The sequence below is a fragment of the Cupriavidus sp. YR651 genome (genome assembly GCF_900101625.1).
Lineage (GTDB): Bacteria > Pseudomonadota > Gammaproteobacteria > Burkholderiales > Burkholderiaceae > Cupriavidus.
On sequence record NZ_FMYZ01000002.1, the window covers coordinates 1 to 112,671 of the forward strand.

At 66.9% G+C, this 112,671-nt stretch carries 111 protein-coding genes and 2 riboswitches (1 of these 113 only partly in view); of the genes, 76 read left to right on the top strand and 35 right to left on the bottom strand.

Features of this window, described 5'->3' with window-relative positions; translation table 11 throughout:
• The 5 genes from BLR29_RS06070 to BLR29_RS06090 all read right to left on the bottom strand — a co-directional run.
• Positions 1-806 (bottom strand): ferritin family protein (locus BLR29_RS06070; protein ID WP_092133568.1); only part of this gene is annotated, 806 nt, incomplete at its 3' end.
• 257 nt (positions 807-1,063) lie between these two features.
• Complete coding sequence (locus tag BLR29_RS06075; RefSeq protein WP_176860909.1) at positions 1,064-2,251, bottom strand: patatin-like phospholipase family protein; 1,188 nt, start codon at positions 2,249-2,251, stop codon at positions 1,064-1,066.
• Between the two features lie 59 nt (positions 2,252-2,310).
• Complete coding sequence (locus BLR29_RS06080) at positions 2,311-3,273, bottom strand: PhaM family polyhydroxyalkanoate granule multifunctional regulatory protein (protein WP_255371120.1); 963 nt, start codon at positions 3,271-3,273, stop codon at positions 2,311-2,313.
• 55 nt (positions 3,274-3,328) lie between these two features.
• Positions 3,329-4,189, bottom strand: a complete 861-nt coding sequence (locus tag BLR29_RS06085) for an enoyl-CoA hydratase/isomerase family protein (protein ID WP_092135504.1) — start codon at positions 4,187-4,189, stop codon at positions 3,329-3,331.
• Between the two features lie 193 nt (positions 4,190-4,382).
• Entirely contained in the window at positions 4,383-5,363 is a 981-nt protein-coding gene (locus BLR29_RS06090) for a fumarylacetoacetate hydrolase family protein (RefSeq protein WP_092135505.1), read from the bottom strand.
• A 126-nt stretch (positions 5,364-5,489) separates the two neighbouring features.
• On the opposite strand from BLR29_RS06090, the gene BLR29_RS06095 reads away from it, so the two are divergent.
• The 4 genes from BLR29_RS06095 to BLR29_RS06110 all read left to right on the top strand — a co-directional run bounded on the left by BLR29_RS06095 (position 5,490) and on the right by BLR29_RS06110 (position 8,742).
• Complete coding sequence (locus BLR29_RS06095) at positions 5,490-6,335, top strand: IclR family transcriptional regulator (RefSeq protein WP_092135507.1); 846 nt, start codon at positions 5,490-5,492, stop codon at positions 6,333-6,335.
• An 88-nt stretch (positions 6,336-6,423) separates the two neighbouring features.
• Positions 6,424-7,368 (top strand): DUF3108 domain-containing protein, encoded by a 945-nt coding sequence (locus BLR29_RS06100; protein ID WP_092136588.1) that lies wholly within the window; start codon positions 6,424-6,426, stop codon positions 7,366-7,368.
• A 29-nt stretch (positions 7,369-7,397) separates the two neighbouring features.
• Positions 7,398-8,249, top strand: a complete 852-nt coding sequence (gene pcaD / locus BLR29_RS06105) for a 3-oxoadipate enol-lactonase (RefSeq protein ID WP_092135508.1) — start codon at positions 7,398-7,400, stop codon at positions 8,247-8,249.
• A gap of 235 nt (positions 8,250-8,484) precedes the next feature.
• The gene (locus BLR29_RS06110; protein WP_092135510.1) at positions 8,485-8,742 is read left to right on the top strand and encodes a BTH_I0359 family protein; all 258 of its coding nucleotides are present in this window, start codon (positions 8,485-8,487) and stop codon (positions 8,740-8,742) included.
• A gap of 219 nt (positions 8,743-8,961) precedes the next feature.
• On the opposite strand, the gene BLR29_RS06115 is transcribed toward BLR29_RS06110, so the two are convergent.
• Positions 8,962-9,354 carry a rhodanese-like domain-containing protein gene (locus BLR29_RS06115; protein ID WP_092135511.1) on the bottom strand — a complete coding sequence of 131 codons (393 nt, stop codon included), beginning with the start codon at positions 9,352-9,354 and terminating at the stop codon, positions 8,962-8,964.
• A gap of 194 nt (positions 9,355-9,548) precedes the next feature.
• Here BLR29_RS06115 and BLR29_RS06120 point away from each other — a divergent pair, with 194 nt between their 5' ends.
• The 5 genes from BLR29_RS06120 (at position 9,549) to BLR29_RS06140 (ending at position 15,443) form a co-directional block, all read left to right on the top strand.
• Entirely contained in the window at positions 9,549-10,622 is a 1,074-nt protein-coding gene (locus BLR29_RS06120) for a homocysteine S-methyltransferase family protein (protein ID WP_092135513.1), read from the top strand.
• Positions 10,623-10,660: 38 nt separating this feature from the next.
• Positions 10,661-13,408 carry a methionine synthase gene (metH, locus tag BLR29_RS06125; RefSeq protein ID WP_092135514.1) on the top strand — a complete coding sequence of 916 codons (2,748 nt, stop codon included), beginning with the start codon at positions 10,661-10,663 and terminating at the stop codon, positions 13,406-13,408.
• A 288-nt stretch (positions 13,409-13,696) separates the two neighbouring features.
• Complete coding sequence (locus BLR29_RS06130; protein ID WP_092135516.1) at positions 13,697-14,062, top strand: hypothetical protein; 366 nt, start codon at positions 13,697-13,699, stop codon at positions 14,060-14,062.
• A gap of 288 nt (positions 14,063-14,350) precedes the next feature.
• Positions 14,351-14,983, top strand: coding sequence for a response regulator (locus BLR29_RS06135; protein ID WP_092135517.1), 633 nt, complete (start codon positions 14,351-14,353; stop codon positions 14,981-14,983).
• 52 nt (positions 14,984-15,035) lie between these two features.
• Complete coding sequence (locus BLR29_RS06140) at positions 15,036-15,443, top strand: response regulator (RefSeq protein ID WP_092135519.1); 408 nt, start codon at positions 15,036-15,038, stop codon at positions 15,441-15,443.
• Positions 15,444-15,466: 23 nt separating this feature from the next.
• Here BLR29_RS06140 and BLR29_RS06145 read toward each other — a convergent pair whose 3' ends face one another.
• On the bottom strand, positions 15,467-16,855 hold the full coding sequence (locus BLR29_RS06145) for a CHASE3 domain-containing protein (protein WP_092136590.1): 1,389 nt from the start codon (positions 16,853-16,855) through the stop codon (positions 15,467-15,469).
• 253 nt (positions 16,856-17,108) lie between these two features.
• On the opposite strand from BLR29_RS06145, the gene BLR29_RS06150 reads away from it, so the two are divergent.
• Both BLR29_RS06150 and BLR29_RS06155 read left to right on the top strand, forming a co-directional pair.
• Entirely contained in the window at positions 17,109-17,276 is a 168-nt protein-coding gene (locus tag BLR29_RS06150; protein WP_092135520.1) for a DUF1328 domain-containing protein, read from the top strand.
• A 108-nt stretch (positions 17,277-17,384) separates the two neighbouring features.
• Positions 17,385-17,813, top strand: a complete 429-nt coding sequence (locus tag BLR29_RS06155; RefSeq protein ID WP_092135522.1) for a DUF883 family protein — start codon at positions 17,385-17,387, stop codon at positions 17,811-17,813.
• A gap of 380 nt (positions 17,814-18,193) precedes the next feature.
• Here BLR29_RS06155 and BLR29_RS06160 read toward each other — a convergent pair whose 3' ends face one another.
• Positions 18,194-18,514: a DUF1840 domain-containing protein gene (locus BLR29_RS06160; protein ID WP_092135523.1), complete on the bottom strand. Its 321-nt coding sequence runs from the start codon at positions 18,512-18,514 to the stop codon at positions 18,194-18,196.
• 209 nt (positions 18,515-18,723) lie between these two features.
• On the opposite strand from BLR29_RS06160, the gene argS reads away from it, so the two are divergent.
• The 5 genes from argS (at position 18,724) to BLR29_RS06185 (ending at position 23,974) form a co-directional block, all read left to right on the top strand.
• Positions 18,724-20,532: an arginine--tRNA ligase gene (argS, locus tag BLR29_RS06165; RefSeq protein WP_092135525.1), complete on the top strand. Its 1,809-nt coding sequence runs from the start codon at positions 18,724-18,726 to the stop codon at positions 20,530-20,532.
• Positions 20,533-20,689: 157 nt separating this feature from the next.
• Positions 20,690-21,433 (top strand): SPOR domain-containing protein, encoded by a 744-nt coding sequence (locus tag BLR29_RS06170; protein WP_092135526.1) that lies wholly within the window; start codon positions 20,690-20,692, stop codon positions 21,431-21,433.
• Between the two features lie 110 nt (positions 21,434-21,543).
• Positions 21,544-22,182 carry a thiol:disulfide interchange protein DsbA/DsbL gene (locus BLR29_RS06175; RefSeq protein ID WP_092135528.1) on the top strand — a complete coding sequence of 213 codons (639 nt, stop codon included), beginning with the start codon at positions 21,544-21,546 and terminating at the stop codon, positions 22,180-22,182.
• A gap of 161 nt (positions 22,183-22,343) precedes the next feature.
• Positions 22,344-23,141 (top strand): SDR family oxidoreductase, encoded by a 798-nt coding sequence (locus BLR29_RS06180; RefSeq protein WP_092135529.1) that lies wholly within the window; start codon positions 22,344-22,346, stop codon positions 23,139-23,141.
• Positions 23,141-23,974, top strand: coding sequence for a helical backbone metal receptor (locus tag BLR29_RS06185; protein ID WP_092135531.1), 834 nt, complete (start codon positions 23,141-23,143; stop codon positions 23,972-23,974). The genes BLR29_RS06180 and BLR29_RS06185 overlap by 1 nt, the downstream gene beginning before the upstream one ends.
• A 122-nt stretch (positions 23,975-24,096) precedes the next feature.
• Here the strand turns inward: BLR29_RS06185 and BLR29_RS06190 are convergent, their stop codons facing one another.
• The gene (locus BLR29_RS06190; RefSeq protein ID WP_092135532.1) at positions 24,097-25,173 is read right to left on the bottom strand and encodes an MBL fold metallo-hydrolase; all 1,077 of its coding nucleotides are present in this window, start codon (positions 25,171-25,173) and stop codon (positions 24,097-24,099) included.
• 166 nt (positions 25,174-25,339) lie between these two features.
• Between BLR29_RS06190 and BLR29_RS06195 the strand changes: the two genes are divergently transcribed.
• The 25 genes from BLR29_RS06195 to BLR29_RS06315 all read left to right on the top strand — a co-directional run bounded on the left by BLR29_RS06195 (position 25,340) and on the right by BLR29_RS06315 (position 49,954).
• A complete protein-coding gene (locus tag BLR29_RS06195) occupies positions 25,340-25,768 on the top strand; it encodes a MerR family transcriptional regulator (RefSeq protein WP_092135534.1) in 429 nt (142 codons plus the stop codon).
• 101 nt (positions 25,769-25,869) lie between these two features.
• Positions 25,870-27,051 carry an isovaleryl-CoA dehydrogenase gene (locus BLR29_RS06200; RefSeq protein WP_092135535.1) on the top strand — a complete coding sequence of 394 codons (1,182 nt, stop codon included), beginning with the start codon at positions 25,870-25,872 and terminating at the stop codon, positions 27,049-27,051.
• Between the two features lie 84 nt (positions 27,052-27,135).
• Positions 27,136-28,959 carry a bifunctional isocitrate dehydrogenase kinase/phosphatase gene (gene aceK, locus BLR29_RS06205; RefSeq protein WP_092135537.1) on the top strand — a complete coding sequence of 608 codons (1,824 nt, stop codon included), beginning with the start codon at positions 27,136-27,138 and terminating at the stop codon, positions 28,957-28,959.
• Positions 28,956-29,627: a carbonate dehydratase gene (gene can, locus BLR29_RS06210; protein WP_092135539.1), complete on the top strand. Its 672-nt coding sequence runs from the start codon at positions 28,956-28,958 to the stop codon at positions 29,625-29,627. Before aceK ends, can begins: the two co-directional genes overlap by 4 nt.
• Before the next feature lie 42 nt (positions 29,628-29,669).
• The gene (locus tag BLR29_RS06215) at positions 29,670-30,851 is read left to right on the top strand and encodes an acetyl-CoA C-acetyltransferase (protein WP_092135540.1); all 1,182 of its coding nucleotides are present in this window, start codon (positions 29,670-29,672) and stop codon (positions 30,849-30,851) included.
• Between the two features lie 35 nt (positions 30,852-30,886).
• A complete protein-coding gene (locus tag BLR29_RS06220) occupies positions 30,887-31,567 on the top strand; it encodes an SDR family oxidoreductase (protein WP_092135542.1) in 681 nt (226 codons plus the stop codon).
• Positions 31,568-31,573: 6 nt separating this feature from the next.
• The gene (locus BLR29_RS06225) at positions 31,574-32,704 is read left to right on the top strand and encodes an acyl-CoA dehydrogenase family protein (RefSeq protein WP_092135543.1); all 1,131 of its coding nucleotides are present in this window, start codon (positions 31,574-31,576) and stop codon (positions 32,702-32,704) included.
• A 112-nt stretch (positions 32,705-32,816) separates the two neighbouring features.
• Entirely contained in the window at positions 32,817-33,476 is a 660-nt protein-coding gene (locus BLR29_RS06230; RefSeq protein ID WP_092135545.1) for a 2-hydroxychromene-2-carboxylate isomerase, read from the top strand.
• The gene (locus BLR29_RS06235; RefSeq protein ID WP_092135546.1) at positions 33,473-34,156 is read left to right on the top strand and encodes an HAD family hydrolase; all 684 of its coding nucleotides are present in this window, start codon (positions 33,473-33,475) and stop codon (positions 34,154-34,156) included. Before BLR29_RS06230 ends, BLR29_RS06235 begins: the two co-directional genes overlap by 4 nt.
• A complete protein-coding gene (locus BLR29_RS06240; protein ID WP_092135548.1) occupies positions 34,153-34,578 on the top strand; it encodes a YchJ family metal-binding protein in 426 nt (141 codons plus the stop codon). Before BLR29_RS06235 ends, BLR29_RS06240 begins: the two co-directional genes overlap by 4 nt.
• 174 nt (positions 34,579-34,752) lie before the next feature.
• Complete coding sequence (locus tag BLR29_RS06245; protein ID WP_092135550.1) at positions 34,753-36,360, top strand: carboxyl transferase domain-containing protein; 1,608 nt, start codon at positions 34,753-34,755, stop codon at positions 36,358-36,360.
• Between the two features lie 34 nt (positions 36,361-36,394).
• The gene (locus BLR29_RS06250; protein ID WP_176860892.1) at positions 36,395-37,312 is read left to right on the top strand and encodes a dienelactone hydrolase family protein; all 918 of its coding nucleotides are present in this window, start codon (positions 36,395-36,397) and stop codon (positions 37,310-37,312) included.
• A 35-nt stretch (positions 37,313-37,347) separates the two neighbouring features.
• Positions 37,348-38,136 carry an enoyl-CoA hydratase/isomerase family protein gene (locus BLR29_RS06255; RefSeq protein WP_092135553.1) on the top strand — a complete coding sequence of 263 codons (789 nt, stop codon included), beginning with the start codon at positions 37,348-37,350 and terminating at the stop codon, positions 38,134-38,136.
• 244 nt (positions 38,137-38,380) lie between these two features.
• Positions 38,381-39,832 (top strand): adenosylmethionine--8-amino-7-oxononanoate transaminase, encoded by a 1,452-nt coding sequence (gene bioA, locus BLR29_RS06260; protein WP_092135554.1) that lies wholly within the window; start codon positions 38,381-38,383, stop codon positions 39,830-39,832.
• Complete coding sequence (gene bioF / locus BLR29_RS06265; protein ID WP_092135556.1) at positions 39,822-41,063, top strand: 8-amino-7-oxononanoate synthase; 1,242 nt, start codon at positions 39,822-39,824, stop codon at positions 41,061-41,063. Before bioA ends, bioF begins: the two co-directional genes overlap by 11 nt.
• Positions 41,060-41,827, top strand: a complete 768-nt coding sequence (bioD, locus tag BLR29_RS06270; RefSeq protein ID WP_255371122.1) for a dethiobiotin synthase — start codon at positions 41,060-41,062, stop codon at positions 41,825-41,827. The genes bioF and bioD overlap by 4 nt, the downstream gene beginning before the upstream one ends.
• An 18-nt stretch (positions 41,828-41,845) precedes the next feature.
• Positions 41,846-42,886, top strand: coding sequence for a biotin synthase BioB (gene bioB, locus BLR29_RS06275; RefSeq protein ID WP_092136595.1), 1,041 nt, complete (start codon positions 41,846-41,848; stop codon positions 42,884-42,886).
• Between the two features lie 57 nt (positions 42,887-42,943).
• A complete protein-coding gene (locus BLR29_RS06280; protein ID WP_092135557.1) occupies positions 42,944-44,977 on the top strand; it encodes an acetyl/propionyl/methylcrotonyl-CoA carboxylase subunit alpha in 2,034 nt (677 codons plus the stop codon).
• A gap of 127 nt (positions 44,978-45,104) precedes the next feature.
• A complete protein-coding gene (locus BLR29_RS06285) occupies positions 45,105-46,046 on the top strand; it encodes a 2-hydroxyacid dehydrogenase (protein ID WP_092135559.1) in 942 nt (313 codons plus the stop codon).
• A 109-nt stretch (positions 46,047-46,155) separates the two neighbouring features.
• Positions 46,156-47,088 (top strand): hydroxymethylglutaryl-CoA lyase, encoded by a 933-nt coding sequence (locus BLR29_RS06290; protein ID WP_092135560.1) that lies wholly within the window; start codon positions 46,156-46,158, stop codon positions 47,086-47,088.
• Positions 47,089-47,124: 36 nt separating this feature from the next.
• Positions 47,125-47,634: a YbaK/EbsC family protein gene (locus BLR29_RS06295; protein WP_092135562.1), complete on the top strand. Its 510-nt coding sequence runs from the start codon at positions 47,125-47,127 to the stop codon at positions 47,632-47,634.
• Positions 47,631-48,095 (top strand): thioesterase family protein, encoded by a 465-nt coding sequence (locus BLR29_RS06300; RefSeq protein WP_092135563.1) that lies wholly within the window; start codon positions 47,631-47,633, stop codon positions 48,093-48,095. The genes BLR29_RS06295 and BLR29_RS06300 overlap by 4 nt, the downstream gene beginning before the upstream one ends.
• 43 nt (positions 48,096-48,138) lie before the next feature.
• A complete protein-coding gene (locus BLR29_RS06305) occupies positions 48,139-48,456 on the top strand; it encodes a DUF1289 domain-containing protein (RefSeq protein ID WP_092136597.1) in 318 nt (105 codons plus the stop codon).
• Positions 48,453-49,382 (top strand): MBL fold metallo-hydrolase, encoded by a 930-nt coding sequence (locus BLR29_RS06310; protein ID WP_092135564.1) that lies wholly within the window; start codon positions 48,453-48,455, stop codon positions 49,380-49,382. The genes BLR29_RS06305 and BLR29_RS06310 overlap by 4 nt, the downstream gene beginning before the upstream one ends.
• Positions 49,383-49,402: 20 nt before the next feature.
• On the top strand, positions 49,403-49,954 hold the full coding sequence (locus BLR29_RS06315) for a GNAT family N-acetyltransferase (RefSeq protein ID WP_255371123.1): 552 nt from the start codon (positions 49,403-49,405) through the stop codon (positions 49,952-49,954).
• Positions 49,955-50,043: 89 nt separating this feature from the next.
• On the opposite strand, the gene BLR29_RS06320 is transcribed toward BLR29_RS06315, so the two are convergent.
• The 6 genes from BLR29_RS06320 to BLR29_RS06345 form a co-directional block, all read right to left on the bottom strand.
• Positions 50,044-52,188 carry a TonB-dependent receptor gene (locus BLR29_RS06320; protein ID WP_092135566.1) on the bottom strand — a complete coding sequence of 715 codons (2,145 nt, stop codon included), beginning with the start codon at positions 52,186-52,188 and terminating at the stop codon, positions 50,044-50,046.
• 155 nt (positions 52,189-52,343) lie between these two features.
• Positions 52,344-52,805 (bottom strand): hypothetical protein, encoded by a 462-nt coding sequence (locus BLR29_RS06325; RefSeq protein WP_092135567.1) that lies wholly within the window; start codon positions 52,803-52,805, stop codon positions 52,344-52,346.
• Positions 52,795-54,009 carry a GTP-binding protein gene (locus BLR29_RS06330; RefSeq protein WP_092135569.1) on the bottom strand — a complete coding sequence of 405 codons (1,215 nt, stop codon included), beginning with the start codon at positions 54,007-54,009 and terminating at the stop codon, positions 52,795-52,797. The genes BLR29_RS06325 and BLR29_RS06330 overlap by 11 nt, the downstream gene beginning before the upstream one ends.
• 274 nt (positions 54,010-54,283) lie before the next feature.
• Positions 54,284-54,703 carry an RNA polymerase-binding protein DksA gene (dksA, locus tag BLR29_RS33185; RefSeq protein ID WP_092135570.1) on the bottom strand — a complete coding sequence of 140 codons (420 nt, stop codon included), beginning with the start codon at positions 54,701-54,703 and terminating at the stop codon, positions 54,284-54,286.
• A 623-nt stretch (positions 54,704-55,326) separates the two neighbouring features.
• The gene (locus tag BLR29_RS06340) at positions 55,327-56,400 is read right to left on the bottom strand and encodes a CobW family GTP-binding protein (RefSeq protein WP_092136600.1); all 1,074 of its coding nucleotides are present in this window, start codon (positions 56,398-56,400) and stop codon (positions 55,327-55,329) included.
• A gap of 41 nt (positions 56,401-56,441) precedes the next feature.
• A complete protein-coding gene (locus BLR29_RS06345; protein WP_092136601.1) occupies positions 56,442-56,957 on the bottom strand; it encodes a Fur family transcriptional regulator in 516 nt (171 codons plus the stop codon).
• 142 nt (positions 56,958-57,099) lie between these two features.
• On the opposite strand from BLR29_RS06345, the gene BLR29_RS06350 reads away from it, so the two are divergent.
• From BLR29_RS06350 to hslU, 4 genes are all read left to right on the top strand, one after another.
• On the top strand, positions 57,100-57,999 hold the full coding sequence (locus tag BLR29_RS06350) for an alpha/beta fold hydrolase (protein ID WP_092135572.1): 900 nt from the start codon (positions 57,100-57,102) through the stop codon (positions 57,997-57,999).
• A 232-nt stretch (positions 58,000-58,231) separates the two neighbouring features.
• Positions 58,232-59,218, top strand: coding sequence for a tripartite tricarboxylate transporter substrate-binding protein (locus BLR29_RS06355; protein WP_092135574.1), 987 nt, complete (start codon positions 58,232-58,234; stop codon positions 59,216-59,218).
• Between the two features lie 285 nt (positions 59,219-59,503).
• Positions 59,504-60,040, top strand: coding sequence for an ATP-dependent protease subunit HslV (gene hslV / locus BLR29_RS06360; protein ID WP_019450633.1), 537 nt, complete (start codon positions 59,504-59,506; stop codon positions 60,038-60,040).
• An 87-nt stretch (positions 60,041-60,127) separates the two neighbouring features.
• Positions 60,128-61,459 carry an ATP-dependent protease ATPase subunit HslU gene (gene hslU, locus BLR29_RS06365; RefSeq protein ID WP_092135575.1) on the top strand — a complete coding sequence of 444 codons (1,332 nt, stop codon included), beginning with the start codon at positions 60,128-60,130 and terminating at the stop codon, positions 61,457-61,459.
• A 96-nt stretch (positions 61,460-61,555) separates the two neighbouring features.
• On the opposite strand, the gene BLR29_RS06370 is transcribed toward hslU, so the two are convergent.
• Positions 61,556-62,134, bottom strand: a complete 579-nt coding sequence (locus tag BLR29_RS06370; protein ID WP_092135577.1) for a YcnI family copper-binding membrane protein — start codon at positions 62,132-62,134, stop codon at positions 61,556-61,558.
• Positions 62,135-62,433: 299 nt separating this feature from the next.
• Here BLR29_RS06370 and BLR29_RS06375 point away from each other — a divergent pair, with 299 nt between their 5' ends.
• The gene (locus BLR29_RS06375) at positions 62,434-62,799 is read left to right on the top strand and encodes a hypothetical protein (protein WP_092135578.1); all 366 of its coding nucleotides are present in this window, start codon (positions 62,434-62,436) and stop codon (positions 62,797-62,799) included.
• Positions 62,800-62,824: 25 nt separating this feature from the next.
• Here the strand turns inward: BLR29_RS06375 and BLR29_RS06380 are convergent, their stop codons facing one another.
• Both BLR29_RS06380 and BLR29_RS06385 read right to left on the bottom strand, forming a co-directional pair.
• Entirely contained in the window at positions 62,825-63,418 is a 594-nt protein-coding gene (locus tag BLR29_RS06380) for a response regulator transcription factor (protein ID WP_092135580.1), read from the bottom strand.
• The gene (locus tag BLR29_RS06385; protein WP_255371124.1) at positions 63,418-64,791 is read right to left on the bottom strand and encodes an ATP-binding protein; all 1,374 of its coding nucleotides are present in this window, start codon (positions 64,789-64,791) and stop codon (positions 63,418-63,420) included. The genes BLR29_RS06380 and BLR29_RS06385 overlap by 1 nt, the downstream gene beginning before the upstream one ends.
• 188 nt (positions 64,792-64,979) lie before the next feature.
• Here BLR29_RS06385 and BLR29_RS06390 point away from each other — a divergent pair, with 188 nt between their 5' ends.
• Entirely contained in the window at positions 64,980-65,477 is a 498-nt protein-coding gene (locus BLR29_RS06390) for a copper chaperone PCu(A)C (RefSeq protein ID WP_092135583.1), read from the top strand.
• 38 nt (positions 65,478-65,515) lie between these two features.
• On the opposite strand, the gene BLR29_RS06395 is transcribed toward BLR29_RS06390, so the two are convergent.
• From BLR29_RS06395 to BLR29_RS06410, 4 genes are all read right to left on the bottom strand, one after another.
• Entirely contained in the window at positions 65,516-66,448 is a 933-nt protein-coding gene (locus BLR29_RS06395) for a LysR family transcriptional regulator (RefSeq protein ID WP_092135584.1), read from the bottom strand.
• A gap of 55 nt (positions 66,449-66,503) precedes the next feature.
• Entirely contained in the window at positions 66,504-66,716 is a 213-nt protein-coding gene (locus BLR29_RS06400; RefSeq protein WP_092135586.1) for a cysteine-rich CWC family protein, read from the bottom strand.
• A complete protein-coding gene (locus BLR29_RS06405; RefSeq protein ID WP_092135587.1) occupies positions 66,713-66,937 on the bottom strand; it encodes a zf-HC2 domain-containing protein in 225 nt (74 codons plus the stop codon). The genes BLR29_RS06400 and BLR29_RS06405 overlap by 4 nt, the downstream gene beginning before the upstream one ends.
• Before the next feature lie 103 nt (positions 66,938-67,040).
• Complete coding sequence (locus BLR29_RS06410) at positions 67,041-67,643, bottom strand: sigma-70 family RNA polymerase sigma factor (protein WP_092135589.1); 603 nt, start codon at positions 67,641-67,643, stop codon at positions 67,041-67,043.
• 341 nt (positions 67,644-67,984) lie between these two features.
• On the opposite strand from BLR29_RS06410, the gene argB reads away from it, so the two are divergent.
• The 7 genes from argB (at position 67,985) to BLR29_RS06445 (ending at position 74,624) form a co-directional block, all read left to right on the top strand.
• On the top strand, positions 67,985-68,902 hold the full coding sequence (argB, locus tag BLR29_RS06415; RefSeq protein ID WP_092135590.1) for an acetylglutamate kinase: 918 nt from the start codon (positions 67,985-67,987) through the stop codon (positions 68,900-68,902).
• Between the two features lie 83 nt (positions 68,903-68,985).
• Positions 68,986-69,996, top strand: a complete 1,011-nt coding sequence (locus BLR29_RS06420) for a pyrimidine 5'-nucleotidase (protein ID WP_092135592.1) — start codon at positions 68,986-68,988, stop codon at positions 69,994-69,996.
• On the top strand, positions 69,993-70,637 hold the full coding sequence (gene slmA / locus BLR29_RS06425; protein WP_092135593.1) for a nucleoid occlusion factor SlmA: 645 nt from the start codon (positions 69,993-69,995) through the stop codon (positions 70,635-70,637). Before BLR29_RS06420 ends, slmA begins: the two co-directional genes overlap by 4 nt.
• A 371-nt stretch (positions 70,638-71,008) precedes the next feature.
• Positions 71,009-72,181 (top strand): homoserine O-succinyltransferase MetX, encoded by a 1,173-nt coding sequence (locus BLR29_RS06430; protein ID WP_092135595.1) that lies wholly within the window; start codon positions 71,009-71,011, stop codon positions 72,179-72,181.
• Entirely contained in the window at positions 72,178-72,789 is a 612-nt protein-coding gene (gene metW / locus BLR29_RS06435; RefSeq protein WP_092135596.1) for a methionine biosynthesis protein MetW, read from the top strand. The genes BLR29_RS06430 and metW overlap by 4 nt, the downstream gene beginning before the upstream one ends.
• 47 nt (positions 72,790-72,836) lie before the next feature.
• Entirely contained in the window at positions 72,837-73,682 is an 846-nt protein-coding gene (locus BLR29_RS06440) for a DMT family transporter (RefSeq protein WP_092136603.1), read from the top strand.
• A 96-nt stretch (positions 73,683-73,778) separates the two neighbouring features.
• Positions 73,779-74,624, top strand: coding sequence for an acyl-CoA thioesterase (locus BLR29_RS06445; protein ID WP_092135598.1), 846 nt, complete (start codon positions 73,779-73,781; stop codon positions 74,622-74,624).
• Here BLR29_RS06445 and BLR29_RS06450 read toward each other — a convergent pair whose 3' ends face one another.
• On the bottom strand, positions 74,625-75,905 hold the full coding sequence (locus tag BLR29_RS06450; RefSeq protein ID WP_092136605.1) for a muropeptide transporter: 1,281 nt from the start codon (positions 75,903-75,905) through the stop codon (positions 74,625-74,627).
• 248 nt (positions 75,906-76,153) lie between these two features.
• Here BLR29_RS06450 and BLR29_RS06455 point away from each other — a divergent pair, with 248 nt between their 5' ends.
• The gene (locus tag BLR29_RS06455; RefSeq protein ID WP_092136607.1) at positions 76,154-77,026 is read left to right on the top strand and encodes a M48 family metallopeptidase; all 873 of its coding nucleotides are present in this window, start codon (positions 76,154-76,156) and stop codon (positions 77,024-77,026) included.
• Positions 77,027-77,177: 151 nt separating this feature from the next.
• A complete protein-coding gene (locus BLR29_RS06460; protein ID WP_092135599.1) occupies positions 77,178-77,645 on the top strand; it encodes an excinuclease ATPase in 468 nt (155 codons plus the stop codon).
• A 134-nt stretch (positions 77,646-77,779) separates the two neighbouring features.
• On the opposite strand, the gene argC is transcribed toward BLR29_RS06460, so the two are convergent.
• On the bottom strand, positions 77,780-78,727 hold the full coding sequence (gene argC / locus BLR29_RS06465) for an N-acetyl-gamma-glutamyl-phosphate reductase (protein ID WP_092135601.1): 948 nt from the start codon (positions 78,725-78,727) through the stop codon (positions 77,780-77,782).
• Between the two features lie 222 nt (positions 78,728-78,949).
• A complete protein-coding gene (locus tag BLR29_RS06470) occupies positions 78,950-79,726 on the bottom strand; it encodes an exodeoxyribonuclease III (protein ID WP_092135602.1) in 777 nt (258 codons plus the stop codon).
• A gap of 30 nt (positions 79,727-79,756) precedes the next feature.
• Between BLR29_RS06470 and pyrE the strand changes: the two genes are divergently transcribed.
• Positions 79,757-80,434, top strand: a complete 678-nt coding sequence (pyrE, locus tag BLR29_RS06475; protein ID WP_092135604.1) for an orotate phosphoribosyltransferase — start codon at positions 79,757-79,759, stop codon at positions 80,432-80,434.
• Between the two features lie 86 nt (positions 80,435-80,520).
• Positions 80,521-81,915 carry a DUF3734 domain-containing protein gene (locus tag BLR29_RS06480; protein WP_092135605.1) on the top strand — a complete coding sequence of 465 codons (1,395 nt, stop codon included), beginning with the start codon at positions 80,521-80,523 and terminating at the stop codon, positions 81,913-81,915.
• Here BLR29_RS06480 and BLR29_RS06485 read toward each other — a convergent pair whose 3' ends face one another.
• The 4 genes from BLR29_RS06485 to BLR29_RS06500 form a co-directional block, all read right to left on the bottom strand.
• Complete coding sequence (locus tag BLR29_RS06485) at positions 81,916-82,725, bottom strand: polyphosphate kinase 2 family protein (protein WP_092135607.1); 810 nt, start codon at positions 82,723-82,725, stop codon at positions 81,916-81,918.
• Between the two features lie 93 nt (positions 82,726-82,818).
• Positions 82,819-83,685: a diaminopimelate epimerase gene (gene dapF / locus BLR29_RS06490; protein WP_092135608.1), complete on the bottom strand. Its 867-nt coding sequence runs from the start codon at positions 83,683-83,685 to the stop codon at positions 82,819-82,821.
• Between the two features lie 46 nt (positions 83,686-83,731).
• Positions 83,732-84,625, bottom strand: coding sequence for a lipid A biosynthesis lauroyl acyltransferase (locus BLR29_RS06495; RefSeq protein WP_092135610.1), 894 nt, complete (start codon positions 84,623-84,625; stop codon positions 83,732-83,734).
• Positions 84,622-85,518 (bottom strand): lysophospholipid acyltransferase family protein, encoded by an 897-nt coding sequence (locus BLR29_RS06500; protein ID WP_092135611.1) that lies wholly within the window; start codon positions 85,516-85,518, stop codon positions 84,622-84,624. Before BLR29_RS06500 ends, BLR29_RS06495 begins: the two co-directional genes overlap by 4 nt.
• Before the next feature lie 393 nt (positions 85,519-85,911).
• Here BLR29_RS06500 and metK point away from each other — a divergent pair, with 393 nt between their 5' ends.
• On the top strand, positions 85,912-87,075 hold the full coding sequence (metK, locus tag BLR29_RS06505; RefSeq protein ID WP_092135613.1) for a methionine adenosyltransferase: 1,164 nt from the start codon (positions 85,912-85,914) through the stop codon (positions 87,073-87,075).
• Positions 87,076-87,211: 136 nt separating this feature from the next.
• Positions 87,212-88,159 (top strand): Kdo hydroxylase family protein, encoded by a 948-nt coding sequence (locus BLR29_RS06510; protein ID WP_092136608.1) that lies wholly within the window; start codon positions 87,212-87,214, stop codon positions 88,157-88,159.
• 35 nt (positions 88,160-88,194) lie between these two features.
• Here BLR29_RS06510 and BLR29_RS06515 read toward each other — a convergent pair whose 3' ends face one another.
• Positions 88,195-89,598: a coniferyl aldehyde dehydrogenase gene (locus BLR29_RS06515; protein ID WP_092135614.1), complete on the bottom strand. Its 1,404-nt coding sequence runs from the start codon at positions 89,596-89,598 to the stop codon at positions 88,195-88,197.
• 328 nt (positions 89,599-89,926) lie between these two features.
• On the opposite strand from BLR29_RS06515, the gene BLR29_RS06520 reads away from it, so the two are divergent.
• Positions 89,927-91,609 carry a GMC family oxidoreductase gene (locus BLR29_RS06520; RefSeq protein ID WP_092135616.1) on the top strand — a complete coding sequence of 561 codons (1,683 nt, stop codon included), beginning with the start codon at positions 89,927-89,929 and terminating at the stop codon, positions 91,607-91,609.
• A gap of 23 nt (positions 91,610-91,632) precedes the next feature.
• On the opposite strand, the gene BLR29_RS06525 is transcribed toward BLR29_RS06520, so the two are convergent.
• Complete coding sequence (locus tag BLR29_RS06525) at positions 91,633-93,174, bottom strand: methyl-accepting chemotaxis protein (RefSeq protein ID WP_092135618.1); 1,542 nt, start codon at positions 93,172-93,174, stop codon at positions 91,633-91,635.
• Positions 93,175-93,468: 294 nt separating this feature from the next.
• On the bottom strand, positions 93,469-95,184 hold the full coding sequence (locus tag BLR29_RS06530) for an acyl-CoA dehydrogenase family protein (RefSeq protein ID WP_092135619.1): 1,716 nt from the start codon (positions 95,182-95,184) through the stop codon (positions 93,469-93,471).
• 226 nt (positions 95,185-95,410) lie between these two features.
• Positions 95,411-95,512: riboswitch (TPP riboswitch) on the top strand.
• Between the two features lie 107 nt (positions 95,513-95,619).
• On the opposite strand from BLR29_RS06530, the gene thiC reads away from it, so the two are divergent.
• The 6 genes from thiC (at position 95,620) to BLR29_RS06560 (ending at position 101,638) form a co-directional block, all read left to right on the top strand.
• Positions 95,620-97,500, top strand: a complete 1,881-nt coding sequence (gene thiC / locus BLR29_RS06535; RefSeq protein ID WP_092135621.1) for a phosphomethylpyrimidine synthase ThiC — start codon at positions 95,620-95,622, stop codon at positions 97,498-97,500.
• A gap of 174 nt (positions 97,501-97,674) precedes the next feature.
• Complete coding sequence (locus BLR29_RS06540; protein WP_092135622.1) at positions 97,675-98,886, top strand: FAD-dependent oxidoreductase; 1,212 nt, start codon at positions 97,675-97,677, stop codon at positions 98,884-98,886.
• A gap of 22 nt (positions 98,887-98,908) precedes the next feature.
• A complete protein-coding gene (thiS, locus tag BLR29_RS06545; RefSeq protein ID WP_092135624.1) occupies positions 98,909-99,106 on the top strand; it encodes a sulfur carrier protein ThiS in 198 nt (65 codons plus the stop codon).
• A gap of 7 nt (positions 99,107-99,113) precedes the next feature.
• Positions 99,114-99,962: a thiazole synthase gene (locus tag BLR29_RS06550; RefSeq protein ID WP_092135625.1), complete on the top strand. Its 849-nt coding sequence runs from the start codon at positions 99,114-99,116 to the stop codon at positions 99,960-99,962.
• Complete coding sequence (locus BLR29_RS06555; protein WP_092135627.1) at positions 99,959-101,092, top strand: thiamine phosphate synthase; 1,134 nt, start codon at positions 99,959-99,961, stop codon at positions 101,090-101,092. Before BLR29_RS06550 ends, BLR29_RS06555 begins: the two co-directional genes overlap by 4 nt.
• A gap of 111 nt (positions 101,093-101,203) precedes the next feature.
• The gene (locus tag BLR29_RS06560; RefSeq protein WP_092135629.1) at positions 101,204-101,638 is read left to right on the top strand and encodes a PaaI family thioesterase; all 435 of its coding nucleotides are present in this window, start codon (positions 101,204-101,206) and stop codon (positions 101,636-101,638) included.
• Between the two features lie 156 nt (positions 101,639-101,794).
• Here the strand turns inward: BLR29_RS06560 and BLR29_RS06565 are convergent, their stop codons facing one another.
• Both BLR29_RS06565 and thiD read right to left on the bottom strand, forming a co-directional pair.
• A complete protein-coding gene (locus BLR29_RS06565; protein ID WP_092135630.1) occupies positions 101,795-102,238 on the bottom strand; it encodes a PGDYG domain-containing protein in 444 nt (147 codons plus the stop codon).
• Positions 102,239-102,244: 6 nt separating this feature from the next.
• A complete protein-coding gene (thiD, locus tag BLR29_RS06570) occupies positions 102,245-103,078 on the bottom strand; it encodes a bifunctional hydroxymethylpyrimidine kinase/phosphomethylpyrimidine kinase (RefSeq protein ID WP_092135632.1) in 834 nt (277 codons plus the stop codon).
• Positions 103,079-103,192: 114 nt separating this feature from the next.
• A riboswitch (S-adenosyl-L-homocysteine riboswitch) is annotated at positions 103,193-103,298 on the top strand.
• A 131-nt stretch (positions 103,299-103,429) separates the two neighbouring features.
• On the opposite strand from thiD, the gene ahcY reads away from it, so the two are divergent.
• The 5 genes from ahcY to BLR29_RS06595 all read left to right on the top strand — a co-directional run bounded on the left by ahcY (position 103,430) and on the right by BLR29_RS06595 (position 107,487).
• A complete protein-coding gene (gene ahcY, locus BLR29_RS06575) occupies positions 103,430-104,848 on the top strand; it encodes an adenosylhomocysteinase (protein WP_092135633.1) in 1,419 nt (472 codons plus the stop codon).
• Between the two features lie 81 nt (positions 104,849-104,929).
• Positions 104,930-105,277, top strand: a complete 348-nt coding sequence (locus tag BLR29_RS06580) for a phage holin family protein (protein WP_092135635.1) — start codon at positions 104,930-104,932, stop codon at positions 105,275-105,277.
• 40 nt (positions 105,278-105,317) lie between these two features.
• Entirely contained in the window at positions 105,318-106,148 is an 831-nt protein-coding gene (gene metF, locus BLR29_RS06585; RefSeq protein ID WP_092135637.1) for a methylenetetrahydrofolate reductase [NAD(P)H], read from the top strand.
• Positions 106,149-106,239: 91 nt separating this feature from the next.
• Positions 106,240-106,551, top strand: coding sequence for a TfoX/Sxy family protein (locus BLR29_RS06590; RefSeq protein ID WP_092136610.1), 312 nt, complete (start codon positions 106,240-106,242; stop codon positions 106,549-106,551).
• Positions 106,552-106,650: 99 nt separating this feature from the next.
• Positions 106,651-107,487, top strand: coding sequence for a Mut7-C RNAse domain-containing protein (locus tag BLR29_RS06595; RefSeq protein WP_092135638.1), 837 nt, complete (start codon positions 106,651-106,653; stop codon positions 107,485-107,487).
• Here BLR29_RS06595 and BLR29_RS06600 read toward each other — a convergent pair.
• Positions 107,465-108,055 carry a 5-formyltetrahydrofolate cyclo-ligase gene (locus BLR29_RS06600; protein WP_092135640.1) on the bottom strand — a complete coding sequence of 197 codons (591 nt, stop codon included), beginning with the start codon at positions 108,053-108,055 and terminating at the stop codon, positions 107,465-107,467. The genes BLR29_RS06595 and BLR29_RS06600 overlap by 23 nt on opposite strands.
• Positions 108,056-108,193: 138 nt before the next feature.
• Between BLR29_RS06600 and BLR29_RS06605 the strand changes: the two genes are divergently transcribed.
• From BLR29_RS06605 to BLR29_RS06620, 4 genes are all read left to right on the top strand, one after another.
• Positions 108,194-110,146, top strand: a complete 1,953-nt coding sequence (locus BLR29_RS06605; protein WP_092135642.1) for a lytic transglycosylase domain-containing protein — start codon at positions 108,194-108,196, stop codon at positions 110,144-110,146.
• A 121-nt stretch (positions 110,147-110,267) separates the two neighbouring features.
• Entirely contained in the window at positions 110,268-111,290 is a 1,023-nt protein-coding gene (locus tag BLR29_RS06610; protein WP_092135643.1) for a complex I NDUFA9 subunit family protein, read from the top strand.
• A gap of 147 nt (positions 111,291-111,437) precedes the next feature.
• A complete protein-coding gene (locus BLR29_RS06615; protein ID WP_092135645.1) occupies positions 111,438-112,127 on the top strand; it encodes a glutathione S-transferase family protein in 690 nt (229 codons plus the stop codon).
• 29 nt (positions 112,128-112,156) lie between these two features.
• Positions 112,157-112,671, top strand: partial view of a multifunctional CCA addition/repair protein gene (locus tag BLR29_RS06620; RefSeq protein WP_092135646.1) — the 5' end (the start) only. It continues 718 nt past the right edge of the window; only the first 515 of its 1,233 coding nucleotides appear in the window; it begins with the start codon at positions 112,157-112,159; its stop codon lies beyond the right edge, outside the window.

Here is a 112,671-nt window from a genome sequence, read left to right on the forward strand (position 1 = left end):
CGGTAGCGGTTCAGGTCCTGGACCGTATCAAACGTGCGCTCGAACAGCAGCGACATGTTGTGCAGGATCCGTTCGATCACCTTCTTTTCCCAGCCTTCGTCAAAGCGGATCTGCTCGTCGAGCCAGTGCTCGAGCCAGTCCGGGTCCGGCAGGCGCGACTGCACCGTGTCGCGGGGGAACAACGCCTTGTTCACGTGCAGGTTGGTCGGGTGCAGCGGCTTTTCCGTGCGGCGGGCCGATGCCATCAGCACGCCGATTTTGGCAAACGCCGCGCGTGCCGAGTCGCCAAACTGGGCCAGGTACTTCTTCATGTAGCGCAGGTACGCGCCGCCGTGGCGGGCTTCGTCCTGGGACAGCGTGCGGTAGATGTGCTTGATCACCGGTTCCGAGTGCCATTCGGCGGCGCGGCGATACCAGTGGTTCAGGCGGATCTCGCCGCAGAAATGCAGCATCAGCGTTTCCAGCGGCGGGGCCGGGTCGAACTCGAAGCGCACGGCGTGCAGCTCCTCCTCGGTCGGCACCAGGTCGGGGCGGAAGCGGCGCAGGTACTCCATCAGCACCAGCGAGTGCTTCTGTTCCTCGAAGAACCAGATGCTCATGAACGCCGAAAAGTCGGAATCGTGGCGGTTGTCGCGCAGGAACATCTCCGTGGCCGGCAGGGCGGACCATTCGGTGATGGCATTCATGCGGATGGTTTTCGCCTGGTCATCGGTCAGCAGACTGGCGTCGAAGGAATCCCATGGGATGTCCTTGTCCATGTGCCAGCGGACCGATTCCAACGATTTGAACAGTTCGGGGTAGAGCATGGTAAGCCTTTGAAATTACGGGCGGATTCTACCAGATGGGAATTATTCTCGAATCTTTTCTCTAATCCCTTTTTAGCGCGGATGCGCGGGAATGCAACCGGCTAGCCCGGTTTTCGAGAAGTCTTCTTGACAGAATTGCCGGCCCCGGCCCCGAAAGTGGCGCAAGGACGGTGTCGGCACGGCCGACGTGCGTGAGGCGCCACCCGGCTCCGGGCTGGCTTCGCCAACGTCGTCACTACGTCCCCACTACATCCACTCTACGTCGCGACGACGTCCGGTGTGCCCGCTCGCGCCGGAGACGTGGTCTCGGGCACCACGCCGTACAGGAATGCGGCGATTTCGTCGGCCTGGGCTTCGGCGTCACGTTCGCCCAGCGCCAGCAGGGCTTGCGTGAAGGCGGGCTCGAACAGCAGGTAGCTGGCAAACGCGGCGCCGCGCGCCTCGGTGCCGCCCAGCGGCGCCAGGAATGCCCGCACGGTTCGCGGCAACCGGTGCAGGTGCCAGGCGGCAATGGCTTCGATCGGCTCGCTCGGGGCGATGGTCATCACCTCCACCGGCCGCCAGCCTTCGGCATCGCCGGCAATCTCGGGCATGCGCGCCAGCAGGCGGTTGATGTGCATCAGCCGTTCGATGTCGGCCTGCAGGCCGTCCAGGAAAATGCTCGCCAGCGCCTGCCCGCCCACCTGCGCCAGCGATGGGTAGCCGCCGGACGGCACGGTGTCGAACCAGCCGGGCCGCTGGCGCGATGCCGCCCCAATCGCCAGGATGCGCGACGCGCCGAGGTGGATGGCGGGCGAAAGCGGCGACATTTGCCGCATCGTGCCATCGCCGAACCATTCATGATGGCCTTCGATCTCCAGCGGCATCGACGGGAACAGGAACGGGATCGACGACGACGCCAGCAGGTGGTCCACGCCGATCTGCGCTTCCACTGCCAGCCGCTGGCTGCGCTGCCAGGGATGGATGCGGCGGTGCGACTGGTAGAACGTGACGTGCCGGCCCGTGCTGTATGACAGCGCGGTGACGGCGAACGCCTGCAGCACGCCGGCGTCGAGGCTGGCCTGCACGCGCTCCGGTTCGAACAGTTCGGTGAGAAAGCTGCCCAGCGGCGCATTGTCGAAGAGCGCACGCGGGGATGTACGAGTGACCCAGCCGAAGGCCAGCGACGACAGCCAGCGCGCGCCGGACAGGCCTACGCGCAGCACATCGGTCCGGTAGACATCGTCGGCGTGGATGCCATGCCAGAGGGCGGCAAGGCTGTCGGCGGCGGCCTGGAAGTCGGCGGCGCCCACCGCCAGGCCGGCGCCGTTGATCGCCCCGGCCGAGGTTCCCGCCACGATGCCGAACGGCAGTGGGCAGTGTCCCAGCCCGTGGCGAGCGGCAATGCGCGCGATGCCGGCCAGCACGCCCGCCTGGTAGGCCGCGCGTGCGCCGCCGCCCATCATGACCAGCGCCGTGCTCTGACGCTGCAGCGCACGGGCGGCCGGGTTGGCCTGGCCAGTACTCACTCGGACGTGTCCTCAGGGGTGTCCGGCCTAGTGGTTGTGGCCGGATTTGGCGAAGGCGCCTTCGCCGGAGTCTTCTTCACGGGCGCCTTCTTTGCGGTGGCTGTCTTTGCCGTGGCCTTCTTTGTTACGACCTTCTTTGCAGCGACCTTGCTGGCTTCGCTGTTCTTTGCTGCGGGCTTCTTTGTGGCCGCCTTCTTCGTCGCCGCCTTCTTTGCGGCCGGACGCTTGGCGGCCGGCTTGGGAGCGGTAGCGCCGTTGGCGGGTTTCGCACCTGCGTCGGTGCCCTCGGCACCCGGCGGCGTCGCGCCGAATCCCGCGAGGTTGCCGAACGGTGCGCCACTCGCCGCGGCTGCGGTGGCTCCGGCGGCGATCTGGGTGAACTGCTGTTGGAGCAGATCCCACCACAGTGACGCGTTGGGTGGCAACTGGGCGGCGCCGGCCGACGATTCCGGGGACGCTTCGTCGCCGGACGCACTCGCGGATGAACTCGCCTCGGCGGCGCCCGTATCCGGCGGCGCGTCGAAATCGTCCTCATCCTCCTCGGCGTTGGCCGCATCGGCCTCTTCCTCGGAGATGGTTTCGGCCTGGGGCCCGGTCGGGGCCGGCTGATGGAAATGCGGCGGCGTGGCGCTTGGCGCGTTCGCCGCGCGTGCCACGTTTTCCATCGCGCTCTGCATGGCCTCGGGCGACAGGGCGTTGCCGAACGTCTGCAGCGCCACCAGCGTGGCACGCTGGACTTCGAGGCCCTGGATGGTCGTGCGCAGCAGGCTGGCGTTCAGTTGCAGCCAGCCTTCCACTGCCTTGAGGTCATGAATGCGCTTGTCGACCTCGTCGAGGTCCATGGGGGGCGTCATCGCGCCCAGGCCCGGCATCAGGCCGCTAGGCATGCCGCTGCCGGAGGCCCAGAGCTTGCGCAGGAACTCGAAGCCGTTGGTGAAATCGGGGATCTGTCCGAACATGGTCGCGCAACTCCGTCTGACTTGGCGGCCCGTGACTGCAAGTCCGGCCGGCCGGTTACTGGAATTCGGGCGGCCGCTTCTGGCGCAGGCTCGCCATGCCTTCGTGCACGTCGGGGCCGGCAAAGCCCATGAATTCGAGCGCCAGCGAGGTATCGAACGCGGGACCGGCCATGCGCAGCCAGTTGTTGAGCGCGTACTTGGTCCAGCGGATGGCGGTCTGAGATCCCGCCGCAAGCCGGTTGGCCACCTCGAAGGCCTTGGCCACCAACTCGTCTTCCTCCACCGCCAGCGACACCAGGCCGATCCGCTCGGCTTCCTCGCCGCTGACCGACTCGCACAGCATCAGATAGTACTTGGCCTTGGCCATTCCGCACAGCAGCGGCCACACGATGGCGGCATGATCGCCCGCCGCCACGCCCAGCCGCGTGTGGCCGTCGACGATGCGCGCCGTCTTCGATGCGATCGAGATGTCGGCCAGCAGGCCGGCCACCAGGCCAGCGCCGACCGCTGGCCCGTGCATGGCGGAGACGATGGGTTTGTCGCAGTTGATGACGTTGTAGACCAGGTCGCGCGCCTCATGCCAGACCCGGGTACGGGTGGCGAAGTCGTTGGCCATGTCCTCGACCAGCGCCAGGTCGCCGCCGGCGGAAAATCCCTTGCCTTCGCCGCGGATGATGGCGACGCGGACGTCCGGATCGGCGGAAATGTCGCGCCAGATCTCGGCCAGCTCGCGATGCATGCTGGCATCGGCGGTGGCCAGTTTCTGGTTGGCGGACTGTGCGGCGCCCATGACGACTTCAAGCACGGGTCCGTGCCGGCGCAGGGTCAGCGCACGATAGCGGGCGAGGCGGGGGGAGAGTGCGTTGGCGTCGGCGCCGGAGTTGGCGGCGGTGTCCGGCTGGCTGGGGGTGGTCATGGCGGCTTTCCGTTGCGGCGTCCGCGGACGCCTGGGTACGACAGGATGCGAGCCGCCCGGTGCGGGCCTGAAGATCGGGGATGCGTCTATTTCCCGACCGCGCGGTCGGGCAATTATAGGCGCAATCCCCGGGCCGGCGGACAGGCGGGTTTCCCCCGGTGCGCCCCGGCAAGGTCCCGGTGTTTGCCGACGGTCAGCGCGCCGCCACCACCTGGTCGATCGCGCCAAAAATGGATTGACCCTGGGCGTCGAGCATCTCGATCCGCACGGCATCGCCGTACTTCATGAACTCGGTGACCGGCTTGCCGCCGTCGATCGTCTCCAGCATGCGCTTCTCGGCGATGCAGCAGTAGCCCTTGCTGCGATCGACGTTGGAAATCGTGCCCGAGCCGACGATGCTCCCCGCGCGCACGTTGCGCGTCTTGCAGATGTGGGCGATCAGCTGGCCGAAGTCGAACACCATGTCCGTGCCGCAGTCGGGCGCGCCGACCTTTTTGCTGTTCCAGTGCACGGTCAGCGGGCGGTGGACCTTGCGCTCGCGCCAGGCGTCGCCAAGCTCGTCGGGCGTGACCGCCACGGGAGAGAACGCCGTGGCCGGCTTGCTCTGGAAGAAGCCGAAGCCCTTGCCCAGCTCGGCCGGGATCAGGTTGCGCAGCGAGACATCGTTGGCCAGCATCACCAGGCGGATGCTATCGGCGGCCTGCGCGGGCGTGGCGCCCATGCGCACGTCGCCGGTAATGACGGCCACCTCGGCCTCGAAGTCGATGCCGAAGGCCTCGTTGGCGCAGACAATGTCGTCCTGCGGGCCGATGAAGTCGTCGGAGCCACCCTGGTACATCAGGGGATCGGTCCAGAATTCGGGCGGCATCTCGGCGCCGCGAGCCTTGCGCACCAGTTCCACGTGATTCACGTAGGCGGAGCCGTCGGCCCACTGGTACGCGCGTGGCAGCGGCGCCATGCAGTCCTTCGCCTGGAACGGGAACGGATGGCGGGCGCGGCCGGCGTTCAGCGCGTCAAAGAGGTCCTGCAGCTGCGGGGCGTAGAAGTTCCAGTCATCCAGCGCGGTCTGCAGCTTGCCGGCGATATCGGTGGCAAAGTGCGCGGTCTTCAGATCGCGGGACACGACGACGAGCTGGCCGTCGCGCGAGCCGTCCTTCAGGGTTGCGAGTTTCATGCGGGTATCGGGCAGTGGCGATATGCGATGGGGCGGTAGTCTACCGGACCTGCCATCGCGGCAACCGGCGCCCGTATAGAATGGCCGGCAATACCTCCCCCTTCACTTCCACCTTTTCACGCCCGCATGACCGCAGCCGAAGACGACGATTCCAGGGACGACGACGCGAAGCGCTCGGGCATCCAGTCCATCGAGGTCGGATTCCGGCTGCTGCAGGCACTGGCCGCGTCGCCGCGCGCGATGATGCTGCGCGACCTGGCCGCCGCCGCGGACATGAACCCGGCCAAGGCGCACCGCTACCTGGTGAGCTTCCAGCGGCTGGGCGCCGTCACGCAGGACGCGGTGAGCGGCCGCTATGACCTCGGCCCGTTCGCGCTGCAGCTCGGGCTGGCCGGGCTGAACCGGCTGGATCCCGTGCGCCGCGCGCGCCCCATTCTGTCGCAACTGCGCGACGAGATCGACCAGACCGCCGGCATTGCCGTGTGGGGCAATCACGGGCCCACCATCGTCCATTGGGAGGAGTCGAGCCATCCGGTCAGCGTGAGCCTGCGCCTCGGCGATGTCATGCCGATGCTGAATTCGGCGACTGGGCGCCTGTATGGCGCGTACCTGTCGCGCCGGCAGACGCTGCCGCTGATCGAGCGCGAACTGGCCACGCGCGGAGACGTGCCGCTGCCGGACATGCCCGCGTCGCTGGCGGAATACGACGCGATCTGCGCCGACGTGCGCGCCCAGGGCGCGGCACGCACGCGCGGTGGCGTGCTGCCCGGCATCAATGCGATCTCCACGCCGGTGTTCGACGCCAACGGTCATTTGTCGATGGCGCTCATTGTGCTCGGTGCACAAAGCGTATTCGATGCAGAATGGGATGGTTTGGTGAACCGCCGCGTGCGGGACATCGCCCGACAGATTTCTTCGGAGCTTGGTTACCTTGGCGGCAGCCAGCCGGCCGGACAAGACGGTCACCCCTGATATCAAGAAGCAGCGGCGGCGGCGCTGGCTTGCCGTCGCCGCCATTGTCGTCATCTTGCACGCGCTGGCGCTGCTGGGACTGGTGCACATGCCGATGTGGCCCGGATTGCCGGATACCAGGCTGCCGCCGACGATAGACGCGATCCTGCTCCCGCCGCCGGCACCGCCCACGCCCCCCGCGCCGCCGCGCCAGCCGCGGCCGCGTGCCACGCCGCAGACCCAGCCGGGCACCCCCACGCCCGATGAGCCGACGTCGCAGGCATCGGCGCCCGACCTGGCGACTTCGTCCGGAGGCGCCACCACCGCCACAACGGGCCCGGGGGGCGAAGGCGCCGCTGCAGCGCCGGGCGCGTCCGCCGGCGCACCGGCCGCCGAACCGGGCCCCCCCGCGCCGCAGTACACGGCGCCGCCTTCCGCCACGATGCACTACGCCAGCTACGTCAACGGCGTGCAAAACCCCGATGGCCTGATCCGCTGGGAACAGGACGGCAAGCGCTATCACCTGGCTGTGGAAACGCGGGTGCTGTGGTTCCGTTTCGTATTCCAGAGCAGTGGCGAGATGGGCGAGCGCGGACTCGTGCCAGGGCGCTACGAGGAAGCCCGCCGCAGCAAGGTGGAGGTTGCGCGGTTTGATCCGGCGGCTGGCGTTGTCGCGTTCGAGACGCGTGGCAACCAGGTGCCGATGCCGGCGAACTTCCAGGACCGCTTCAGCGTTTTCCTGCAACTGGTGGGCTGGGTGCGGGCCGACCCGCAACGCTACGCCACGCCGGGCGTGACCGAGACCTTCAACGTGGCCGATACGCGAGATGTCGAGGCCATGCAGGTTCAGTACGTGGGCGAGGACACCATCGACACCGGCAGCGGCATGGTGCGCGCAAAGCACTTCGTGCGGCTGCCACGCCACCCGGGTGACAAACGGCGCGTGGAAATCTGGCTGGCGCAGTCGCTCGGGTGGATGCCGGCGCGCTTGCGTCAGACGGAGCCTGATGGCACGCAGATCGATCTCGTCTATCGTAGTAGTGAAGGGCGTTGATCGTCGACGCCGTGTCAGGAGACTGCCACATGTCTGTCACAACGGCGCCGTCGATTGCTTCGCAGACCCGCCGCGTGCGTGCCGGCGACGTCAATCTGCAAGTGCGGATCGACGGCAATGACGGCCCGTGGGTGATCCTGGCGCATGCGCTGGGCGCGAACCTGAGCCTGTGGGACGACACCGCGCGCCATCTTGCGGGCCGCTATCGTGTGATGCGTTACGACCTGCGCGGTCATGGCGGCAGTGATGCGCCGGTCGGGCCCTATACGATGCCGCGCCTGGCTGACGACGTAGCGGCGCTGATGGACGCGCAGGAGATCGGGCAGGCGCACTTCTGTGGCGTGTCGGTTGGCGGAATGATCGGACAGACGCTGGGGGTGCGGCATGCGGAGCGGTTGTTGTCGCTGACGCTGGTGGACACCATCCACCACACGCCGATGGAGGCCCATCCGATGTGGGCCAACCGGATCGGCCAGGCGGAGGCGCATGGCATGGCGGGGATGACCGACGCGACGCTCGAACGATGGCTGACCGCTCCGTTTCGTCGCGCGCATCCCGGCGTGGTCGAGGGCATTCGCAAGATGCTGCTGACCACACCGGTGCATGGCTACGTCGGCGTGGCGCAGGCGATCGTGGCCTTTGACCTGGCGGAGGCGATTGGCCGCATCCACTGTCCGACGCTGGTGGTGGCGGGGGCGAATGACGAAGGCGCGCCCGTCGCGATGGCCCGGTCCATCGCGGAAAAGATTCACGGTGCCAGGCTGGAGGTGTTGCCCGACGCGGCCCACCTGGCGTTTATCGAGCAACCGGAACGCTTTCATGCGGTCTTCGATGCGTTCCTGGGCAATGCCGCGTGCGGCGGGCAGTGTGATATTCCGTAACGCCGTTGAGAAGATCGCAACACAGTAATGCACGGCGCTCAAGAAACTTGCGGAACGCGCCGATGCCCAATAAAGGAGGGCAATGCTACGAAGGTTCGTCCGGCAGTAAGAACTTGAATTACGGGCGACTACCCTCAGCTTGGAGGTGAAATCGCGTCAGTCCCCGAGGCCTTGGGCCGGAAGCGCGCCGCAATTGCGCGGGACTGTCGCCAACTAAACGCCAGGAGGTAGTGCGATGCAAATGATCTACAACAGCGACAATTACTGCATTGTCGAGTTTGGAGCAGATGTCGAGCATGCGCCCCTTGCCTCGGGCGGCTACGAAATCGTCGACAAGAACCTGAAACGCGAAATTTTCCTCGGTGGCCAATTGGCCGAGACCTTCCGCGCCGACGTGACGCGTCTGATTGAGAGCGAGCCATCCGTGGAGGAGGTGGATGAATTTCTCGGCAAGTTCGATATCGTGATGAACAACCCGCTAGTCATGCACTAGGAGGTCGCTTCAAAAAGATCCTGGCGTCGTTGCGCGGCCTTGCCGTACCACTTGTACTGTCTGCGGCCGCGCGCCTAGCCAGGACCGCTTCGCTTCATTTTGAAGCAACCTCCAGGCGGCGCACATCGCGCCTCATAGATCAAATGCCCGCAGGTCGCGGGCATTTTTGCTTCTGGCGGCCACATTCGGCGCTGCGCTCCCGGCCTTCTTCCGATGCGATCAGTACTGCTCCCACGGCAGCCCGTCATGGCGCCAGCCGTTGAGCGTATTGCGATGCCGCTGTGGGTCGAGATCGCCCTCGAACCCGTGCATCACGTAGTAGACCGTGGTGAAGCCGGCGCCCTCCAGCGCCCGCGCGGCTGCCGACGAGCGGTTGCCGCTGCGACAGATCAGCAGCACCGGGCGCGCCGATGCATGCCCGGCCAGCTTCTTCACCGCCTGCACAAAGTGCGGATTGACCTCCCAGTCCGGGCCGTCATTCCAGGGCACGTTGTGCGCACCCTTGGGGTGGCCGACGAACAGGTATTCCATCTCGCTACGGCAATCGATGAATAGCGCGTCCGGGGCATTGTCGAGCAGGGCAAGGGCGTCGGCGGGGATCAGATGTTGCATCGGGTGGATCATGTACCGGTGAGCGGGGCGGAGGAATGGTGGCGAATGCGTCTCCCAGTGTAGGCTTGCGGGCCGGCCGCTGGCAACCGCGAAAAAGGGCCCCAACGCATGCCCTTATCGGCCGCAATGCCTTGATCTACCTGATAAAATCCCGCTCTTACCTAAAATCCGCAGTCTTTCGCCTGAGCCCCATCATGAGCGCCGCCAACTCCACCCCCGCACGCCCCTATACCCGGGCCGCCAACCTGCCCCGGCTGCTGCGCGACCGCATCCTGATCCTGGATGGCGCCATGGGGACCATGATCCAGCGCTACAAGCTGACCGAGGCGGACTATCGCGGTACGCGTTTCGCCGACCACATCATCGACGTGAAGGGCAACAACGAGCTGCTGCTGCTCACGCGTCCGCAAGTCATCAGCGAGATCCACGAGCAATACCTGGCCGCCGGCGCCGACCTGATCGAAACCAACACGTTCGGGGCGACGGGCGTCGCGCAGGAAGACTACAAGCTGGCCGGGCTGGCGTACGAGATGAACGTCGAGGCTGCCCGCCTGGCGCGCGCCGCCTGCGACAAGTACAGCACGCCCGAGAAGCCGCGCTTCGTGGCCGGCGCGTTCGGCCCCACGCCCAAGACCGCCAGCATCAGCCCGGACGTCAACGATCCCGGCGCACGCAATGTCTCGTTCGAGGAGCTGCGCGCCTCGTACTACGAGCAAGGCAAGGGACTGCTCGACGGGGGCGCCGACGTGTTCCTGGTCGAGACGATCTTCGACACGCTCAATGCCAAGGCCGCGTTGTTCGCGATCGACCAGTTGTTCGAGGATACCGGCGAGCGCCTGCCCGTGATGATCTCCGGCACCGTGACCGACGCGTCGGGCCGCATCCTCTCCGGGCAAACCGTGGAAGCGTTCTGGAACAGCCTGCGTCACGCCAGGCCGATCACGTTCGGCCTGAACTGCGCGCTCGGTGCCACGCTGATGCGTCCGTACATCGCCGAACTGGCCAAGGTATGCGACGCCGCCGTGTCGTGCTACCCGAATGCCGGCCTGCCCAACCCGATGAGCGACACGGGCTTCGATGAAACACCGGAGGTGACGTCCTCGCTCGTCGAGGAATTCGCTGCGTCCGGCCTGGTGAACCTGGTGGGCGGCTGCTGCGGCACTACGCCGGAGCACATCGCCGCCATCGCGAAGCGGGTCGCCGACAAGGCACCGCGCGCCTGGCCCGGCCAGTACCGCGAAGACGACGCCCAGCGCCACGCCGCCTGATCCATCGAGCGCCCCCAGCCCCCAAGACAAGAATTCCCATGAGCCAGCAAAACCTCCCCCCGCGTCCGATGCGCCTGTCCGGCCTGGAACCCTTCACCATCGATGACGACACGCTGTTCGTCAACGTGGGCGAGCGGACCAACGTCACCGGCTCCAAGGCCTTCGCGCGCATGATCCTGAACAGCCAGTTCGACGAGGCGCTGGCGGTGGCCCGCCAGCAGGTGGAGAACGGCGCCCAGATCATCGACATCAACATGGACGAGGCGATGCTGGACTCCAAGGCCGCGATGGTTCGCTTCCTGAACCTGATCGCGTCCGAGCCGGACATCGCGCGCGTGCCGATCATGATCGACTCGTCCAAGTGGGAAGTCATCGAGGCCGGCCTGCAGTGCGTGCAAGGCAAGCCCGTGGTGAACTCGATCTCGCTCAAGGAGGGCGAGGAGCAATTCCGCCATCACGCCGAACTGATCCGCCGCTATGGCGCCGCGAGCGTGGTGATGGCTTTCGACGAGAAGGGCCAGGCCGATACCTTCGCGCGCAAGACCGAGATCTGCAAGCGCAGCTACGACTTCCTGGTGAACGAGGTCGGCTTCCCGCCCGAGGACATCATCTTCGACCCGAACATCTTCGCGGTGGCCACCGGGATCGAGGAGCACAACAACTACGCGGTGGACTTCATCAACGCCACGCGCTGGATCAAGGAGAACCTGCCATACGCCAAGGTGAGCGGCGGCGTCTCCAACGTGTCGTTCTCGTTCCGCGGCAACGACATGGTGCGCGAGGCCATCCACACCGTGTTCCTGTACCACGCCATCGAAGCCGGCATGGACATGGGCATCGTCAATGCCGGCCAGCTCGGCGTGTACGACCAGCTCGACCCCGAGCTGCGCGAGCGGGTGGAAGACGTGGTGCTGAACCGCCGCGACGACGCCACGGACCGCCTGCTGGAGATTGCCGACCGCTTCAAGGGCGGCGCCGCGAAGAAGGAAGAAAACCTGGCCTGGCGCGGCACACCCGAGCAGCCCGTGACGGTCGGGGCGCGGCTCGCGCACGCGCTGGTGCATGGCATCACCACGTTCATCGTCGAGGACACCGAGGAAGCGCGCCAGGAGATCGCCGCGCGCGGCGGCCGTCCGATCGAAGTGATCGAAGGCCCGCTGATGGATGGCATGAATGTCGTGGGCGACCTGTTCGGCGCGGGCAAGATGTTCCTGCCGCAGGTGGTGAAGAGCGCGCGGGTGATGAAGCAGGCCGTGGCGCACCTGCTGCCGTTCATCGAGGAAGAGAAGCGCCTGCTGGCCGAAGCCGGCGGCGACGTCAGGGCGCGCGGCAAGATCGTGATCGCCACGGTAAAGGGCGATGTGCACGACATCGGCAAGAACATCGTGTCGGTGGTGCTCCAGTGCAACAACTTCGAAGTGGTCAACATGGGCGTGATGGTCCCGTGCAACGAGATCCTGGCGCGCGCCAAGGTCGAGGGCGCGGACATCGTCGGCCTGTCCGGGCTGATCACGCCGTCGCTCGAGGAAATGGCCTACGTGGCATCCGAGATGCAGCGTGACGACTACTTCCGCATCAAGAAGATTCCGCTGCTGATCGGCGGCGCGACCACGTCGCGCGTGCACACGGCCGTGAAGATCGCCCCGAACTATGAAGGCCCGGTGGTGTACGTGCCGGACGCTTCGCGATCGGTCAGCGTGGCATCGAGCCTGCTGTCCGACGAAGGCGCGGCCCGCTACCTGGACGAGCTCAAGACGGACTACGACCGCATCCGCACGCAGCACGCCAGCAAGAAGGCCACGCCGATGGTGACGCTGGCGCAGGCCCGCGCCAACAAGACGCCGTTCGACTGGAGCACGTACGTGCCGCCGAAGCCCAAGTTCATCGGCCGGCGCGTGTTCCGCAACTACGATCTTTCCGAGCTGGCCAACTACATCGACTGGGGCCCGTTCTTCCAGACGTGGGATCTGGCCGGCAAATTCCCGGACATCCTCAATGATGAGATCGTCGGCGAGTCCGCCCGCCGGGTCTTCTCGGATGGCAAGAGCATGCTGGCCCGCCTGATCCAGGGCCGCTGGCTGTCCGCCAACGGGGTGATGGCACTGCTGCCGGCCAACACCGTCAACGACGACGACATCGAGATCTACACCGACGAATCGCGCAGCCAAGTCGCGCTGACGTGGCACAACCTGCGCCAGCAGAGCGAGCGCCCCGTGGTCGATGGCGTGCGTCGTCCCAACCGCTGCCTGGCCGACTTCATCGCGCCGAAGTCGAGTGGCGTGGCCGACTACATCGGCCTGTTCGCGGTGACGGCCGGCATCGGCGTGGACAAGAAGGAGGCGCAGTTCGAAGCGGATCACGATGACTACAGCGCGATCATGCTCAAGTCGCTGGCCGACCGTCTGGCGGAAGCGTTCGCCGAATGCCTGCACGCGCGCGTGCGGACGGACCTGTGGGGCTACGCCGCCGGCGAGTCCCTGAGCAACGACGAGCTGATCGCCGAGGACTACCGTGGCGTCCGCCCGGCGCCCGGTTATCCGGCTTGCCCCGAGCATACGGTCAAGGCGCCGATGTTCGAGTATCTCGATGCCACCGAGATCGGCATGGGCATCACCGACGGACTGGCGATGACGCCGGCCGCTTCGGTCAGCGGCTTCTACCTGTCGCATCCCGATGCCACGTACTTCAGCGTGGGCAAGATCGGCCAGGACCAGCTGGAAGACATGGTGGCCCGTCGCGGCGAAGATCGCGCGACGATGGAGCGGGCGCTCGCACCGAACCTGTAACGATGTGCAATGGCCGGCGCGCTGCTTGCGGGCAGTGGTCCGGCCGCTGCGGCGGGTGCCACGGCCGTTGATGCGTAAGGGAATTCGCGCGGCCACGCGGGCAGCGATGAGCCACATCGCACCCCGATGACAGGTGCACGGCGCACTCACTACTGCTTACAGGGCATTACAAGTGCTCACAGACCGGGTAGCAGGGACTCCATAGACTGAGCCTCAGTTCACGTGACACCGCGTGAATGCCGCGGCGAATGTTTCGCCGCGGAGCATTCCAGAAAAGGAGTCTCTTCCATGAACAAACTGCTGATCTCCCTGTCCGCCCTGTCGATCGCCGCCGCTTCCTCGCTTGCGATGGCGCAAGGAACTGGCGCGACCGCCGGCACGCAAGCCGGCGTGGGCGCCGCCGTGACCGCGCCGGGTGCGCAGTCCGGTGTCAACGCAGGGGTCAACACGTCGGGCGGGCTGAGCACCCAGGGTGCCGCCGCCACGCCGTCCGCCGCGGACGCCAAGGCCGATGCCGGCGCCCAGGCCGACAGCAAGGCGAAGAGCAAGCACAGCAGCCATGCCAAGGCCAAGTCGAAGAAGGGCGATGCCAAGGACGGCGTGACGCCGCTCGGCGCCAGCGGCGGCGCGGATGCCGGTGCCAAGATCCAGTAACGATTCCATCGTTCCGATCGACGGCCCCCTCCAGGCCGCCTCGACAAACCGGGAAACGGGCGCTTCGGCGCCCGTTTTTTCATGCCGCCGCCGACGTGGCGCAATGCAGCAATGCGCAGCGTCCCGCTCCGCGCCGATGGCCGCCTGCAAGCCGCATCCGACTGTCGCCGTGGCGCGTCATGTCAGCGCGACACCGACATATTTGGCGCGAGGGCGGCACTACAATGCAGGAAACCGGCCCGGACCGTGCAGCGACATGCGGGCCGCACCCTCACCGTGGAGACACCGATGATCCGCGTCTTGATCGCCGACGATCATGAGATCGTTCGCGCCGGTCTGCGCCAGTTCATTTCAGAGGAACCCGACATCAAGGTGACGGGCGAAGCCGCCAGTGGCGACGAAGTGATGGCGCAGTTGCGCGACAGCGAGTTCGATGTCCTCGTGCTCGATATTTCCATGCCGGACCGCAATGGCATCGATGTGCTCAAGCTCATCCGGCAGCGCTTGCCCAATCTGCCGGTGCTGATCCTCTCGACCTATCCGGAAGACCAGTACGCGATCAACCTGATCCGTGCAGGCGCGTCCGGCTATCTGACCAAGGAGTCCGCGCCGGAGGACCTCGTCAAGGCGATCCGCACCGTGGCCCAGGGCCGTCGCTACGTCAGCCCCACGGTGGCGGACCTGCTGATCGGCGGTCTGGACAAGCCGACCGAGCAACCGGTGCACCAGACGCTTTCCGAACGCGAGTTCCAGATCTTCTGCAAGCTGTCGCGCGGCCAGTCGGTATCGGTGATCGCGGACGAGCTTTTCCTGAGCGTGAAGACCGTGAGCACCTATCGCTCGAGGATCCTGGAGAAAATGGGCATGAAGACCAACGCCGACCTGACCTACTACGCTATCAAGAATGGCCTGGTCGAATAGGAATGGTCTGACTCCCTCGCAAAACCCATTCGTCAGTCCGCCCCCTCACACCATGCCGGAGCAAGCCACGGCCTCCCCGAACCGATCGCTGCGCGTCCTCCTGATCGAGGACTCCGCAGTATTGCGGGGTATGCTCCTGGAGTACCTGACGGCGTTCCCGTTCGTGGAAACGGTGGACTGGGCTGATACGGAAAGCATGGCGCTGCGGCTGGCCACGGATGGCCATTACCACGTGGTGATCGTCGACCTGCAACTGCGCCAGGGTAATGGCATCAACGTGCTGCGGGAGATGCAGCGCGCCGGGCTGTCCGGAATCCGCATCGTGTACACGAACCACGCCCAGGTATCGATGTACCGCCGCCAATGCGCGGAGGCGGGCGCGGACTACTTCTTCGACAAGTCGCTCGAGCTGGAACAAGTGTTCCGGGTCATCGAGGACTACGCCACCTCGGCGTCATAGCGACGCCACCCCCTTCGCCTTCATCACACCTCGGTGTCTTCCGGCGGTGCCAGCACGCTGGTCGTGAGCGGCACTTCGATCCGCACCTCCACGCCCTCGCCGGGTGCCGAGTCGATGTGCATGGTGCCGCCCAGCGCCAGCACGCGTTGCTCCATGCCCAGCAGGCCGTGATGGCCGGCGATGCTGCCGGCTTCGAAATCGGGAGGCAACCCCTTGCCGTCGTCGCGGATGGTCAGCGTCAGGTGGTGGCCGGTGTGTGCCAGGCTGACCGAGACATGCACGGCCTCCGCGTACTTGCTGGCATTGGTCAGCGATTCCTGCACGATGCGGTATAGCGCGATGGCGGCGCTGTCGCGCAATTGCGGCAGCGTCTCCGGGACGTTCACTTTCATTTCCCACTGGTTGCGCGTGCCCACGTCCTCTACCAGCTGGAGAATGGCCTCGCGCAGGCCCAGGTTCAGCAGCACGGTCGGGCGCAGGTCCTCGATCAGCCGGCGCTTGATCTGGATGCCCTGGTCGACGTGCAGCATCACGCGGGTCAACTTGTCGCGCGCCTCCGGATGATTCTCCTGCACGCGCATGCGCACCCAGTGCAGGTCGAGCTTGATGGCGGTCAGGATGGCGCCCAGTTCATCGTGCAACTCGCGCGCCAGCCGGGTCTTCTCGTCTTCGGTCACGCGTTGCAAGTGCGCGGCCAGCGCGGACAGCTGGCGGGTGCGGGAGCGCACCTTGCGGTCCAGCCGGGCGCTTTCCTCTTCCAGCTGGGTGCGGGCGGCCTCGGCCATCGACATCCGGCGCGCATGTCCCAGCCCCACCGTGACCAGCAGCAGGATGTTGATGGCTGTCAGCAGCCCGATGCCGTAGCGCGAAAGCTGGAGATCGTGCTCGGCGGCTTCCAGGTTGTGGGTCACCGTGCCGGATTCGCGCGCCTGCAGTTGCTCCAGCCCGCGCCGGGCGCTTTCCATGGTTTGCCGGCCGAAGTCCGTGCGAATCAGGTCCATCGCCACTTCGACGTCGCGTTTACCGTAGACCAGCGTCAGCGCCATCTCGTTGAGCTTGCGCGTGACGAACTGCGACGCCTCGCCAAACTGCCGCAGGCCCTCGGGATCGTTGGCGTAGTGCTGGCGGATCCGTGCCATCAGCTCGTTGATGTGGGGGAGCGCCTTGTAGTACGGATCCAGGTAGCTGTCCTTGCCGGTCAGGAGGAAGCCGCGCTGGCCAGCTTCCGCATTGACGAGTTCGCCGACCAGCGCTCCGAGATCGCTTTGCAGTTGCTGGGAGCGGATGGCCTCGGTGTAGCCGGCGCGCAGGCGCAGGTTGCCCGTCTCGGAGGCGATCAGCACCGCCAGCGTCAGCACGATGCCGCCTGCAAGCAGCAGGGTGTTCCGGAGCAGGAGGGAATGCTTGGCCATGAGGAGTACCGGTTTCTGGCGTGCGGCCATGGAATCACATCGTCATTGCGGGGTCAATCGTACCGGGCGCGGCGGGCCGGCGCACCCGGCGTGGAGCGATGCGCGTTGTAGGACTCGGCTGACACGGGAATCGGTGTGGTTTCGGTACTGCCTGCCGGGGACGGACCCTAGGATGAGGCTATGAGCTTGCGCACCGTGGCGCAAGCCGGACGCACCACCCGCCGGTGCGCCCGCTAACCTCGGGAGACTGGCCATGCTGCACTACGCACTCGTTTTCTTCATCGTCGCCCTGATCGCCGCGATCTTCGGCTTTGGCGGTATTGCCGCCGGCGCCGTGGAAATCGCGAAGATCCTGTTCTTCATCTTCCTGATCGTGGCGCTGGTGACCTTCGTCATGGGCCTGCTCCGTCGAGGACGATAGGGAGCGCGGCGACCCGCATCCGCCCGCCGGGGGGAGTTGACTGGCAGCAGTGCTGCCAGTGGGCCTCGCTTTGCTTCGCGGGCCTCACATCCGAATAGAGGAGTACCTATGCTCACGCAGAACCCCAAAGTCCGGAAGGAAATCAATCATCTGCACGACAACGCCGACGCGGCCGTACGGCAGATCAAACATGCCGCCCGCGATACCCGCGATGCCGCGCGCGACGCCGCCGGTCCGGTATCTGACGAAGTACGCGCGCTGATCGCCCAGCTCCAGCAGACGATCGATGTGCTGGCACACGAAGGATCGGCGGAAAGCATGGCCGCCGGCCGCCGCCTGCGCATGCGCGCCCAGGACATGGCGGACCGCGTGCGTGCGCGCGGCGCCGACGGGATGCACTGGGCGCGCGACCAGGTGGACGTGGCCGTGGATCACGGTCGTCAACGCGTGGTGGATTCGCCGCTGAAGGCCGTGGGACTGGCCGCGCTGGCAGGTGCCTTCATCGGTCTGCTGCTGGCCGGCCGCCGGGGCGAGTAGCCGTTTTCCGTCGACGATCTCCGTCGCATCAACCGTTTTTCGCTTTACCCCTGTAGCAGAACCCCCTTTCCGGATATCTCCCTGGTCCGGGACGCCCGGTCACCCTAACACGGCGACCGGGCTTTTTTTTGCGCGCGCCGGCCCCGATCCCCAAGGCGAGGGCTGACGGCTTCCATCGGCTTTCCGGCAATGGGCGAGGCGCGGGAATCGGGTGGAAAACGGGCAGGATGCCCGGCGGGGTCAGACGGGGCTGGGAGGGGGAGGCGGCTGGGCGGGGCTGGCGCGCCGGAGACCCGGCGCGGGGATAGTAGGGGGGCAGGCGCCGCACAACGCGACGCATAGGGGCGCCGCTTAAGGCGACGCCCGGATCGGTCAGCGGGTCAGACGCCCCACATCACGTCGGTGCCTTCCTTCTGCGAGGCGCGCAACATGTCGAGGAACGGGTAGGCGCGCTGGCCAAGGTGCAGCGGCTCTTCCTCCTGATCGTCATCCTTGCCGGGATGGACGGAGGTGTCGGCAGGGTGAACCTTCCTGGCGTCCTGGACGGCGGCTTCCAGCTTCTGGATGGCGCGCGGCAGCTCTTCGGTTGTGATCACCCCGCGTTCGCCCAGATGCTTGCCGATGATGCCAAGCAGCGTCATGGCAAGATCCTTCATCATGATCAGGTCTTGCGCCGCGTGGGATTTGAAGGTGATCAGCATGATGTTTCCTTTCACGAGTGGCGATACCCGCGCGCGAAGCACACGAGTCGTCGCATGATGTCAGCATAGCACCTGATAAAATTCCGCGTTTCCCGAATTCCAGAGCCGGTCACGCGACGCGGCGTTCACATGCCGGCCATCCCTGGCCGCCGCGATCGTGAGCGACCCCCGCGGTGCCGGACGCACCCGGCCTCAGGGCCCAGAGATCCATGCTGCCAGTTCAGACCTCCAATCTTGCCGCCGCGTTCACGGACGCCGTACGCGCGCTCGCCCCGGCCGACGCCGCCCTGCCCGCGGTCACCTTCGAGCGTCCCAAGGCGGCCGCCCACGGCGACCTGGCCTGCAACATCGCCATGCAGGTGGCCCGCGCGCTCAAGAGCAACCCGCGCGAACTGGCCCAGAAGGTCGTCGACGCCGTCAAGGCCGATCCCCGCGCGTCCGCGCTGGTGGCCGCGCTGGAAATCGCCGGCCCCGGCTTCATCAACCTGCGCCTGACGCCGGCCGCCCGCGCCGACGTGCTGCGCGCCATCCTGGCCGAAGGCAACCGTTTCGGCGCCCGGCCGGCCGGCGAGCATGGCCAGGTGCTGGTCGAATTCGTTTCCGCCAACCCCACCGGCCCGCTGCACGTGGGCCACGGCCGCCAGGCCGCGCTGGGCGACGCGCTGGCCAACCTGCTGGCCTGGCAGGGCTGGGCGGTCCATCGCGAGTTCTACTACAACGACGCCGGCGTGCAGATCCAGACGCTCGCGATCTCCGTCCAGGCCCGCGCGCGCGGGCTGAAGCCGGGGGATGACGGCTGGCCCGAGGCCGCCTACAACGGCGACTACATCGCCGACATCGCCGCCGATTTCCTGGCCGGCAAGACCGTCGCCGCCTCCGATGGCGAGCCCGTGATGGCGTCCGGCAACATCGAGGATATCGAGTCGATCCGCAAGTTCGCGGTGACCTACCTGCGCAACGAGCAGGACATCGACCTGCAGGCTTTTGGCGTGAAGTTCGACCGCTACTACCTGGAGTCGTCGCTCTACAGCGACGGCCGCGTGGATGCCGCCGTGCAGTCGCTGGTCGCCAAGGGCAAGACCTACGAGAACGAAGGCGCCCTGTGGCTGCGCACGACCGATGACGGCGACGACAAGGACCGCGTCATGAAGAAGACGGACGGCACCTACACGTATTTCGTGCCGGACGTGGCGTACCACACCACCAAGTGGGAGCGCGGTTTCGCCAAGGTCATCAACGTGCAGGGCAGCGACCACCACGGCACCATCGCCCGCGTGCGCGCCGGCCTGCAGGGCCTGGACCTGGGCATTCCCCAGGGCTATCCGGACTACGTGCTGCACAAGATGGTCACCGTGATGAAGAACGGCGAGGAGGTGAAGATCTCCAAGCGTGCCGGTTCGTACGTGACCGTGCGCGACCTGATCGAATGGAGCAACGGCGGCGACGAGACTATCCGCGGCTGCCTGGAAGCGGGCGTGGCCGACTGGCCTGCGCACTTCACGCGCGGCCGCGATGCGGTGCGCTTCTTCCTGCTGTCGCGCAAGGCCGACACCGAATTCGTGTTCGACGTGGACCTGGCGCTGAAGCAGAACGATGAAAACCCGGTGTACTACGTGCAATACGCCCACGCCCGGATCTGCTCGATCTTCGAGGCATGGGGCGGCGCGGACTGGGAAGCCCGCCTGCCGGAGCTGGCCGGCGCCGACCTGGCCGCGGTGACCGCCGCGGACGTGAGCCCGCAGGCCATCGCCCTGGGCCGCCGCCTGGCCGAATTCCCGGACATGCTGGCCGCCGCCTCGACGGAACTGGCCCCGCACGCCGTGGCGTTCTACCTGCGCGACCTGGCCGGCGACTTCCACGCCTTCTACAACGCCGACCGCGTGCTGGTGGACGATGAAGCGGTCAAGCGCGCGCGACTGGCGCTGCTGGCCGCCACGCGCCAGGTGCTGAAGAACGGCCTGGCCGTGATCGGCGTCTCCGCGCCGCAGCGCATGGACCGGGAAGCCCCGGCCAACTGAGCGATGCGCGAAGCGGCGGCGCGGCGTGTCGTCGTGCAGCCGCGTCGCGCGCCGGGCCCGCCACGGGGGTGGTCGCCGTTTCGGAATTTCAGGCCAATATGAGACAGCACCCCACGGGACTGGCTCTATAATCCCCGGCAACACCGAAGAGGACTTCATGCAACAGCAACGCAAGCGCGATCCGCGCCCGCACCGCCCCGTCCGGATGCAGCGCGGCGGTACGTTCCTGGGCCTGGTGCTCGGGCTGATCGTCGGCCTGGCCATCGCCGTGGTGGTCGCCCTGTACATCACCAAGTCGCCCGCGCCGTTCCAGCAGAAGGGCGGCAACGGCAGCAGCGCGCCCCGGCCGAGCGAGCCCGGCAACGTGGCCAGCACGCTGCCCAATCCGGCGCAGCAACCGCAGCAGCAGGGCGAAGCGCAGAGCGATCCCAACAAGCCGTTGTGGAGCAAGACCCCGGCCAAGCCGGTGGGCCAGCCGCCCGAGGCCGCCCAGCCGTCGGCCCCCGCGCCGCAGCAGCCGCCCGTGGCGGTGACCCGCCCGACGGAGGTGCCCAACGGCAAGCCGGCCGAGGCGTCGAAGCCGGCGGAAAAGCCTGCCACGCGTCCGGCGGAGAAGCCGGTGGCGGACCCGATTGCCGAAATCGCGCAGGCCGATGCCAACAAGGTCGGCTATCTGTTGCAGGTCGGGGCCTTCCGGTCGCAGGATGACGCCGATCGCCAGAAAGCCAACCTGGCCATGCAGGGCTTCGAGGCCAAGGTGACCGACCGTGATGTCAACGGCGTGAAGATGTATCGCGTTCGACTTGGGCCGTTCAACCGCATCGAGGAAATGAACCGCGCCCGGGACCGCCTGCAGTCGGCGGGTTTCGAAGCGTCCGTGATCCGCTTTACCAAGCAGTAAGATGGCTGGCGGCCGCGGTGAACCGGAACCCGGTGCCGCGGTCATACGCTGAGTTCGATCCGTCGTTCACCTCGCTTAACTATCCTGCCTAACCAGAAGGCCCTTCAAAGATGAAGAAAATCGCCGCCCTGTTTGCCACGCTTGCCGCTGTCAGCGGCCTGCTGATGACCGCCCCCGCCGCCATGGCCGCGCCGACGGAGGGCAAGGACTACACGGTGCTGAAGTCCCCGCAGCCCGTGCCCGCCGGCAAGATCGAGGTGACCGAGTTCTTCTGGTACGGCTGCCCGCATTGCTACGACTTCGAGCCGGAACTCGAAGCCTGGGTGAAGAAGCAGGGCAAGGATGTGGTGTTCAAGCGCGTGCCGGTGGCTTTCCGCGAAGACCTGCTGCCGCACACGAAGATCTTCTATGCGCTGGAATCGCTGGGCAAGCTGGAGGCCCTGCACGGCAAGGTCTTCGATGCGATGCACAAGGACCGCAAGCGCATGCTGTCCACGGACGAAATCGCCGATTTCATGGCCAAGAACGGCATCGACCGCAAGCAGTGGCTGGACACCTACAACTCGTTCTCGGTGACCACCAATTCGCAGCGCGCCAACAAGATTGCCGATGCCTACAAGATCGACGGCGTGCCGACGGTGGTGGTGCAGGGCAAGTACGAGACCTCGCCGTCCATCGCCGGCACCAAGCCGGCGGCCATCCAGGCCATGGACTTCCTGGTCACGGGCGTCCGCGACAAGAAGCTCTGATCGCCATCGGCTGGCAGGCGTGCTGCGGCGGAGGCCGTGGCAAATTGTCGCAGCCACCTGGCGTGTGATCCCCGACGGCCCGGTGCACGTTTCAGTGCGCCGGGCCGTTTTGCCATGTGGCCATGCCATTCATCCATTCCCGAGTTCGCTATATTGATCCGATGCAAGCCCTGAAAGTCTTCCTTACCGGTGCCTCCAGCGGCATTGGCCAGGCACTGGCCCGTACCTATGCCGCGCAAGGCGCCGTACTGGGTCTGGTGGGCCGGCGCGAGGATGCGCTGCGCGAATTCGCCGCATCCCTGCCCAATCCCGGTGCCGTGCGCGTGTATGCCGTGGATGTGCGCGATGCCGACGCCATGGGCGATGCCGCCGCGGATTTCCTGGCCCACTTCGGTTGCCCGGACGTGGTGATCGCCAATGCGGGCATATCGGTGGGCACCGTCGCCAGCGAGCGTGAGGACCTGGAGGTATTCCGCACGGTCATGGATACCAACTGGTTTGGCGTGCTGACGACGTTCCAGCCGTTCCTGAATCCGATGCGCGAGCGCGCGCCCGGGGCCGGCGGCTGGCGGGGCACGCTGGTCGGCATCGCCAGCGTGGCCGGTGTGCGCGGCCTGCCGGGTGGCGGGGCGTACAGCGCCTCGAAGTCCGCCGTGGTCAAACTGCTGGAAAGCCTGCGGCTGGAGCAGACGCGTCATCGGATCCGCGTGGTGACGATCGCACCGGGCTACATTCGCACGCCGATGACCGCGCGCAACCCGTACCGGATGCCGTTCCTGATGGACGCCGACGTCTTCGCCCGCAAGGCCGTGCGAAGGATCGCCGCAGGCACGCGCTACACGGTGATTCCGTGGCCAATGGGCGTGGTGGCGTCGATCCTGCACGTGATGCCGCTATGGCTCTACGACGCGCTGTTCGCCCGTGCGCCGCGCAAGCCGCGCCGGTCCGGGAGCGCGTGATGTGGACGGACGCGATCGGGCAGTCGCACGCCGTCGCTGCCGGCGAGGTGCGGATCGCATCGCTGGTGCCGTCGGTGACGGAGCTGCTGTTCGACCTGGATCTTGCCGACCGGATGGTGGCGCGCACCGGCTTCTGCATCCATCCCGAGCCTGCCGTGCGTGCCGTGGCCAAGGTCGGCGGCACCAAGGACGTCAGGCTCGACAAGCTGCGCGACCTCGCGCCGACGCATGTGGTGGTCAACATCGACGAGAATCGCCGCGACACCGTCGACGAGATTCGCACGTTCGTGCCGCACGTGATCGTGACCCATCCCTGCACGCCGGAAGACAACGTCGCGCTGTACCGGCTCCTCGGCGGGATCTTTGGTCGCCAGCCGCAGGCGGAAGCGCTGGTAACGGCCCTGCAGGCCGAACTCGACAGCATCCGCGCCAGGTCGTGGCCCGCCCGTCGCGTGCTCTACGCGATCTGGCAGGACCCATGGATGACGGTTTCGCGCGCCACCTACATCAGCCGGATGCTCGCGCTGGTGAACTGGGCCACGTGGCCGGACGACAGCGCGGACTTGGCGGCCTGCGTCGATGGCGACTGCAGCCGTCCCAATGCGCCGGGCGAACGCTATCCGACCTTCCGCTGGAGCGACGCGCTCGTGCGGGACCTCGATGCCGTGCTGCTGTCGACCGAGCCCTATCGATTCACCGAAGACCACGCCGATGCGCTGGAGCGTCAGCTCGGCAAGCCGGTGATGCTGGTCGACGGGGAAATGCTGTCGTGGTACGGCAGCCGGGCCGTCGCCGGGGTGCGCTATCTGAAGACGCTCGCGGAAGGGTTCTGAAATGCAAACGCCCCGACGGATGCCGGGGCGTCTGGGTGTCGGGCCTTGAGGGCTCTGGCCCTAGAGGCGCTATCAGAACGAAGCGATAGCGATTCTGGCCAGGCTGCGCAACGACGGCTGAATCATTTCTTGCGGAAGCGGATCACGCCGTCATCGCCGCATTCCCGCACCAGCTCGCCGCGATGCCAGAGCGCGTGCAAGTGCGCCAGCGCTTCGCCCATCGCGAACGTCAGCTGGTGAATGTCGAACTGGCGCCGGAAGATCACGCCGACGATGTCGTGCGCATTGCACGGCTTTTCCGCGCAGGCGGCCAGTGTTTCGGCCAGGCGATCGACGTGGTGCTCCTGCAGTTGCCGGATGCGGATATGCAGGTTCTGGAACGGCCGGCCGTGCGACGGCAGGATCTTCACATCCTCGGGCAGGTCGGCGTACTTGCCGAGCGAATCCAGGTAGAGCTGCAGCGGATTGGCCTCGGGCTCCATGTCGAACACGCTCACGTTGGTCGAGATCCGCGGCAGCACCATGTCCCCGGAAATCAGCACATGGGTCGCCGGGTTGAACAACGCGACATGTTCCGGGGCGTGGCCGTAACCCGTGATGACGCGCCAGGCGGACGTGGCCGGATCGGTGCCGATCGAGACCGTGTCGCCATCCATCAGGCGACGGTATTGCGTGGGCAGGTCGGGCACCAGCGACGGGTAGTAGCTCTTGCGGGCGCGCAGCTTTTCCAGGTTGTCCGGATCCACGAGCCCATGGCGGGCAAAGTGGCTTGCGGCAAAATCTCCGCCCGCGTTCGAGCCGACGCCCGAGCCGCCGGCCATCACGCGCGCGGACATGTAGTCGCCCAGGCTCATCCACAGCCGCACGTTCCAGTGCTTGCACAGCCAGTGCGCCAGCCCCACGTGGTCCGGGTGGCAGTGGGTCACCAGCACGCGCAGTACCGGCAGGCCCTCCAGCTCGTTGGCGAAGATGGTTTCCCAGTGGGTCTTGATGGTGTCGTTGGTGATGCCGCAATCGATGATGGTCCAGCCGTCCCGGCCATCCAGATGGTCGCGCACGAGCCACAGGTTGATATGGTCCAGCGCGAAGGGCAGCGGCATGCGCAGCCAGTAGACGCCGGGTGCCACTTCCTGCCGGGTGCCGGGCTCCGGCATGGTGTCGCCAAACGGGTATTGAAGCTGGTGTTCGAGTGCGTTCATGGGGAATGTCTCGTCAATCTGGCGCATCGGGCTGCGCTCTTGTCAGGGTCATTGTCAGGCGCCGCAGTTGACGCTAACGTTAACGTCAATTCGCGCATCACGATTCTCAATCTTAGACGAAAAGTTGATCGCGCAACGAACGACCGTTCACTTTTCTGGGCGCACCATGCCGGCACAGCCATCTTCCGCCACTTACACGATCACCGACCTCGCGCGCGAGTTCGACGTCACCCCTCGCGCCATCCGGTTCTATGAGGATCAGGGCCTGCTGTCGCCGGACCGCGAAGGCCCGGGCGGCCGCAAGCGCGTCTATAACGGCCGCGAACGGACCCGCCTCAAACTGACACTACGGGGCAAGCGGTTAGGGCTCACTCTCAATGAAATCCGCGAAATTCTGGATCTCTACGAATCGCCCCGCGACACCGCGCCCCAGCTTGAGCGCTTCCTGCACTCGCTGGCCCAGCACCGCCGGACGCTGGAGCGGCAAATGGAGGACCTGCAGGCCCAACTAGCCGAGATCGATCAGCACGAGCGCCAGTGCAAGTCCCTGCTGGCGTCACACGCCCATGGCCACGCCAAGACCGGTACGGCCTGATTCGCCACTTTTTTGCCCGACACACCGGTTTCAATTGACGTTTACGTAAACGTCAATAGAATATCCGGACGACACCATACCCATACCGACAGGAGACCAACATGACCGAACTGCCAGGCCTGAGATTCGATCTGGGCGAGGACATCGAGATGCTGCGCGAATCCGTGCGCGGCTGGGCCCAGACGGAGCTGGCGCCCCGTGCGGCCGAGATCGACCGGACCGACCAGTTCCCCATGGACGCCTGGAAGAAGATGGGCGACCTCGGCGTGTTGGGGATCACGGTGGCCGAGGAATACGGCGGCGCCAACATGGGCTACCTGGCCCATATGATCGCCATGGAGGAGATCAGCCGCGCGTCGGCGTCGGTGGGGTTGTCCTACGGCGCTCACTCGAACCTGTGCGTGAACCAGATCCACCGCAACGGCTCGGCTGCCCAGAAGGCGAAGTACCTGCCCAAGCTGGTCTCGGGCGAATGGATCGGCGCGCTGGCGATGAGCGAGCCCAACGCCGGGTCGGATGTGGTCAGCATGAAGCTGCGGGCCGATCTCAAGGGCGACCGCTACGTGCTCAACGGCACCAAGATGTGGATCACCAACGGTCCGGACTGCGATGTGCTGGTGGTCTACGCCAAGACCGAGCCGGACCTGGGCGCGCGCGGCATGACCGCCTTCATCGTCGAAAAGGGCATGAAGGGCTTTTCGGTCGCGCAGAAGCTGGACAAGCTGGGCATGCGCGGTTCCCATACGGGCGAGCTGGTGTTCCAGGACGTCGAAGTGCCCATCGAGAACATCCTCGGCGCGGAGAACGGTGGCGCCAAGGTGCTCATGAGCGGGCTCGACTATGAGCGCGCCGTGCTGTCCGGCGGCCCGGTCGGCATCATGCAGGCCTGCATGGATGTCATCACGCCGTATATCCATGACCGCAAGCAGTTCGGCCAGAGCATCGGCGAATTCCAGCTGATCCAGGGCAAGGTGGCGGACATGTACACCACGCTGCAGGCCGCCCGCAGCTACCTCTATACGGTGGGGAAGAACCTCGACGCGCTGGGCTCCGGGCACGTGCGCCAGGTGCGCAAGGATTGCGCCGCCGTGATCCTGTACACCGCGGAAAAAGCGACCTGGATGGCCGGCGAATCCGTGCAGATCCTCGGTGGCAACGGCTACATCAACGATTACCCGACCGGTCGCCTGTGGCGCGATGCCAAGTTGTACGAGATCGGTGCCGGCACGTCGGAGATCCGCCGGATGCTGATCGGCCGCGAGCTTTTCTCCGAAACAATGTGATGCAAGCGCCGTTCGGTGGGGCGCGGAAGCGGCCACCGAACGCGCATACAATCTCCTGACCGCCATCCTCTGCCCGTCCGAGTCATGTCGCACTTCCCCAAGCTGCTCTCGTCGCAGATTGCCTACGATGTGGCGCGGACCATGCTGGACGGGTTCGACAAGCACTATCGCCTGTTCCGGGAAGTCAGCCATGCGGCCAAGCTCCGCTTCGAGGCGGGCGACTGGCATGGCCTGCAGCAACTGCAGCGCGACCGCATCGCGTTCTACAACGAGCGCGTGCGCGAAACCAGCCTGATCCTGCAAGAGGAATACGACGCCGAGCGCATCGAGGACGGCATCTGGCAGCAGATCAAGCTGCATTACATCGGACTGCTGACCAAGCATCATCAGCCGGAACTGGCCGAGACGTTCTTCAACTCGGTCTGCACGCGGCTGCTGCACCGTTCGTACTTCAACAACGATTTCATCTTCGTGCGGCCGGCGATCTCGACCGAGTACATCGAGAACGAGGAATCGCCGACCCGGCCGACGTTCCGGGCCTACTACCCGGGCAGCCGCGAAGGCATGGCCGCCTGCTTCGAGCGGGTCGTCCACAACTACCAGCTCGAGCGACCATTCGAGGACCTCACGCGCGACATCGGCTACGTGGTGCGCGCCGTGACCGAGCACTTCGGCGAGTTCCGGATCGCCCCAAATTTCCAGGTACACACGCTGTCGTCGCTGTTCTTCCGCAACAAGTCGGCATTCATCATCGGCCGCGTGCTCAATGGCGACCAGACCTATCCGCTGGCAATCCCGATCATCCACGGCCCGTCCGGCAAGCTGATGCTGGACACGGTGCTGCTGCGCCAGGAACAGCTGCTGATCCTGTTTTCGTTCGCGCACGCCTATTTCATGGTCGACATGGAGATCCCGTCGGCCTACGTGACTTTCCTGCGCGACCTCCTGCCCCGCAAATCGCGCGCGGAAATCTACACGTCCCTGGGTTTGCAGAAGCAGGGCAAGAACCTGTTCTACCGGGACTTCCTGCACCACCTGCAGCACTCGTCGGACAAGTTCATCAGCGCGCCCGGCATCAAGGGGCTGGTGATGCTGGTGTTCACGCTGCCGTCATACCCGTACGTGTTCAAGGTCATCCGGGACTTCTTTCCGGCGCCGAAGGAAACCACGCGCGAACTGGTACAGTCGAAGTACCAGCTCGTGAAGCAGCACGATCGCGTGGGCCGCATGGCCGATACGCTCGAATACTCGGACGTGGCCTTCCCGCTGGCGCGCTTTGACGAGGCGCTGGTGCGCGAGCTCCACCAGCACGCGCCGTCGATGATCGAATATCAGCGTGGCAAGGACGGTGGCGAGGAAATCGTCGTGCGCCACGTCTATATCGAGCGCCGCATGACGCCGCTGAACCTCTGGCTGCAGGAGGGCACCGACGAGCAGGTGGAGCACGGCATCATCGAATATGGCAACGCCGTGAAGGAGCTGATCGCCGCGAACATCTTCCCGGGCGACATGCTCTACAAGAACTTCGGCGTGACGCGCCATGGCCGCGTGGTGTTCTACGACTATGACGAGATCGAGTACCTGACCGACTGCAATATCCGCCGCGTGCCGGAACCCCGCAACGAGGAAGAGGAAATGTCCGGCGAGGTGTGGTACACCGTACATCCGCACGATATCTTTCCGGAGACCTATCGCACCTTCCTGCTGGGGGACCTCCGCGTGCGCGCCGCCTTCCTGCGGCATCACGAAGATTTCTTTGACGCCACCATGTGGCAGCACCACAAAGACCGGCTGCTGGCCGGACATGTCCATGACTTTTTTGCCTACGACAGTAAAGAGCGCTTCATCAATCGCTACGGCCCCGGCGCGGGCCAGCCTGCAACAGATCTCGCAAGGAGGGCAGCATGAGTGACGCCATCGCCCAGCTGTTCCGCAACAACCGCGAATGGGTGGACCGCGTCAACGCGGAAGACCCCACGTTCTTCACGCGCCTCGCCAACCAGCAGGCACCGGAATACCTGTGGATCGGCTGTTCCGATTCGCGCGTGCCCGCCAACCAGATCCTCGGCCTGGCACCGGGCGAGGTCTTCGTCCACCGCAACATCGCCAACGTGATCTCGCACAGCGACCTCAACGCGCTGTCCGTGCTGCAGTTCGCGGTGGATGTGCTCAAGGTGCGCCACATCACCGTGGTGGGCCACTACGGCTGCGGTGGCGTGAAGGTGGCACTCAAGCGCCAGCGCGTCGGCCTGGCCGACAACTGGCTGCGCCACGTGCAGGACGTGGCCGACAAGCACTCGGCCTATCTCGGCACGGTGCTGCGCGAGGACGACGCCCACACGCGCCTGTGCGAGCTGAACGTGATCGAGCAGGTCAACAACGTCTGCCAGACCACGGTGCTGCAGGACGCCTGGGACCGCGGCCAGGCCCTGACCGTGCATGGCTGGGTCTACGGCGTGTCCGACGGCCTGCTGCGCGACCTCGGCATGGCCGCCAGCAGCAACGATGAACTTCAGGCGCAACTGGCCGCCGCCTACCGCCAGTTCGGCGATCCGCCACAAGCATCGATCCGCTGATTCCGACATCCCGGGCCACCCCCCCGCCTTCAGGAGACCGACATGCAAGACCCGATCGTTATCGTATCCGCCGCCCGCACCCCGATGGGTGCGTTCCAGGGAGAACTCGCCAGCGTGACGGCTCCCCAGCTCGGTGCCGCCGCGATTCGCGCCGCCGTCGAGCGTGCGGGGCTGAAGCCCGAGCAGATTCAGGAAGTGGTGTTCGGCTGCGTGCTGCCAGCCGGCCAGGGCCAGGCCCCGGCCCGTCAGGCGGCCCTGGGCGCGGGCTTGCCGCTGGACGTGGCGTGTACCACCGTCAACAAGATGTGCGGGTCCGGCATGCGCGCCGCGATGACCGTCCACGACGGCCTGCTGGCGGGTTCGTTCGAGATCGCCGTGGCCGGCGGCATGGAGAGCATGACCAACGCGCCGTACCTGATTCCGAAGGGGCGCGGCGGCTATCGCATCGGCCACGGCATGATCTACGACCACATGATGCTGGATGGCCTGGAGGACGCGTACGACAAAGGCCGCGCGATGGGCACCTTCGGCGAGGACTGTGCCGCCAAGTACCAGTTCACGCGCGAGGCGCAGGATGCCTTTGCGATGGAATCGGTGCGCCGCGCGCAGCAGGCCACCGAGCGCGGCGACTTCCGCTGGGAGATCGCCCCGGTGACGGTGTCCGGCAAGGCCGGCGACACGGTGATCGACACCGACGAAGGCCCGCGCCGCATCAAGGTCGACAAGATTCCCTCGCTGAAGCCCGCCTTCGCCAAGGACGGCACCATCACGGCCGCCTCGTCGTCGTCGATCAATGACGGCGCGGCCGCGCTGGTGATGATGCGCGAATCCACCGCGAAGGCGCTGGGGCTGCAGCCGCTGGCCCGCATGCTTGGCCACACCTCGCACGCGCAGGCGCCGGGCTGGTTCACCACCGCGCCGGTGGAAGCCATCTCCAAGCTGTATCGCAAGCTCGACTGGAACAGCGACAGTGTCGACCTGTTCGAGATCAACGAAGCCTTTGCCGTGGTGCCGATGGCCGCGATGCACGACCTCAGGATTCCGCGCGAGAAGGTCAACATCCACGGCGGCGCCTGCGCGCTGGGCCATCCGATTGGCGCATCGGGCGCACGCATCATGACCACGCTGATCGGCGCGCTGCGCAAGACCGGTGGCAAGCGGGGCGTGGCCAGCCTGTGCATCGGCGGCGGCGAGGCCACCGCGGTCGGTATCGAACTGCTCTGATCCCTCCACCCACATCGAAGAACAGGAGTCTCTCCATGCCCACAGCCCTCGTCCTTGGCGCATCGCGCGGTCTGGGTCTCGAGTTTGTCCGCCAGTATCGTGCCGATGGCTGGCGCGTGATCGCTGCCGCGCGCAGCGATGAAGGCGTGGCGGAACTCAAGGCCCTCGGCGCGGAAGCCCACAAGCTGGACGTGACCGATGCCGCCGCCATGGCGGGACTGGGCTGGAAGCTGGACGGCGAATCGCTGGACGTGGCGATCTACAACGCCGGCGTGATCGGCCCGCGCACGGAAGGCGCGCAACCGGTCACGCGCGAGGACTTCGATGCCGTGATGCACACCAACGTGCTGGGCGCGATGATGGCGCTGCCGGTGATGCTGCCGTTCGTCGAGACCGGCAACCAGGGGCGCGGCGGCGTGCTTGCCGTGCTGTCGTCCCGCATGGGCAGCATCAGCGCGATGGACAGCAATCGCAGCTGGCTCTATCGCGTCAGCAAGGCGGCGGCCAATGCCGCGCTGAAATCGATCTCGCTCGATGCGCGTCATGCGACCTGCGTGGCGCTGCATCCCGGCTGGGTGCAGACCGACATGGGCGGCCCGAAGGCCGATATCACGGCGCGGCAGAGCGTGTCCGGCATGCGCCGCGTGCTGGCCGGCGTGACCCATCGCGATAACGGCAGCTTCCACAACTACGATGGCACCGCCATCCCCTGGTAAGACGACATGCTGCTGACCCCCGAACAGGAAATGATCCGCGACGCCGTCCGGCAGTTCGCGCAGGAAGTCATCGCGCCGCAGGCGGCGCAGTGGGACCGCGACAAGACGTTTCCCAAGGACGTCCACAAGGAACTCGCGGCGCTGGGCGCCTATGGCGTGGCCGTGCCGGAAGAACTCGGCGGTGCCGGGCTCGACTACCTGTCGCTGGCGCTGATCCTGGAAGAGATCGCGGCCGGCGATGGCGGCACCTCCACGGTCATCAGCGTGAACAACTGCCCGGTGTGCAGCATGCTGATGTCGTTTGCCGACGATGCGCAGAAGCAGCAGTGGCTGGTGCCGCTGGCGCGTGGCGAGATGCTCGGCGCGTTCTGCCTGACCGAGCCGCACGTGGGCTCGGATGCATCGGCGCTGCGCACCACGGCCCGGCGCGACGGCGACCACTACGTGCTGAACGGCGTGAAGCAGTTCATCACCAGCGGCAAGCATGCCGATGTGGCGATCGTCATGGCGGTCACCGACAAGGCCGCCGGCAAGCGCGGCATCAGCGCCTTCCTGGTGCCGACCGCCACGCCGGGGTACATCGTCGCGCGCCTGGAAGACAAGCTGGGCCAGCATTCGTCGGACACCGCGCAGATCGTGTTCGAGGACTGCCGCATCCCCGCCGCGAACCTGCTGGGCGAGGAGGGCGCCGGCTACAAGATGGCGCTGTCCGGCCTCGAGGGCGGCCGCATCGGCATTGCCTCGCAGAGCATCGGCATGGCGCGCGCCGCGTTCGAGGCCGCGCTGGCCTACGCCAAGGAGCGCGAGAGCTTCGGTCAGCCGCTGTTCCAGCATCAGGCCGTGCAGTTCCGCCTGGCCGACATGGCGACGCGCATCGATGTGGCCCGCCAGATGGTGTGGCACGCCGCCGCGCTCAAGGATGCCGGACGCCCCTGCCTGAAAGAGGCCGCGATGGCCAAGCTGTTCGCCAGCGAAATGGCCGAGGCCGTTTGCTCGGATGCCATCCAGGTGTTCGGCGGCTACGGCTACGTGAATGATTTCCCGGTCGAGCGGATCTATCGTGATGTGCGCGTCTGCCAGATCTACGAAGGCACCAGCGACATCCAGAAGATCCTGATCGCCCGCGCGCTCGGCTGACGCGCCGCGCACGGATTCGCCCCGCAAGAAGAAGACCCGAAGGACGCAGCACAGAAAGACGCAGCACCGTTAGCCCAGTCGTCACTGAATCCTGAACCGGAGCCCGCTCGCCATGACCGCACCGATCGATTTCTACTTCGATTTTTCCTCGCCCTACGGCTACTTCGCCAGCACCCGCATCGACGAGATCGCGCAGAAGCACGGCCGCTACGTGGTGTGGCATCCGATCCTGCTGGGGGTGGTGTTCAAGACCACGGGGTCTTCGCCGCTGCCGAGCATTCCGCTCAAGGGCGAATACTGCTGGCGCGACTTCGAGCGCACGGCGCAGTTCCACGACATCGACTACAAGCGGCCCACGCATTTCCCGCTGCCGACGCAGCATGCCGCGCGCGCGATGCTGTGGCTGCACAACCAGCACGGCGCGGACAAGGCCACGGCCTTCGCCAAGGCGGTCTATCGCGCGCTGTTCGTCGATGACATCAATATCGCCGAGCCCGCGGAGCTGGCCAGGCTGGCCGAGGCGCTCGGCATCGACCCGATCGCCATGAATGAAGGCGCCACGAGCTACCAGATCAAGGACCAGCTGAAGGCCGAGATCGACGTGGCGATGGCCAAGGGCGTCTTCGGGTCCCCGTTCGTCATCATCGACGGCGAACCGTTCTGGGGCTTCGATCGCTTCGACCAGGTCGAGCAACATCTGAAGAGCCGTCGGCAGACCGAACTGCGCGCCGTCGGCGGCAACGACATCACCAAGGAAAAGAAACCCGCATGACCGCAGCAAACCAGCCCGCACGCTTTGATTGTGTCATCTTCGACTGCGACGGCGTGCTCGTCGACAGCGAGCCCATCGTCCATCGCGTGCTGAACCGCGTGCTCAACGAACTGGGCATCGAGATCACGCTGGAGGAGTCCACGCGCTGGTTCCTCGGCAAGGCCGTGCGGGACGAGCTGGGCAACATCGAGGCGCGCCTCGGCAAGCCACTGTCGCGCAATTTCCTGTCCGAGTGGTTCGTGCGGCGCGATGCCGCGCTGATCGAGGAACTGGAAGCGGTGCCGCACATCCGCCCGACGATCGAGGCTATCAAGGCAAGCGGCCTGCCGGTTTGCGTGGCGTCTGGCGCGGACCGTATCAAGGTCAAGCTGCAACTCGGGCACACGGCGCTGATCGACCTGTTCACCGACGGCGATGCGCGCGAGCACATCTTCACCGCCACCGAGGTCGAGCACAGCAAGCCGGCGCCCGATGTGTACCTGCTGGCCGCCCGCACGATGGGCGTGGACCCGTCGCGCTGCGCGGTCGTCGAGGACAGCCCCACCGGCGTCACGGCGGGGGTCGCCGCGGGCATGACCGTGTTTGGCTACGCCGCGCGCACCAACGCGGACGAACTGCGTGCGGCCGGCGTCAAGACGGTCTTCACCGACATGCGCGACCTGCCGGAGCTGATCGGATGAGCGCGCGTCGCCCGCCGCGCGCCAGCGCCGAGCCCTGCCCGTGCGGCAACGCCGACTATGCGGCGTGCTGCGGCCGCTTCCATCGCGGCGAGGTGATGCCCCCCAACGCCGAGGCCCTGATGCGCTCGCGCTACAGCGCCTATGTGCTGAACAACCTCGACTGGTTGCGCCAGACCTGGCACGCCACCACCTGCCCGGGCGACCTGGCCGCCGATACGGGTACGCGCTGGCTCGGGCTGGCAGTCAAGGCGCATGCGCAGCAGGACGATACGCATGCCACGGTGGAGTTCGTCGCGCGCTACAAGGTGGGCGGCCGTGCATGGCGGCTGCATGAGCGCAGCCGTTTCGTGTTCGAGCCGCGCGAGGCTGGCACCACGCCGCGCTGGCTTTACGTCGATGGCGAGATGATGGAGAAATACTGACTCCGGCTCATGGAGGCGCTTGTCAGGATGAAGCGATAGCGGTTCTCGCCGGACGCGGCCGCAGGCAGTACAAGTGGTAAGGCAAGGGAGTGTGGCAACGCCGGCAACGACGCCCGAATCATGTGGATCGTGCCGCCTGCGGCGCTCCGGGATCAAGACAAAACAGGAAGAGACATGCCCACGCTGGAAACCAAACTGAACGCCCGCTCCGAAGCCTTCAAGGCGAACGCGGAGTCCATGCAGGCGCTGGTGGCCGATCTCAAGCAGAAGATCGCGAAGCTGGCCGAGGGCGGCGGCGAAGACGCGCGCGCCAAGCATCTGTCGCGCGGCAAGCTGCTGCCACGCGACCGCGTGCAACAACTGCTGGACCCGGGTACGCCGTTCCTGGAACTGTCCCAGCTGGCCGCGTACGACATGTACGACGATGCGGCCCCCGGCGCGGGCATCATCACCGGCATCGGCCGCGTGGCCGGCCAGGAATGCGTGATCGTCTGCAACGACGCCACGGTCAAGGGCGGCACGTACTACCCGCTGACCGTCAAGAAGCACGTGCGTGCACAGGAGATCGCCGAGCAGAACAATCTGCCCTGCATCTACCTGGTGGATTCCGGCGGTGCCAACCTGCCGAACCAGGATGACGTGTTTCCGGACCGCGACCACTTCGGCCGCATCTTCTACAACCAGGCCAACCTCTCCCGGCAGGGCATTCCGCAGATCGCCGTGGTGATGGGTTCGTGCACGGCGGGCGGCGCCTACGTGCCGGCCATGAGCGACGAGTCGATCATCGTCAAGAACCAGGGCACGATTTTCCTGGGCGGCCCGCCGCTGGTGAAGGCGGCCACCGGCGAGGAAGTCAGCGCCGAGGACCTGGGCGGTGCGGATGTGCACACGCGGCTCTCCGGCGTGGCCGACTACTTCGCGCAGAACGATCACCACGCGCTGTCGCTGGCACGCAATATCGTCCAGCACCTGAACCGCCGCAAGCCGGACCAGATCCGCCTGCACGAGCCCGTGGAGCCGCTGTATCCGCCCGAGGAACTCTATGGCGTGATTCCGACGGATACCCGCAAGCCGTACGACGTGCGCGAAGTCATCGCGCGGCTGGTCGATGGTTCCGATTTCGACGAATTCAAGGCGCGCTATGGCACCACGCTGGTCTGCGGCTTCGCGCGCATCTGGGGCTACCCGGTCGGCATCATCGCCAACAACGGCATCCTGTTCTCGGAGTCGGCGCTCAAGGGCGCCCACTTCATCGAACTGTGCTGCCAGCGCAAGATCCCGCTGGTGTTCCTGCAGAACATCACCGGCTTCATGGTCGGCCGCAAGTACGAGAACGAAGGCATCGCGCGCAACGGCGCCAAGATGGTGACGGCCGTGGCCACGGCGCAGGTGCCCAAGTTCACGGTCATCATCGGCGGGTCGTTCGGCGCCGGCAACTACGGCATGTGCGGCCGCGCGTATTCGCCGCGTTTCCTGTGGATGTGGCCGAACGCGCGGATCTCGGTGATGGGTGGTGAGCAGGCCGCCAGCGTGCTGGCCACGGTGCGCCGCGACGGCATCGAGGGTCGCGGTGGCCAGTGGAGCGCGGAGGAGGAGGAGGCGTTCAAGGCGCCGATCCGCGACCAGTACGAACACCAGGGGCACCCGTACTACGCCAGCGCACGGCTGTGGGATGACGGCGTCATCGATCCGGCGCAGACGCGCACCGTACTCGGCCTGGGCCTGTCGGCGAGCCTCAATGCGCCGATCGGCGACATGAAGTTCGGCGTGTTCCGCATGTAACGGCCGACGCACGCACCTGGTATCCATCGTCATCATGTCCCGACTTGCCTCCATCGTTTTCGGCATTGCCGCGCTGGTCTGCCTCGCGCAGCACGGCACGGCTGTCGCGCAGGCGCCGTTGCCGCCGCGCACGATCGAGCAGGTCGTGATGGTGCCGAAGGCCGGCGCGCTCTTCTCGGTGGATCTGGAGACGACGATCTTTCGTCCGGCCGGCGACGGGCGCTATCCGCTGGTCGTGATCAATCACGGCAAGGCGCCAGGCAAGCCGGCCTTCCAGGGCCGCGCGCGCTTTGCCGCGCAGACCGCGGAGTTCCTGCGGCGCGGCTACGTCGTGGCCCTGCCGATGCGCCAGGGCTTCTCGAAGTCCGGCGGCGCGTATATCGGCGGCGGCTGCAATGTGCGCGACAACGGCATGATGCAGGCGGAGGACGTGGTGGCCGCGCTCGATTACCTCGTGCGGCAACCGTACGTGGACCCCACGCGGATCATCGTGATCGGGCAGTCGCATGGCGGCCTGTCGACCATGGCGTTGTCCACGATCGGCTATCCGGGCGTGCGCGGCGTCGTGAACTTCGCCGGCGGCCTGCGCAACGACAACTGCGTGGGCTGGGAAGGCAATCTGGTCGACGCGTTCGGCGAATATGGCCGCGGCGCGCGCTATCCCTCGCTCTGGGTGTACGGCGACAACGACAGCTACTGGCCGTGGCCGTTGCCCGAGCGCATGTTCAACAACTACAAGGCCCATGCCACGGGCGCCGCCGCCGATGCGCGGTTCGTGGACGTGGGCGAGTTCGAGGGTGATTCGCATCGGCTGTTCAGCAGCCGAAACGGCATCGCGATCTGGCTGCCGGAGGTGGAAACATTCTTCCGCCAGCTCGGCCTGCCGTTCGATCGCACGCCGGACGCCGCCGATCCTGCCGGGCGCGGGTCGTCGACGGATCGCGCCTCCTGAGATACGCACGACAACATCCGTCATCGGAGAGAGACATGAATTTCACCACGCTCACGGTCACTGCCGCCCATCACGTCGCCACGATCACGCTGAACCGGCCCGACGTGCGTAACGCGTTCAACGAGACCGTCATCGCGGAACTGACCGGCGCCTTCCGCGCGCTGGGCGACACGCCCGAAGTACGCGCCATCGTGCTGGCCGGCAACGGCCCGGCGTTCTGCGCGGGCGCGGACCTGAACTGGATGAAGAAGATGGCCGGCTACTCGGACGACGAGAACCGCGCCGACGCGCTGACGCTGGCGCAGATGCTCCACACCATCTGGGTCTGCCCCAAGCCCGTGATCGCGCGGATTCATGGCGATACCTACGCCGGCGGGGTCGGGCTGGTGGCGGCGTGCGATATCGCCGTGGCTGCGGAGCCCGTCAGCTTCTGCCTGTCGGAGGCGCGCCTGGGCCTGCTGCCGGCCACCATCAGCCCCTATGTGATCCGTGCGATGGGCGAGCAGGCCGCGCGCCGCTACTTCATCACGGCCGAGCGCTTCGACGCCGCCGAGGCCCTGCGGATTGGCTTTGTCCATGAGGTGGTGCCCGTCTCGGGGCTCGACGCGCGCGTGGCCGAGATTGCCGCCGCGCTGGTGGCCAACAGCCCGAACGCCGTGCGCGAGAGCAAGCGGCTTGTGCAGGAAGTGGCGGGAAGGGCCATCGACAATGATCTGCTGGCCGATACCGCCAACCGCATCGCCGCCATCCGTTCGTCCAGCGAGGGGCGCGAAGGTGTGCGCGCGTTCCTCGAAAAGCGCACGCCGTCGTGGCGTCCCCAGTAATTTTTATCGACCGTTGACGGGCGTTGCTGGCGAGAAGCCGGTGGTGGAGCGGTTCATGCTGCACTGCACTAGCCAAGATCGCACAACATCCGCCAACGTGTCGCCAACGCGCTGACGGCGCCCGGTTTGCCAAGTCCACAGGGACCTTCCTACCATGAGCCTCCCCAATCCGTTCGCCCTGCAAGCGCACCCCGGCACAGCCGGGCGTGACGCCTGCGCGGACGGTCAACAAAGGAGGGTCCCCTTGGAACACCTTTCCCCATTACCGACAGGCGGCGACGCGTCCCTGGCGGCGCGCAGCCAGCGCGCCGTCTGGCACCCGTGCACGCGCCTGCGCCCCGACGCCGGCGCCAACGAGCCGCCGCTGGCGATCGCGCGCGGCGAGGGTCCGTGGCTGGTCGACACCGGCGGCAAACGGTACTTCGACGCCATCAGCTCATGGTGGGTCAACCTGTTTGGCCACGCCAACCCGGCCATCAACGCCGCGCTCACCGCACAACTGCAAACGCTGGAACACGTGATGCTGGCCGGCTGCACGCATGCGCCCGCCGTCGAGCTGGCCGAGCGGCTCTCCGCGCTGACCGGCGGCGCGCTCGGCAATACGTTCTACGCGTCCGATGGCGCGTCGGCGGTGGAGATCGCGCTCAAGATGAGCTTCCACTACTGGCGCAACACCGGCCTGCCGGCCAAGCGCGAGTTCGTGTGCCTGCGCCACGGCTATCACGGCGAGACCGTTGGCGCGCTGGCGGTGACCGACGTCGAGATCTTCCGCGATGCCTATGACGCGCTGACCCGGCGTGCGCACGTGGTGATGTCGCCGGATGCCCGCCAGGCCGCCCCCGGCGAATCCGCGGCCGGCGTGGCCGCGCGCGCGCTGGTCGAACTCGAGGCGCTGTTGCGCGAGCATGCCGGCCAGATCGCCGCGCTGATCGTCGAACCGCTGGTGCAGGGCGCGGCGGGCATGGCGATGTACGACCCGTTGTACCTCGAAGGCGCACGCGCGTTGTGCGACCGCTACCGCGTACACCTGATCGCCGACGAGATCGCCGTGGGCTGCGGCCGCACTGGCACGTTCTTCGCCTGGGAGCAGGCACGCGCGGGTGATCCCCTGCCCGCGCACGCGTGGCCCGATTTCCTGTGCCTCTCCAAAGGCATCAGCGGCGGCTACCTGCCGTTGTCGCTGGTGTTGTCGCGTCCGGAGATCCAGCGCGCGTTCGTTGCCGACGACATCGCGCGCAGCTTCCTGCATTCGCATTCGTACACCGGCAATCCGCTGGCCTGCCGCGCAGCGCTGGCCACGCTGGACCTGTTCGAATCGGAAGACGTGATCGCCCGCAACCGCGACCGCGCGCAATGGCTGGCCGACGCGATGGCCCCCCTGGCCGCCGATCCGCGCGTGACGCACGTGCGCCAGCGCGGCATGATCTGGGCCGCCGATATCGATGCGGACGCCGCCGGCGCGGACTTTGCCGCGCGCTTCCATCTGGCGGCGCGCGAGCGCGGCGTACTGGTGCGGCCGATCGGCACCACGCTGTATGTGATGCCGCCGTATGTGTTCGACGCTGCGCTGGCGCAGTGGCTGGGTGATCAGTTGCTGTCCACGCTGCACGCCGTGGCAGGCCCGCTTGGTGCATCGCCGCTTGGGGCATCCCCGCTCGGTGCATCCCCGATCCAGGAGGTGCGCCATGCTGCTTGAACACCTGACACGCGCCGCCGCGGAGCGCGAAGCCCAGTCGCTCACGCGCCGCCGCCGCATTGCGCATACGGCCTGCGCGCCGCACCAGTCGGTCGGCGGGATCGATGCCACCCCCACGCCGCTGCTGACGTTCTGCAGCAACGACTACCTGGGGCTGGCCAACCATCCGTCCATCGCCAACGCGCTCGCCGAGGGCGCCTATCGCTATGGCGCGGGCAGTGGCGCATCTCACCTGGTCAGCGGCCATTCGCTGGCCCACGCGCAACTCGAGCACGTGCTGGCACGCTGGATGGCGCCGTTCATCCCGCAGGCGCAGGCGCTGTACTTCTGCACGGGCTACATGGCCAACCTCGCGGTGCTGACGTCGCTGGGGACGGCTGGCGCCACGCTGTTCTGCGAAACGCTGAATCACGCCTCGCTGATCGATGGCGCACGGCTTGCGCGCGCCGACGTGCAACGCTACCCGCACGGCGACACCGGCGCGCTGGACGCCCTGCTGGCTGCCAGCCAGAGCCCGCTCAAGCTGATCGTCACCGACAGCGTATTCAGCATGGACGGCGACATGGCGCCGATGGCGGCGCTGCTGGCGCTGGCCGAACGCCACGACGCGTGGATCATCGTCGACGACGCGCATGGCTTCGGCGTGCTCGGCGAGAACGGTCGCGGCGTGCTGGAGCATCTGGGCCTCGCCTCGGAGCGTTTTGTCTATATCGGCACGCTGGGCAAGGCGGCCGGCGTGGCGGGGGCCTTCGTGGCCGCGCACGCGACGATCGTCGAGCACCTGGTCAACACCGCGCGTCCCTATATCTACACGACGGCCGCGCCACCGGCCGTGGCGCATGCGTTGCTGACCAGCCTCGGCATCATCGACGGCGAGGAAGGCCGCAGCCGTCGCGCGCACCTGGCCGAGCTGATTGCGCAACTGCGCGACGGGCTGGGCCGGCTGGCCGCGCAGGCGGGCTGGACCCTTGGCGACAGCGAAACCGCCATCCAGCCGCTGATCGTTGGCGACAACGCCGCCGCGCTGGCCTTGTCGGCGGCGCTCGAGGCCGACGGCATCCGCGTGGGCGCCATCCGCCCGCCTACCGTGCCAGCGGGCACCGCGCGACTGCGGATCACGCTGTCGGCATCGCATACGGCCGAGGATGTGCAGCGGCTGCTCGATGCGGTGGCGCGCGCCGTGCCGGGTGCCAGCGATATTGCTGGCATTTCCGACAGGGAGGCCGCATGAGCGCCATCGACAACATGCCGCCCCGCTTTGCCTGTTTTGTCACCGGCACCGACACGGGCGTCGGCAAGACGCACGCCACGGCCACGCTGCTGCATGCGCTGCATGACGCCGGCTACAGCACGGTGGGCATGAAGCCCGTGGCCAGTGGGGGCGAATGGCTCGACGAGCGCTGGCAGAACGACGACGTGGAGCAGCTACGCGCGGCGTGCTCGGTCATCGTGCCGCAGGAGGAGATGTGCCCGTTCCTGTTGCGCACGCCGGTGTCGCCGCACCTGGCCGCCGCCATGGAAGGTGTGCGCATCACGCGCGAGCCGATCCGCGCGGCGTTCGATGCGCTGCGGCAGCGCGCGCAGGCCGTGGTGGTGGAGGGCGTGGGCGGCTTCCAGGTCCCGCTCGACGTGGGCGCGGCCCGCTGGAATACGGCGGACCTGGCCGTGATGCTCGACCTGCCCGTCGTGATGGTGGTCGGCATCCGGCTCGGCTGCCTGAACCACGCCACGCTGACTGCCGACGCGGTCCGGGCGCGCGGGCTCAGGCTGGCTGGCTGGATCGCCAACCGCATGGACCCCGACATGCTGCTGCCGCAAGAGAACATCGCCACGTTGCACGACGCGCTGGATGTGCCCTGCCTGGGCGAACTGCCCTGGCAGGTGGCGCCCGCCGTCGCCGCCAGCCATCTCGACCTCGCACCGTTGCTGGCCAGTGTGCCGCCGCAACGCCAGGCCGTGACCTCCCATACCGACGCGGCCCCGAGCCGCGCCTGAACCGAATTCGCATTGATCATGACGCAAACCACCAACACCCAGACCGTCGCCACCATTTCCGCCGAAGCCCTGCGCCAGTCGGCCCGCAACCTGCAGGCCGCCGCGCCGCAACCGGACGCCGCGTGGCGCGTCGACGACGTGGCCGCGCTGTTCGCGCTGCCGTTCAACGACCTGCTGTTCCGCGCGCAGCAAGTGCATCGCGAGCACTTCGACGCCAACACGGTGCAACTCTCCACGCTGCTGTCGATCAAGACCGGCGGCTGCGAGGAAGATTGCGGCTACTGCCCGCAAAGCGCGCACCACGATGCCGGCGTGAAGGCCGAGAAGCTGATGGCGCTGGATGAAGTGCTCGATGCCGCGCGCGCGGCCAAGGCCAACGGCGCCACGCGCTTCTGCATGGGCGCCGCCTGGCGCAGCCCGAAAGACCGCCACCTGGAGCCCGTGATCGACATGGTGCGCGAGGTGAAGGCGATGGGCCTGGAAACCTGCGTGACGCTGGGCATGCTCAAGGCCGAGCAGGCGCTGCGCCTGAAGGACGCCGGGCTGGACTACTACAACCACAACCTCGATACCTCGCCGGAGTTCTACGGCAAGATCATCGGTACGCGCACGTATCAGGACCGGCTGGACACCATCGGCCATGTGCGCGAAGCGGGCATCAACGTCTGCTGCGGCGGCATCGTCGGCATGGGCGAGACGCGCGAGGCGCGCGCCGGCCTGATCGCGCAGCTGGCCAACCTGGACCCGTACCCCGAGTCGGTACCCATCAACAACCTGGTGCAGGTGGAAGGCACGCCGCTGGCGGGCACTGCCGCGCTGGACCCGTTCGAGTTCGTCCGCACGATTGCCGTGGCACGCATCACGATGCCGCGCGCGATGGTGCGCCTGTCCGCCGGCCGCGAGGCCATGGACGAAGCGTTGCAGGCGCTGTGCTTCATGGCAGGCGCCAATTCCATTTTCTATGGCGAAAAGCTGCTGACCACCGGCAACCCGCAGGCCGACCGCGATCGCGCCCTGCTGGCTCGCCTCGACATCCGCGCGGAAGGGTATGCCGGATGACGAGTCTGCCGTGAGGTAAGCAAGCTGGCCGCCCCCCGGATATAACAAGGAGGAGCCATGTTCAACAAGATCCTGATCGCCAACCGTGGCGAGATTGCCTGCCGTGTGGCGGCCACGTGCCGCCGGCTGGGGATTCGCACGGTGGCCGTCTACTCGGATGCGGACGCGGATGCCCGGCACGTGGCGTTCTGCGACGAGGCCGTGCATATCGGCGGCCCCGCCGCGCGCGACAGCTACCTGCGCGCGGACCACATCATCGAGATGGCGAGGGCAACCGGCGCCCAGGCAATTCACCCGGGCTACGGCTTCCTGTCCGAGAACGAGGCGTTCGCCGAAGCGTGCGCCGCCGCCGGGCTGGCCTTCATCGGGCCGCCGGCATCGGCCATCCACGCGATGGGCAGCAAGAGCGCGGCCAAGCAGTTGATGGAAAAGGCCGCGGTGCCGCTGGTGCCCGGCTATCACGGCGAGGATCAGGACCCCGCGCTGCTGCGCCGCGAGGCGGACCGCATCGGCTACCCGGTGCTGCTCAAGGCCAGCGCGGGCGGCGGCGGCAAGGGCATGCGCGTGGTGGAATCGGGCGACGGCTTCGAGGCCGCGCTGGCGTCCGTCAAGCGCGAGGCATCGGCCAGCTTCGGCGACGACAAGGTGCTCGTCGAGAAATACCTGACCCGTCCGCGCCACATCGAGATCCAGGTCTTTGCCGATACCCACGGCAACTGCGTCTACCTGTTCGAGCGCGACTGCTCGGTGCAGCGCCGTCACCAGAAGGTGCTGGAGGAAGCCCCCGCGCCGGGCATGACCGAGGATCGCCGCCGCGCGATGGGCGAGGCCGCGGTGGCCGCCGCCAAGGCGGTTGGCTACGTCGGCGCCGGCACGGTGGAGTTCATCGCCAACCAGGATGGTTCGTTCTACTTCATGGAGATGAACACCCGCCTGCAGGTGGAGCACCCCGTCACCGAGATGATCACGGGGCAGGACCTCGTGGAATGGCAACTGCGCGTGGCGGCGGGCGAGGCGCTGCCGCTGACGCAGGACCAGTTGCAGATCAGCGGCCACGCGCTGGAGGCGCGCATCTACGCCGAGAACCCCGACAAGCAATTCCTGCCGTCGACGGGCACGCTGCGCTTCCTGCGCACGCCGCCGGCGGTGCAGTTCATGCGCGGCGGCGACGCCCACGGCCCGGCTGGCGTGCGGATCGATGCCGGCGTGCGCGAAGGCGACACCATCAGTCCGTTCTATGACCCGATGATCGCCAAGCTGATCGTCTGGGGGCGCGACCGCGACGAGGCGCTGGCCCGCATGGCCCAGGCGCTGGCCAGCTATCACGTGGTGGGGCTGTCGACCAACGTTGCATTCCTGCAGCGGCTGGTGAAGTCCGAAGCGTTCCGGACGGCGGATCTCGACACCGGCCTGATCGAGCGCAACCAGGCCGTGTTGTTCCCGCCGCAGAAGTCGGTCGGCATCGAGTCCATCTCGCTGGCCGTCGCCGCGCTGGTCGAGCGCGACATCCGCACGCGCCATATCGACGCGGCGGACCGGAATTCGCCGTGGACCCACGCGGGCGCATGGCGCCTGAACGGCCGCGATACGCGCACGCTGCACTTCACGTGCGGCGGCAGCAAGCTCGAGGTCGTGCTGAAGGACGACACGCGCCGCAGCACGCTGATCTATGCCGACCAGGCGGCGCCGTTCGCGTACACCTTCAATGCCGACGATATCCGCGTGGACCTGGGCACACGCCGCACGCACGGCCAGGTCCATGTGGAGGGCGACACGTTCCACGTCTTCACCGCCGGGCGCCATACGGTGCTGGAGTGGCAGGACCCGCTGTCCCACGCCGGGGAATCCGAAGGCGAAGGCGGCAAGCTCACCGCGCCGATGCCCGGCAAGGTCATCGCCGTGATGGTCGAGCCGGGCAGCACCGTCACGCGCGGCACGCCGCTGCTGGTGATGGAAGCGATGAAGATGGAGCACACCATCAGCGCGCCGGCCGACGGCGTGGTGAGCGAGGTGCTCTACGGGGTGGGCGAGCAAGTGGCGGAAGGCGCGCAACTGCTGGCATTCGCGGTAGGCGACACCGCACCGGCCTGATCGCGCGGGAACCGGTGGGAGGTGGGGCGTCCGCCATGCGGAACACCGTCCCGCAATCCCACCGCTTCGCGCCGACCTCTGCCAAAATGCACTGTATCAACGTCCCCCGAAGAGAACTGGAGTCGAGATGAAGTTGCAGTTGTACGTGCCGGATGGCCGCTATGAGCCGTGGATCGAAGGGTTCGCCGAAGTGTTGCCCGAGGCGCAATGCCTCAAGTGGGAAGAGAGCCAGGGCCAGGCTGCCGACTACGCCGTGGTGTGGCGCCCGCCGCTGGAAATGCTGCGCGGCCGCAAGGACCTGAAAGCCGTCTTCAATCTCGGCGCCGGCGTGGATGGCATCCTGAAGCTGCGCGACAGCGATCCGGATGCGCTGCCGGCGGGCGTGCCCATCGTGCGACTCGATGACGCCGGCATGGCCGCGCAGATGGCGGAGTACGTCGCCGCCGCCGTGCTGCGTTATTTCCGCAAGCTCGACGCCTACGACACGCAGGAGAAGGCCGGCACGTGGAAATTCCTCAAGCCGCACCGTCGCGCCGACTTCACGATCGGCGTGATGGGCATCGGCGCATTGGGGACGCACATCGCCCGCACGTTGGCCGGCTTCGGCTTTCCGGTGCGCGGCTGGAGCCGCTCGCCGAAGACCGTGGAAGGCGTGCAGTCGTTCCACGGCGAGGAAGGCCAGGCGGCATTCCTCGGCGGTTTGCGCGTGCTCGTCAACGTGTTGCCGCTGACGCCGGATACCGAGGACCTCATCGACACCGGATTGCTGTATCGCCTGGCGCGCGGTGCCTACGTGGTCAACGTGGCACGCGGCCAGCATCTGGTGGAAGAAGACTTGCTGGCTGCAGTGCAGGAAGGACAGATCGCGGGCGCCACGCTCGACGTGTTCCGCAAGGAGCCGCTGCCGGCCGATCATCCGTTCTGGCAGGAGCCGCGCATCACCATTACGCCGCATATCTCGGCACTGACGCTGCGCGAAGACAGCATCGCCCAGATTGCCGGCAAGATTCACGCGCTGGCCGAAGGCAAGCCGATCGCCGGCATCGTGGATCTGGCGCGCGGGTATTGAATATTGGTTTGATAAAAATGGAGGCGTGGCCGGAGTGAAGGGACGCCGTGCCGGCCGGTGCGAGGCCGGCCGGAATGCTCCCGACGCAGCACCGCCCAAGGAGACAGTCATGAATCTGCCCCAGTACGTGAAGATCGTGGAAGTGGGTCCGCGCGATGGCCTCCAGAACGAAAAGGCGATGGTGCCCACCGACGTCAAGGTCGCGCTGGTCAACCAGCTGACCGACGCAGGTTTCGTCAACATCGAGGCCGCATCGTTCGTGTCGCCCAAGTGGGTGCCGCAGATGGCCGATGGCGCGGATGTGATGGCGCGCATCCAGCGCCGCCCCGGCACGCTGTACTCGGTGCTGACGCCCAATATGAAGGGCTTCGAGGGCGCCGTGGCGGCCGGGGCCGACGAGGTGGTGATCTTCAGCGCCGCCAGCGAGGCGTTCTCGCAGAAGAACATCAATTGCTCGATCGCCGAGTCGATCGCGCGCTTTGCGCCTGTCGCGGCCGCGGCCAAGGAGGCCGGCGTGCGCCTGCGCGGCAGCATCTCGTGCTCGCTCGGCTGCCCGTATCAGGGCGAGGTGCCGGTGAGCGCCGTGATCGATGTGGTGCGCCGCATGCGCGAACTCGGCTGCGACGAGATCGACATCGCCGACACGATTGGCGTGGGTACGCCGGGCAAGGTGCAGGACGTGATGCGCGCGGCGGTGGCGGAGTTTCCGATCGACCGGCTGTCGGGCCACTTCCACGATACCTACGGGCAGGCGCTGTCCAACATCCTGGCCAGCCTGGAGGTCGGCATCGGCATCTTCCACGCCTCCGTGGCGGGGCTGGGCGGCTGCCCGTACGCGAAGGGCGCGACCGGCAACGTGGCGACCGAGGACGTGCTGTACATGCTGCACGGCATGGGCTTGCATACCGGCATCGACCTTGAAGCCGTGGTGCGCACCGGCGACTACATCTCGCAGGCCATCGGCCGCCCGAACAACTCGCGCGTGGGACGCGCGTTGCTGACCAAGTGGGCCGCCGCCGGCGACGCGGCGGTCTGCGCGTGAAGTCGTCACGCGAGCATACATAAGGAGAACCCGACGATGAGCGAAACGACCGTGCTCCCCGATGCCGCGCAGCGCGTGGCGGACCTGCTGGCTGGTATCGGCCATGACCGCCCGGTGGTGATGCTGCCGGCCACCGGCAAGACCTCGGCGGAAGCGGCCGCCGGGCTGGGTTGCAGCGTGGCCGAGATCGCCAAGTCGATCATCTTCCGCCGCGTGGCGGATGACGTGCCGGTGCTGGTGATCGCCAGCGGCAGTAATCGCGTGGACGAGGCCAAGGTGGCCGCGCGCGTGGGCGCGCTGGGCAAGGCCGACGCGAAGTTCGTGCGCGAGAAGACTGGCTATGCGATTGGCGGCGTCTGCCCGATCGGCCACGCCGTGAAGCCGGTGATGCTGCTGGACCAGGACCTGTTCCGGTATGACAGCCTGTGGGCGGCCGCCGGCCATCCGCACGCGGTGTTCAACCTGACGCCGCAGCAACTGCAGGTGATGACTGGGGCCGAGGTGGCCGATGTTGCGCTGGGCGTGACGCAGGGAGCCGCGCAATGAGCCAGGCGGAGGGCGAGCCGATCGGCGCCGCGAACGCGCGGGGCCTGCGTCCCGGCCTGCGGTTCGAGTGGCAGTATGTGGTGCCGCCCAAGGCTACCGTGCCCAATCTCTATGACGACATCCCGGGCTGCGCGGACATGCCCGATGTGCTCGCCACGGGCTACATGGTCGGCATCATGGAATGCGCCTGCCTGCAGATGCTGCGCGAGCACATGGACTGGCCGCGCGAGCAATCGCTCGGCACGCTGGTCAACTTCACGCATCTGGCCGCCACGCCGCCCGGCATGACCGTCACGGTCAAGGGCGAACTGGTGGCCGTGGAAGGCCGCAAGGTGCGGTTTGCCCTGACGGCGTGGGACGGCGAAGACAAGATTTCGGAAGGCGTGCACGAGCGTCACCTGATCGACCCGGCGCGCTTCAACGACAAGATCGCGGCCAAGGTCGGCCGCATGAAAGGCTGACGTGATGGCTTGCATGACGCCCGCCACACCGGATGCACCGGATATGCCGGAGACACCCGAGGCGCCCGGCACCCCCGATACCCTCGACACCCCGGCCCGGCGCCGGCTGCATGCCGACCTGATCCGTGGCGCCGCCGCGGCCCAGCGGGCGGAGCCGGTGCCGTCGCCGTGCCGCAACGTATGCAAGATGGACGCGGCACGACTCTATTGCGAAGGGTGCCTGCGTACGATTCCCGAGATCGCCGGCTGGTCGAAGGCCGATGACGCGGAACGCCGGCGCATCTGGCAACTGCTGCCCGATCGCCTGGCGCCGCGCGGCGCGCAGGCTGTGCCCGGGAGCGTACCGGGGAGCGCCGCATGACCACGCCGGCGCAACTGCCCGCCACGATGCGTGTGTTCGAGCGTGGCTGGCTGTCGGCCAACAACGTGCTGTTCATCGACGACCAAACCGGCGAGGCCGCGCTCGTCGACAGCGGCTACGTGACGCATGCCGGGCAGACCGAGGCCTTGGTGGAATCGGCGCTCGATGGCCGGCCCCTGCATCGGCTGATCAATACCCATCTCCACTCGGATCACTGCGGCGGCAATGCGCAGCTGCAAGCGCGCTGGCACCCGCGCACGTGGATTCCCGCCGCCGACGCCGCTGCGGTATCGGCCTGGGACGAGGACGCACTCAGCTACAAGGCCACCGGCCAGCAGTGCCAGCGCTTCACCTTCGATGCCGTCCTGCACGACGGCGACCGCCTGCGCCTGGGGGGCATCGACTGGGAAGTGGTGGCCGCGCCGGGGCACGACGCGCATGCCGTGATGTTGTTCGCGCCGGGGCCGCGCATCCTGATCTCGGGCGATGCGCTGTGGGAGAACGGCTTTGGCGTGATCTTTCCCGAGCTCGATGGCGAGAGCGGGTTTGACGAACAGGCCGCCGTGCTCGACCGCATCGATACGCTCGATGCCCGCATCGTCATCCCCGGCCACGGCCGCGTGTTCGACGATGTGGCGGCGGCCGTGACGCGCGCACGCGGACGGCTTGCGCATCTGCGTGGCGACGCGTTGCGCAACGCCACGCATGCCGTGAAAGTGCTGGTGAAGTTCCGGATGCTGGAGGTGCAATCGGTGTCGCGCGACGCGTTGTTTGCGTGGATGTGCGACACGCCGCTGATGCAGCGGATTCACGCGCGCTTCATGCCCGCGCAAGCGCTGGACGGGATGTTCGACCAGACGCTGCGGGGACTGGCCGGCGTGGGCGCGCTGACGCTTGACGGCGACCTCGTCGTCAACCGGGATTGAGCGGAGCGGGAGACGCGGCCATGATGCAACCGCTGCGTGGCAAGGACTTCATGTTGCGGCCATTTCGCGCGGCCGACGTGGCGCAGTTCGTCGCGGCCGTACGCGAGTCCATGGCGACCGTGGGCGTATGGATGCCCTGGGCGCGGATCGACTACAACGCCTACGACGCACAGGAATGGTTCGCGCGCTGCGACGTCAACATGGCGGACGGCAGCGCGTTCGATATCGGCGTATTTGCCCCCGATGGACGCGAGCTCTACGGCGGCGTGGCGATCAACCAGATCCGGCGCGAGGACAATCTTGGCAATCTCGGCTACTGGATTCGTCAGGGCCGCCAGCGGCAGGGCCTGGCGACCGGCGCGGCGACGATGATGGCGTGCCACGGCTTCCACGGACTGGGGCTGACGCGGCTGGAGATCGTGGCGGCCGAGGCTAACCTGGCGAGCCGTGGTGTGGCGGAGCGGGTTGGCGCGCAGTTCGAATGCATCGCGCGAAACCGGCTGATCCTGCGCGGCAGGCCGATTGCGGCGGCCGTGTATTCGCTGGTGCCGGAGTCATTCGGCGGCATTTGATACGCAGCCTGCCGATGCCGGATGTCCTCTCCCGCATGGCGGGAGAGGACTGGGGCGCCCGGCATGGCGGTGCTGATCGCGCTGATCCGTCAGAACGTCGTGCGCATCCCGATCTTCACACTTCGACCCGGCAGCGGCGCGATGTCACGCAGGATCGACGTGGCGCTGCGGGCTTCCGTGTTGGTGAGATTGTCGCCACGCACATACAGCAGCGTCTGCGTGCCCGACAGCTTCAGCTTGTAGGTCAGCGCCACGCCGAGCAAGGTGTAGGCATCGCTTGCGGTGTCGCCCGCGGGCACGCGGCTCTGGCGCGCGTACCAGTCGAGATTGACGCGCGCGCCCCAGGGGCCGGCGGCGTACGCCAGCGCACCGCCCAGCCGCAGCGGCGACAGGCGCGGCAGCGGCTCGCCCGTGTTGCGGTTCTCGCCATGCACGTAGTCGGCCCGCGCCTCGAAGTCGAGCGTGTCGCTCGTCGTCAGCATTTTCTGCAGCAGGCGTGTCTTGCCTTCGGCCTCGAAGCCGTACAGCGTGGCCGGCACCCCCAGGTATTGCTGCTCGGGCAGCGCGCCGTCGCTGCCGGCGGCCACCACATTGCCTTCCGCGTCGCGGAAGTTGCCCGTGTTCAGCAGCGCCAGGTAGTTCTGGAAGCGGCTGTAGTAGCCGGAGAGGCTGCCACTATGCGGCCCTTGCTTGAAGCGCACGCCGAGGTCGATCGATGTTGCGCGTTCCTTGTTCGCGTTGGGGTCGCCCACCTCGAAAGCGCCGGTGGCCAGGTGAGGGCCGTTGGCGTACAGCTCATAGAAGGTTGGCGCGCGCTCGGTGTACGACAGGTTGGTCGTCACGGACCAGACCGGGTTCAGCTTGTACAGCAGGCCGGCCGACGCGCTGCCGGCGTTGAAGCTGCGGTCGGCATCGGTGAAGCGGTCGTTGCCATTGGCGCTGGCCTTGACGCTGCTGTGGTCGAGCCGTCCGCCCAGATTGAGCTTGAGGTCGCCCGATGCCGTCAGCGGCAGTTCCTCGAAGACGAACAGCGCGGCGTTGTCGGTGGTGGTGCTCGGCACGAACGCTTCCTCGCCGAGCGCCGAAAAATCGGTGTGGCCGAACTGCGTGCCGATCACGCCGGTCATGTTGCCGATCTTGCCGTGCGTGGCTTCCAGGCGCGCATCCCAGCCGTGATTCTTGAACGTGGTGCCGGTGACGCCGTCTTCGATTTCGCGGTGCTCGTAGTCGGTGTAGTTGAACTTGCCCTTCACCGATTCGATGACCCCGCCAGTGGTGCCGGCCAGGTTGCGCGCCTCACCCTCCAGCGCAAACCGGTCCTGGCGCATCTTGATGCGCGCGGCTTCCTCAGCCGGCGTGCCGTAGTCGTTGCGATAGGTCGAGTAGTTGGCGCCGACGAAGCCGTCCGCCCACGTGTAGGAGCCGCCCATCGAGCCGCCTTCCTGGTGGGCGTTGGTGTTCGGGATCTTGCCGTAGGCCTCGGTTTCGCCCTCGGGCAGCGGTTGCGTCGCGCGCAGGTTGCCGCTGCGGGCAAAGCCGGGGATGCGCAGGTCGCTGGTCTGGCGGACGAAGGCGTCGGCGTGCACCGCGAACTTGCCGTTGCCGGCCTCGATCAGGCCGCTGGCGTTGCGGCCCTTGTCGCCGCCGATGGTGCCGCTCACGTCCGTGGCGCCGGACACACCCGTGATGGGGTCCCTCGGAATCCGGTTGTCGATCACATTGACCACGCCGCCCAGCGCGCTGCCGCCGTACATCAGCGCCGCCGGTCCGCGGACGACTTCGATTTTTTCCGCCACGAGCGGGTCGATCGGCACCGCGTGGTCATAGGACAGCGTCGAGGCGTCCAGCGTGGAGCCACCGTTCTGCAGCACCTTGATGCGGTCGCCGTCCAGCCCGCGGATGGCCGGGCGGCTGGCGTTGGGGCCGAAGTAGCTGGACGCCACGCCGGGCAGGCTGTTCAGCGTTTCGCCGAGCGTGCTGGTCTGGCGCACGGCCAGCGCATCGCCGCCGAGGGTGGAGACCGGTGCGACCATGTCGTTGAGGTCGCTGCCCAGCGGATTGGCGGTGACGACGACTTCCTTGAGTGTCTGGGGTGCCGGGGCCTTGGCATCGGCTGGCGGCGTGGCGTCCTGGGCCACGGCGTGGGACGACAGGCTGGCGCTGACGATCAGGGCGGCGACGGCCGCCAGCGGGGTGCGGCGCACCGCCGGGGAGAGAGTGGGATTCGAGAACATGGCTCGCGATTCGAATTCGGAAGGCGAGCGCCCGGCTGATGGCGCGACGTGCCCCGGTACTCGGACCGGCGCATGGCGATATGGCGAATCATCAGGTGGGCGCTGCGCAAGACAGGCGGATGGGCGGCGTCAGGCCGCCATCCGCGCTCAGGCAATCAAACGAAGGCGGGCGAGGCAGGCGGGGCGCGCGTGTGGAAAGGGCGCGCGGCGGGAAGATCTGGCCAGCGCCAGGCCAGGCTGGCCGGCTTGACCGGTTTGCCGAAGGCAAGCAGCGGCAGGGTGAATGTGTCGACGTGACTGTCGGCGATGGTCGCGCCGTCGAACAGCACGCAGGAGTGCAGGCCGAGTTTCAGCGACAGCGGCTCGGCATGGTCTGCGTCGGTGGCATCGGACGCGATGGATGTGTCGGACGCATCCGACGCAGTGGACAATGCGGCGGCGGCCTGCGGCAGGTTCAGCAGCCCGCCGTGGACCACGCGGTGTGTCAGGCCGGCCTGTTGCGCGAGCAGCAGACACAGCACAAGCCACAACGCGGGCCAGATACCCAGGCCGCGCGAACGCCACCGGGCCAACTGGCCGGTCGGGCGAGCGTGGAGCGTACGCGACTCAGTGCCCATGTCCGCAATCGCACGGGTCGTCGCCGTGCTTATGGTCATGGTGGTCACGGCCATGCGCAGCGTCGTGATCGTGGTCGTGGTCGTGATCGTCGCCAAAGGCATCGCCCCAGTCCGGGAACGGATCGGGATAGGCGGCCCACGTCTCGGGACCGGCAGCCATTTCGGCATCGGTCAGCAGGCAGGCGTCCAGCAAGGCTTCCAGCGCGTGGGCGTTCAGCTTCTCGCCGATCAGCGCCAGTTCCTGCCGGCGGTCGCCGAACGGGGCGGGCAAGCCGTCTTCGATCATGTCGGCTTCGATGCCGGCGCGCGATGCCGCGTCGGCCGGCCATTCGTCGGCGTCGATGGCGGCCCACCAGGCACCGGCCGCGCCGGGACGGCATACCCCGCCGGCCTGGCTCCAGTCGCCGGCGATATCCATGCGGCTGGCCAGCCAGAAGATGCCCTTCGAGCGCAGCACGTCGCCGTGCTCGCGCATCCATTCGGTGTGAATCAGGTCGGCAAAGCGCTGCGGATGGAACGGGCGGCGCCGGCGATACAGCAGTGTGCCGAGTCCGGCCGCCGCAGGCACGGGTTCGCCCTGAAGCGCCGCCTGCCAGCCGGCCGCGTTGGGCGTGGCATCGATATCGAAGCGGCCGGTGTCCAGCACGCGGTCCGCCGGGACCTTGCCGTGGCTGGCCTCGACGATGTCGGCGCGCGGGTTCAGCGCATGCAGCACGGCATGCAGATGCCCCAGCTGGCCGGCGTCGACGAGGTCGATCTTGTTGACGACGATGACGTCGCAGACCTCGATCTGGTCGATCAGCACATCCACCACGGTGCGATCGTCGCCGCTATGCGCGCGAAGTCCCCGGTCCGACAGGTAGTCGGCGTCGTGATAGTCCTGCAGGAAGCGGCTGGCATCGACAACCGTGACCAGCGTGTCGAGATGGGCGACGCCAGCGGACGCGGCGCCCTGTTCGCCATGTTCGTCCTCGAACGCGAAACCCTCGGCGATGCCGAGCGGCTCGTCGGCCGGGCCGGCTTCGATGACCACGCAGTCGTGCTGGCCCGCTTGCGCGAGACGATCGACCTCCGCCAGCAAATCGCCCTCGCCGCCGAGCACGGCCACGCGCTTGCCGGGTTGGGCGAGCAGATGGTTCAGCACGGAGGTCTTGCCGGCGCCGGAGAATCCGGACAGCACAGTGACGGGCAGGCGATCGGCCATGGCGCGCGGTGAGTGGTGTAAGGGGTTATTGCAACAAAGTTGCGACTGTAGCAGAAAGCCGGCGGCGGCAACAGGTGATCGCGTCTCAAAGTGGCGCCGGCCGGTGTCTCCCAATGGTAGTGCCGTGGCCATGGCGCGACAACGACATTGGTTCGGCCATCGGCGAAGCGAGCGCGCCGGCACGCTGGCGTGCAGCGCACCCGGATCGCGCTGCACCAAAACAAAACGGCCCGGAATTCCGGGCCGTCTCGGTGCCGCCTGGGCGTGCGGGGAATCAGTCCCCGAACAGCTTCTGGCGCAGTTCGCGGCGCTGCTGGGCTTCCAGCGACAGCGTGGCGGTCGGGCGGGCCAGCAGGCGGGGCACGCCGATCGGCTCGCCGGTTTCCTCGCACCAGCCGTAGTCGCCGGATTCGATGCGCTGCAGCGACTGCTCGACCTTCTTCAGCAGCTTGCGCTCGCGGTCGCGCGTGCGCAGTTCCAGCGCGTGTTCTTCCTCGATCGTTGCGCGGTCGGCGGGATCGGGCACGATGACCGTTTCGCGCAGGTGTTCCGTGGTCTGATCGGCGTTCTTGAGAATTTCGTCGCGAAGCTGCTCAAGGCGATTCCTGAAGAAGGCAAGCTGCGCCTCGTTCATGTAATCCTTGTCGCTCATCTTCAGGATTTCAGCTTCAGTCAGAAGTTTGTTGCTGCTCATGGTTGCTGCTGATTCTCTTGTTGATGCGACCGGCGGCGTCTTCGTCCGCTCGGGTGCAGTGGCCGTCCGCTTGCGCGGCGCGGTCGTTTCACTCTGGCTGGCTGCAGTCTTGCTGCTTCGCGTGCCTCCCTTGGCCTCGCCCGCATCGGCGTGCGCCGTACTGCCGCGGGGAGCTGGCGCAGCCTTCACCGACTGCGCCTTGAGCGTCTCCGCCGCAGCGGTACCTGTCTTGCTGCGGCTTTCTTTCGTCTTTGTTGCGGCTGTCATGGGGACACCTCTCTCTACGCGTCGAAGAGTGACGGCGCTCTTGCCGAGGTACCCCAAGCGGAGGGCGGTCTCCGCACGAAGCACTGCGACCGCGCCTGCCGGCGGCCCGCCTCATGCTGACGACGACCGCCGCCCTGCAAATACGGACGGCGTCAGAAAAGGTGCGTCGCCCGCATCAAATCCGGCCTATTGTACTTGAACAAATTTTTCCGAGATATGGGAGAAAGCCGGACAACAGGCAGGAGTTTTCCCGGTACCCCTCTGGTAGGGAGGCGTGGGAGGTGTCCGGTGTCACCGCCCGACCCCGCAACAGGGGGCCGGAACGGTGCCCGCCGCACAAGCGGCGGAAGGGGCACTCAGGCCAGGCAGGCCGCCAAACCTTTCAGAATGGCGTCGCGCGGCAGGTCCACGCCGATAAAGACCATCTTGGTGCCCGGGGTTTCATCGTCCCATTTGGCGCCGACGTCGCTGCCCATCAGCTGGTGCACCCCCTGGAATACCACCTTGCGATCCACGCCTTCCATATAGAGCACGCCCTTGTAGCGCAGCAGCTTTTCGCCGTACACGGACAGGATGCCCGACAGGAACTCCTCGAGCTTGCCATAGTGGAACGGCTTGTCGCTGCGGAAGACAAACGACGCGATGCGGTCCGTATGGTGGTGATGGTGGTGGTGATCGTGCGCGTGGCCATGCCCGTGGTCATCGTCATGGTCGTGATCGTGGCCGCAGTGCTCGTCATGCACGTGGTCGTGATCATGATCGTGCTCGTCGGCGCGCAGGAAGTCGGGGTCGATCTCCAGTTTCTCGTTCAGGTTGAAGCCGCGAAGGTCGAAGATTGTCTCGATCGGGGCTTCGCCGAAGTGCGCCGTGTTGATCGGGGCGCGCGGGTTCATGTGCAGCAGGCGGTGGCGCAGGTCGGCCACGTCGCCGTCGCTGACCAGGTCGGCCTTGGTGATGAAGATGGCATCGGCGAAGCCCACCTGGCGTTGCGCCTCTTCCTGCTTGTCCAGCTGCAGGTGGGCGTGCTTGGCGTCCACCAGCGTGATCACGGCATCCAGCAGGTAGCGCGAGGCGATTTCCTCGTCCATGAAGAACGTCTGTGCCACCGGGCCCGGGTTGGCGACGCCGGTGGTTTCGATCACCACGCGGTCGAAGTCGAGCTTGCCCTCGTCGCGCTGCGTGATCAGATCGGACAACGCCTGCACCAGGTCGCCGCGGATCGTGCAGCAGATGCAGCCGTTGCTCATCTGCACGATCTGCTCGCGGCCGTCCTGCACCAGGATCTCGTTGTCGATGTTCTCTTCGCCGAACTCGTTCTCGATCACGGCGATCTTCATGCCGTGCTGCTCGGTGAGGATGCGCTTGAGCAGCGTCGTCTTGCCGCTGCCGAGGAAGCCAGTCAGGATCGTGACCGGGGTCAGTTTGGACATGTAGTTGTTCTCCGAGGAAAGCGTTTGCGCGTCCGTGCGCATCAGTGCGCTGCGTCGCCGCGAGGCTTGCCGCATTCGGCGCAGACGCCGTTGACCGTCAGTTCCACGTGCTCGACGGCAAAGCCGCTGGGCACCTTGGGCGTGACGGACGGCGCGGGCAGGCCGGCGGCTTCCAGGCAAAACGTGCGGTCGCAGCGGGTGCAATGGAAATGGCTGTGCTGGCGGTGGACTTCGGCGCGCGCGGCTTCGTGCTCGACCAGCGCGAAGCGGAACACGCGGTCGTTGCCGGCGCGCTTCTGCGCCAGGCCCTGGTCCACGAGCCAGTCCAGCACGCGATACACCGTGACGCGGTCCACCTCGCCGTCGGCCGGCAGGCGGTCGATCACGGCCTGGTGGGTCATCGCGTCCTCGGCGTCGATCAGGCAGGCGAGGATGGCCACGCGCGGCTGCGTCACCCGTGCGCCCAGCTGGCGCAGGCGTTCCTCGGCAGCGTCGAGCGTGGTGCCGGGCAGCGGGGCGCCGTTGGCGGGCGCCGGATGCGGAGTGGGACGAGTCATGCGGGCCATTTAACCATAGCCATCCGCTCGATGCAATTCAGTTGCGTAAGCAGGGTTTTGCCGGCAGCGGCAGGTGCCGATTGCGCCTATGATCGGCAGGGAGAGAATCAGTCGCCGGCCCAGGAATCGAGGAGACGATGTCATGCAGAACGACGCCAGCGCGTTGCTGTTTCCCAACTTCGAGTGGTTTCGCGTGCAGGTGGACGACGTGGAGATTGCCGGCGTGCGCGGCGGCTCCGGTCCGCCGCTGCTGCTGCTGCATGGATTTCCGCAGAGTCACCTGATCTGGCACAAGGTGGCCCCGGCGCTGGCGGACCGCTTCACGGTCATCGCCACCGACCTGCGGGGCTACGGCAGCAGTGCCGCGCCGCCGGGAAATCCGGGCCATGAGGCGTACAGCAAGCGGGCCATGGCGCACGACCAGGTGGAGGTGATGCGTCGGCTTGGCTTCAAGCGCTTTGCGCTGTGCGCGCACGACCGTGGTGCGCGCGTGGCACACCGGCTCTGCATGGATCATCCGGACAGCGTCGACCGCGCGATGTTCCTTGACATCGCCCCCACGCTGGCGATGTACGAAGCGACCAGCATGGCCTTTGCCGCCGCGTACTGGCACTGGTTCTTCCTGATCCAGCCCGCGCCGTTCCCGGAAACGCTGATCAACGCCGAGCCCGAGTTTTTCCTTGAGAAGTTGCTGGGCCTGCGGCATGCCGGGGCGAATCCCTTCGCGCCGGACGCCATGGCGGCCTACATCGCCGCGATGCGGGACCCCGCGCGCGTGCACGGGATGTGCGAGGACTATCGCGCCGCCGCCACCGTCGACCTGGAACACGACCGCGCGGACCGCGAAGCGGGGCGCAAGCTGGCGCTGCCCATGCGCGTGCTGTGGGGCGAGCACGGCGTGGTGGCGCGCTGCTTCGAGCCGCTGGCGCTGTGGCAGGCCGTCTCCGAGGATGTCTCGGGCGCCGCGCTGGCCTGCGGCCACTACGTTCCGGAAGAGGCCCCGGACGCGCTGCTGGAGGAGATGCTCGGTTTCTTCGGGTAGGCCGCATTCTCGCGGGTTACCCCCTATACCTCGTGCATGTTCGCGGTTGCTAACATCCACCTCCGGCTCCGCCTGTCGGCGGGGCCAGGCGCCGCACGGCACCCATACATCCTGCCGATGGTCATCGTGGCGATCCGATATGGATCGCACGACCGGAGCGCCCGCACGCGGCGCGCCTCCGGCGGCAGCTGCGGCGCAGGAACGGGGCATAGGGTATTCAGGAGAGACAGAGATGAAACGAGTTGCAATGAACATTGCGGCCGCGCTGGCTGTTGCAGGCGTGGGTGCTTTCACCGGGGCGCAGGCGCAGGAATATCCGGGCAACAAGCCGGTGCAGGCGGTAGTGCCGTTTGCCGCGGGTGGCCCGACCGACAAGGTGGCGCGTGAACTGACGATGGTCATGTCCAAGCATCTGGGCACGACGATCGTGATCGAGAACCTGGGCGGTGCCGGCGGCACCATCGGCGCCAAGAAAGTGGCGCAGGCCAAGGGCGATGGTTACACCATCCTGATCCACCACATCGGCATGTCCACGGCCCCGGCGCTGTACCGCAACCTGGGCTTCGATCCGCTGAAGGATTTCGAGATGGTCGGCGAGGTGGCCGACGTACCGATGGTGCTGGTGGGCAACAAGCAACTGCCGCCGGCCAACTTCAAGGACCTGGTGCCTTATATCAAGGCCAACGCCAGCAAGCTGTCGCTGGCCAACGCCGGGATCGGCTCGGCCTCGCACCTCTGCGGGCTGCTGTTCCAGAGCGCCATCCAGACCGAACTGACCACCGTGCCGTACAAGGGCACGGCGCCGGCGCTGACCGATATCCTCGGCGGCCAGGTGAACCTGATCTGCGATCAGACCACCAACATCGCCGGCCAGCTGAAGGCCAACGCGCTGAAGCCGTATGCCGCGATGCAGTCGCGCCGCGTGGAAGCGTTCAAGGACATCCCGACCGCCGCCGAGCAGGGCCTGCCGGGCGTGGAAGTGAAGATCTGGCACGCCATGTACGCGCCGAAGGGCACGCCGAAGCCGGTGATCGACAAGCTGTCGGCCGCGCTGCAGAAGGCGGTGGCCGATCCAACCTTCCGCGCCAAGATGGCTGAGCTGGGTGCGGAGGCCGTGCCGGCCCAGCGCGCCACGCCGGACTCGCTGCGCACGTTCCTGACCGCCGAAATCAACAAGTGGACGCCGGTGATCAAGAAGGCGGGTGTGTACGCCGACTGATGACCACCTGACCGGCCATTGCGCCGGCACCAGATGGACGAAAGGCCACGCAGCGATGCGTGGCCTTTTTGCATTGGCACGATGGGCGGCGCGCGTCTCCTATATTGGGGAGACACGCTGGCCGGCGGCGGGGAGGAAACCGGCCGGACTGGCCGTTGATTTCCCGGATGGAATCCCGCACTGAAACCCGCACTGAAACCCGCACGAAATCCGCTGCTGAAATGGCACTTGAAAGCGGGGCGGGTGGCGCCACCTACCGACCTGACACACACGACAGAAGGCACCATGGAACAGTATCACGGCACTACCATCGTCAGCGTTCGCCGCGGCAACCAGGTCGCGCTGGGCGGTGACGGCCAGGTCACTCTCGGCAACATCGTGATGAAGGGTACGGCCCGCAAGGTGCGGCGCATCTACAACGGCAAGGTGCTGGTCGGGTTTGCCGGCAGCACGGCCGATGCCTTCTCGCTGCTGGACCGCTTTGAAGCCAAGCTCGAGAAGTACCAGGGCAACCTGACCCGCGCCGCGGTGGACCTGGCCAAGGACTGGCGATCGGATCGCGCGCTGCGACGCCTGGAGGCGATGCTGATCACGGCCGACCGCGACACCACGCTGGTCATCACCGGCAACGGCGACGTGCTGGACCCCGAAGGCGGCATCGCGGCGATCGGGTCGGGCGGCGCCTACGCGCAGTCGGCGGCCAAGGCGCTGATCGAGAACACCGAGCTGGCGCCGAAGGACGTGGTCGAAAAGGCCCTGACCATCGCCGGCGAGCTCTGCATCTACACGAACACCAATTTCGTTATCGAGACGCTGGAATAAGCGTCGCATCGCGGGCCGCGCGCCAGCGTTGCGCGGCCGCTCCCGATTTCGACCGGACCCATCGGTCCGGCGCACTGAACGGATACCATGTCGCAAACCATGACCCCGTCGGAAATCGTTTCCGAACTCGACAAGCACATCATCGGCCAGAACAAGGCCAAGAAGGCCGTGGCCGTGGCGCTGCGCAACCGCTGGCGTCGCCAGCAGGTGGCCGACCCCCTGCGCCAGGAAATCACGCCCAAGAACATCCTGATGATCGGACCGACCGGCGTCGGCAAGACGGAGATCGCCCGCCGGCTGGCCAAGCTGGCCGACGCGCCGTTCATCAAGATCGAGGCCACCAAGTTCACGGAAGTGGGCTACGTGGGCCGCGACGTCGACACGATCGTGCGCGACCTGGCTGAGATGGCCATCAAGCAGACGCGCGAATCCGAAATGAAGAAGGTGCGCACCAAGGCCGAGGAAGCCGCCGAGGACCGCCTGCTGGATGTGCTGCTGCCGCCGCCGCGCGACATCGGCTTTGCGCAGACCGAGGACAAGGATTCCAACACGCGCCAGGTCTTCCGCAAGAAGCTGCGCGAAGGCCAGCTCGACGACAAGGACATCGAGCTCGAAGTGGCCGCCGGCCTGCCGAGCATGGACATCATGGGTCCGCCGGGCATGGAAGACATGACCGAGCAGATCCGCACGATGTTCGCCGGCCTGGGCCAGGGCAAGAAGCATCGCCGCAAGCTGAAGGTGAAGGAAGCCTTCAAGCTGCTGATCGACGAAGAGGCGGCCAAGCTCGTCAATGAAGAGGAGCTCAAGCACAAGGCCATCGCCAACGTGGAGCAGAACGGCATCGTGTTCCTGGACGAGATCGACAAGATCGCCAGCCGCAGCGAGATCGGCGGTGGCGAGGTGTCGCGCCAGGGTGTGCAGCGCGACCTGCTGCCGCTGGTGGAAGGCACGACGGTGAGCACCAAGTACGGCATGATCCGGACCGACCACATCCTGTTCATCGCGTCGGGCGCGTTCCATCTTTCCAAGCCGAGCGACCTGATTCCCGAACTGCAGGGCCGCTTCCCGATTCGCGTCGAGCTGGAATCGCTGTCCGTGCAGGACTTCGAGGCCATCCTCACGCAGACCGATGCGAGCCTGACCAAGCAATACCAGGCGCTGCTGAAGACGGAAGAGGTAGAGCTGCTGTTCGCGCCGGATGGTATCCGCCGGCTGGCGGAGATCGCGTTCTCGGTGAACGAGAAGGTTGAGAACATCGGCGCGCGCCGCCTGTACACGGTGATGGAACGTCTGCTGGAAGACCTGTCGTTCCACGCGACGAAGTCGTCGGGCGAGACGGTGACGATCGATGCCAAGTATGTCGACGAGCGGTTGGGCGATCTGGCCGGCAATGAGGATTTGTCGCGCTACGTTCTCTAACTCGCTGACGCGCGCGATCACGCGCAAAGAAAAAGAGCCGGACATCTGTCCGGCTCTTTTTTTGTCTTGCGTTCAGTGCCTCGGTGCCTCAGTGCCTCAGTGCACGTGGCCGGCGTGGCCGCCCTGTGTGCCTTCGGGCGCGATCACGTCGAGCGCCGGTGCGGGCGACTTCAGTTCACGCGGGTTTTGCCCGGCGGCAGGCACCTGCGTCCACTCGCTCTTGCCGTTCTCGCATTCCTGCAGCACCGGGAAATACAGCTTGCCGCCTTGCTCCGGCAGCTTCATCAGCATCCGGAATTCATCGAAGTGCGCGTCGGCCAGCGTGCCGCCGAACCAGCGCAGCGTGCGGACGTCTTCCTCCACGGTCTTGCCGTGCGACGCGTACGGCTTGGCCAGCTTCTCGCGGCGAACCTCGACCTGCCAGCCCGCCTTCGGCTGCGGATGGGCGCCCTGCACGCCGTCCGGGATGGTGACCGTGATGGCGCGCGTCGCGCTGCCGTTGCAGCCGTGGCCCACCAGCAGCACGCCCTTGAAGTAGCTGCCGGCCGCCGCCTGCTTCTGTTCGAACACGATATGCGCCGATGCGTTGGGCGACCACGCCGCCGCCGCCAGGCAGGCAACACCGGCGAAGGTGGCGAACAGGGGAGCGAGAGCAGGGCGCAGGCGCAAGGTCATGATGGATCGGGATTCGGAAGTCGGTAAGGAAATTGAAATCGCGCGCCAGTCTAGCGTCAATCCGCCGCATGGCTGTGCGACCTGGTGCCGCAGCGCGGATATCCGGTCACATCGAGGCACGCGACGCAGCGCGGTTATCCGTGCGTATCGGCTTGGCTCTCACCGGTAAGGTTGGTAAGCATTGGTAAGCACACTGGCGCGGCACCCGGGGCGAATGAGACCCTTGCGCACCTTGTCGGTCTACTGGGACCGGGGCGGGAGCCACCGCATCCACCTCAAATACCTGCCGGGAGTCAGCCATGTCGCGCAATACCTCGCGTACCCCCTTTTTCAAACGCAACCAGGTGCGAAAGCGCCGGGTGGCGATAGCCACGGCGAGTGTCGTGGCCGGGATCACCGCCGCCACCGTGTTCCTGTGTCTGCGGCCCGCGGTAGCGCCTGCCGTCGCGGCGTCGCTGCCGATCACAACGTCGGCGAAGGCCGATCAGCCGGAGCGCCAGGCCGCGCACGACGGCGCGGCCGCCGTGGCCGCCGTGGCGATGGCATCGGGCGCAATGGTCACGCTGGTCGACCGTCACGCCAGCGATGCCGTGCGCATGGCCGATGCTTCGGACAATGCGTCCGTGGACGACCTCGGCTGGGACTACGTGCAACTGCGCCTGTAAGCGACGGCGCCTGCAAGCGAGGGTCCTAGCGCGACACCGGCCGCTTGCCCAGCTTGCGCTGCAATGTGCGCCGATGCATGTTGAGCGCCCGCGCCGTGGCCGAGATATTGCCACCGTGCTCCGTGAGCACGCGCTGGATGTGCTCCCACTCGAGCCGTGCCACGGATAGCGGCACCGGTTCCTCGAGCGCGGCTTCCGCCGCATCTTCTGAAATCCCCGCCATCAGCGCCGTCAGGATCGAATCGACATTGGCCGGCTTGGCCAGGTATTCGTCCGCCCCCTGCTTGACCGCGGCCACGGCCGTGGCGATGCTCGCATAGCCTGTCAGCACGAGGATGCGCGCGTCCGGCAACGCGGCGCGCAGCGGTGCCACCAGATGCAGGCCCGATTCGGCCGGCGCGGTGCCGCCCGATTCCGCCGGGGGCCCCAGATGGAGATCGAGCGTGACATACGCAAACGACGTACGCGCCGCCAGCGCGAGCGCCGTACTGCCGTTGTGCGCCACCTGCACCGCATAGCCGCGCCGCGTCAGCGCACGGGCCAGCGTGCCGGAGAACACCTCGTCGTCATCGATCACAAGGAAGGGGGTGGCGTCGGTAGGCGCGGAGGCGTCGGTCATCACGGTTGGAAGTCGGGTTGAGGCGCGAGCGCGCGATCGGCTGCGCGAGTCGCGCCCGGTAGTGGCAGCCGCAGTTCGGCCACGGTGCCACCGTCGGGGTGATCATGCCAGGCGAGGTTGCCGCCGAGTTGGCGTGCCGCGCTTTGCGCGAGATAGAGTCCGATGCCCTGGCCGCCATGCGCGCTGACCACGGGCGCTTCACCCAGTCGTGCGCGCAGCGCGGGCGGGATGCCGCCGCCATGATCGGTCACGCGGCAGCACAGCGACGCGCCTTCGAGCGCGATGTCCAGCCGCAGCGGCGGCCCTTGGCGCGTCGCCTGCCCCGCCGATCGCTGGCTGCGCGCGGCGTTATCGAGCAGGATGGTGAGGATCTGGCTCACGCGGGCGGTATCGGTGGGTTGCGTTGCCGCTTCCGGCGTGACGCACGATTGCAGGCTGGCCTGCGGGTGGCGCAGTTGCCAGCGTTCGACGAACGGCGCGAGCCACGCCTCGACAGGCTGCGGCGCCAGCGTCTCGTGATCCTCGCGCAGCCGCGCCAGGATCGACCGGCAGAGCTCCAGTTGCTGTTCCATCGTGCGCAGGTCCGACAGGTAGTCCGCCACCGGCGTGGTGCCGCGCCGGCCATCGGCGGCATCGGCGCGCAGCTCGCCGGCAATGACGGCCAGCGTGGCCAGCGGCGTGCCGATCTCGTGGGCCACGGCCGCAGCCTGGTCGTTCAGCGCTTCCACACGCGCTTCGCGCAGCAGCTGCTCGCGCGCCTGGTTGAGCTGCGCGTCGCGCTGGCGCAGCACGCCGGACAGGCGCGCGACGAAGAACGCGATCATCACCGCGCTGGCCATGAAGTTGAGCCACATCCCGGCCAGGTGGTAGTTCACCGCGTTGTCCGGGTTGTGCAGGTTCAGCGGGACATATTCGAGCAACAGCAGCGAGTAGCAGGCCAGCGCGTACAGCGCGAGCACGGAGACCAGCCGCCACGGCAGGATGGCGGCGGCAATCGCCAGCCCCGGCAGGTAGAACGACACAAACGGGTTGGTGGCGCCCCCGGTGTAGAACAGGATCGCGGACAGGGCGGTCAGGTCCACCATCATCTGGCCCATCAGCTCGGCGTCCGTGGGCACGGTATTGCGTGTGGCGTGCCACCGCAACCGCGCCACCGTGAGCAGATTGAACATCGTCTGCAACACGAACAGGAACAGTAGCGGCTTGTAGGGCAGGATGATGCCGGCGATGGATTCGCACGACACCAGCAACGTCGCCTGCCCGGCCAGCAGCGCCCAGCGCAGCCAGCACAGGCGGCGCAGGCTGACCAGGCTGTGGCGCTGAGGCGCCGTGCCGGGAAAGCTGGCGGGGGCGGAGTGGTGGACAGTGGACATGGCGACGGTGGCTTCCATGCCGCGAGTGTAGCAATGCCGCCGCACCGACCCCACGCGTGCGACACCGTGCCGCATTCTGGCGCGCGGCGGGCGCTGCCAGACTACGCGGTTGCGCCGTCCCGGGCCTCGCCCTGGCCGGCATGGTCTAATGACCGCACTTTTCTAGCAGACTCGTGGAGACCTCCAAGATGCAAGCCAACTTCCGCGCGGCCCGCGCCGCCACGATCGTCACCCTGGCCCTGGGCGGCCTGCTGGGCAGCGCGCATGCCATGGCGCAGGTGGACGTCAGCAACGCCTGGGTACGTGGCACCGTGCCGGCGCAGACCGCCTCCGGCGCGTTCATGACCCTTCATGCGCACGACACGGCAAAGCTGGTCGGCGTGTCCTCGCCGGTGGCCACGGCCGAACTGCATGAGATGAAGATGGAAAACAACGTGATGCGGATGCGTCAGGTTCCGTCGCTGGACCTGCCGAAGATGCAGAACGTGGAACTCAAGCCGGGCGGCTACCACGTGATGCTGATGGGCCTGAAGTCCCAGCTCAAGGCCGGGGACACGGTGCCCATCACGTTGAAGATCGAGCAGAACGGCAAGGTGATCGAGCAGCAGGTCAAGGCCGAGGTCCGCGACCTGACCGCCGCCGCGCCGGCGGCTGCATCCGGCGCTCACGGCGATCACAAGCACTGATCACCAGATCACGGCGCGCGGCGACAGCGCGCGCACGGTCAGCCGCGCAGGCTGATGGCCTCCTCGGTCTCCGGCGCGGCGGCGGCCTGCAGCATCCGCTCGCGCAGCCAGGTGTGGCCGGGATCGGCCTCGGCCCGCTCGGGCCAGATCATGCTGTAGGTGAAGCCGGGAATCGCGAACGGCGCCTCGAATATCGCCAGGCGCGGATCGGCCAGCGCCTGCAGGCTGCGCCGCGCGGCGGTCAGCACCATGTTCGTCCCCACGATCAGCCCGGGCGCCACGCTCCAGTGCGGGACCGTGCAGGCAATCTTGCGCCGGCCGCCCAGGCGGGCCACGGTGGCGTCCACCACCTCGCCGCGCTCGCTGGCCGCCGTCACCAGCACGTGGGACCGCGCCAGGTAGGCCACATGGTCAAGCCGGCCGGTGTCGCGTACCGTCGCGGCGTCCACGGCACAGGCAAAGTCATCGTCGAACAGGATGTCCGTGCGCACGCCATCGGGCTGGTAGCTGAAGGCACCGAGCGCGATGTCGATTTCCCCGTCCGCCACCTGCGCGGTCATGGTCTCGCGGCTGGCCTGCGTGACCACCAGGTCGATATTGGGCGCGGCCTTGCGAACGGCGCGCAGCAGCCGCGGCAGCACCACCAGCGTGCCGTAGTCCGACATCGCCAGCTTGAACGTGCGTCGCGCGGTGGACGGCTGGAAGCCCGTGGGGCCCAGCAGGATGCGCACCTGCGCCAGCGCCTCCGCCAGCGGGCTGGCCAGTTCGTGGGCGCGTGGCGTCAGCACCAGGCCACCCTGGCCGCGCACCAGCACGGGATCGTCGAGGAGTTGTCGCAGCCGTGCCAGCGAATGGCTGACGGCTGGCTGGCTCAGCTGCAGCCGCAGTGCGGCGCGCGAGATGTGGCGTTCGGCCAGCAGTGCTTCCAGCACCACCAGCAAATTGAGGTCGATTCCGCGTAGATCATTCATGTGACGAATGTTAAACCGGATGACTTCGGTTTTGTCATTCGTCGTGCGGAATTTTTCAGGAGGCGCCCGCGTCCTGCCGCTGTTTCAGGCAGTTCGGGCAGAGACAGTGTTGCCCCGCCACGATCTGGCGGGCGGGCAACAAGGGCTGGCTGGCGCACCAGCATTCCGGCAGCCCCGCCACATAACCGCACACGAACGAGGCGCCGCAGCGGCTGCAATGTTCGACGGGGCGAAGCTGGCCCGTCTGGATCGTCGACGGATCGGTCATGGCTGGTCGGGGCCGCCCTCGTCCTGCCCCAGCCGGCGCATCGCCTCGCGCATTGTCCGCATCTGACCGCTGAAATTGGTGCAGGCCTCGCAGATGGCCAGATGGCTGCGCACGCGCAATCGCTCGATCCACGACAGCGGACGGTCCATGCCCTTCATGGTCAGGTGATGTACCTCTTCGCAGTTCGGCATGAAGCGGCGGGAAGGACGGGGCTCGGACATGGGCTGTGGGCAGGTGCGTTTTGGTGTTGGGGCGGGTTGGCTCGGGTCGATGCTGTCGGGCCTGTGCCTTTCGGCGGAATTTCGGCGGCGTTTCAGTGGCGTTTCAGCGGGCCACGGGCTTTGTGGCGTCACCGCCACGCTGCCCGAACCAGTTCACCTCCAGGCATTCGCGCAGTCGCATGCGGGCGCGGTACAGCATGACCCAGGCATTGGTCGCGCTGATCTGCAGATCCTGACAGATTTCTTCCGTCTCCAGTTCCAGCCATTCCCGCATCATGAAAATCCGGCCGGCCTTGGGTGGCAAGCGGTCGACGCAAACCTGCAGGATCTCGAAGAATTCACGTCGCTCGAATGTGCTGTGCGGATCGCCCCAGTCGGATGGCGGGTGCTGGTAGTGGCCGTTGCGCGCAAACAGCGCGTCGAAGGCATCCTGCTCGGACTGCGACTCGCCGTCGTCGTCGGCGGTGAGCGTCAGCCGCACCTCGCGCTTGCCGCTGCGCAGGATATCGATGATCTTGTGCTTGAGAATGCCGACCAGATAGGTGCGTAGCGTCGACTGGCCTGCAAAGCGCTCCGGATGCTCCAGCGCGGCCAGCAGCGTCTCGGAAACCGTGTCCTCGGCCAGCGCCTCGTCGCGCAGCTGCAGGTGGGCAAAACGCAGCAGGTAGGGCCGCACGGTCTGGAGTTCAGCGGGATCGAGGCTCATGTCGTGAGGCCCTTCGGGTCTTGTGGTCCGGGGCGGGCTTTGCGAACGATCGTTGTGCCGCGCAAACTGCCACTTACTGCGGCAATCACTGTGGCGCGATATGGACACACGTACGGCGCGATCGGAGTCCAGATGACATCGCCAGCCCGCTTCCCTCGCGCGCCCTGCGGTTTCTTGTAAAATCGGCGCCTGCCGTGGCCGGTTGGCGCACATTCGGGAGATCCCCCCAGGGCGCCTTTGCTCCCGACGGTTCCCGGCGCAACACCGGCCTCGCCCGTCAACGCCTGCCAGGCGGACGGATTCGCCATGATACCTGTTGAATCACACGGATGTCCCTAGCCATGAACGCCGACACCCCCGGGCCTGCCACCACCTCGGTAGCGGCCATCGCCCCCGCCCTCAAGGCCGAGATCCTCGCCGAAGCGCTTCCCTATATCCGCAAGTTCCACGGCAAGACCATCGTGGTCAAGTACGGCGGCAATGCGATGACGGAAGAAAAGCTCAAGCACGGCTTTGCGCGCGACGTGATCCTGCTGAAGCTGGTCGGCATGAACCCGGTGGTCGTGCACGGTGGCGGCCCGCAGATCGATGAAGCCCTGAAGAAGGTCGGCAAGGTCGGCACGTTCATCCAGGGCATGCGCGTCACGGACGAAGAGACCATGGAAGTGGTCGAGTGGGTGCTCGGCGGCGAAGTCCAGCAGGACATCGTCATGCTGATCAACCAGTACGGCGGCCAGGCCGTGGGCCTGACCGGCAAGGATGGCGGCCTGATCCGCGCCAAGCGCCTGCAGATGCCCGACCGCGAAAACCCGGGCGCCTTCATCGACATCGGCTATGTGGGCGACATCGAGGCGATCAACCCGGCCGTCGTCAAGGCGCTGCAGGACGATGCCTTCATCCCGGTGATCTCGCCGATCGGTTTCTCGGACGATGGCCAGGCCTACAACATCAACGCGGACGTGGTCGCCGGCAAGATGGCCGAGATCCTGAAGGCCGAGAAGCTGGTCATGATGACCAACATCCCGGGCGTGATGGACAAGAAGGGCAACCTGCTGACCGACCTGTCCGCCCGCGAGATCGAGGAACTGTTTGCCGACGGCACCATTTCCGGCGGCATGCTGCCGAAGATCTCGTCGGCACTGGACGCCGCCAAGAGCGGCGTCAACTCGGTCCACATCGTCGACGGCCGCATCGAGCATTCGTTGCTGCTGGAAATCCTGACCGAGCAGGCCTTCGGCACGATGATCCGCTCGCACTGAGCGGACTAGCGCGGGGCGGCGCCGGATGCTTCGGCCCGCCGCTCCGCCGGTCACTTCCCCCATTGAATTCCCCAGCAGCCGGCGTGTTTCTCCGACAACCTACCTCGCGCCGCGGTCTTCGCGCGCGCCCATCGGGGCAACGGCCCCGGCATCCGCTGGTGAGGCGTCCCGCCGGCGATACGTCGGGCGATACGGTCTGGCTGTTCGATCTCGACAACACGCTGCACGACGCCTCGCACGCGATCTTCCCGGCCATCAACCGGCTGATGACCGCCTACGTGGCGCGCGTGATCGGCAGCGACGACGCCACGGCCAGCCGCGTCCGCGTGGACTACTGGCAGCGCTACGGCGCCACGCTGCTCGGCATGATCCGGCACCACGATGTCGATCCGGCGGACTTCCTGCGCGCGGCGCATGACTTCCCCGAACTGGCCGACATGGTGCGCGTGCGCCGTGGCCTGGTGGCGGCGCTGCGCCGGCTGCCCGGGCGCAAGATCCTGGTCACCAACGCGCCGCGACAGTACGCGCGGTCCGTGATGGCCATCGCCGGCATCGACCGGTGTTTCGAACGCGTGGTCGCCATCGAGGATATGTGGGTGCATGGCCACCTGCGGCCCAAGCCGGACCGCCGCATGCTGCGGCGCCTGCTGGCACGCACCGGGGTGGCGCCACACCGCGCGGTGCTGGTGGAAGACACGCTGTCGCATCTGAAGCACTATGCGGGCACGGGCATCCGCACCGCCTGGGTGACGGGGTACCTCCGCACGCTGGCGCCGTCACGGCCGCACGCGGCGCCGGCTCCGGTCGATGCCGCCGTGCCCGGCGCCACCGGAGACGCGGCGATGCGCTCGACGCTGGCTGCCGAGGATCGCCAGGGCGTGGGTCATGCGGCACAGGAGCACTCGGTCACGCTAGTGGCGGCGGAAAGCCAGGACCCGCCGGCAGCCGGTGGCGGCGCGAAGCTGGCGCCGCAATCGCAGCCCGACCAGGCCCCGCGCGTACGGGCGCGCGTGGTGAATCGCCCGGGCTATGTGGACATAAAAGTACAATCGATGCATCAACTCCTACGACGAATGCGGAGAATCGGGTCATGACGCAAACCATCGCACGCCAGCCAGAGGCGCCAACGGGCGCCCTCGAGCCGGACGTCCCTGCGCGCAAACGCCCCCGTCCGGGCGAGCGCCGCATCCAGATCCTGCAGACACTGGCAGGCATGCTGGAGCATCCCCGCGGGGAAAAAATCACCACGGCGGCGCTGGCCGCCCGGCTGTCGGTCTCGGAAGCCGCGCTGTACCGGCACTTCGCCAGCAAGGCGCAGATGTTCGAGGGCCTGATCGGCTTTATCGAGCAAACCGTTTTCGGCCTGATCAACCAGATCACCACGCAGGAAGAGCACGGCCTGCGCCAGGCGCAGGCCATCGTGCGCATGCTGTTGTCGTTTGCCGAGAAGAACCCCGGCATGACGCGCGTGCTGACCGGCGAGGCGCTGGTGGGCGAGCACGAGCGCTTGCAGGAACGCATCAACCAGATGGTGGACCGCATCGAGGCGTCGCTGCGGCAGTGCCTGAAGGTGGCGGTCACGCAGGCGGCATTTCCGCCCGATGTCGATATTCCGGTGCGCGTGACGCTGATCACGGCGACGGTCCAGGGGCATTGGCACCGGTATGTGAAGAGCGGTTTCCGCAAGGCGCCGAGCGAAACCATCGACACCCAGCTGCGCGTCCTGCTGGGCTGAATGCCGCCGCACCACGTACACCAGCCGGGCCTCAGGGCCCGGTTGTCGTTTCTGCCCGCTTCCACCGCACGCGTGCCTTATCCGGCAGGGCGAGCATCGTATGCGATACGCATCGCGCGGATTGCTCTATAATCTGCGCGTCGCGCCGATTTGATGACTGGCTTGCGGGCGCGCGGCAGCCGGAGGGACCCTGGGTCCGCACCGACTGCCAATATAAATGCGGCTAAAGAGGTTGGGTCGGTGCCTCGCGGATCAGGGTCCACGGATAGCGCCGACACGCGGGAAACCGCGCAAGCCCGACTTGGCTGCGATGCAACACACGCACTGCCAGTCGGGTTTTTTTATGCCTGTTTGCTGACGGGCCCCGTTCCATGACCGATGTCGCTCCTCCCGCTGCCGTGTTCGATGTGCCGACCGATTCCGTCGGCGTCGTCACGCCCCAGCGCATGCATTTCGCCGATCCGCTGAAGCTGCGCAATGGCAGCCAGATCGCCGGCTATGACCTGATGGTCGAAACCTACGGCACGCTCAACGCCGCGCGCTCCAATGCCGTGCTGGTGTGCCACGCGCTCAACGCCTCGCACCATGTGGCGGGCATCGCCGCCGACAATCCGCGCGATGTCGGCTGGTGGGACAACATGGTCGGGCCCGGCAAGCCGCTCGATACCAACCGCTTCTTTGTCATCGGCGTCAACAACCTCGGCTCGTGCTTCGGCTCGACCGGCCCGATGAGCACCAACCCGGCCACGGGCGAGCCGTACGGCGCGCTGTTCCCGGTGGTGACCGTCGAAGACTGGGTCAACGCGCAGGCGCGCGTGGCCGACGCCTTTGGCATCGCACAGTTCGCCGCGGTGATGGGCGGCAGCCTTGGGGGCATGCAGGCGCTGGCCTGGAGCCTGATGTACCCGGACCGCCTGCGCCACTGCATCGTGGTGGCCTCCACGCCGAAGCTGTCGGCGCAGAACATCGCCTTCAACGAGGTGGCACGCAGCGCCATCCTCTCCGACCCCGATTTTCACGGCGGCAATTACTACGCGCGCAACGTCAAGCCCAAGCGCGGGCTGCGCGTGGCGCGGATGATCGGCCATATCACCTACCTGTCGGACGAGGACATGGCCGAGAAATTCGGCCGGTCGCTGAAGAGCGAGGACATCCGCTTCTCGTTCGACGTCGAATTCCAGGTGGAGAGCTACCTGCGTTACCAGGGCGACAAGTTTGCCGAGTACTTCGACGCCAACACGTACTTGCTGATCACGCGGGCGCTGGATTACTTCGATCCGGCGCTGGCCTATGGTGGCGACCTGACCCGCGCGATGTCGCACACCCAGGCCAGCTTCCTGGTGGCGAGCTTCACCACGGACTGGCGCTTTGCCCCCAACCGCAGCCGCGAGCTGGTGAAGGCGCTGCTGGACAACAAGCGCCCGGTCTCCTACGCCGAGATCGATGCCCCGCACGGCCATGACGCCTTCCTGCTGGAAGATCCGCGATACCACAACCTGATGCGCGCCTACTACGACCGCATTGCCGAGGAGATCGGCGCATGAATGCCTCCGCCAATCCCAACATCCTGGCGCTGCGTCCGGACTTTCGCGCGATCGCGCGCTGGATCGAACCCAATTCCACCGTGCTGGATGCCGGCTGCGGCGACGGCAGCCTGCTGCGCGTGCTGCAGGACGAACTGGACGTCCAGGCGTACGGCATCGAGATCCGCGACGAAGAGGTGCTGGCCTGCGCCCAGAAGGGCGTGCACGTGATCCAGCAAAACCTGGAGGGCGGGCTCGCGCTGTTCGAGGACCAGAGCTTCGATACCGTGATCCTGTCGCAGACGCTGCAGACCATCCACAACACGGCGCAGGTGCTGCGCGACACGCTGCGCGTCGGCCGCGAGTGCATCGTCTCGTTCCCGAACTTTGGCTACTGGCCGCACCGCCTGTCGGTGTTCCGGGGCCGCATGCCGGTGTCCGAGTCGCTGCCATACCAGTGGTACAACACCCCCAACGTGCGCGTGCTGACGATCAGTGACTTCGAGGCGCTGGCCCCCAAGGTCGGCCTGCGCGTGCTGGACCGCGTGGTCATGCACGAGGGCGTGACGGTGAACTGGGGCGTCAACTGGCGCGGCAGCCTGGCCGTCTACCGGGTTTGCGCGGCGTGAGCGGAACCCCCGGCCAGGCGGCGCCGCGGACCGGCGGCACGTGGCGCATGATTGCCGCGATGGCGCTCTCGGGCACCATCGGCTGGTTTGTGGTGACGAGCGGGCAATCGCCCCTGGACGTGGTGTTCTTCCGCTGTGTGTTCGGTGCGCTGGCACTGCTCGGCATGCTGACGCTGCGACGCGGCTGGGTGCGGCTGAGCCGGCGCCAGGCGGGCTGGCTGGCGTTCGGCGGCGTGACGCTGATCCTGAACTGGCTTTGCCTGTTCTCGGCGTACCACTACAGCGGCATTTCCGTGTCGACGGTGGTCTATCACACGCAACCGTTCTTCCTGCTGATCCTGGGTACGCTGTTCCAGCGCGAACCGTTTCCGCTGGGCCGCCTGCCGTGGCTGTTGCTGGCCTTTGGCGGCGTGGTGCTGATCACCGGCCTCGAGCACGGCGCCGTGGGCGGCATGCTGGCCGGCATCGGGCTGGCGCTGTCGGCGGCGCTGCTGTACGCGCTGACGACGCTGGCCACGCGCAAGCTCAAGGAGATCTCGCCGGGGCAGATTGCGGGGCTGCAGATGGTGATCGGCATCGTCATGCTGGCGCCGCTGGCGCATCCCGCCGTCGGCACGTACGACGCGAAGACCTGGGGCGCGTTGCTGGCGCTGGGCTTCATCCACACCGGCTTCATGTACACGCTGCTCTACGGCGCCTTCCAGCGGCTGACGATGGTGTCCATCGCCACGCTGTCGTTCGTCTACCCGCTGGTGGCAATCGTCATCGACGTGATTGTCTTCGACCTGCGGCTGTCGCCCCTGCAGATTGCCGGCATGGTGCTGGTGCTCCTGGGCGTGATTGCCAACCAACTGGGCTGGACGCTGCCGATCGGGCGCCGCGCACGCGGCTGACCGGTCTGCCTGGCGGGACGGGAATTCCGCCGGCTTGACGCCGGGGCAGGGCAGGCATACCGTACGTCAGTTACCGAACGATCGTACTTTTTTGCCATGACCCAAGCTGCCCTCGCAACCGCCATCGTGGCGGATACGCTACATCCGCTGGACGATGCCCTGACGCTGGAGCCCGCCGGCCCGCACCGCTTTCTGGGCCGCACGAGCCAGGCCTACTGGAACATGATCGGCCCGTTTGGCGGCGTCACGGCGGCCACGCTGCTGCAGGCCGCGCTGCAACACCCGGAGCGGCTGGGCGATCCGAGCGCGCTGACCGTCAACTTCGCCGGACCGATCGCCGAGGGGCCCTTCGAGATCGAGGCACGGCCTTCCCGTACCAACCGTTCGACCCAGCACTGGCACCTGGAACTGCGCCAGAACGGCGAGGTGACGACCACTGGCAGTGCCGTGTTCGCGGTGCGTCGCGCAACATGGGGGACGGGCGAGGCGGTGATGCCCGATGTGCCGCCGGCCGAGACCTTGCCTGGCATGGGCGGCTTTGCACCCGTGCGTTGGCTGGGCAGCTACGACATGCGCGCGGTGCGTGGCGCCAAGCCCTCCGCATCGCCGGGCACCGAGCATCCGGACAGCCTGACGCAGTTCTGGCTCCGCGACGAGCCGGCCCGCACGCCCGACTACGCGGCCGTGGCCGCCTGGTGCGACGCGTTCTACCCCCGGATCTTCCTCAAGCGTGCGGGCTTCGTGCCGGCCGGCACGGTGTCCCTGACCACCTATTTCCATGCCGATGCGGCCACGCTGGCCGGGCTGGGCGACAGCCACGTGCTCGGCAGCGCGCGGGCGCAGGTGTTCCGTCAGGGATTTTTCGACCAGAGCGCGCAGATCTGGAGTGCCAGCGGCGAGCTGCTGGCCACGTCACACCAGATCGTCTACTACAAGGAATAATCAGGCCGGGCGCGCGACGGCCGCCTCGGCCGGCTCCCGCGCCTGCGCCTCGTAGCGGTGGACGGTGTCACGCATCGCCCACAGCAGCGCCACGCCGGGCACGGCGGCGAGGACCGTGCCAAGGTAGAACGGCGCCCAGCCCCAGGCTTCGACCATGTAGCCGGACGTCGGGCCCACATACACGCGGCCGATCGACGCCAGGGCGGACAGCAACGCGTATTGCGTGGCGGAGAACGAGCGATTACACAGCGTCATCAGCAGCGCCACGAAGGCCGCCGTGCCCATGCCGCCGCAGATGTTCTCGATGGCAATCGTCGCGCCCATCGACCACAGGTGCGGTGGCGTGACGGACAGGATCCAGTAGCCCAGGTTCGACACCCCCTGCAGGATGCCGAACAGCATCAGGGACCGATACAGCCCCAGGCGCACCATCAGCGACCCGCCGAACAGCGCGCCGATGATGGTGGCGGCCAGCCCGAGCGTCTTGTTGACGATGCCGACCTCGCCCGGGTCGAAGCCGAGCCCGCGGATCAGGAACGTGGTCGACAGGCTGCCCGCGAAGGCATCGCCCAGCTTGTAGAGCACGATCAGCAGCAACAGCCACCAGGCGCCCTGGCGACCAAAGAAGTCGCGCAGCGGGCCGACCACCGCCTCTTCCAGCGATCGCGGCGCCCGCGCCGGCGCGTCGGGTTCGGGGGCCCAGAGCAGCGTGACCAGCCCGACCGCCATCAGGGCGGCCATCAGCAGGTACATCTGCGGCCACCCCAGCACGCGATCGGCCAGGTACAAGGCCAGCCCGCCCGATACCAGCATTGCCAGGCGGTAGCCCAGCACCTTGACCGCCGCTCCGGCGCCGCGCTCGGCGGGGCGCAGCACGTCGGTGCTGTAGGCATCGAACACAATGTCCTGGGACGCCGACAGGAAGGCGACCAGCGTGGCCAGCGCGGCCAGCGCCCAGAGCGCCTCCCGCGGCGGACAGAACGCCATGGCGGCGATGCTGGCCACCAGCCCGAGCTGCGTCACCAGCAGCCAGCCGCGCCGGCGGCCGAGCAGCGGCGGCGTGAAGCGGTCCATCAGCGGCGCCCACAGGAACTTGAAGATATAGGCCTGCCCGACCAGCGAGAAGAAGCCGATGGTCTTGATGTCGAGGCCCTCGACGGTCATCCAGGCCTGCAGCGTGCCCGAAGTGAGTGCCAGCGGCAGCCCGGACGCAAAGCCCAGCGTCAGCATGGCGCCGATGCGGCGGTTGCGGAAGATGTCGAGATAGTCGCGAAAATTCATGGATGGCGGTGCGATGAGGCGGATGCCGCGGCCGTGCGGTGGCACGCGGGACGGGGAATGCCCGACGTCGCCGTTGCACGGGTGCCGTGTATTATTGCATCACCGTTTGCGCCGCCCCGAACTCTTCGTTACCGAGCCCTGTCGTGCCCCTGATCGCGTCCGAGGAATCGCCCGCATTCCCCCACCGGTATCGCCTGCCCGCCGCATGGCTGGTCTGCGCGGCGGCGGCCTGTCTTGGCCTGCCGGCCATGGCGCAGGAGGTGGCCCTGGTCGCCGCGCCGGACGACGGCGTGCGCGTGGAGCGCCGCTATTCCAAGGTGCGCGAGATCGTGCCGATGGAGGTCATCGACCAGCAGGCCGCCCGGGAATATGAGCAGCTCAAGCAGGAGGCCATTGCCAAGCATGCGCTGGCCGGCGACGACAACCCGCAGGTGCAGCGCCTGCGCGAGATCGGCATCCGGCTGTTGCCGGAGACCGTCCTGTGGAATCCGCGCGCCGGCCGCTGGGCGTGGGAAATCAATCTGATCGGGTCGAAGCAGGTCAACGCGTTCTGCATGCCCGGCGGCAAGATGGCCATTTACACGGGCCTGCTGGACCAGCTCAAGCTCACCGACGACGAAGTGGCCATGGTCATGGGCCACGAGATCGCCCATGCGCTGGAGGAGCACGCGCGCCAACGCGCGGCCCAGTCGGAAATCTCCAATCTCGGGGCCAATGTGGTGTCGCAACTGACCGGGTTCGGCAACCTCGGCAACACCGACATTGGCAACAATGCCCGGCTGGTGACCCTGCGGTTCTCGCGGCTGGAGGAAACCGAGGCGGACCTGATCGGCATGGATATCGCCGCGCGGGCCGGCTACGATCCGCGTGCGGCCATCACCTTGTGGCAGAAGATGGGGACCGTGCTGCAGGCGGGGGACGAGTTCACCTCCACCCACCCTTCCGGGCGCAGCCGCATCGCCGTGCTGGAGGCGCATATGGCCGAGGTCATGCCGCTCTATGCCAAGGCCATGAGCATGCCGATGGAGAAGCTCGCGCCCTACAAGCCCAACATGGCCAATCTCGGGGGCGCGCCCGTCGACGCCGGCGACGAAGACCGCCAGCGGCCACTAAAAAAGTAAAGACGGCCATCCGGTCCGGTTATCGACCTATCCTGTAGGATGAAAAAGTGGTGCTTGCGTCCCGGTTGGGCGGGGCGCGCCAGCGCGCGTCCAAGCCGCGTTCAGGCCGCATTCATCCAGGCATTGCATCGCCTGATCAGGGAGAACCGAGATGAAGACAGTATTGCGTTGCGGCCTGGTGGCGGCCGCCCTGCTGGCCAGCGGCGCTGTCAGCGCCGCCGATGAATTGCTGACGATGCCGATCGACAAGGCGCTGGCCTCGCCGGACGCCAAGTCCCGCATCAATCCCAACGTGAAGCTGCTGTTCGGTTTCAACAGGCTCGACGGGGCGACGGACCCCAAACCGTTCAAGACCGTCAAGCGGGTGCGCCGTCCGGTCAGCCAGGTGCCCGACAGCGCGATGCCGACCGATGCCGACCTGTGTGCCACGGTCTTCGTGCAGGCCGTGCAGGAGTTGCAGCAGCGCGCCAGCCAGGAGGGTAGCAACGCGGTGGTCGAGATCCACAGCAACTGGAAGAATGACGAAACCGCCAGCGACGCGACCTACGTCTGCGCCAAGGGGTCCGCATATATCGGCGTGGCGCTAAAGGCCACGGTGGTGAAGGCCTCGGGCGGCTGATCGCCGCGTGGATCGCCGCGCGGATTCGGTGGCCAGTTAGTTCGCGGATTGGCTCGTGGATTGCCGCGTGGATCGCCAGAAAGCAGAAAAGCCGGCTTGCGCCGGCTTTTTCATTGGGACGGGAGGGGGAGGGCTCAGGCAGTCAGGCCAGTTGCCTCGTCCGCGCCCAGGTGGACGTTCATGCATTGCACGGCCGCACCGGCCGCGCCCTTGCCGAGGTTGTCCAGGCGTGCCACCAGGTCCATGCGCTCGCCGTTGCCGAACACGAACAGGTCGACACGGTTGGTGTCGTTGCTGGCCTGCACGTCAAAGAATCCGCCGTCCAGGTTGGCATCGCTGTTGAACGGATGCACGCGCACGAACTGCTCGCCTTCGTAATGCCGGCGATAGATGTCCAGGATCGCCTCGGCATCGGCCTTGCGCGACAGCAGCGCCGGGAATACCGGCACGGTCACGGCCAGGCCCTTCAGGAAGTTGCCGACGATCGGGTTGAAGATCGGCGCCTGCGACAGGCCGGCCTGCACGCGCATTTCGGGCAGGTGCTTGTGTTCCAGGCCCAGCGCGTACGGGCGCGGGCTTTCCAGCTTCGGGTTACCGCCGGCTTCGAACTCGGCGATCATCTTCTTGCCGCCACCGCTGTAGCCGGTCAGCGAGAAGGCCGAAACCGGGTAGTCGGCCGGCATCAGGCCGGCTTCCACCAGCGGACGCACGGCGAGGACAAAGGCGCTGGCGTGGCAGCCCGGCACTGCGATGCGCTTGCTGGCGCGTACCTTTTCACGCTGGCCGCGGGTCAGTTCCGGAAGGCCATAGGCCCAGTTGTCCGAGGTGCGGAATGCCGTGCTGGCGTCGATCACGCAGGTGTTCGGGTTGGTCACCAGCGATACGGCCTCGCGCGAGGCCACGTCCGGCAGGCAGAGGAACGACACGTCCGAGGCATTCAGGAAGCGTGCTCGCTCTTGCGGGTCCTTGCGCTTGTCATCGGCAATGCGCAGCAGCTCCACATCGGTGCGACCCGAGAGATAGTCAAGCAGCCGGAGACCGGTGGTGCCTTCCTGACCATCGACGAACACTTTGAAAACCATGGCGGACTCACTCTGGAAAATACGAAAAAGCCCCCGCCGCCAGGGCGGCGCGGAACCTGCATTGTAGCGAGGTTGGCAGCCACACGCAGGGTTTACGAGAAAGTGGCGAGGCGGCTGTTACGGGAGACTACCGGACCGATGTCCGGCGCCGGCCAGACCACCGGTCGGCAACGCTTCCGGTGATCGGGCGCTTGGGGGCGGCCCGATCGCCTTGGCCACCACTCACAGCCGGAAGTCGTAGTCGATCGACAGCGGCGCGTGGTCGCTGAATTTCTCGTCCTTGTAGATCGAGCAGGCCTTTGCCGTGGCGGCGATGGTCGCCGTGGCCAGGTGGTAATCGATACGCCACCCGACGTTCTTCGCGTACGCCTGGCCGCGATTGCTCCACCAGGTGTATTGCTCCGGACGCGGATCCAGCTTGCGGAACACGTCCACGTAGCCGTGGCGGTCGAAGAGTTCGCCGATCCAGGCGCGCTCCTCGGGCAGGAACCCGGAATTCTTCAGGTTGCCCTTCCAGTTCTTGATGTCGATTTCCTTGTGCGCGATGTTGACATCACCGCACAGCACGACCTCGCGCCCGCTGGCCCGCAGCTGGAGCAGGTGAGGCAGGAAGGCCTCCATGAAGCGGAACTTGGCGAGCTGGCGTTCCTCGGAACTCGAGCCCGACGGCACATAGACCGAGATCACCGCGAGGTGCGGATACTGCACCTCCACGTAGCGACCCTCGGCGTCGAACTCGGGATTGCCAAAGCCCGTGATCACGCGTTCGGGCTTGTGCCGGGTGTACAGGCCAACACCGCTATAGCCCTTTTTCTCGGCATAGTGGAAAAAGCCGTGGTAGCCATGTGGCGCGAGGAACGCCTCGGTCATGTCGGCTTCCTGGGCCTTGAGTTCCTGGACGCAGACCATGTCCGCTTCCTGCTTGCCCATCCATTCGAAGAAGCCCTTCTTGGAGGCCGAACGGATGCCGTTGAGGTTGGCGCTGATAATCCGTAACATCTCGGGAAATTTTGAATTCAGAGAGAAAAGATGACGCAGCAGACGACGCCGGACGACCTCAGCCAGACCTTCATCCGCTTCGCACTCGACGCGGGTGTGCTGTCTTTCGGCGAGTTCGTGACCAAGGCGGGCCGCAAGTCGCCGTACTTCTTCAACGCCGGCCTGTTCAATCAGGGCGCGATGCTGGGTCAGGTGGCGCAATTCTATGCGAAAACCCTGCTTGGCTCGGGCGTGCAGTTCGACGTGCTGTTCGGACCGGCCTACAAGGGCATCACGCTGGCGTCGGCCACCGCCGTGGCGCTGGCCGGCCTGGGCCGCGATGTCGGGTTTGCCTACAACCGCAAGGAAGCCAAGGACCACGGCGAAGGTGGCACGCTGGTGGGCGCCAAGCTGCGGGGCAAGGTCGTGATCGTCGACGACGTGATCTCGGCGGGCACCTCCGTGCGCGAGTCGATGCAGCTGATCCGCGCTGCGGGCGCCGAGCCGGCCGCCGTGCTGATTGCCCTCGACCGCATGGAAAAGAGCGGCACGGCCGACAACATCGGCACGCATTCGGCGGTGCAGGATGTGCAGCGCGAATTCGGCGTGCCGGTGATCTCCATCGCCAGCCTGAAGGACCTGCTGGCCTACCTCGATGCCTCGAAGGACCCGGCCCTCGGGAACTCTCGCGACGCCGTGGCGGCCTATCGTCAGAAGTACGGCGTCTGACGGCACCGCCCCGTCGGGGCGGGCATCGGCAGCACGGGCGGGAACCCGGGCGCGCTCCTTGTGGCGCGCCCACCTAGGAGCGCGGTGTGGCGGACAAGCGGCAGCAGCAGGTAGCGGAGGTCATCGGGCGGGAGCTCGGCGAGCAGGGCGCGGCCCCGCAGGATTCTGCATCGACGGCGACGCCCGCGCGGGCAAAACGCCCCGGTGGATCGACGATCCCGGAGACGCCCGCCAAATCAGCCAAAGCAGCCAAATCGACGAAGTCCGGCGCCAGCCGCCGCCGCTCCGCCGTGAGCGATCACTGCGCCCCCGACGCGCTGCCCGGCGACGGCCCGGCGCATGAAGCCTACGCGGTGCGCGCGCTGGTGCTGCAGGGCGGCGGCGCGCTCGGCGCCTACCAGGCCGGCGTCTACCAGGGCCTGTCCGAAGGTGGCATCCATCCCAACTGGATCGCCGGAATCTCCATCGGCGCGCTCAATGCCGCAGTGATCGCCGGCAACCCACCCGAAACCCGCGTCGCGCAACTGCGCGCGTTCTGGGAATACATTTGCGCGCAGCCCTGGCTGCCGGGCCTGCCGGTCGAATTGCTGACGGAGACGGCCCCCACGTGGCCGGAGCCGATGCGGATCTGGTTCGACAGCTTCAATGCCGCGCGCGCGATGCTCGAAGGCCAGCGTGGCTTTTTCACGCCGCGCGGCATCACCGACCTCTGGGCACGTTGCGACGATCCGGCCCGCGCCAGCTACTACGACACCGCGCCGCTCAAGGCCACGCTCGAGCGCTTTGCCGATTTCGATCGCATCAACCACCCTAAGGAGATGCGTGTCTCGGTGGGCGCCGTCAACGTACGCACAGACAACTTCGCCTATTTCGACAATACCCGCCAGACGCTGCGGCCCGAGCATTTCATGGCGTCGGGCGCTTTGCCGCCTGGTTTCCCGGCTGTCGAGATCGATGGGGAGTATTACTGGGATGGCGGACTGGTCTCGAACACGCCGTTGCAGGAAGTGCTGACCGCGCAGCCGCGACGCGATGCGCTGATCTTCCAGGTCGACCTGTGGAGCGCGCGCGGCAAGCTGCCGCACAATCTGCTGGATGTGGCCGAGCGTCAGAAGGACATCCAGTATTCCAGCCGCACGCGGGCCATCACCGACTATATGCGCGAGCAGCAGAACTATCGCCGCATGTTGAGTGAACTGATGGCGCTGGTGCCGCCGTCAAAGCGCGACGACCCGTGGTACCAGCGCGCGGCCGACCACGCGTGCGACGCGCGTCGCAACGTGATCCAGCTGATCTACCGCGACAAATCGTTCGAAGGCAGCGCCAAGGATTACCAGTTCGGCGCGCTGACCATGCACGAACACTGGGCCAGCGGGCTGGAAGACATCCGCGATACGCTCAGGCATCCGAAGTGGCTGGCGATGCCCGGTCCGGAGCGGCCCTTTGTAACGCATGACGTACACCGCGGCGACGAACCGTAGTTACTCCACGACCAGCTTCGCCAGCTCCGGCTTGGGCGGCGGGTAGGCCGGCTTGAGCTGCTCGAATACCGCGGCCAGGATCTCCGCCACCATCAGGTTGCGGTGGCTTTTGGAATCGGCCGGCACGACGTACCACGGGCATTCTGGCGTGGCGGTAGCCGCGATGGCGGCCTCGTAGGCCAGCTGATATTCCTTCCAGAACTTGCGTTCGGCCAGGTCCTGCGGATCGAATTTCCAGTGCTTTTCCGGATCGGCGATGCGTGCCTCCAGGCGCGCCTTCTGCTCGCCCTTGGAGATGTGCAGGAAGCATTTGACGATCGTCGTGCCGGTCTCGGTCAGCATCGATTCGAAGGCCCGGATCTGCCGGTATCGCCGCTCGCACTCGGCGTCATCGATCCACCCGTGCACGCGCGTGATCAGCACGTCCTCATACTGGCTGCGATTGAACAGCGCGATCTCGCCGGCGCGAGGCACCTGTGCGTGAACGCGCCACAGGTAGTCCCGCGCAAGCTCCTCCGCGGTGGGCGCCTTGAAGCTCACCACGCGGATGCCCAACGGATCGAAACTGCGGAAGACCGAACGCACCGTGCCGTCCTTGCCGCTGGTATCCATCCCTTGCAGGATGACCAGCAGCTTGCGGCGGTGCTCGGCGTAGAAGATGTCCTGTTGCACATCGAGCTGGGCCGAGAGAATGGCCAGCCGGGCGAGGTCGGATTCCTTGCTGCCGGTGGACAGCGGTTTGCTGTCGGCGGCAAAGTCGGCAAGGTTGAATTTCTTGCCGTTGGCGATGCGGAAGTCGTCCAGCGTCATGGGCTCTCCATCTGAGGGTCACACCAGACTGCATGGTCGTGCAAGCCGCCGGCACCGTCAAATCGCGGTGCCGTCCGGCAGGTGGTCGGGAATTCAGGTATTCAGCGCGGCAAGGTCGATGGAGCCTTCGAAGACCGTCGTGGCCGGCCCCGTCATCTGCACGGGCTGACCCGTGCCGTCCCAGGCGATGGTCAGGTCGCCGCCGTGCGTGTGCACCTTGACGGGCGAGTCGAGCAGGCCACGCCGGATGCCGGCCACCACGGCCGCGCATGCGCCCGTGCCGCAGGCCAGCGTTTCACCCGCGCCACGTTCAAAGACGCGCAGGCGGATCGTGCGGCGATCCACGATCTGCATGAAGCCGGCGTTGACGCGCCTCGGGAAAGTCTTGTGATGCTCGATCACGGGGCCATCCTGCAGCACCGGGAACTGTTCCACATCGTCCACCACCTGCACCGCGTGCGGATTGCCCATCGACACTGCCGAGATCCAGGCGGTGCGGCCGTTGATTTCCAGGCCGTAGAGCGTGTCGTCGCCTTCCGTGCGCGTTGGCAGGCCCTCGGACTGGAACGGCACGCGTGCCGGCTCCAGTTCGGGCGCACCCATGTCGACCGTGACCTGGCCGTCATCCTGCAGCGTCAGCGTGATGACGCCGTTCATCACTTCCACGCGCACCGAGCGCTTGTCGGTCATGCCCTTGTCCGTGACGAATCGCACGAAGCAGCGGGCACCGTTGCCGCAATGCTCCACCTCGCCGCCATCCGAATTGAAGATGCGGTAGCGGAAGTCCACATCGTCGCGGGTGGATTTTTCGACGATCAGGATCTGGTCCGCGCCCACGCCGAAATGCCGGCTGGCCAGCGCGCGCCATTGCGTCTCGGTGAGGTCGAGCTTCTGGTGAATGCCGTCCAGCACGACGAAGTCGTTGCCGGCGCCATGCATCTTGGTGAACTGGAGTTTCATGGTGCGATTGTAGCGGTGGCCGTGGCAGTCTGCCGGGGGGGGGGCGTCAGTAGATCTCGGGTTCGCCGGGCGGGCGATGCTTGAAGCGCTTGTGGACCCAGTAGTACTCGGTCACGCGGGGCCGGATCGCGTCCTCGAAGAAGGCGTTCATGCGGCGCGTGTCGTCGGTCACGCTGTCTCCGGGATAGTCCTCCCACGCGGGCAGGATGTGCAGGATGTAGCCCTTGTAGTCCGGCAGCATCTCCGTGTAGATCGGCACCACCTTGGCGCCGGTCAGCCGGGCCAGCCGCGATACGGACGTGAGCGTCAGCGCCTGCACGCCGAAGAATGGCACGAATTCCGAGTCCCGCTCGCCAAAGTCCATGTCGGCGATCAGTTGCAGCGCCTCGCCCTTCTTCAGGCAGCGCAGGATGTCGCGCGCGCTGTCATTGCGGGAAATCATGTTGGCGCCAAAGCGGCCCCGCGCATGCTTCAGGAAGCCGTCGAACAGCGCATTCTTCTGCTTCGTGTAGAGCGAGGCCCCCGAGCGCCCCACGTGGTCGCGCAGGTGGATCGTCAGGCGAATCGCGCCGGCTTCCACGCCGGAGAGGTGCATCGTCACCAGGATATGGGGCTTTCCGTCCAGCGCAACCAGGTTCGCCTGGTCGTCGATCTGCACCCAGCGGCGCATCTGCGCCTCGCTGCCGGTCCAGAAGATGCCGCGCTCGGCAAAGCTGCGGAAGATATGGCGGAAGGTCTCGCGCGACATCGCGTCGATTTCCGCGTCGGTCTTGTCCGGCAAGCACAGGCGCAGATTGGCGCGCACCACCTCGCGGCGGCTGCTGGGGATCCGGTACAGCAGGCTGCCCAGGCCTTCGCCAAAACGGGCGACGAGCGGGTATGGCAATTTGCCCAGCACGGTCAGGAGACCGATGCCGAGCCAGGTAAAGATGCGGCTCATTGGATGGTGTCGTTGGAAGCCGCCGGGGCAGTGCCGGCGGTATCGGGCGGCAGTCCGGCGCCGGCCGGATGCTTGTAGCGGTTGTAGCCCCAGAGGTACTGGGTCGGGTTGATCGCGATCAGTTCCTCGATGGTCCGGTTGATCACGGCGGCGCCCGCGGACGGATCCTCGGGCAGCATGCCGCCGTCGCACAGGACGCGCAGGTGTCCCCGATAGCCGGCGCCGCGCGGCAGGCGCTCGGCAAACACCATCACCACCGGGGATTGGGTCAGCTGCTGCAGCCGGTGCACCAGCGTCATGGAATAGGCCGGCTTGCCGAAGAAGGGCGCCCATGTGCCTTCACCGGCGCTGGGCACCTGGTCCGGCAGGATGCCCACGGCCTGGCCGCGCTTGAGTGCCTTGACCAGCATGCGAACGCCTCGGGGGTTGGCCGGCGCCATGGAAATGTTGTGGCGCGCGCGCATGCGTTCGACGAAGTCTCGCAACCACGGCTGATGGGGCGGCTTGAACAGGCAGGTCACCGGATGGTGTTGCGCATGCGACTGTGGCAGCACCTCGAAACAGCCAAGATGCGGCGTCAGGATGATCACGCCCTTGCCATTCGGCCGGATCTCGTTCAGGTAGGGCCAGAGGTAGTCGTCGAATCTTTCCAGGGGGACGTCGAGTGACTTGCGGCTCCAGAAGTACGGCATCTCCATGATCAGCCGGCCGGTGGAGCGGGCGGCCTCCGCCAGCATGTCGTCGGTGGCGTCCGGGTACGCCAGGCGGAAGTTCTCGGTGAGCCGCCGGCCGTAGCGGCCGGGCAGGCGCGCCACCAGCAAGCCCAGCGCGCCACCGATGGCGTGCAGCACGCGTAGCGGCAGGCGGGAAATGAGCCAGAAGAGAAATGTCATGACGCCGTCAGGGACAAAGGCCGGCCTGGGGCCGGCAGGGTGTTCTTGGTCTTGGCTGCCGTCCCGGGTCACGTACCCGGGGTGGCCCGAGGCTTGCGCCGCCGGGCAATTCGCGGAATTGCGGGCAAAAAAGGCTTGCCGGCGCCAGATTGCGCGAGCTGCCTCGCTGGTATCGTGCTGAATGCGTACCCGCCCGGGCTTGCGCTGTGGCGCTGCCTTCATTGGCGCGATGCAGCGAAGACGGCAGGCGCGTATAATAGCCTGTATCGCCGAGTTAACTGACAACTTGCGGGGCGATGCCGCTCTATCCGAGTGGCCTGAAAATACCGCTAAAGCGTCGCCGCGCCGTTTCCCAACGCTGGCACGCAATAGCCAACCTGGAGAAATAAGCTCGTGGCAAACGACTTCCTGTTCACTTCGGAATCCGTTTCCGAAGGTCATCCCGATAAAGTCGCCGACCAGATTTCGGACGCCGTCCTGGACGCCATCCTTGCTCAGGACAAGTACGCCCGCGTGGCGGCCGAAACCCTGTGCAACACCGGTCTGGTAGTGCTGGCTGGTGAAATCACCACGACGGCCAACGTCGACTACATCCAAGTCGCTCGCGACACCATCAAGCGCATCGGTTACGACAACACCGACTACGGCATCGACTACAAGGGTTGCGCCGTGCTGGTGGCGTACGACAAGCAATCCCCGGACATCGCCCAGGGCGTGGACCGCGCGTCCGACGACTACCTGAACCAGGGTGCCGGCGACCAGGGCCTGATGTTTGGCTACGCCTGCGACGAGACCCCGGAACTGATGCCGTTCCCGATCTACTACGCCCACCGTCTGGTGGAGCGTCAGTCGCAACTGCGCCGCGACGGCCGCCTGCCCTGGCTGCGTCCGGATGCCAAGTCGCAGGTGACCGTGCGTTACGTCGACGGCCGCCCGCACAGCGTGGATACCGTGGTGCTGTCGACCCAGCACGCACCGGACATCTCGCAGGCACAGATCCGCGAAGCCGTGATCGAAGAGATCATCAAGCCGGTGCTGCCGGCCGAGATGCTCAAGGAAACCAAGTACCTGGTGAACCCGACCGGCCGTTTCGTGATCGGTGGCCCGCAAGGCGACTGCGGCCTGACCGGCCGCAAGATCATCGTCGACACCTACGGTGGCGCTTCGCCGCACGGTGGCGGCGCGTTCTCCGGCAAGGATCCGTCGAAGGTGGACCGCTCGGCCGCCTACGCCGCCCGCTACGTGGCCAAGAACGTCGTGGCCGCCGGCCTGGCGCGTCAGTGCCAGGTGCAGGTGAGCTACGCCATCGGCGTGGCCCGCCCGATCAACGTGACCGTGTACACGGAAGGCACCGGCAAGATCTCCGACGAGAAGATCGCCGCACTGGTGCAGGAGCATTTCGACCTGCGTCCGAAGGGCATCGTGCAGATGCTCGACCTGCTGCGTCCGATCTACGAGAAGAGCGCCGCATACGGCCACTTTGGCCGCGAAGAGCCGGAATTCTCGTGGGAAGCCACGGACAAGGTTGCCGCCCTGCGCGCAGCCGCCGGCCTGTAAGCACCCGCCGCATCGCGGTCAGGTGAAACCCCGCCGGTCCTTCGGGACCCGCGGGGTTTTTTGTTGCGCGGGCGTCACGTGGCAGCCGGCACGTCGCGGAGTAGAATCCGGGCAACCGCAATCCACCGGAATGGCCATGTCCATCGACACGCCCACCCTCGTACCCCAGTCCGCCGCCGGCGCCGTGCCGGCAGGCGCCGCCCTGGACCTGATCCGCACGCAGCCCTATACCGACTGGGCGCCCGCCGTCGCTGCCGAGACCCGCGCCACGCTGCGCCGCGAGCTGGAGCAGGGCGCCGTGCTGTATTTCCCGAACCTCCATTTCCCCTTCCAGTCCGGCGAGGAGCGCTTCCTCGACAGCCGCTGGTCCGATGGCAAGTCCAAGAACATCAACCTGCGCGCCGATGACCGGGCCGTGCGCGGCGCCACCGGCAGCGAGAAGGACCTGGCCGATCTCTACGCGCTGATTCGCCGTTATGCCGAATCGAGCGAATCGCTGATCCACGCGCTGTTTCCGGAGTACATCCCGCACATGACGCGCGCGGGCACGTCGCTGCGGCCGAGCCAGATCGCCGGTCGCCCGGTCAGCTGGCGCAAGGACGATACGCGGCTGCACGTGGACTCATTCCCGTCCAATCCGATGCTGGGCAAGCGGTTGCTGCGCGTATTCCACAACATCGACCCCGCCGAGCCGCGCGTCTGGCGCGTGGGCGAGCCGTTCGGTGATTTTGCGAAGCACTTCGTGCCGAAGACGCACGGCATGTGGCCCGGCCAGGCGTGGCTGATGAAGCAGTTGCACATCACCAAGCGCACGCGATCCGAGTATGACCACCGCATGCTGCAACTGCACGACCTGGCCAAGGCGGACCTGGACTACCAGAAGACCGTGCCGCAGCAGGAGTTCCGCTTCCCGCCGGGCTCGACCTGGATCGTGTTCAGCGACCAGCTGCTGCACGCCGCCATGCGCGGCCGCGCGATGATGGAGCAGACCATCTACCTCGATCCGCAAGCCATCAGCGATCACACGCACTCGCCGGAGGCCGTGCTGACGCGCATGCTGGGGCGGCCCATGCTGGCCGCGTAGGCGCCGCCGCGAACGAGGCCCGGCATCGGGCAAATTCAGCGCAGCAACAGCTTCAGCATCGACTCGAAGCGCTTGCCATACGGCGGCTTGAGCAGGCCGGCGCCATTCAGGCTGGCCTGATGGAACACCGGCTTGAGCTTGGAAAACGTCTCGAAGCCCGCCTCGCCGTGATAGGCGCCCATGCCGCTCGGCCCCACGCCGCCGAACGGCAGGTCGTCCTGGGCGATATGGAATAGCGTGTCGTTGACGGTCACGCCGCCGGCCACGGTCTGGCGCATCACGCGATCGACCACCTCGGCGCCCTTGTCGAACACATACAGCGCCAGCGGGCGCGGGCGCGCATTGACGAAGCCGATGGCCTCGCCCACGGTGCGATAGGTCACCACAGGCAGCACGGGCCCGAAGATCTCCTCCTGCATCGCCATCGCGTCATCCGGCACATCCATCAGCAGCACGGGTGGCAGCCGGCGCGCGTCGGCATCCGGTGCGGCGTCGGTGAGCGGCACCACGCGCGCACCGGCCGCGCCGGCAGCCTCGATCATCGACACCAGCCGCCCGAAGTGGCGCGGACTGATGATGCTCGTGTAATCGGGGTTGTGCGCGAGGCCGGGGTAAAGCCGGTTCACGCAGCGGCGCGCGGATTCCACAAAGCGGTCGCGTTGCGCTTCGGGCACCAGCACGTAGTCGGGGGCGATGCAGGTCTGGCCCGCATTGAGCAGCTTGCCGACCAGGATCCGTTCCACGGCGTGGTCGAAATCGGCGCCCGGTCCGACGATGGCCGGCGACTTCCCGCCCAGCTCCAGCGTTACCGGCGTCAGGTTGGCCGCGGCGGCGCGCATGACGTGATGGCCGACGCTGGTCGATCCCGTGAACAGCAGGTGGTCGAACGGCAGCGCGGTGAATGTGCTGGCAACCTCGGCATCGCCATTGATGATCGCCACCTCGTCCGGCGCAAACGTGGCCTGTACCAGCTGGGCGAACAGCGCCGAGAAGCGCGGTGTGTATTCCGATAGCTTGATCATCGCGCGGTTGCCGGCCACCAGCGCACCCGCAAGCGGGCCGACGGTCAGGAACAGCGGGTAGTTCCACGGCACCACGATGCCGATCACGCCCAGCGGCTGCGGCATCAGCCGCGAGCGCCCCGGCTTGAACCAGAGGCCGGTGCGGGCCCGGCGCACGCGCATCCAGCGCTTGCCGTGCCGCAGTGCATCATTGATGCCGGCGATGCTCGGAAAGGTCTCCAGCAGCGCGGTCTCCTGGCGGGGCCGGTTGGTGAAGTCATCGCTGATGGCGGTGGCGATCGCCTCCTGGTTGGCGTGCACGAGCCGCCGCAGCCGGCGCAGGCGATCCGCCCGGATTTCCCACGATGGGGTTTGATCGTGCCGCGACGCCGCGCGCATCGCGTCGAACACCGAGGACATGGCGGGGACTTCTCTCATTTTTGCGGTCTCCTTCTTCTCACCGGGGCAGGACTGATGGCCGACTGGTCTGGCTGGGGGTGCCAGATACCATCGCGCAACATAAGCGAACCCTTCGGTTATCGCAATGGAGGGCTGCCCTCAAACGCAGGGGGCGGCCACGGCGGCCCGCGCGGCTCATGACGGTCGGTGCAGGGCGATGGCGGACGGCGCCCGTTCCGGCGTCCGCGCCGCTTCTCCCCCCCGGCGCCAGCGCCTACACTGAATTTTCGCGGCAGGCGCCCACCGGGACCGGGGGGCATGCCAGACCAGCATTGCCGTGCCGGACACCGGACTCACGGGGATACAGATGGAAATGACCTTTGACTATCTCGTCGTGGGGGCCGGCTCCGCCGGCTGCGCGCTGGCTGGCCGGCTGGCCGACAGCGGGAACGACAGCATCGGCCTCGTGGAGGCGGGGCAGCACGATCATCATGTGCTGGTCCGCACACCCGCGGCGTGCGCGGCCATCCTGCCGCGTGCGGGCGCGCGCAACTACGCCTACCAGACCGTGCCGCAGGACGGGCTGGACGGCCGGCGCGGCTACCAGCCTCGTGGCCGGGGCCTGGGCGGATCGTCATCCATCAACGCCATGATCTACATGCGCGGCCGCCCCCGCGACTACGACGGCTGGGCCGCCGCCGGTTGCGATGGCTGGTCGTGGGACGACGTGCTGCCGTACTTCCGCCGCGCGGAGTGCAACGAGCGCGTGGCCGGCCATGACGACGATCCCCTGCACGGCGGCACCGGCCCGCTTCATGTCAGCGACCTGCGCTCGCCCAATCCTTTCGGCCAGCATTTCATCGACGCCGCGCAGCTGGCTGGCTATCCGCGCAACGACGACTTCAACGGTGACGAGCAGGAGGGCGTGGGCTGGTTCCAGGTCACGCAGCACAACGGTGAACGCTGGAATGCCGCGCGCGCCTACCTGCATGGCGGCAACGCGCGCGACCGCGCCTGCAACGGCGGCCGTGCGCATCTGCATGTGCTGACCGGCACCCAGGTGCTGCGCATCCTGTTCGAGGGGCGGCGTGCCGTCGGCGTGCTGGCGTGGCGCGATGGCCGCGAAGTCGTCCTGCACGCGCGACGCGAGGTCATCGTGTCGGCCGGGGCGTTCGGGTCGCCCCAGTTGCTGATGGCGTCAGGCATCGGCCCCGCCGCGCACCTGCGCGAACACGGCGTGGCCGTGGTGCACGACCTGCCCGGCGTCGGCGGCAACCTGCAGGACCACCTGGACGTCATCCTGCACAAGCGCGTGGCCGCGACGGAACTGTTCGGCCTGTCGCTGCGTGGCGCGGGCCACCTGGTGAGCGAGATATTGCGCTACCGGCGCGATCATTCCGGCATGCTGACGTCGAATTTCGCGGAAGCCGGCGCATTCCTGCGCAGCCGGCCGGATCTGGACGAGCCGGACCTGCAGCTCCACTTCGTGGTGGGCATGGCCGACGACCATATGCGGCACCTCAACCTGGGGCATGGCTATTCCTGCCACGTCTGCGGGCTGCGGCCGCGCAGCCGTGGCGAGGTCAGGCTGGCATCGCCCGACATGCGCGATGCCCCGCATATCGATCCCCGCTACCTGTCCGATCCACAAGACATGGAGGACCTGCTGGCCGGCGTGCGGATCGTGCGGCAGATCTTTGCCCAGCCGCCGCTGGCATCCTTTGGCGGCCGCGAGCTGTATTCGGAGGGATTGCAGGCGGATGGCACCGACGACGATGCGGTGCGCGCGATGATCCGCCGTCGCGCGGACACGATTTACCATCCGGTGGGTACGTGCCGCATGGGCATGGACCCGCTGGCCGTCGTGGATCCGCAGCTGCGCGTGCGGGGCGTGGAGGGGCTGCGTGTCGTGGACGCGTCCGTCATGCCGACGCTGATCGGCGGCAATACCAACGCGCCGTCGATCATGATCGGCGAGCGCGCCCACGATCTGATCCGCTATGCGCCCCACGTGACGCTGCGAATACGGGAGACAGTAGCCGCCGACTAGGCGGCGCCCGCCTCCCGCGTGGTTCAGCTGCGCATCTGGAACTGACCCACGGTCTCGCGCAGCTTGCCCGCCTGTTCATCCAGGGACTGGGCGGCTGCGGCCGCTTCTTCCACCAATGCCGCGTTCTGCTGCGTCACCTGGTCCATCTGGCCCACCGCGTGGCCCACCTGCTCGATGCCGGCGCTCTGTTCCTGCGACGCCGCGGCGATCTCCGCGATGATGTCCGACACGCGCTTCACGGCCTGGCGGATCTCCGTCATCGTGTTGCCCACGCCCTGCGCCTGGCTGGAGCCGGTGCGCACCGTATCGACCGAGCTCTCGATCAGTTCCTTGATCTCCTTGGCGGCGCTGGACGAGCGCTGCGCCAGGCTGCGCACCTCGCCGGCCACCACGGCAAAGCCCCGGCCCTGTTCCCCGGCGCGCGCCGCTTCCACGGCGGCGTTGAGTGCCAGGATGTTGGTCTGGAACGCGATGCCCTCGATCAGCGTGGTGATTTCGGCGATGCGCTCCGAGCTGCCGCTGATGGCGCCCATCGTATCGACCATCTGCTGGACGGCATGATTGCCTTCGTCCGCGACCAGCGCCGCGTTGGACGCGAGCGAGCTCGCCTGGCGGGCGTTATCCGCGTTCTGGCGCACGGTGGTGGTCAGCTCCTCCATGCTCGATGCGGTCTCTTCCAGCGATGCGGCCTGTTGCTCCGTGCGGGCGGACAGGTCGGTGTTGCCGGCGGCGATCTGCGCGGCGGCCACGCTGACGGAATCGCTGGACTGGCGCACGTCGCGCAGCGTCTGCCCGACGCGCTCGATCAGCGTATTGAACGACTGCGCGGTCAGGCCGATTTCATCGAGCTGGCCGACCGTCGCCCGGTGATCGAGGTCCAGCGACTGGCTGACATGCAGCAGCGTGCCCTGGATGTCTTCCAGGCTGTGCCGGATCCGGCGGTAGAGCGACAACGCCATGAAGCCCGTGAACAGGACGGATGCGGCGATGACGGTCAGGAACACGCGCACGGACCACTTGTGCTGCACCTTGTTGTCCGCCACGGTCTCGTCGCCGAGCTTCGTGTTGTACGCGACATGCTCGTCGATGGCCTTGCGCAGCGCGATCGAAGCGTCGTGCATGGCGCCGGCGGTCAGCATTTGCTGCGTGGCGGCGTAGTCGTTGTTATTGGAGCGATCGAAGAATGCGGCGAATTCGTCGCGATAGCGCTTGCCCGCGGCGCGATCGGCTGCGAGCAGCTTGCGATCGGTATCGTCGGCGATGTCATCGCGCTCATAGACCGCCAGCAACTCGTCGAAGCGTTGGCCGCTCTTGGCCAGCAGCGCTTCGGCCTGGGCCTTCGCCGCGGTGTCGTCGGTCATCGCGTGGCGGTACAGCCCTTCACGCATGTTGCCCACGGCATCCGCGACGGCGTTCAGGTGCCGCACGCTGCCCAGCGTGTTGTCGTTGAAGAAATCGAAGCGTTGTTGCGATCGATTGAGTTGCCAGATGCCGCCGAGGCCGACGAAAAGCAGGGCAAGCAAGGCGAGGGAAAGCGTAAGAAGCAGGCGTTTGCTGATGTTCATGAGGCGTTTGCGGCACATGCTTGTGGCACGGCAGCCCGTTGATGGCGACTTGGGGTATGCAGCAGGCCGGAGCCCGTCGCCTCAAGGTTTACGGCAGGGCCGACGGCGCCTGAAGGTGCAGTATGTGCACTGCAGCATCGACTGTGCGAAGTCCGCACGGGACGTTTGAAACGCTGGGCTGCCCACGGGGAGCGCGAATCACCGGATCAGTCATGGGAGGGCGGACGGGCGCGTCAGGCCTGCATCCCGTCCGGGGTGAGCGGTGAATCCGGTGAATCCAGCGAATCGGGCGATTCAGGCCGGCCAGGCGCGATTGGCGATACGCAGGAGCGTGCCCGAATCGGCATCGAGCGTACCGAACACGCGCCCGTGCTGGCGGCCAAGGCGGCTGGCGACAAACTGCTCGGCCGATTCGGGGTCGCCATGCGCCAGCATCAGTGCCGCCTGCGCCGTCAGGACGAGGCCCTGCGCAAACCGGCGGCCGCTGGCCTCCAGGTGCTCCGCGGGTTCGCGCAGCATCGCCTGCAGGGACGCCAGCTCCGCGCGCACGGCGGCGTGGCCGTTGGCCAACCGCGCCAGGTCCTGCAGGATGCGCGCGCCATCCTCGGGATTGCGCTGCAACGCGCGCAGGACATCGAGGCACATGATGTTGCCCGAGCCCTCCCAGATCGAGTTCACCGGCGCCTCGCGATAGAGGCGCGCCATCGGGCCTTCCTCGACGTAGCCGTTGCCGCCCCAGACTTCCATGGCCTCGCCGGTGGCCTCCAGCGCGCGCTTGCAGATCCAGAACTTGGCCGCCGGCGTCACCACGCGCTTCCACGCGGCGGCGAGCGGATCGTCATCGGCTTGCTCGAACGCATTCGCCAGCGCCATCATCAGCAGGGTGGCGGCTTCCGATTCCAGCGCCAGGTCCGCCAGCACGTTGCGCATGAGCGGCTGATCCGCGAGCAACCGGCCGAACGCCATGCGATGGCGCGCGTGATGCAGCGCCTGCACCAGTCCCGCGCGCAGCAGTCCCGCGCTGCCGATCACGCAGTCGAGCCGCGTGCTGGTGGCCATCTCGATGATGGTGGGGATGCCACGCCCTTCCTCGCCGATCAGGATGCCCGTGGCGCCGCGGAATTCCACTTCGCTGCTGGCGTTGGAGCGATTGCCAAGCTTGTCCTTGAGCCGCTGGATCAGGATGGGATTCTTGCTGCCGTCATCGCGGAAGCGCGGCACGAAGAAGCACGACAGTGGACCATCGGCGGCGCCCATGCGGGCGACCACGAGATGTGCGTCGCACATCGGCGCGGAGAAGAACCACTTGTGGCCCGTCAGCGCGTATTCCGCCCCGCGGCCCTCGCCACGAACCGGCATGGCGACGGTGGTGTTGGCGCGTACGTCGGACCCGCCCTGTTTCTCCGTCATGCCCATGCCGATCAGGATCGCGGTCTTCTCGCGCCACGGCAGGTCGCGGGCGTCGTGGCCGGCGGCGTAGAGCCGCGGTTCGAGGTCGCGGAACAGCGCCGGTTCCTTGCGCAGCACAGGGATGCTCGCGAAGGTCATCGTGGTCGGGCACAGGGATCCCGACTCGATCTGCGATTGCAGGAAGTAGCCCGCCGTGCGCGCGGCCCATGCGCCCGCGCGCGGTTGCGCGAAGGGCAGCGACTGCAGTTGCTGGCTGCGCAGCAGCGTCAACAATTCGTGCCATGCCGGATGAAAGGCAATCTGGTCGATCCGCTCGCCCGTGCGGCTGTGGGTATGGAGTTCCGGCGTGAGACGGTTGGCGTCGGCAGCCCAGGCCTGCACATCGGGTTGGCCCAGCCGCGCGCCGAAGGTGGACAGCGTCTCCGCGTGCCAGCCGCCGCCCACCCGGTCCAGCGCGGTCCGCAGCGTCGCGTCCGTCTCGAACAGGTTGTAGTGCGCGAGGTCGGGAACCTGGTTGAAGACGGTGTGGGTCTGCGCGGAGCCGGCGAGCACGTCTGCGGGGATACCGGCAGGGGAATCGGCGGCGGGAAGGGCGGTCATGGCGTCTCCTGGCTGCGTGGTTGGCATTGCGACGAGGACAGCTAGGGGCATGGTACGGCAACTGCCGCGTTCGGAAAACGCGCGATCCCCCTGCGGGATGCGCCGCGATACGCACATCGACGCATTCGTGCAGCGCAGCATCGGCCGGTCGATACCCTGGCGCACGACAGCTGCAACAAAATTCAAGGTGGCGCGGGGCGGGGGCTTGTGCTTAAATTCACCCCGTTGGATGAAACAGGGGTGCCGTACGGATGGGCCGTGCGGCTGAGAGAGTCCCTTCGAACCCGATCCGGCTAGTACCGGCGTGGGAAGTTTCTTCATGAATACCGAACAGCTCCTGTCCCGCAACGGGACCCCGCCTCCGGCACCACCGCGCAGGCTGGCTCACAGGGCTCCTGGTTTCGTCCATCCCCCGCAAGAGAGAGGACGATATCCATGGCCCGAAATACTGCCCCCGCCGCTTCGTTCGAATCGCTGGAAAGCGATCTCGATCAGAAATTTGCCTATCCGGCGTCCAGCAAGACCTACCTGACCGGCAGCCGCCCGGACATCCGCGTGCCGCTGCGCACGATCCTGCAGACGTCCACGCGCACGGACAAGGGCGAGATGTCCAATCCGCCGATTCCCGTGTACGACACCTCGGGCCCGTACAGCGACCCGGACGTGCACATCAACCTGAAATCCGGCCTGCCGCACGTCCGCGACAAGTGGATCGACGAGCGCGGCGACACCGAGATCCTGTCGGGCCTGACCTCCGAATATGGCCGCGACCGCGCCAACGACCCGGCCACGGCCCACCTGCGCTTTGCCCAGCTGACCAACCCGCGCCGCGCCAAGGCCGGCGCGAATGTGTCGCAGATGCACTATGCGCGTCGCGGCATCATCACGCCCGAGATGGAATACGTGGCGCTGCGCGAATCGCTGAACCTGCAGGCGCTGTACGACAAGCCCGAGTACAAGGCGCTGCTGCGCCAGCATCCGGGCAACGCGCTGGGCGCGGCGCTGCCGCTGCGTCCGGAAGACATGACGCCGGAATTCGTGCGCCGCGAGATCGCCGCCGGCCGCGCGATCATCCCCGCCAACATCAACCACACCGAGCTGGAGCCGATGGCGATCGGGCGCAACTTCCGCGTCAAGATCAACGGCAACCTGGGCAACTCCGCGGTGACGTCGTCGCTGGCCGAGGAAGTGGAAAAGATGGTGTGGTCGATCCGCTGGGGCGCGGACACCATCATGGATCTGTCCACCGGCAAGCACATTCACGAAACGCGTGAATGGATCCTGCGCAACTCGCCGGTGCCCATCGGCACGGTGCCGATCTACCAGGCGCTGGACAAGACCGGCGGCATCGCCGAGGACCTGACCTGGGAAATGTTCCGCGACACGCTGATCGAGCAGGCCGAGCAGGGCGTGGACTACTTCACGATCCACGCCGGCGTGCTGCTGCGCTACGTGCCGATGACGGCGGACCGCGTGACGGGCATCGTCTCGCGCGGCGGCTCGATCATGGCCAAGTGGTGCCTGGCCCACCACAAGGAAAACTTCCTGTACACGCACTTCGACGAGATCTGCGAAATCATGAAGGCGTACGACGTGTCGTTCAGCCTCGGCGACGGCCTGCGCCCCGGTTGCATCGCGGACTCCAACGACGACGCGCAATTCGGCGAACTGCGCACGCTGGGCGAGCTGACCGCCAAGGCGTGGGAGCACGACGTGCAGGTGATGATCGAAGGCCCGGGCCACGTGCCGCTGCAGCGCATCCAGGCCAACATGGACGAGGAACTGAAGCACTGCTACGAGGCCCCGTTCTACACGCTGGGACCGCTCGTGACGGACATCGCCCCGGGCTATGACCACATCACCAGCGGCATCGGCGCGGCCAACATCGGCTGGATGGGCACCGCCATGCTGTGCTACGTCACGCCGAAGGAGCACCTGGGCCTGCCGGACAAGGAAGACGTGCGCGAGGGCATCATCACGTACAAGATTGCCGCGCACGCCGCCGACCTCGCCAAGGGCTGGCCCGGCGCGCAGCTGCGCGACAATGCGCTGTCCAAGGCGCGCTTTGAGTTCCGCTGGGAAGACCAGTTCAACCTGGGCCTCGATCCCGAGCGCGCGCGGTCGTTCCACGATGCCACGCTGCCGGCGGAAGGCGCCAAGATCGCGCACTTCTGCTCGATGTGCGGTCCCAAGTTCTGCTCGATGAAGATCACGCAGGAAGTGCGCGACTACGCGGCATCGTTGCCCGCAGCCGAACGCGGCATGCAGGAGAAGTCGATCGAGTTCGTGAAGTCGGGCGCGAAGATCTATTCGTAAGAACGCAAGAATCACAAGCGGTAGGCAGTTCCTTGCAGTCAGGGGCATGGCATCGCGCCATGCCCTGCAGTACCCCGAGTCCCGCCCGCGGCGCCCCCACGCGGCGCGGCGGAATTCACCAACAGGAGGCCGCGCGCACGCCAACCGATTCGGCGTCGCCGGCAGAACAAGCCCATGACAGCAGTACAGTCCTTCGATGTCGCCATCCTCGGTGCCGGCCTGGCCGGGCGGTTATCCGCCTGGTTGCTGGTGCGCGCGGGCGCCCGCGTGGCGCTGGTCGAGCGTGGCAGCCCGGATGGAAGCGGATCGGCCGCGCACGTGGCCGCGGCCATGCTGGCCCCGCTGGCGGAGTCCGCGATTGCGGAGCGGCGCATCGTCGACCTCGGCGTTGCCAGTGTCGATCTGTGGCGCACCTGGCTCGCGCAATTGCCCGAGCCGGTTTTCTTCCAGGAAGACGGCACGCTGGTGGTCTGGCACGCGCGGGACCGCAGCGAGGTGTCGCTGTTTACCGGCCGCATGCGCGCCGTGGCGCCGCCCGAGCTGGTGCAGCAACGGCTGCGCGCGCTGGACGGAAACGGCGTGGCGGCGGTAGAGCCGGCGCTGGCCGGACGGTTTCCGCAGGGCCTGCTGCTGCAGGGCGAAGGCCAGCTCGACAACCGTGGCGCGATGCGGGCGCTGCTGTCGTGCGCGGTCGAGGAAGGCCTGCATTGCGTATGGGAAGCCGGCGAGATCGACGCCGATGCATTACCGGGGCTTGGTATCCGCGCCGATGTGGTGCTGGACTGCCGCGGGCTGGGCGCTCGCGCGGCGTGGGCCAATCGCGCCACCGAAGGCGGTGTGGCGATGCCGGGCCTGCGCGGCCTGCGCGGCGAGGTCATCCGCGTGCATGCGCCCGATGTGACATTGCACCGGCCCGTCAGGCTTCTGCATCCGCGCTACCCGATCTACATCGCGCCCAAGCCGAATGACCTCTACGTGATCGGCGCGACCGAGATCGAGAGTGAGGACGATTCGCCGATGAGCGTGCGCTCCGCGCTGGAACTGCTGTCGGCGGCGCATTCGCTGCACCCGGCGTTTGGCGAGGCGCGCGTGCTGGAACTCAACGTGCAGCGCCGCCCCACACGGCCGGACCACTTGCCGGCGATTCGCGTCGACCAGCAGGCGCGCGTGGTGCGCGTCAACGGGCTGTATCGCCACGGCTGGCTGATTGCGCCTGCCGTCACCGAGGCCGCCTGTGCCGTGGTGCGTGCCTTGCTGGCTGGCGACCCGGCCGCCCATGCGGTGCCGGCGGCGATCCGCTGGCCGGGCATGATCGAGGCCGTGTGCGAGCCCGGATCGCGCACGCACGGCGCGGCGGCAGAGGCCGCCGGCGGCCTGCTGCACTAACAGAAAGACCCAGGACACCATCATGGAAATCCTGCTCAATGGCCGACCGCTGGTCCTTGCCGATGCCGCCACGCTGGCGGACGCGGTGACGGCGGCCGCCATCGCGCCGCCGTTTGCCGCGGCGGTGAACGGCCAGTTCGTGCCGCGCGCCGCGCATGCGGCCACGCCACTCTCCACTGGCGACCAGATCGATCTCGTGCAACCCGTGACGGGAGGCTGAACCCATCATGACCTTCGAACCTGCTGAAACCCTGCGCGATCCGTTCGTGCTCTACGGCGAATCGTTCGCCTCCCGCCTGCTGCTCGGCACGGCGCGTTACCCATCGCCCGCCACGCTGCAGGCCGCCGTGGAGGCATCGCGCCCGGCCATGGTGACCGTGGCCCTGCGCCGCCAGACCGCGGTGGGCCACGGCGACGGCCAGACGCTGGGCGGACAGGCGTTCTGGCAGATGCTGCGCACGCTTGGCGTGCCGGTGCTGCCGAACACGGCTGGTTGCTTTACCGCGCAGGAAGTCATCACCACGGCGATGATGGCGCGCGAAGTCTTCGAGACCGACTGGATCAAGCTGGAACTGATCGGCGACGACTACACGCTGCAGCCGGACACGCTGAACATGCCGGCCGTGGCCGAGACGCTGGTCAAGGAGGGCTTCAAGGTGCTGCCGTACTGCACCGAGGACCTGGTGCTGTGCCGCCGCCTGCTCGATGTGGGGTGCCAGGCGCTGATGCCGTGGGCCGCGCCGATCGGCACGGGCCGTGGCGCTGTGAATCCACATGCCATGCGCACGCTGCGCGACCGCTTGCCGGACACACCGCTGATCGTCGACGCGGGCCTGGGCTTGCCATCACACGCTGCACAGGTGCTGGAGTGGGGCTATGACGGCGTGCTGCTGAACACCGCCGTGGCCCAGGCCGCCTATCCGGTGAACATGGCGCGCGCGTTCGCGCTGGCCGTGGAGGCAGGGCGCACCGCCTATCTGGCCGGTCCGATGCCCGAGCGCGAGGTGGCGCAAGCCAGCACGCCGGTGGTGGGCATGCCGTTCTGGCACGCCGAGGGCGCGGAGGATCGCACATGACGCGTCAGGGGGTTGCCGCCACGGTGGATGCCGCGCTGTTCAAGGATCTGATGGCGCGCTTCGGTGCGACATTCGGGCGCGATAAAGCCGAGTGGCGTGCCTGGCCGCTCGCCAATGCGCCGGCCGCGCTCGGCCGCCATGACGTGGTGCTTGCCGATGGCGAGGCCGCGGCCGATGCGATTGACCGCATCGCCGCCGCCGGCGCGGTGCTGATCGAGAGCGACCGCGAGGGCGGCCGCTGGATCGATACGGTGCGATCGCCCATGGGCATATGGGTGCTCGAGGTGGCCGCCGATGACGACACGCCGCATTCGGCGGCCTTCGTCGCCGTGCTGCTGGCGGCGATGTCGCTGCATTTCCCGGCGCATGACGCCCTGTGCATCGCGCGCGCCTGGCAGCCGGGCACCTCGGCGTGGCCGAGCGACTTCGCTCGCTTCCCGCGCGTGCGCCATGCCGCGCTGGCGTCGCCGGACCAGCCGGCGGCCCCGTTTGCCCCGTGCCCGCCCGACCTGGGCCTGTACGCGGTGATGCCGAGTGCGGCGTGGATCGAAACGCTCGTGCCGCTGGCGGTGCCGACCGTGCAATTGCGCTTCAAGTCCGATGACGTCGAGGCGGTTCGCGAGGAAGTGGCTCGCGCGGCCACGGCGGCCAAGGGCGCGTCGTCGCGATTGTTCATCAACGATCACTGGCGCGTGGCGATCGACTATCACGCGTCATGCGGCGGCGACAGCGGCATCTACGGGATTCACCTCGGGCAGGAAGATCTCGACGAGGCGGATCTCGATGCGATTCGCGCATCGGGACTGCGGCTGGGGGTGTCGACGCATGGCTACGCCGAGATGCTGCGCGTCGCCGCGATCGCTCCCAGCTATCTCGCGCTCGGGGCGATCTTCCCGACCACGACCAAGGTCATGCCGACGTCGCCACAGGGCATGGGACGCTTCCAGGCCTACGTGGCGCTGATGAAGCCGGTGATTCCCTCGCTGGTCGGCATCGGTGGCGTGAACGCCACGAACATGCCGGAGGTGCTGGCGGTGGGCGTTGGCAGCGCGGCCGTGGTGCGTGCGATCACCGAGGCACATGATGTGCCGGCGGCGGTGGCCGGGCTCCACGCATTGTTTGGGCGCTGACCGCCCACGCATCTGGTACGGCCCGGGAAATCCGCATATCCTCTCTCATCCATCGGACATAACGGATCGACGTTCCGCTATACGGAACGCGGCGTGCAGAGAGGAAACGCAGTGAACGAGATCAGCCCCGTGGCCCCCGGTACGCCGGACAAGCCTTATTTCGGCATCGACATCCCGCTGATGCGGCACCTGGGCCTGCAACCGGTCCATCTGGAGGAAGGCCTGTGCCGCACGCGCCTGCCGGCGAATCCGTCGCTGGTGAACAGCCGGGGCGACGTGCACGGCGGCACGCTGATGGCGGTGCTAGATTTCACGCTGAGCGGCGCCGCAAGATCGCACGCGCCGCTGGATATCGGCGTGATCACGATCGACATGTCGACGCACTTCCTGGCCGCCGCGCGTGGGGAACTGACGTTCGAGTCGCGCTGCATCCGTCGCGGGGCGAAGATCGCGTTCTGCGAGGGCGAGGCGAAGGACGCCTCCGGCACCGTGGTGTGCGTGGCGCGCGCGGCGTTCAAGCTGGTGGCGCTGGCCGGCGGCAACTAGGCGACGCGATCAAATTTGAGAGCGCGCCCCTAGTGTCTTGCTTAGAGGTTGTTTCAAAATGAAGCGCAGCGGTCCTGGCTAGGCGCGCGGCCGCAGACAGTACAAGTGGTACGGCAAGGCCGCGCAACGACGGCAGGATCTTTTTGAAACGACCTCTTAGGGGGCGGCGTTTTCGGCCTGGCGATACACCGCCATGAACCGCGCGCGCTCGGTGATGCCGTAGTCGCCGGGTGCGTACTGCATCAGCCAGTCGCCGGCCTTGCCTGTCAGCACATCGCCCCCAGCGGAGCGGGCGATGGCAAACGCCCCCGGCATTTCCTTCACCAATACAGGCACCGGCTTGTTCCGATACGGGCCAGGTTCGCCATGCGCGTTGGGCCCGATGGCCACGTAGCGTGCATCGAAGCGTTCGCGCGAGACGACCCAGCGGTCACCGGTGGCGCCGGTCACGATGGCATCGCCGGGCAGATAGCGGTTGGGGCCTTCGCGGCTGATCAGCTCGCCCGGCTCGCCAGGAAAGCTCACCTGCACCGTTTCATTCTTCACGTACCAGCGCGCGGCGGGATCTTCGCGCAGGTCGATGTTCGTCAGCGTTTCCATATCGATTCAACCCAAAGTGCGCGGCGCGAAGCTGTGGTTCAGCGGGCCGTTGCCGGCGCCCAGGCGCAGTTGCGCGCCCGCGGCGATGGCCTGGGCGACGTAGTCCAGTGCCGTACTCGCGGCATCGGGCAGCGCCTCGCCTCGGGCCAGTTGCGCGGCGATGGCGGCCGCCAGCGTGCAGCCAGTGCCATGCAGGTTGCGTGTGTCGATGCGCGGATGCGTGAACACACGCACCGTGCCATCGGCCAGCATCAGCAGGTCGTCGAGACCGCCGGCGGCATTCGGGCCGTCATCCTCCAGATGCCCACCCTTGAGCAGTACCGCCGGGCAGCCGAGCGCGATCAGGTCGGCGGCGGCGGCCTCCATCTCCGCGCGGCGAGTGATGCGCCGGCCGAGGAGATAGGACGCTTCCGGCAGGTTTGGCGTCACCAGCATCGCGCGCGGGAACAGCAGTTTCACCATCGCCTGGCTCGTGGCGTCATCGGAAAGCGTGGCGCCGGATGTCGAGATCATCACCGGGTCCACCACCAGCTTGCGGATGCCGTGGCGGTCCACGGCCCCGGCCACGGCCTCGACGATGGCGGCCGTGCCCAGCATGCCGGTCTTGGCCGCATCCACGCCGATATCGCTGGCCACCGCGTCGATCTGCGCCGCGACCATGTCGGCCGGGATCGCGTGGACGCCCGTGACGCCCAGCGTGTTCTGGGCCGTGATCGCGGTGATGGCGCTCATGCCAAAGCAGCCGAGCGCGGCAAAAGTCTTCAGGTCCGCCTGGATGCCGGCACCGCCGCCGGAGTCGGAGCCGGCGATGGTCAGCGTGCGGGGTGGCGTGGGGAGCATGTGGGCGGCGGGAAGGATCGGGGGAACAATTGAGGGAACAATCGGAAACAAATAACGGGGAAAAAATCTGGCTTATCGCGCCGCACGGGCATGACAGGCACGCTACAATACCGCCACTCCGAGGAGCGTTGCAACGGATGACCAGCCTGGTAAGTGCCTTGATGCACGATGCCGATGCGTCACCGCCAGGCTCGGACTGTTTCAACGGCGCTCGCTGATCCGTGGTTCGCACGGAGGCGAGTCGACCTATCCGCCCGCTTTGCCAATCGATGCTGGTTTACCGCATTGATGGCTGGCGCGGCCGCTATCTCCCACTCGTCACCTGCGTGCCACTCTTCACCGGAGTGAATCATGAACGCTGTGACCGATCTGAAGCAAGACTACATCGTGGCCGACATCGGCCTGGCCGGCTGGGGCCGCAAGGAAATCGCCATTGCCGAGACCGAAATGCCCGGCCTGATGGCGATCCGCGACGAATTCGCCGCCAGCCAGCCGCTCAAGGGCGCCCGCATCGCCGGCTCCCTGCACATGACCATCCAGACCGCCGTGCTGATCGAGACGCTCAAGGCGCTCGGCGCCGACGTGCGCTGGGCCTCGTGCAACATCTTCTCGACCCAGGATCACGCCGCCGCCGCCATCGCCGCGTCGGGTACGCCGGTGTTCGCCTTCAAGGGCGAATCGCTGAAGGAATACTGGGACTACACGCACCGCATCTTCGACTGGGCTGACGGCGGCACGCCGAACATGATCCTGGACGACGGCGGCGACGCCACGCTGCTGCTGCACCTGGGCGCCCGTGCCGAAAAGGACGCGTCGATCATCGCCAACCCGACCAGCGAGGAAGAGACCTTCCTGTTCGCGGCGATCAAGGAAAAGCTGGCCAAGGATTCGGGCTGGTATAGCCGCAACCTGGACGCCATCCGCGGCGTGACCGAGGAAACCACCACCGGCGTGCACCGCCTGTACCAGATGGCGCAAAAGGGCGAACTGAAGTTCCCCGCCATCAACGTGAACGACTCGGTGACCAAGAGCAAGTTCGACAACCTGTACGGTTGCCGCGAGTCGCTGGTGGACGGCATCAAGCGCGCCACCGACGTGATGATCGCCGGCAAGGTTGCCGTGGTTTGCGGCTATGGCGATGTGGGCAAGGGCAGCGCCCAGGCCCTGCGCGCGCTGTCGGCACAGGTGTGGGTGACGGAAGTCGATCCGATCTGCGCACTGCAGGCCGCCATGGAAGGCTACCGCGTGGTGACGATGGACTATGCCGCCGACAAGGGCGACATTTTCGTGACCTGCACCGGCAACTACCATGTCATCACGCATGATCACATGGCCAAGATGAAGGACCAGGCCATCGTCTGCAACATCGGCCACTTCGACAACGAGATCGATATCGCCTCGATCGAGAAGTACAAGTGGGACGAGATCAAGCCGCAGGTTGATCACGTGATCTTCCCCGACGGCAAGAAGATCATCCTGCTGGCCAAGGGCCGCCTGGTGAACCTGGGCTGCGCCACGGGCCACCCGTCGTACGTGATGAGCAGCTCGTTCGCCAACCAGACCATCGCCCAGATCGAACTCTGGCTGGAGCGCGACAGCGGCAAGTACCCGGTTGGCGTCTACGTGCTGCCGAAGCACCTGGACGAAAAGGTCGCGCGCCTGCAGCTGAAGAAGCTCAACGCGCAGCTGACCGAGCTGACCGAGCAGCAGGCCGCCTACATCGGCGTGAAGAAGGAAGGCCCGTACAAGGCCGACCACTACCGCTACTAAGCCGCGGGTCTCTCCCTCTCCCATGCGTGGGAGAGGGAGGCATGTTCCCATTGATGCTGTCCTGACCGAAAAGGAGTCGTAATGAGACTATTGGCCGTATGGATCATCAATGCCGCGTCGCTGTTCCTGGTGGGCAGCGTCATCAGCGGGATCACGCTGGGCGGGTTTGGCTCGGCCATGATCGCCGCGCTGGTGCTGGGCCTGGTCAACACGCTGATCCGGCCAATCCTGGTCATCCTGACGCTGCCGGTCACGTTGCTGACGCTGGGCCTGTTCATCTTCGTCATCAACGCGCTGCTGTTCCTGTTCGTCGGCAATCTGCTGTCGGGCTTCGTGGTGCAGGGCTTTGGCGCCGCGCTGCTGGGCTCCATCTTGTACAGCGTGATTTCGTGGATTCTCTCCAGCCTCCTGCTGGGCGATCGCGACTGACTTCACTTCCGGGGCGCCGCCCAATGCGGCGTGCCATTCCATGACAGACCGCTACTTCAGCTTCGAATTCTTCCCGCCCAAGACGGCGGAAGGCGCGGAGAAACTGCGCAACACGCGCGCGCAACTGGCGCCGCTGCAGCCCAAGTACATTTCGGTGACGTTCGGCGCCGGCGGTACTACGCAGCAGGGCACGCTGGACGCCGTGCTGGAAATCCAGCGCGAAGGCATCGAGGCCGCGCCGCACCTGTCGTGCGTGGGCTCCACGCGCGACAGCATTCGCCAGATTCTCGGCAAGTACCGCGACGGCGGCATTCGGCATATCGTGGCGCTGCGCGGCGACATGCCGTCAGGCATGGGCGAGATCGGCGAGTTCCGCTATGCCAACGAGCTCGTGGAGTTCATCCGGGCCGAAACCGGCGACTGGTTCAACATCGAGGTAGCCGCCTATCCCGAGTACCACCCGCAGGCCCGCTCCCCGCGCCACGACCTCGACAACTTCGTGCGCAAGGTCCGTGCCGGCGCCGACTCGGCGATCACGCAGTACTTCTACAACGCGGATGCGTATTTCCGTTTTGTCGACGACGTGCGCGCGCTGGGCGTGGACGTCCCCATCGTGGCCGGCATCATGCCGATCACCAACTACTCGCAGCTGATGCGCTTCTCCGAGATGTGCGGCGCCGAAGTGCCGCGCTGGGTGGCAAAGCGGCTGGAGTCGTTCGGCGACGACAAGGAGTCGATCCGCGCCTTCGGCCTGGATGTGGTGACTGGCCTGTGCGAACGTCTGCTCGCTGCCGGCGTGCCCGGCCTGCACTTCTACACGCTGAACGCGGCCGGCGCGACCAAGGCGATCTGGCAGCGCCTGAAGCTGTAGTTCCGTCGTCGGCCCCGTGCCCGCCGCTGCGCGCGCCGCTTCGTCGCGCTCCGCCCGTCGCGATCCGTTCGTCGAGCACCTGCTCGAACTGATGGCGCCGCTGGCGGCGCGCATCGGCGCGATCACCGCCAAGCGCATGTTCGGCGGCCACGGCCTGTTCTACGACGGATTGATGTTCGGGCTGGTCAGCGGCGGCCAGTGCTACCTGAAGGCCGACGATGCGACGCTGGCATGCTTCGAGGCCGAAGGCAGCGAGCCGTTTCGCTACCAGTCGGCCAGGCGCGAAGTCACGATGCGTCACTACCTGAGCCTGCCCGCGGCCTGCCTCGAGTCTCCCGCCGCGATGACACCGTGGGCGCAGCGGGCGGTGGAAGCGGCGCTGCGCCTCGGCAATGCCCGCTGAACGCGCCTCCAGGCGGCCACCAGCCATCCGTCAGACGCCCACCAGGCACCCGCCAAGTCTCCTTCCACCCGCGAAGTCGATGGTGTCATACTCGGCACCATGGTCACCGCCACCTTCCGTTTCTACGAGGAACTGAACGACTTCCTGGCGCCATCCCAGCGCCGCCGGGACCTGTCGTGCCCATGCGCGCGGGCAGCCACGGTCAAGCACATGATCGAGGCGCTCGGGGTGCCCCACACCGAGGTGGAGCTGATTCTGGTCAATGGCGAGTCGGTGCCGTTCGAGCAGATCCTGCAGGACGGCGACCGCGTGGCCGTCTACCCCAAGTTCGAATCGCTCGATGTCTCGCCGCTGCTGCGAGTGCGTGAGCGCCCGCTGCGCGTCATGCGTTTTGTCGCGGATGCGCACCTCGGCGGGCTGGCCCATCTGCTGCGCATGACGGGCTTCGACACGCTCTATGACAACCACTTCGAAGATAGCGAGATCGAGCGCATCGCCGCCGAGGAGATGCGCGTCGTCCTGACACGCGACCGCGAACTGCTCAAGCGCCGTGGCATCACGCATGGCTGCTACGTGCGGGCGATCAAGTCGTCGCTGCAGGTGCGCGAGATCTTCTCAAGGCTCGATCTCGCCGGCAGCGCGCGGCCGTTCGCACTTTGCCTGGACTGCAACGTGCCGCTGCACCGGATCGACAAGACGGAAGCGGACGGTCGCGTGCCCGATGGCGTTTTTGCGCGGCACGAGCGCTTTGTCACTTGCCCGCAGTGCCGGCGGGTGTTCTGGGAGGGATCGCACTGGCGCAAGATGCGCGCGCTGGTGGATGAGTTGATGCGGCCGGCGGAGATCGCGCAAGCTGACGGTGCCGCAGATTGCGCCCCCGGTCTTGCCCCCGATTTCGACACGCTGGCGGCGTCTACACCGCGCCCGATTCCGTGACGATCCAGTCCATCGGCAGGTCATGTCCCTGCGCTTGCAGCGGCACGCGGCAGGCATCGAAGCCAATGCCGATAGCCAGCGGCGGCGCGGTGCCAGCCGTGGCCGATTCAGCCAGCGCGGCCAGCGTGCGGTCGTAGAAACCGCCGCCATAGCCGAGGCGGAACTTATCGGGGCTGAAACCGACACAGGGAATAAGCAGCGCGTCGGGCAGGACGGCGTCGGTGCCATCAGGCACCGGGATGCCGTAGTGGCCGGTACGCATGGTCGTGTCCGGCGTCCATGCATGGAAGTCGAGCGGCGCGCCGGGGCGGCTCACCACGGGCAATGCGGCCTGGCGGCCGGGCAGCGCGGCAAGCCATTGCGCAACGACCTCGCGTGCGTCGAATTCCTGCTGGATCGGCCAGTAGAACCCCAGCCGTTGTGCCCCCAGGCGTGCAAGCAGGGTTGCGAGCGCGCCGGCAATGCGCGCGTCCGCGCTGGCCCGGTCAGGTAGCGTTGCGCGCACGGCGAGCAGCCGACGCCGCATGGCGCCGCGCGCTTCGGCCGGCTCGGCGGCAATGTCGGACATGGCAGGGAATTGGCCGTTCTCTACCCCGTTGTCCGGAGCTTGGTCGGGGGGCATGGCGTGCAATAATGATCGACGATCAGACTCAAACACAGGCGCGTGGCCGAGGTGGTTCACGCGCTACCAACAAGGGAAACAAGAATGCCGAAGGGAGTATATCTGCGCCGTGCAGGACGCGCCGCCTGGCTCGCGTTTGCCGGTGCACTGCTGGCCACGCCCGGGTATGCGCAGAAGCGGCCGCAGCCGCCGCAACAGCCGCCCGCGCTGACCATCCCGAGCAATCCGGACGACGCCTTCGCCGCACTGCGCGAGGCCGCCCGCAAGAATGATGTTGACCGCGCGGCGGCCATCTCGGCCACGCTGGTCGACTATCCCATCCCGTCGTACGTCGAATACTTCCGCATCAAGCCGCAACTGTTCGACGCCAGCGGCCTGGCCCGGATCGACACGCCCGACGACCAGGTGCGCGTGTTCCTGCAACGCTACCAGGGCGAGGCGATTGCGGACCGCATGCGCAACGACTGGCTGCTGGTGCTGGGCAAGAAGCGCGACTGGGCCAATTTCGACGTCGAGTATCCGCAGTTCGTGCTCAAGGACGACTCGCAGGTGGAGTGCTACGCGCTGTTGTCCCGCGCGCTGAAGGGGCAGAACGTGGCGGCCGAATCGCGTGCCGCGCTGTCCGATCCGCGCTACTACGGCGAGGGTTGCGTCGATCTGATCAGCTACCTCGCGCAGAGCCAGCAGATCCAGCGCAGCGACGTGGCCTTCCAGGCGCGCCAGGCGCTGGAGCAGAACTTCACCACGCTGGCCGGCAAGATCGCCGCCGCCGTGCCCGACGCGCGCGTGGACGGTGACACGCTGGCCACCGTGGTCAAGATGGCCCGCAATGATCCGTCGCAGGCAGCTTCCTATCTCAGCGCGATGGGCGGCAGCCTGTCACGCGACGAGCAGGGTGCCGCGTGGGGCGTGGTCGGCCAGTTTGCCGCCAAGAAGCTGATGCCCGAGGCCGCCGGCTACTACCGCCGCCAGATGGACCTGGGCGGCAACCAGTGGCTGTCCGACGAAACCCAGGAATGGCGCGTGCGCGCCGCGCTGCGCCAGGGCGACTGGAAGCAGGTGCGCCAGGCCGTGGAACTGATGCGTGCCGAGCTGCGCGCCAAGGATCCGGCCTGGACCTACTGGTATGGCCGCGCCCTCAAGGCCGATGGCCGCGCCAACGATGCCCAGGCGCAGTTCCAGTCGATCGCGGGCCAGTTCAACTTCTATGGCCAGCTGGCCAGCGAGGAACTGGGCAATCGCATCACGCTGCCCGCACGCACCACGGTGACCGATGCCGAGGCGATGGCCATGCGCACGCGCCCCGGCTTCGTCCGCGCGCTGAAGTTCTACGACATGAACCTGCGCTTCGAAGGTAACCGCGAGTGGAACTGGGAGTTGCGCGGCATGAGCGACCGCGAGCTGCTGGCGACCGCCGAGTACGCGCGCAAGGTCGAACTGCTCGATCGCACCGTCAATACATCGGACCGTACGAAGGCCGAACACGATTTCGCACAGCGCTTCCCGATGCCGTATCGCGACATCATGCAGCGGGCCACGGATGACGTCGGGCTCGACATGGCCTGGGCCTACGGCCTGATCCGCCAGGAATCGCGCTTCATCATGAACGCGCGGTCGTCGGCCGGCGCGCATGGGCTGATGCAGGTCATGCCGGCCACCGCCAGGTACGTGGCGAAGAAGATCGGCATGACGGACTTCTCGCCGACGATGATGAGCGATCCCAACATCAATATCCTGCTCGGCACCAACTACATGAGCATGGTGCTGACCGACCTCGACAGCTCCTGGACGCTGGCCTCGGCCGGCTACAACGCCGGCCCGGGACGTCCCAAGAACTGGCGCGGCAGCCTGTCCCGTCCGGTGGAAGGCGCGATCTTTGCAGAGACGATTCCGTTCACGGAAACGCGAACCTACGTGAAGAATGTGCTTTCCAACGCAACGTACTATGCTGCATTGATGAGTGGTCGGCCCCAGTCGCTGAAGGATCGCCTGGGTTCGGTCGCACCGTCCTCGGTCACGACGACCAGCCTGCCCTGAGCACCGCTTCGGGGCACGCCCCGCGCCGGCCGGACCCTGATCCGGCCGGCGTGGCCGGCACCGTGGCCACGGACGCGTCATCGTCTGATGTCAGCGTAACGTGATCGTCACGGAGCCCACCATGCAGACCAGCAATGTCCTTGTGATCGGGGGGGCCGGATTCATCGGCAGTCACCTCATCTCCCGCCTGGCCGGCGCGGCATCCGCCTCCGGCGCGCCGCTCAACCCGGCCACCAATCCCGACAGTCCCATCGCACCCGAGCGCATTCTCGTCGGCGCCCGCAACGTCGAGCACGCGCAGCACCTGCTGCTGCTGCCGCGCGTGGAGGTCTTCGAGCTGGGGCTGGCTGACGATGCCGCGCTCGATGACGCCATCGGGTCGCTCGGCGTGGACGGCATCGTCGTCAACCTCGTCGGAGTGCTGCATGGCGAGCGTGGCGACCCCTACGGCCCGGCATTTGCCTCGGCCCATGTGTATCTGCCGCGCCAGATCGTCGAATCCTGCCTGCGAACCGGTGTTCGCAGGCTGATCCACATGAGCGCGCTGGGCGCCGATGTGCAGGGGCCCTCGATGTACTTGCGCAGCAAGGGTGAAGGGGAGCGCATCATCCGCAACAGTGGCCTGGACTGGACGATCTTTCGCCCGTCGGTGGTGTTTGGCCCCGACGACCATTTCCTGAACCTGTTCGCCCAGATGCAACAGATGGCGCCTGTGGTGCCGCTGGCCTGCGCGCACGCGCGTTTCCAGCCCGTATTCGTGATGGACGTGGTGCAGGCGTTCCTTAACGCGATGGTCAATCCGGCGACGATCGGCCACGGTTATGAACTCGGCGGACCGCAGGTCTATACGCTCGAGGAGCTGGTTCGCTTCGCCGGCCGGGCATCGGGCCATCCCCGTCCGGTCATTACGCTGCCGGATGCCCTGGCGCGCGTCCAGGCGGCCGTGCTGGAGCACATGCCCGGCGGCCCGGTCATGTCGCGCGACAACCTCGATTCCATGCGCCTCGACAACGTGCTGGGCGCGCCGATGGCGCCGGAACTGGGGCTGCATCCTGCCAGCCTGGAGTCCGTGATGACCGACGTGCTGTCTGGCCGCAACCGGGAGCTGTCGATGCAGATCATGCGCGGCAGCGTCCACCGTTGAGTCGGGAAGTGACGCCGATGTGACTTTTGCTCACACCCTTGCGAGCGCAATTCGCTTTGAGGCGGCCTGCGGGGCTGGATAGAATGACCGGTTCAGGTGCGCAACGGTGCGCCCGCCTCTTTCGATCTCCGCCCCCAAGGATCCGCGATGAAGCTCGTCATCGGCAACAAGAACTATTCCTCCTGGTCGCTGCGCCCCTGGCTGCTGTTGCGCCATGCCGGCATTGCGTTCGAGGAAATCCCGGTACGCCTGTCCACGAAGGAATTCTCCTCGGATGTCGCGCGCTTTTCGCCCGCCGGCAAGGTGCCGGTGCTGGTCGACGACGGCGTGACGGTCTGGGATTCGCTGTCGATCTCCGAATACGTGGCGGAGCGCTTTCCTGAGAAGTCGCTCTGGCCGGCCGACCCGGCCACCCGCGCGCTGGCGCGTTCGGTCTGCGCGGAAATGCATTCGGGCTTTGGCGACCTGCGCAGCCAGATGCCGATGAACGTGACGGCCGTGCTGCCGGGCTGCGGCTGGAACGTGGCCGTGCAGCGCGACGTGGACCGCATCGCCGCCATCTGGGAAGACCTGCGCGCGCGTTACGGTGCCGAGGGCCCGTTCCTGTTCGGCAAGTTCTCGGTGGCCGACGCGTTCTTCGCGCCGGTGGTCAGCCGCTTTGCCACCTATGGCGTGCACCTGCCCGACGCGGCCAAGGCCTACGCGGATTTCATGCTGGCGCTGCCGGCCATGCAAGAATGGATCTCCGCCGCCGGCGAGGAGCGCGACTTCCTGGCCGATGACGAACCGTATCGGACGGAACCGGATCGCCCGGACGCCATCATCATTCATCACTGACGAGAAGCGCGAACGCGCAAGGGAAATTCATGCAGGTGTACGCCGTCGGCGGAGCCATCCGCGACCAGCTGCTGGGCAAGCCAAGCCAGGACCGCGACTACGTGGTCGTGGGCGCGACGCCGGCCGCGATGGAGGCCGCCGGCTACAAGCCGGTGGGCAAGGATTTTCCGGTGTTCCTGCATCCCGAAACGAGGGCGGAGTACGCGCTGGCGCGCACGGAACGCAAGACCGCCGTCGGCTACAAGGGGTTCGCGTTCTATTGCGAGCCCGATGTGACGCTGGAAGACGACCTCGTGCGCCGCGACCTGACCATCAACGCGATGGCGCAGGCCGTCGATGCCGATGGCAATCTCGTCGGTCCGGTGATCGACCCCTATGGCGGCCAGCGGGATCTCGCGGCACGCCTGTTCCGCCATGTGTCGGACGCATTTGCCGAGGACCCCGTGCGCATCCTGCGCGCGGCGCGCTTTGCCGCGCGCTTCCATGATTTCGCCGTGGCACCCGAGACCGTCGCGCTGATGCGCAGGATGGTCGATGCGGGCGA

Bases quoted from the DNA above. Each gene is read 5' to 3' on its own strand.
- BLR29_RS06075 (WP_176860909.1), bottom strand. From the start codon at position 2,251: ATGATGGGCGGCGGCGCACGCGCGGCCTACCAGGCGGGCGTGCTGGCC.
- BLR29_RS06080 (WP_255371120.1), bottom strand. From the start codon at position 3,273: ATGTTCGGACAGATCCCCGATTTCACCAACGGCTTCGAGTTCCTGCGC.
- BLR29_RS06085 (WP_092135504.1), bottom strand. From the start codon at position 4,189: ATGACCACCCCCAGCCAGCCGGACACCGCCGCCAACTCCGGCGCCGAC.
- BLR29_RS06090 (WP_092135505.1), bottom strand. From the start codon at position 5,363: ATGAAACTCGCAACCCTGAAGGACGGCTCGCGCGACGGCCAGCTCGTC.
- BLR29_RS06095 (WP_092135507.1), top strand. From the start codon at position 5,490: ATGACCGCAGCCGAAGACGACGATTCCAGGGACGACGACGCGAAGCGC.
- BLR29_RS06100 (WP_092136588.1), top strand. From the start codon at position 6,424: ATGCCGATGTGGCCCGGATTGCCGGATACCAGGCTGCCGCCGACGATA.
- pcaD (WP_092135508.1), top strand. From the start codon at position 7,398: ATGTCTGTCACAACGGCGCCGTCGATTGCTTCGCAGACCCGCCGCGTG.
- BLR29_RS06110 (WP_092135510.1), top strand. From the start codon at position 8,485: ATGCAAATGATCTACAACAGCGACAATTACTGCATTGTCGAGTTTGGA.
- BLR29_RS06115 (WP_092135511.1), bottom strand. From the start codon at position 9,354: ATGCAACATCTGATCCCCGCCGACGCCCTTGCCCTGCTCGACAATGCC.
- BLR29_RS06120 (WP_092135513.1), top strand. From the start codon at position 9,549: ATGAGCGCCGCCAACTCCACCCCCGCACGCCCCTATACCCGGGCCGCC.
- metH (WP_092135514.1), top strand. From the start codon at position 10,661: ATGAGCCAGCAAAACCTCCCCCCGCGTCCGATGCGCCTGTCCGGCCTG.
- BLR29_RS06130 (WP_092135516.1), top strand. From the start codon at position 13,697: ATGAACAAACTGCTGATCTCCCTGTCCGCCCTGTCGATCGCCGCCGCT.
- BLR29_RS06135 (WP_092135517.1), top strand. From the start codon at position 14,351: ATGATCCGCGTCTTGATCGCCGACGATCATGAGATCGTTCGCGCCGGT.
- BLR29_RS06140 (WP_092135519.1), top strand. From the start codon at position 15,036: ATGCCGGAGCAAGCCACGGCCTCCCCGAACCGATCGCTGCGCGTCCTC.
- BLR29_RS06145 (WP_092136590.1), bottom strand. From the start codon at position 16,855: ATGGCCAAGCATTCCCTCCTGCTCCGGAACACCCTGCTGCTTGCAGGC.
- BLR29_RS06150 (WP_092135520.1), top strand. From the start codon at position 17,109: ATGCTGCACTACGCACTCGTTTTCTTCATCGTCGCCCTGATCGCCGCG.
- BLR29_RS06155 (WP_092135522.1), top strand. From the start codon at position 17,385: ATGCTCACGCAGAACCCCAAAGTCCGGAAGGAAATCAATCATCTGCAC.
- BLR29_RS06160 (WP_092135523.1), bottom strand. From the start codon at position 18,514: ATGCTGATCACCTTCAAATCCCACGCGGCGCAAGACCTGATCATGATG.
- argS (WP_092135525.1), top strand. From the start codon at position 18,724: ATGCTGCCAGTTCAGACCTCCAATCTTGCCGCCGCGTTCACGGACGCC.
- BLR29_RS06170 (WP_092135526.1), top strand. From the start codon at position 20,690: ATGCAACAGCAACGCAAGCGCGATCCGCGCCCGCACCGCCCCGTCCGG.
- BLR29_RS06175 (WP_092135528.1), top strand. From the start codon at position 21,544: ATGAAGAAAATCGCCGCCCTGTTTGCCACGCTTGCCGCTGTCAGCGGC.
- BLR29_RS06180 (WP_092135529.1), top strand. From the start codon at position 22,344: ATGCAAGCCCTGAAAGTCTTCCTTACCGGTGCCTCCAGCGGCATTGGC.
- BLR29_RS06185 (WP_092135531.1), top strand. From the start codon at position 23,141: ATGTGGACGGACGCGATCGGGCAGTCGCACGCCGTCGCTGCCGGCGAG.
- BLR29_RS06190 (WP_092135532.1), bottom strand. From the start codon at position 25,173: ATGAACGCACTCGAACACCAGCTTCAATACCCGTTTGGCGACACCATG.
- BLR29_RS06195 (WP_092135534.1), top strand. From the start codon at position 25,340: ATGCCGGCACAGCCATCTTCCGCCACTTACACGATCACCGACCTCGCG.
- BLR29_RS06200 (WP_092135535.1), top strand. From the start codon at position 25,870: ATGACCGAACTGCCAGGCCTGAGATTCGATCTGGGCGAGGACATCGAG.
- aceK (WP_092135537.1), top strand. From the start codon at position 27,136: ATGTCGCACTTCCCCAAGCTGCTCTCGTCGCAGATTGCCTACGATGTG.
- can (WP_092135539.1), top strand. From the start codon at position 28,956: ATGAGTGACGCCATCGCCCAGCTGTTCCGCAACAACCGCGAATGGGTG.
- BLR29_RS06215 (WP_092135540.1), top strand. From the start codon at position 29,670: ATGCAAGACCCGATCGTTATCGTATCCGCCGCCCGCACCCCGATGGGT.
- BLR29_RS06220 (WP_092135542.1), top strand. From the start codon at position 30,887: ATGCCCACAGCCCTCGTCCTTGGCGCATCGCGCGGTCTGGGTCTCGAG.
- BLR29_RS06225 (WP_092135543.1), top strand. From the start codon at position 31,574: ATGCTGCTGACCCCCGAACAGGAAATGATCCGCGACGCCGTCCGGCAG.
- BLR29_RS06230 (WP_092135545.1), top strand. From the start codon at position 32,817: ATGACCGCACCGATCGATTTCTACTTCGATTTTTCCTCGCCCTACGGC.
- BLR29_RS06235 (WP_092135546.1), top strand. From the start codon at position 33,473: ATGACCGCAGCAAACCAGCCCGCACGCTTTGATTGTGTCATCTTCGAC.
- BLR29_RS06240 (WP_092135548.1), top strand. From the start codon at position 34,153: ATGAGCGCGCGTCGCCCGCCGCGCGCCAGCGCCGAGCCCTGCCCGTGC.
- BLR29_RS06245 (WP_092135550.1), top strand. From the start codon at position 34,753: ATGCCCACGCTGGAAACCAAACTGAACGCCCGCTCCGAAGCCTTCAAG.
- BLR29_RS06250 (WP_176860892.1), top strand. From the start codon at position 36,395: ATGTCCCGACTTGCCTCCATCGTTTTCGGCATTGCCGCGCTGGTCTGC.
- BLR29_RS06255 (WP_092135553.1), top strand. From the start codon at position 37,348: ATGAATTTCACCACGCTCACGGTCACTGCCGCCCATCACGTCGCCACG.
- bioF (WP_092135556.1), top strand. From the start codon at position 39,822: ATGCTGCTTGAACACCTGACACGCGCCGCCGCGGAGCGCGAAGCCCAG.
- bioD (WP_255371122.1), top strand. From the start codon at position 41,060: ATGAGCGCCATCGACAACATGCCGCCCCGCTTTGCCTGTTTTGTCACC.
- bioB (WP_092136595.1), top strand. From the start codon at position 41,846: ATGACGCAAACCACCAACACCCAGACCGTCGCCACCATTTCCGCCGAA.
- BLR29_RS06280 (WP_092135557.1), top strand. From the start codon at position 42,944: ATGTTCAACAAGATCCTGATCGCCAACCGTGGCGAGATTGCCTGCCGT.
- BLR29_RS06285 (WP_092135559.1), top strand. From the start codon at position 45,105: ATGAAGTTGCAGTTGTACGTGCCGGATGGCCGCTATGAGCCGTGGATC.
- BLR29_RS06290 (WP_092135560.1), top strand. From the start codon at position 46,156: ATGAATCTGCCCCAGTACGTGAAGATCGTGGAAGTGGGTCCGCGCGAT.
- BLR29_RS06295 (WP_092135562.1), top strand. From the start codon at position 47,125: ATGAGCGAAACGACCGTGCTCCCCGATGCCGCGCAGCGCGTGGCGGAC.
- BLR29_RS06300 (WP_092135563.1), top strand. From the start codon at position 47,631: ATGAGCCAGGCGGAGGGCGAGCCGATCGGCGCCGCGAACGCGCGGGGC.
- BLR29_RS06305 (WP_092136597.1), top strand. From the start codon at position 48,139: ATGCCGGAGACACCCGAGGCGCCCGGCACCCCCGATACCCTCGACACC.
- BLR29_RS06310 (WP_092135564.1), top strand. From the start codon at position 48,453: ATGACCACGCCGGCGCAACTGCCCGCCACGATGCGTGTGTTCGAGCGT.
- BLR29_RS06315 (WP_255371123.1), top strand. From the start codon at position 49,403: ATGATGCAACCGCTGCGTGGCAAGGACTTCATGTTGCGGCCATTTCGC.
- BLR29_RS06320 (WP_092135566.1), bottom strand. From the start codon at position 52,188: ATGTTCTCGAATCCCACTCTCTCCCCGGCGGTGCGCCGCACCCCGCTG.
- BLR29_RS06325 (WP_092135567.1), bottom strand. From the start codon at position 52,805: ATGGGCACTGAGTCGCGTACGCTCCACGCTCGCCCGACCGGCCAGTTG.
- BLR29_RS06330 (WP_092135569.1), bottom strand. From the start codon at position 54,009: ATGGCCGATCGCCTGCCCGTCACTGTGCTGTCCGGATTCTCCGGCGCC.
- dksA (WP_092135570.1), bottom strand. From the start codon at position 54,703: ATGAGCAGCAACAAACTTCTGACTGAAGCTGAAATCCTGAAGATGAGC.
- BLR29_RS06340 (WP_092136600.1), bottom strand. From the start codon at position 56,400: ATGTCCAAACTGACCCCGGTCACGATCCTGACTGGCTTCCTCGGCAGC.
- BLR29_RS06345 (WP_092136601.1), bottom strand. From the start codon at position 56,957: ATGACTCGTCCCACTCCGCATCCGGCGCCCGCCAACGGCGCCCCGCTG.
- BLR29_RS06350 (WP_092135572.1), top strand. From the start codon at position 57,100: ATGCAGAACGACGCCAGCGCGTTGCTGTTTCCCAACTTCGAGTGGTTT.
- BLR29_RS06355 (WP_092135574.1), top strand. From the start codon at position 58,232: ATGAAACGAGTTGCAATGAACATTGCGGCCGCGCTGGCTGTTGCAGGC.
- hslV (WP_019450633.1), top strand. From the start codon at position 59,504: ATGGAACAGTATCACGGCACTACCATCGTCAGCGTTCGCCGCGGCAAC.
- hslU (WP_092135575.1), top strand. From the start codon at position 60,128: ATGTCGCAAACCATGACCCCGTCGGAAATCGTTTCCGAACTCGACAAG.
- BLR29_RS06370 (WP_092135577.1), bottom strand. From the start codon at position 62,134: ATGACCTTGCGCCTGCGCCCTGCTCTCGCTCCCCTGTTCGCCACCTTC.
- BLR29_RS06375 (WP_092135578.1), top strand. From the start codon at position 62,434: ATGTCGCGCAATACCTCGCGTACCCCCTTTTTCAAACGCAACCAGGTG.
- BLR29_RS06380 (WP_092135580.1), bottom strand. From the start codon at position 63,418: ATGACCGACGCCTCCGCGCCTACCGACGCCACCCCCTTCCTTGTGATC.
- BLR29_RS06385 (WP_255371124.1), bottom strand. From the start codon at position 64,791: ATGTCCACTGTCCACCACTCCGCCCCCGCCAGCTTTCCCGGCACGGCG.
- BLR29_RS06390 (WP_092135583.1), top strand. From the start codon at position 64,980: ATGCAAGCCAACTTCCGCGCGGCCCGCGCCGCCACGATCGTCACCCTG.
- BLR29_RS06395 (WP_092135584.1), bottom strand. From the start codon at position 66,448: ATGAATGATCTACGCGGAATCGACCTCAATTTGCTGGTGGTGCTGGAA.
- BLR29_RS06400 (WP_092135586.1), bottom strand. From the start codon at position 66,716: ATGACCGATCCGTCGACGATCCAGACGGGCCAGCTTCGCCCCGTCGAA.
- BLR29_RS06405 (WP_092135587.1), bottom strand. From the start codon at position 66,937: ATGTCCGAGCCCCGTCCTTCCCGCCGCTTCATGCCGAACTGCGAAGAG.
- BLR29_RS06410 (WP_092135589.1), bottom strand. From the start codon at position 67,643: ATGAGCCTCGATCCCGCTGAACTCCAGACCGTGCGGCCCTACCTGCTG.
- argB (WP_092135590.1), top strand. From the start codon at position 67,985: ATGAACGCCGACACCCCCGGGCCTGCCACCACCTCGGTAGCGGCCATC.
- slmA (WP_092135593.1), top strand. From the start codon at position 69,993: ATGACGCAAACCATCGCACGCCAGCCAGAGGCGCCAACGGGCGCCCTC.
- BLR29_RS06430 (WP_092135595.1), top strand. From the start codon at position 71,009: ATGACCGATGTCGCTCCTCCCGCTGCCGTGTTCGATGTGCCGACCGAT.
- metW (WP_092135596.1), top strand. From the start codon at position 72,178: ATGAATGCCTCCGCCAATCCCAACATCCTGGCGCTGCGTCCGGACTTT.
- BLR29_RS06440 (WP_092136603.1), top strand. From the start codon at position 72,837: ATGATTGCCGCGATGGCGCTCTCGGGCACCATCGGCTGGTTTGTGGTG.
- BLR29_RS06445 (WP_092135598.1), top strand. From the start codon at position 73,779: ATGACCCAAGCTGCCCTCGCAACCGCCATCGTGGCGGATACGCTACAT.
- BLR29_RS06450 (WP_092136605.1), bottom strand. From the start codon at position 75,905: ATGAATTTTCGCGACTATCTCGACATCTTCCGCAACCGCCGCATCGGC.
- BLR29_RS06455 (WP_092136607.1), top strand. From the start codon at position 76,154: ATGGCGCAGGAGGTGGCCCTGGTCGCCGCGCCGGACGACGGCGTGCGC.
- BLR29_RS06460 (WP_092135599.1), top strand. From the start codon at position 77,178: ATGAAGACAGTATTGCGTTGCGGCCTGGTGGCGGCCGCCCTGCTGGCC.
- argC (WP_092135601.1), bottom strand. From the start codon at position 78,727: ATGGTTTTCAAAGTGTTCGTCGATGGTCAGGAAGGCACCACCGGTCTC.
- BLR29_RS06470 (WP_092135602.1), bottom strand. From the start codon at position 79,726: ATGTTACGGATTATCAGCGCCAACCTCAACGGCATCCGTTCGGCCTCC.
- pyrE (WP_092135604.1), top strand. From the start codon at position 79,757: ATGACGCAGCAGACGACGCCGGACGACCTCAGCCAGACCTTCATCCGC.
- BLR29_RS06485 (WP_092135607.1), bottom strand. From the start codon at position 82,725: ATGACGCTGGACGACTTCCGCATCGCCAACGGCAAGAAATTCAACCTT.
- dapF (WP_092135608.1), bottom strand. From the start codon at position 83,685: ATGAAACTCCAGTTCACCAAGATGCATGGCGCCGGCAACGACTTCGTC.
- BLR29_RS06495 (WP_092135610.1), bottom strand. From the start codon at position 84,625: ATGAGCCGCATCTTTACCTGGCTCGGCATCGGTCTCCTGACCGTGCTG.
- BLR29_RS06500 (WP_092135611.1), bottom strand. From the start codon at position 85,518: ATGACATTTCTCTTCTGGCTCATTTCCCGCCTGCCGCTACGCGTGCTG.
- BLR29_RS06510 (WP_092136608.1), top strand. From the start codon at position 87,212: ATGTCCATCGACACGCCCACCCTCGTACCCCAGTCCGCCGCCGGCGCC.
- BLR29_RS06515 (WP_092135614.1), bottom strand. From the start codon at position 89,598: ATGAGAGAAGTCCCCGCCATGTCCTCGGTGTTCGACGCGATGCGCGCG.
- BLR29_RS06520 (WP_092135616.1), top strand. From the start codon at position 89,927: ATGGAAATGACCTTTGACTATCTCGTCGTGGGGGCCGGCTCCGCCGGC.
- BLR29_RS06525 (WP_092135618.1), bottom strand. From the start codon at position 93,174: ATGAACATCAGCAAACGCCTGCTTCTTACGCTTTCCCTCGCCTTGCTT.
- BLR29_RS06530 (WP_092135619.1), bottom strand. From the start codon at position 95,184: ATGACCGCCCTTCCCGCCGCCGATTCCCCTGCCGGTATCCCCGCAGAC.
- thiC (WP_092135621.1), top strand. From the start codon at position 95,620: ATGGCCCGAAATACTGCCCCCGCCGCTTCGTTCGAATCGCTGGAAAGC.
- BLR29_RS06540 (WP_092135622.1), top strand. From the start codon at position 97,675: ATGACAGCAGTACAGTCCTTCGATGTCGCCATCCTCGGTGCCGGCCTG.
- thiS (WP_092135624.1), top strand. From the start codon at position 98,909: ATGGAAATCCTGCTCAATGGCCGACCGCTGGTCCTTGCCGATGCCGCC.
- BLR29_RS06550 (WP_092135625.1), top strand. From the start codon at position 99,114: ATGACCTTCGAACCTGCTGAAACCCTGCGCGATCCGTTCGTGCTCTAC.
- BLR29_RS06555 (WP_092135627.1), top strand. From the start codon at position 99,959: ATGACGCGTCAGGGGGTTGCCGCCACGGTGGATGCCGCGCTGTTCAAG.
- BLR29_RS06565 (WP_092135630.1), bottom strand. From the start codon at position 102,238: ATGGAAACGCTGACGAACATCGACCTGCGCGAAGATCCCGCCGCGCGC.
- thiD (WP_092135632.1), bottom strand. From the start codon at position 103,078: ATGCTCCCCACGCCACCCCGCACGCTGACCATCGCCGGCTCCGACTCC.
- ahcY (WP_092135633.1), top strand. From the start codon at position 103,430: ATGAACGCTGTGACCGATCTGAAGCAAGACTACATCGTGGCCGACATC.
- BLR29_RS06580 (WP_092135635.1), top strand. From the start codon at position 104,930: ATGAGACTATTGGCCGTATGGATCATCAATGCCGCGTCGCTGTTCCTG.
- metF (WP_092135637.1), top strand. From the start codon at position 105,318: ATGACAGACCGCTACTTCAGCTTCGAATTCTTCCCGCCCAAGACGGCG.
- BLR29_RS06590 (WP_092136610.1), top strand. From the start codon at position 106,240: ATGGCGCCGCTGGCGGCGCGCATCGGCGCGATCACCGCCAAGCGCATG.
- BLR29_RS06595 (WP_092135638.1), top strand. From the start codon at position 106,651: ATGGTCACCGCCACCTTCCGTTTCTACGAGGAACTGAACGACTTCCTG.
- BLR29_RS06600 (WP_092135640.1), bottom strand. From the start codon at position 108,055: ATGTCCGACATTGCCGCCGAGCCGGCCGAAGCGCGCGGCGCCATGCGG.
- BLR29_RS06605 (WP_092135642.1), top strand. From the start codon at position 108,194: ATGCCGAAGGGAGTATATCTGCGCCGTGCAGGACGCGCCGCCTGGCTC.
- BLR29_RS06610 (WP_092135643.1), top strand. From the start codon at position 110,268: ATGCAGACCAGCAATGTCCTTGTGATCGGGGGGGCCGGATTCATCGGC.
- BLR29_RS06615 (WP_092135645.1), top strand. From the start codon at position 111,438: ATGAAGCTCGTCATCGGCAACAAGAACTATTCCTCCTGGTCGCTGCGC.